Origin of the sequence: Micromonospora sp. NPDC051196 (assembly GCF_040682415.1) — a bacterium.
Classification (GTDB): domain Bacteria; phylum Actinomycetota; class Actinomycetes; order Mycobacteriales; family Micromonosporaceae; genus Micromonospora.
In genome coordinates, this window is sequence record NZ_JBFBAY010000001.1 from 113,580 (window position 1) to 227,701 (window position 114,122).

Annotated in this window: 104 protein-coding genes, 2 tRNA genes and 1 pseudogene (1 of these 107 only partly in view); 63 read left to right on the top strand and 44 right to left on the bottom strand. The window is 70.8% G+C overall.

Going from position 1 to position 114,122, the window contains the following annotated elements; all coding sequences use genetic code 11:
• Window positions 1-32 precede the first annotated feature (32 nt).
• Complete coding sequence (locus tag AB0M35_RS00570) at window positions 33-968, top strand: PD-(D/E)XK nuclease family protein (protein ID WP_363740143.1); 936 nt, start codon at window positions 33-35, stop codon at window positions 966-968.
• Between the two features lie 56 nt (window positions 969-1,024).
• Here AB0M35_RS00570 and AB0M35_RS00575 read toward each other — a convergent pair whose 3' ends face one another.
• Both AB0M35_RS00575 and AB0M35_RS00580 read right to left on the bottom strand, forming a co-directional pair.
• A complete protein-coding gene (locus AB0M35_RS00575) occupies window positions 1,025-1,915 on the bottom strand; it encodes an oxygenase MpaB family protein (RefSeq protein WP_363740144.1) in 891 nt (296 codons plus the stop codon).
• Between the two features lie 44 nt (window positions 1,916-1,959).
• Window positions 1,960-2,388: a Fur family transcriptional regulator gene (locus AB0M35_RS00580; protein WP_363740145.1), complete on the bottom strand. Its 429-nt coding sequence runs from the start codon at window positions 2,386-2,388 to the stop codon at window positions 1,960-1,962.
• A 194-nt stretch (window positions 2,389-2,582) separates the two neighbouring features.
• Here AB0M35_RS00580 and AB0M35_RS00585 point away from each other — a divergent pair, with 194 nt between their 5' ends.
• Window positions 2,583-3,068, top strand: coding sequence for a DUF2231 domain-containing protein (locus tag AB0M35_RS00585; protein WP_363741799.1), 486 nt, complete (start codon window positions 2,583-2,585; stop codon window positions 3,066-3,068).
• A gap of 34 nt (window positions 3,069-3,102) precedes the next feature.
• On the opposite strand, the gene AB0M35_RS00590 is transcribed toward AB0M35_RS00585, so the two are convergent.
• Window positions 3,103-3,468, bottom strand: a complete 366-nt coding sequence (locus tag AB0M35_RS00590; RefSeq protein ID WP_363740146.1) for a hypothetical protein — start codon at window positions 3,466-3,468, stop codon at window positions 3,103-3,105.
• Window positions 3,469-3,594: 126 nt separating this feature from the next.
• Between AB0M35_RS00590 and AB0M35_RS00595 the strand changes: the two genes are divergently transcribed.
• Both AB0M35_RS00595 and AB0M35_RS00600 read left to right on the top strand, forming a co-directional pair.
• Entirely contained in the window at window positions 3,595-3,768 is a 174-nt protein-coding gene (locus tag AB0M35_RS00595; RefSeq protein WP_363740147.1) for a hypothetical protein, read from the top strand.
• A gap of 62 nt (window positions 3,769-3,830) precedes the next feature.
• The gene (locus tag AB0M35_RS00600; RefSeq protein WP_363742003.1) at window positions 3,831-4,028 is read left to right on the top strand and encodes a hypothetical protein; all 198 of its coding nucleotides are present in this window, start codon (window positions 3,831-3,833) and stop codon (window positions 4,026-4,028) included.
• Window positions 4,029-4,042: 14 nt separating this feature from the next.
• Here the strand turns inward: AB0M35_RS00600 and AB0M35_RS00605 are convergent.
• Both AB0M35_RS00605 and AB0M35_RS00610 read right to left on the bottom strand, forming a co-directional pair.
• Window positions 4,043-4,354: pseudogene (locus AB0M35_RS00605) on the bottom strand (FmdB family zinc ribbon protein); the annotation flags it as partial.
• Window positions 4,245-4,910 carry a 5-formyltetrahydrofolate cyclo-ligase gene (locus AB0M35_RS00610; protein ID WP_363740148.1) on the bottom strand — a complete coding sequence of 222 codons (666 nt, stop codon included), beginning with the start codon at window positions 4,908-4,910 and terminating at the stop codon, window positions 4,245-4,247. The gene AB0M35_RS00610 and the pseudogene AB0M35_RS00605, both read right to left, overlap by 110 nt.
• 85 nt (window positions 4,911-4,995) lie before the next feature.
• Here AB0M35_RS00610 and AB0M35_RS00615 point away from each other — a divergent pair, with 85 nt between their 5' ends.
• The 6 genes from AB0M35_RS00615 (at window position 4,996) to AB0M35_RS00640 (ending at window position 11,621) form a co-directional block, all read left to right on the top strand.
• Window positions 4,996-7,203, top strand: coding sequence for a diguanylate cyclase (locus tag AB0M35_RS00615; RefSeq protein WP_363741802.1), 2,208 nt, complete (start codon window positions 4,996-4,998; stop codon window positions 7,201-7,203).
• A gap of 98 nt (window positions 7,204-7,301) precedes the next feature.
• Complete coding sequence (locus AB0M35_RS00620; protein WP_363740149.1) at window positions 7,302-8,255, top strand: UTP--glucose-1-phosphate uridylyltransferase; 954 nt, start codon at window positions 7,302-7,304, stop codon at window positions 8,253-8,255.
• Window positions 8,252-9,565: a gephyrin-like molybdotransferase Glp gene (glp, locus tag AB0M35_RS00625; RefSeq protein WP_363740150.1), complete on the top strand. Its 1,314-nt coding sequence runs from the start codon at window positions 8,252-8,254 to the stop codon at window positions 9,563-9,565. The genes AB0M35_RS00620 and glp overlap by 4 nt, the downstream gene beginning before the upstream one ends.
• A gap of 20 nt (window positions 9,566-9,585) precedes the next feature.
• The gene (locus AB0M35_RS00630; protein ID WP_363740151.1) at window positions 9,586-10,227 is read left to right on the top strand and encodes a GNAT family protein; all 642 of its coding nucleotides are present in this window, start codon (window positions 9,586-9,588) and stop codon (window positions 10,225-10,227) included.
• A 189-nt stretch (window positions 10,228-10,416) separates the two neighbouring features.
• The gene (locus AB0M35_RS00635) at window positions 10,417-11,319 is read left to right on the top strand and encodes a hypothetical protein (protein WP_363740152.1); all 903 of its coding nucleotides are present in this window, start codon (window positions 10,417-10,419) and stop codon (window positions 11,317-11,319) included.
• A 228-nt stretch (window positions 11,320-11,547) separates the two neighbouring features.
• Window positions 11,548-11,621, top strand: a tRNA-Ala gene (locus tag AB0M35_RS00640).
• A gap of 92 nt (window positions 11,622-11,713) precedes the next feature.
• On the opposite strand, the gene AB0M35_RS00645 is transcribed toward AB0M35_RS00640, so the two are convergent.
• Complete coding sequence (locus AB0M35_RS00645) at window positions 11,714-11,902, bottom strand: hypothetical protein (RefSeq protein ID WP_363740153.1); 189 nt, start codon at window positions 11,900-11,902, stop codon at window positions 11,714-11,716.
• 71 nt (window positions 11,903-11,973) lie between these two features.
• Between AB0M35_RS00645 and AB0M35_RS00650 the strand changes: the two genes are divergently transcribed.
• The 4 genes from AB0M35_RS00650 (at window position 11,974) to AB0M35_RS00665 (ending at window position 15,457) form a co-directional block, all read left to right on the top strand.
• Window positions 11,974-12,954: a DUF2804 domain-containing protein gene (locus AB0M35_RS00650; protein WP_363740154.1), complete on the top strand. Its 981-nt coding sequence runs from the start codon at window positions 11,974-11,976 to the stop codon at window positions 12,952-12,954.
• A gap of 86 nt (window positions 12,955-13,040) precedes the next feature.
• Window positions 13,041-13,448 carry a YciI family protein gene (locus AB0M35_RS00655; RefSeq protein WP_363740155.1) on the top strand — a complete coding sequence of 136 codons (408 nt, stop codon included), beginning with the start codon at window positions 13,041-13,043 and terminating at the stop codon, window positions 13,446-13,448.
• 4 nt (window positions 13,449-13,452) lie between these two features.
• Window positions 13,453-14,598 carry a sigma-70 family RNA polymerase sigma factor gene (locus AB0M35_RS00660; protein WP_363740156.1) on the top strand — a complete coding sequence of 382 codons (1,146 nt, stop codon included), beginning with the start codon at window positions 13,453-13,455 and terminating at the stop codon, window positions 14,596-14,598.
• A 115-nt stretch (window positions 14,599-14,713) separates the two neighbouring features.
• Window positions 14,714-15,457, top strand: a complete 744-nt coding sequence (locus tag AB0M35_RS00665; protein ID WP_363740157.1) for a 3-oxoacyl-ACP reductase family protein — start codon at window positions 14,714-14,716, stop codon at window positions 15,455-15,457.
• Window positions 15,458-15,482: 25 nt separating this feature from the next.
• On the opposite strand, the gene AB0M35_RS00670 is transcribed toward AB0M35_RS00665, so the two are convergent.
• Genes AB0M35_RS00670 through AB0M35_RS00680 form a run of 3 tightly spaced genes read right to left on the bottom strand, consistent with a single transcriptional unit; the run spans window position 15,483 to window position 18,530 of the window.
• Window positions 15,483-15,965 carry a CoA-binding protein gene (locus AB0M35_RS00670; RefSeq protein WP_363740158.1) on the bottom strand — a complete coding sequence of 161 codons (483 nt, stop codon included), beginning with the start codon at window positions 15,963-15,965 and terminating at the stop codon, window positions 15,483-15,485.
• A 7-nt stretch (window positions 15,966-15,972) separates the two neighbouring features.
• Window positions 15,973-17,298, bottom strand: a complete 1,326-nt coding sequence (locus tag AB0M35_RS00675) for an O-acetylhomoserine aminocarboxypropyltransferase/cysteine synthase family protein (protein WP_363740159.1) — start codon at window positions 17,296-17,298, stop codon at window positions 15,973-15,975.
• A gap of 32 nt (window positions 17,299-17,330) precedes the next feature.
• Window positions 17,331-18,530 (bottom strand): homoserine O-acetyltransferase, encoded by a 1,200-nt coding sequence (locus AB0M35_RS00680; RefSeq protein ID WP_363740160.1) that lies wholly within the window; start codon window positions 18,528-18,530, stop codon window positions 17,331-17,333.
• 99 nt (window positions 18,531-18,629) lie between these two features.
• Between AB0M35_RS00680 and AB0M35_RS00685 the strand changes: the two genes are divergently transcribed.
• On the top strand, window positions 18,630-19,178 hold the full coding sequence (locus AB0M35_RS00685) for an OsmC family protein (RefSeq protein WP_363740161.1): 549 nt from the start codon (window positions 18,630-18,632) through the stop codon (window positions 19,176-19,178).
• Window positions 19,072-20,433 (top strand): NAD(P)-binding domain-containing protein, encoded by a 1,362-nt coding sequence (locus AB0M35_RS00690; protein WP_363740162.1) that lies wholly within the window; start codon window positions 19,072-19,074, stop codon window positions 20,431-20,433. The genes AB0M35_RS00685 and AB0M35_RS00690 overlap by 107 nt, the downstream gene beginning before the upstream one ends.
• On the opposite strand, the gene AB0M35_RS00695 is transcribed toward AB0M35_RS00690, so the two are convergent.
• Window positions 20,434-21,288 carry a LysR family transcriptional regulator gene (locus AB0M35_RS00695; RefSeq protein WP_363741805.1) on the bottom strand — a complete coding sequence of 285 codons (855 nt, stop codon included), beginning with the start codon at window positions 21,286-21,288 and terminating at the stop codon, window positions 20,434-20,436.
• 101 nt (window positions 21,289-21,389) lie between these two features.
• Between AB0M35_RS00695 and AB0M35_RS00700 the strand changes: the two genes are divergently transcribed.
• From AB0M35_RS00700 to AB0M35_RS00715, 4 genes are all read left to right on the top strand, one after another.
• Window positions 21,390-22,124 (top strand): SDR family oxidoreductase, encoded by a 735-nt coding sequence (locus tag AB0M35_RS00700; RefSeq protein WP_363740163.1) that lies wholly within the window; start codon window positions 21,390-21,392, stop codon window positions 22,122-22,124.
• Window positions 22,125-22,347: 223 nt separating this feature from the next.
• A complete protein-coding gene (locus AB0M35_RS00705; protein WP_363740164.1) occupies window positions 22,348-23,757 on the top strand; it encodes a family 43 glycosylhydrolase in 1,410 nt (469 codons plus the stop codon).
• A 54-nt stretch (window positions 23,758-23,811) separates the two neighbouring features.
• On the top strand, window positions 23,812-24,189 hold the full coding sequence (locus tag AB0M35_RS00710; protein ID WP_363740165.1) for a hypothetical protein: 378 nt from the start codon (window positions 23,812-23,814) through the stop codon (window positions 24,187-24,189).
• A gap of 4 nt (window positions 24,190-24,193) precedes the next feature.
• Entirely contained in the window at window positions 24,194-26,614 is a 2,421-nt protein-coding gene (locus AB0M35_RS00715; RefSeq protein ID WP_363740166.1) for a DUF4132 domain-containing protein, read from the top strand.
• Between the two features lie 4 nt (window positions 26,615-26,618).
• On the opposite strand, the gene AB0M35_RS00720 is transcribed toward AB0M35_RS00715, so the two are convergent.
• From AB0M35_RS00720 to AB0M35_RS00750, 7 genes are all read right to left on the bottom strand, one after another.
• The gene (locus tag AB0M35_RS00720; RefSeq protein WP_363740167.1) at window positions 26,619-27,542 is read right to left on the bottom strand and encodes a carbohydrate ABC transporter permease; all 924 of its coding nucleotides are present in this window, start codon (window positions 27,540-27,542) and stop codon (window positions 26,619-26,621) included.
• A complete protein-coding gene (locus AB0M35_RS00725) occupies window positions 27,539-28,543 on the bottom strand; it encodes an ABC transporter permease subunit (protein ID WP_363740168.1) in 1,005 nt (334 codons plus the stop codon). The genes AB0M35_RS00720 and AB0M35_RS00725 overlap by 4 nt, the downstream gene beginning before the upstream one ends.
• Window positions 28,543-30,219, bottom strand: a complete 1,677-nt coding sequence (locus tag AB0M35_RS00730; protein WP_363740169.1) for an extracellular solute-binding protein — start codon at window positions 30,217-30,219, stop codon at window positions 28,543-28,545. The genes AB0M35_RS00725 and AB0M35_RS00730 overlap by 1 nt, the downstream gene beginning before the upstream one ends.
• Before the next feature lie 201 nt (window positions 30,220-30,420).
• Complete coding sequence (locus AB0M35_RS00735; RefSeq protein WP_363740170.1) at window positions 30,421-31,212, bottom strand: peptidase; 792 nt, start codon at window positions 31,210-31,212, stop codon at window positions 30,421-30,423.
• Between the two features lie 2 nt (window positions 31,213-31,214).
• On the bottom strand, window positions 31,215-32,519 hold the full coding sequence (locus AB0M35_RS00740) for a VWA domain-containing protein (protein ID WP_363740171.1): 1,305 nt from the start codon (window positions 32,517-32,519) through the stop codon (window positions 31,215-31,217).
• Between the two features lie 75 nt (window positions 32,520-32,594).
• Entirely contained in the window at window positions 32,595-33,686 is a 1,092-nt protein-coding gene (locus AB0M35_RS00745) for a hypothetical protein (RefSeq protein WP_363740172.1), read from the bottom strand.
• Window positions 33,687-33,892: 206 nt separating this feature from the next.
• Window positions 33,893-34,549 (bottom strand): 4'-phosphopantetheinyl transferase superfamily protein, encoded by a 657-nt coding sequence (locus AB0M35_RS00750; protein WP_363740173.1) that lies wholly within the window; start codon window positions 34,547-34,549, stop codon window positions 33,893-33,895.
• A 245-nt stretch (window positions 34,550-34,794) separates the two neighbouring features.
• Between AB0M35_RS00750 and AB0M35_RS00755 the strand changes: the two genes are divergently transcribed.
• A complete protein-coding gene (locus AB0M35_RS00755) occupies window positions 34,795-35,100 on the top strand; it encodes a hypothetical protein (RefSeq protein WP_363740174.1) in 306 nt (101 codons plus the stop codon).
• A 329-nt stretch (window positions 35,101-35,429) separates the two neighbouring features.
• Here AB0M35_RS00755 and AB0M35_RS00760 read toward each other — a convergent pair whose 3' ends face one another.
• Window positions 35,430-37,016 (bottom strand): phospholipid carrier-dependent glycosyltransferase, encoded by a 1,587-nt coding sequence (locus AB0M35_RS00760; protein WP_363741808.1) that lies wholly within the window; start codon window positions 37,014-37,016, stop codon window positions 35,430-35,432.
• Between the two features lie 192 nt (window positions 37,017-37,208).
• Here AB0M35_RS00760 and rsmI point away from each other — a divergent pair, with 192 nt between their 5' ends.
• Complete coding sequence (rsmI, locus tag AB0M35_RS00765; RefSeq protein ID WP_363740175.1) at window positions 37,209-38,060, top strand: 16S rRNA (cytidine(1402)-2'-O)-methyltransferase; 852 nt, start codon at window positions 37,209-37,211, stop codon at window positions 38,058-38,060.
• 59 nt (window positions 38,061-38,119) lie between these two features.
• On the opposite strand, the gene AB0M35_RS00770 is transcribed toward rsmI, so the two are convergent.
• Window positions 38,120-39,061: a hypothetical protein gene (locus tag AB0M35_RS00770; protein WP_363740176.1), complete on the bottom strand. Its 942-nt coding sequence runs from the start codon at window positions 39,059-39,061 to the stop codon at window positions 38,120-38,122.
• Between the two features lie 150 nt (window positions 39,062-39,211).
• Here AB0M35_RS00770 and metG point away from each other — a divergent pair, with 150 nt between their 5' ends.
• Window positions 39,212-41,014, top strand: coding sequence for a methionine--tRNA ligase (metG, locus tag AB0M35_RS00775; protein ID WP_363740177.1), 1,803 nt, complete (start codon window positions 39,212-39,214; stop codon window positions 41,012-41,014).
• Window positions 41,015-41,085: 71 nt separating this feature from the next.
• Here the strand turns inward: metG and AB0M35_RS00780 are convergent, their stop codons facing one another.
• Together AB0M35_RS00780 and AB0M35_RS00785 are read right to left on the bottom strand one after the other, a co-directional pair.
• A complete protein-coding gene (locus AB0M35_RS00780; protein WP_363740178.1) occupies window positions 41,086-41,937 on the bottom strand; it encodes an alpha/beta hydrolase in 852 nt (283 codons plus the stop codon).
• An 89-nt stretch (window positions 41,938-42,026) separates the two neighbouring features.
• On the bottom strand, window positions 42,027-43,274 hold the full coding sequence (locus AB0M35_RS00785; protein ID WP_363740179.1) for a hypothetical protein: 1,248 nt from the start codon (window positions 43,272-43,274) through the stop codon (window positions 42,027-42,029).
• Window positions 43,275-43,398: 124 nt separating this feature from the next.
• On the opposite strand from AB0M35_RS00785, the gene AB0M35_RS00790 reads away from it, so the two are divergent.
• The 6 genes from AB0M35_RS00790 (at window position 43,399) to AB0M35_RS00815 (ending at window position 49,877) form a co-directional block, all read left to right on the top strand.
• Window positions 43,399-44,310 (top strand): TatD family hydrolase, encoded by a 912-nt coding sequence (locus AB0M35_RS00790; RefSeq protein ID WP_363741811.1) that lies wholly within the window; start codon window positions 43,399-43,401, stop codon window positions 44,308-44,310.
• A gap of 91 nt (window positions 44,311-44,401) precedes the next feature.
• Window positions 44,402-45,274, top strand: coding sequence for a 16S rRNA (adenine(1518)-N(6)/adenine(1519)-N(6))-dimethyltransferase RsmA (gene rsmA / locus AB0M35_RS00795; protein WP_363740180.1), 873 nt, complete (start codon window positions 44,402-44,404; stop codon window positions 45,272-45,274).
• Window positions 45,275-45,368: 94 nt separating this feature from the next.
• A complete protein-coding gene (locus AB0M35_RS00800) occupies window positions 45,369-46,319 on the top strand; it encodes a 4-(cytidine 5'-diphospho)-2-C-methyl-D-erythritol kinase (protein WP_363740181.1) in 951 nt (316 codons plus the stop codon).
• Window positions 46,320-46,600: 281 nt separating this feature from the next.
• The gene (locus AB0M35_RS00805; protein ID WP_363740182.1) at window positions 46,601-48,400 is read left to right on the top strand and encodes an ABC-F family ATP-binding cassette domain-containing protein; all 1,800 of its coding nucleotides are present in this window, start codon (window positions 46,601-46,603) and stop codon (window positions 48,398-48,400) included.
• 137 nt (window positions 48,401-48,537) lie between these two features.
• Window positions 48,538-48,993, top strand: coding sequence for a DUF4383 domain-containing protein (locus tag AB0M35_RS00810; RefSeq protein WP_363740183.1), 456 nt, complete (start codon window positions 48,538-48,540; stop codon window positions 48,991-48,993).
• A 404-nt stretch (window positions 48,994-49,397) separates the two neighbouring features.
• Window positions 49,398-49,877 (top strand): DUF4383 domain-containing protein, encoded by a 480-nt coding sequence (locus tag AB0M35_RS00815; RefSeq protein WP_363740184.1) that lies wholly within the window; start codon window positions 49,398-49,400, stop codon window positions 49,875-49,877.
• Between the two features lie 24 nt (window positions 49,878-49,901).
• Here the strand turns inward: AB0M35_RS00815 and AB0M35_RS00820 are convergent, their stop codons facing one another.
• Together AB0M35_RS00820 and AB0M35_RS00825 are read right to left on the bottom strand one after the other, a co-directional pair.
• Window positions 49,902-50,585: a TetR/AcrR family transcriptional regulator gene (locus AB0M35_RS00820; protein WP_363741813.1), complete on the bottom strand. Its 684-nt coding sequence runs from the start codon at window positions 50,583-50,585 to the stop codon at window positions 49,902-49,904.
• Between the two features lie 112 nt (window positions 50,586-50,697).
• The gene (locus tag AB0M35_RS00825) at window positions 50,698-51,651 is read right to left on the bottom strand and encodes an acyl-CoA desaturase (protein WP_363740185.1); all 954 of its coding nucleotides are present in this window, start codon (window positions 51,649-51,651) and stop codon (window positions 50,698-50,700) included.
• 136 nt (window positions 51,652-51,787) lie between these two features.
• Between AB0M35_RS00825 and AB0M35_RS00830 the strand changes: the two genes are divergently transcribed.
• The 9 genes from AB0M35_RS00830 to AB0M35_RS00870 all read left to right on the top strand — a co-directional run bounded on the left by AB0M35_RS00830 (window position 51,788) and on the right by AB0M35_RS00870 (window position 60,372).
• On the top strand, window positions 51,788-52,642 hold the full coding sequence (locus AB0M35_RS00830) for a helix-turn-helix domain-containing protein (RefSeq protein WP_363740186.1): 855 nt from the start codon (window positions 51,788-51,790) through the stop codon (window positions 52,640-52,642).
• Window positions 52,643-52,668: 26 nt separating this feature from the next.
• Window positions 52,669-52,743: transfer RNA gene (locus AB0M35_RS00835), tRNA-Gln, on the top strand.
• Window positions 52,744-52,803: 60 nt separating this feature from the next.
• The gene (gene glmU / locus AB0M35_RS00840) at window positions 52,804-54,369 is read left to right on the top strand and encodes a bifunctional UDP-N-acetylglucosamine diphosphorylase/glucosamine-1-phosphate N-acetyltransferase GlmU (protein WP_363740187.1); all 1,566 of its coding nucleotides are present in this window, start codon (window positions 52,804-52,806) and stop codon (window positions 54,367-54,369) included.
• A gap of 64 nt (window positions 54,370-54,433) precedes the next feature.
• A complete protein-coding gene (locus tag AB0M35_RS00845; RefSeq protein ID WP_363740188.1) occupies window positions 54,434-55,414 on the top strand; it encodes a ribose-phosphate diphosphokinase in 981 nt (326 codons plus the stop codon).
• 312 nt (window positions 55,415-55,726) lie between these two features.
• Entirely contained in the window at window positions 55,727-56,434 is a 708-nt protein-coding gene (locus AB0M35_RS00850) for a 50S ribosomal protein L25/general stress protein Ctc (RefSeq protein ID WP_363740189.1), read from the top strand.
• A 109-nt stretch (window positions 56,435-56,543) separates the two neighbouring features.
• The gene (gene pth, locus AB0M35_RS00855; RefSeq protein ID WP_363740190.1) at window positions 56,544-57,134 is read left to right on the top strand and encodes an aminoacyl-tRNA hydrolase; all 591 of its coding nucleotides are present in this window, start codon (window positions 56,544-56,546) and stop codon (window positions 57,132-57,134) included.
• Window positions 57,135-57,230: 96 nt separating this feature from the next.
• Window positions 57,231-58,052 (top strand): 3'(2'),5'-bisphosphate nucleotidase CysQ, encoded by an 822-nt coding sequence (locus AB0M35_RS00860; protein ID WP_363740191.1) that lies wholly within the window; start codon window positions 57,231-57,233, stop codon window positions 58,050-58,052.
• A gap of 74 nt (window positions 58,053-58,126) precedes the next feature.
• Entirely contained in the window at window positions 58,127-59,038 is a 912-nt protein-coding gene (gene cysD, locus AB0M35_RS00865; protein WP_363740192.1) for a sulfate adenylyltransferase subunit CysD, read from the top strand.
• A gap of 80 nt (window positions 59,039-59,118) precedes the next feature.
• The gene (locus AB0M35_RS00870; RefSeq protein WP_363741816.1) at window positions 59,119-60,372 is read left to right on the top strand and encodes a GTP-binding protein; all 1,254 of its coding nucleotides are present in this window, start codon (window positions 59,119-59,121) and stop codon (window positions 60,370-60,372) included.
• A 772-nt stretch (window positions 60,373-61,144) separates the two neighbouring features.
• On the opposite strand, the gene galK is transcribed toward AB0M35_RS00870, so the two are convergent.
• Together galK and galE are read right to left on the bottom strand one after the other, a co-directional pair.
• Window positions 61,145-62,422: a galactokinase gene (gene galK / locus AB0M35_RS00875; protein ID WP_363740193.1), complete on the bottom strand. Its 1,278-nt coding sequence runs from the start codon at window positions 62,420-62,422 to the stop codon at window positions 61,145-61,147.
• Window positions 62,419-63,402 (bottom strand): UDP-glucose 4-epimerase GalE, encoded by a 984-nt coding sequence (galE, locus tag AB0M35_RS00880; protein WP_363740194.1) that lies wholly within the window; start codon window positions 63,400-63,402, stop codon window positions 62,419-62,421. Before galE ends, galK begins: the two co-directional genes overlap by 4 nt.
• Window positions 63,403-63,485: 83 nt before the next feature.
• Between galE and AB0M35_RS00885 the strand changes: the two genes are divergently transcribed.
• The 5 genes from AB0M35_RS00885 to AB0M35_RS00905 all read left to right on the top strand — a co-directional run bounded on the left by AB0M35_RS00885 (window position 63,486) and on the right by AB0M35_RS00905 (window position 67,624).
• Window positions 63,486-64,481: a CBS domain-containing protein gene (locus AB0M35_RS00885; protein ID WP_363740195.1), complete on the top strand. Its 996-nt coding sequence runs from the start codon at window positions 63,486-63,488 to the stop codon at window positions 64,479-64,481.
• A gap of 33 nt (window positions 64,482-64,514) precedes the next feature.
• Window positions 64,515-65,540 (top strand): tryptophan--tRNA ligase, encoded by a 1,026-nt coding sequence (trpS, locus tag AB0M35_RS00890; RefSeq protein ID WP_363740196.1) that lies wholly within the window; start codon window positions 64,515-64,517, stop codon window positions 65,538-65,540.
• Window positions 65,541-65,575: 35 nt separating this feature from the next.
• Window positions 65,576-66,145, top strand: coding sequence for a 2'-5' RNA ligase family protein (locus AB0M35_RS00895; protein WP_363740197.1), 570 nt, complete (start codon window positions 65,576-65,578; stop codon window positions 66,143-66,145).
• Window positions 66,146-66,202: 57 nt separating this feature from the next.
• Window positions 66,203-67,123, top strand: a complete 921-nt coding sequence (locus AB0M35_RS00900) for a YhjD/YihY/BrkB family envelope integrity protein (protein WP_363740198.1) — start codon at window positions 66,203-66,205, stop codon at window positions 67,121-67,123.
• 66 nt (window positions 67,124-67,189) lie between these two features.
• Complete coding sequence (locus AB0M35_RS00905) at window positions 67,190-67,624, top strand: hypothetical protein (protein ID WP_363740199.1); 435 nt, start codon at window positions 67,190-67,192, stop codon at window positions 67,622-67,624.
• A gap of 88 nt (window positions 67,625-67,712) precedes the next feature.
• On the opposite strand, the gene AB0M35_RS00910 is transcribed toward AB0M35_RS00905, so the two are convergent.
• Both AB0M35_RS00910 and AB0M35_RS00915 read right to left on the bottom strand, forming a co-directional pair.
• Window positions 67,713-69,344 carry a glycoside hydrolase family 13 protein gene (locus AB0M35_RS00910; protein ID WP_363740200.1) on the bottom strand — a complete coding sequence of 544 codons (1,632 nt, stop codon included), beginning with the start codon at window positions 69,342-69,344 and terminating at the stop codon, window positions 67,713-67,715.
• A 154-nt stretch (window positions 69,345-69,498) separates the two neighbouring features.
• The gene (locus AB0M35_RS00915) at window positions 69,499-70,578 is read right to left on the bottom strand and encodes a LacI family DNA-binding transcriptional regulator (RefSeq protein ID WP_363740201.1); all 1,080 of its coding nucleotides are present in this window, start codon (window positions 70,576-70,578) and stop codon (window positions 69,499-69,501) included.
• Between the two features lie 328 nt (window positions 70,579-70,906).
• Here AB0M35_RS00915 and AB0M35_RS00920 point away from each other — a divergent pair, with 328 nt between their 5' ends.
• The 4 genes from AB0M35_RS00920 (at window position 70,907) to AB0M35_RS00935 (ending at window position 74,608) form a co-directional block, all read left to right on the top strand.
• A complete protein-coding gene (locus AB0M35_RS00920) occupies window positions 70,907-72,208 on the top strand; it encodes an extracellular solute-binding protein (protein WP_363740202.1) in 1,302 nt (433 codons plus the stop codon).
• Between the two features lie 140 nt (window positions 72,209-72,348).
• Entirely contained in the window at window positions 72,349-73,365 is a 1,017-nt protein-coding gene (locus AB0M35_RS00925) for a sugar ABC transporter permease (RefSeq protein ID WP_363740203.1), read from the top strand.
• Complete coding sequence (locus tag AB0M35_RS00930) at window positions 73,365-74,219, top strand: sugar ABC transporter permease (RefSeq protein ID WP_363740204.1); 855 nt, start codon at window positions 73,365-73,367, stop codon at window positions 74,217-74,219. The genes AB0M35_RS00925 and AB0M35_RS00930 overlap by 1 nt, the downstream gene beginning before the upstream one ends.
• Window positions 74,220-74,266: 47 nt before the next feature.
• Window positions 74,267-74,608, top strand: coding sequence for a hypothetical protein (locus AB0M35_RS00935; RefSeq protein ID WP_363740205.1), 342 nt, complete (start codon window positions 74,267-74,269; stop codon window positions 74,606-74,608).
• Between the two features lie 60 nt (window positions 74,609-74,668).
• On the opposite strand, the gene AB0M35_RS00940 is transcribed toward AB0M35_RS00935, so the two are convergent.
• Entirely contained in the window at window positions 74,669-74,878 is a 210-nt protein-coding gene (locus AB0M35_RS00940; RefSeq protein WP_363740206.1) for a hypothetical protein, read from the bottom strand.
• Window positions 74,879-75,632: 754 nt separating this feature from the next.
• Between AB0M35_RS00940 and AB0M35_RS00945 the strand changes: the two genes are divergently transcribed.
• From AB0M35_RS00945 to AB0M35_RS00975, 7 genes are all read left to right on the top strand, one after another.
• A complete protein-coding gene (locus AB0M35_RS00945; RefSeq protein ID WP_363740207.1) occupies window positions 75,633-76,700 on the top strand; it encodes a BMP family ABC transporter substrate-binding protein in 1,068 nt (355 codons plus the stop codon).
• Window positions 76,701-76,958: 258 nt separating this feature from the next.
• Window positions 76,959-78,653 carry an ABC transporter ATP-binding protein gene (locus AB0M35_RS00950; RefSeq protein ID WP_363741819.1) on the top strand — a complete coding sequence of 565 codons (1,695 nt, stop codon included), beginning with the start codon at window positions 76,959-76,961 and terminating at the stop codon, window positions 78,651-78,653.
• A complete protein-coding gene (locus AB0M35_RS00955; protein ID WP_363740208.1) occupies window positions 78,650-79,972 on the top strand; it encodes an ABC transporter permease in 1,323 nt (440 codons plus the stop codon). Before AB0M35_RS00950 ends, AB0M35_RS00955 begins: the two co-directional genes overlap by 4 nt.
• A 3-nt stretch (window positions 79,973-79,975) precedes the next feature.
• A complete protein-coding gene (locus tag AB0M35_RS00960; protein ID WP_363740209.1) occupies window positions 79,976-81,256 on the top strand; it encodes an ABC transporter permease in 1,281 nt (426 codons plus the stop codon).
• A gap of 16 nt (window positions 81,257-81,272) precedes the next feature.
• Window positions 81,273-81,974, top strand: coding sequence for a cytidine deaminase (locus tag AB0M35_RS00965; RefSeq protein ID WP_363740210.1), 702 nt, complete (start codon window positions 81,273-81,275; stop codon window positions 81,972-81,974).
• 237 nt (window positions 81,975-82,211) lie between these two features.
• Complete coding sequence (locus AB0M35_RS00970; protein ID WP_363740211.1) at window positions 82,212-83,492, top strand: thymidine phosphorylase; 1,281 nt, start codon at window positions 82,212-82,214, stop codon at window positions 83,490-83,492.
• Window positions 83,493-83,600: 108 nt separating this feature from the next.
• On the top strand, window positions 83,601-84,281 hold the full coding sequence (locus AB0M35_RS00975) for a DUF4272 domain-containing protein (RefSeq protein ID WP_363740212.1): 681 nt from the start codon (window positions 83,601-83,603) through the stop codon (window positions 84,279-84,281).
• On the opposite strand, the gene AB0M35_RS00980 is transcribed toward AB0M35_RS00975, so the two are convergent.
• The gene (locus tag AB0M35_RS00980) at window positions 84,278-85,261 is read right to left on the bottom strand and encodes a putative RNA methyltransferase (RefSeq protein ID WP_363740213.1); all 984 of its coding nucleotides are present in this window, start codon (window positions 85,259-85,261) and stop codon (window positions 84,278-84,280) included. The genes AB0M35_RS00975 and AB0M35_RS00980 overlap by 4 nt on opposite strands.
• A gap of 59 nt (window positions 85,262-85,320) precedes the next feature.
• Here AB0M35_RS00980 and AB0M35_RS00985 point away from each other — a divergent pair, with 59 nt between their 5' ends.
• Window positions 85,321-86,400 (top strand): adenosine deaminase, encoded by a 1,080-nt coding sequence (locus AB0M35_RS00985; protein ID WP_363740214.1) that lies wholly within the window; start codon window positions 85,321-85,323, stop codon window positions 86,398-86,400.
• 8 nt (window positions 86,401-86,408) lie between these two features.
• Here AB0M35_RS00985 and AB0M35_RS00990 read toward each other — a convergent pair whose 3' ends face one another.
• Window positions 86,409-86,750 (bottom strand): hypothetical protein, encoded by a 342-nt coding sequence (locus AB0M35_RS00990; RefSeq protein WP_363740215.1) that lies wholly within the window; start codon window positions 86,748-86,750, stop codon window positions 86,409-86,411.
• Window positions 86,751-87,210: 460 nt separating this feature from the next.
• Here AB0M35_RS00990 and AB0M35_RS00995 point away from each other — a divergent pair, with 460 nt between their 5' ends.
• The 4 genes from AB0M35_RS00995 to AB0M35_RS01010 all read left to right on the top strand — a co-directional run bounded on the left by AB0M35_RS00995 (window position 87,211) and on the right by AB0M35_RS01010 (window position 92,149).
• Window positions 87,211-90,675 carry a nitrate- and nitrite sensing domain-containing protein gene (locus AB0M35_RS00995; protein ID WP_363740216.1) on the top strand — a complete coding sequence of 1,155 codons (3,465 nt, stop codon included), beginning with the start codon at window positions 87,211-87,213 and terminating at the stop codon, window positions 90,673-90,675.
• Window positions 90,672-91,076: a roadblock/LC7 domain-containing protein gene (locus tag AB0M35_RS01000; RefSeq protein ID WP_013731521.1), complete on the top strand. Its 405-nt coding sequence runs from the start codon at window positions 90,672-90,674 to the stop codon at window positions 91,074-91,076. Before AB0M35_RS00995 ends, AB0M35_RS01000 begins: the two co-directional genes overlap by 4 nt.
• A gap of 100 nt (window positions 91,077-91,176) precedes the next feature.
• Window positions 91,177-91,554, top strand: coding sequence for a DUF742 domain-containing protein (locus tag AB0M35_RS01005; RefSeq protein WP_091416218.1), 378 nt, complete (start codon window positions 91,177-91,179; stop codon window positions 91,552-91,554).
• Window position 91,555: 1 nt separating this feature from the next.
• Window positions 91,556-92,149, top strand: a complete 594-nt coding sequence (locus AB0M35_RS01010; RefSeq protein WP_363740217.1) for an ATP/GTP-binding protein — start codon at window positions 91,556-91,558, stop codon at window positions 92,147-92,149.
• Window positions 92,150-92,499: 350 nt separating this feature from the next.
• On the opposite strand, the gene AB0M35_RS01015 is transcribed toward AB0M35_RS01010, so the two are convergent.
• Together AB0M35_RS01015 and AB0M35_RS01020 are read right to left on the bottom strand one after the other, a co-directional pair.
• Window positions 92,500-94,833, bottom strand: coding sequence for a transposase (locus tag AB0M35_RS01015; RefSeq protein WP_363740218.1), 2,334 nt, complete (start codon window positions 94,831-94,833; stop codon window positions 92,500-92,502).
• Window positions 94,834-94,898: 65 nt separating this feature from the next.
• The gene (locus AB0M35_RS01020) at window positions 94,899-95,864 is read right to left on the bottom strand and encodes a DNA primase (RefSeq protein WP_363740219.1); all 966 of its coding nucleotides are present in this window, start codon (window positions 95,862-95,864) and stop codon (window positions 94,899-94,901) included.
• A 115-nt stretch (window positions 95,865-95,979) separates the two neighbouring features.
• On the opposite strand from AB0M35_RS01020, the gene AB0M35_RS01025 reads away from it, so the two are divergent.
• The gene (locus tag AB0M35_RS01025; protein ID WP_363740220.1) at window positions 95,980-96,321 is read left to right on the top strand and encodes a helix-turn-helix transcriptional regulator; all 342 of its coding nucleotides are present in this window, start codon (window positions 95,980-95,982) and stop codon (window positions 96,319-96,321) included.
• An 88-nt stretch (window positions 96,322-96,409) separates the two neighbouring features.
• Here AB0M35_RS01025 and AB0M35_RS01030 read toward each other — a convergent pair whose 3' ends face one another.
• The 10 genes from AB0M35_RS01030 to deoC all read right to left on the bottom strand — a co-directional run bounded on the left by AB0M35_RS01030 (window position 96,410) and on the right by deoC (window position 108,196).
• Window positions 96,410-97,096 (bottom strand): permease prefix domain 1-containing protein, encoded by a 687-nt coding sequence (locus AB0M35_RS01030; protein ID WP_363740221.1) that lies wholly within the window; start codon window positions 97,094-97,096, stop codon window positions 96,410-96,412.
• Between the two features lie 56 nt (window positions 97,097-97,152).
• Entirely contained in the window at window positions 97,153-98,964 is a 1,812-nt protein-coding gene (gene cydC, locus AB0M35_RS01035) for a thiol reductant ABC exporter subunit CydC (protein ID WP_363740222.1), read from the bottom strand.
• Entirely contained in the window at window positions 98,961-100,631 is a 1,671-nt protein-coding gene (cydD, locus tag AB0M35_RS01040; protein WP_363740223.1) for a thiol reductant ABC exporter subunit CydD, read from the bottom strand. Before cydD ends, cydC begins: the two co-directional genes overlap by 4 nt.
• Window positions 100,628-101,635, bottom strand: coding sequence for a cytochrome d ubiquinol oxidase subunit II (locus AB0M35_RS01045; protein ID WP_363740224.1), 1,008 nt, complete (start codon window positions 101,633-101,635; stop codon window positions 100,628-100,630). The genes cydD and AB0M35_RS01045 overlap by 4 nt, the downstream gene beginning before the upstream one ends.
• A gap of 10 nt (window positions 101,636-101,645) precedes the next feature.
• Window positions 101,646-102,902, bottom strand: coding sequence for a cytochrome ubiquinol oxidase subunit I (locus AB0M35_RS01050; RefSeq protein WP_363740225.1), 1,257 nt, complete (start codon window positions 102,900-102,902; stop codon window positions 101,646-101,648).
• Between the two features lie 168 nt (window positions 102,903-103,070).
• A complete protein-coding gene (locus tag AB0M35_RS01055; RefSeq protein WP_363740226.1) occupies window positions 103,071-103,976 on the bottom strand; it encodes a M56 family metallopeptidase in 906 nt (301 codons plus the stop codon).
• A gap of 10 nt (window positions 103,977-103,986) precedes the next feature.
• Entirely contained in the window at window positions 103,987-104,463 is a 477-nt protein-coding gene (locus AB0M35_RS01060; RefSeq protein ID WP_363740227.1) for a BlaI/MecI/CopY family transcriptional regulator, read from the bottom strand.
• 522 nt (window positions 104,464-104,985) lie between these two features.
• Window positions 104,986-105,810 carry an aldehyde dehydrogenase family protein gene (locus AB0M35_RS01065; RefSeq protein WP_363740228.1) on the bottom strand — a complete coding sequence of 275 codons (825 nt, stop codon included), beginning with the start codon at window positions 105,808-105,810 and terminating at the stop codon, window positions 104,986-104,988.
• On the bottom strand, window positions 105,803-107,227 hold the full coding sequence (locus AB0M35_RS01070; RefSeq protein ID WP_363741822.1) for an aldehyde dehydrogenase family protein: 1,425 nt from the start codon (window positions 107,225-107,227) through the stop codon (window positions 105,803-105,805). The genes AB0M35_RS01065 and AB0M35_RS01070 overlap by 8 nt, the downstream gene beginning before the upstream one ends.
• Window positions 107,228-107,236: 9 nt before the next feature.
• Complete coding sequence (gene deoC, locus AB0M35_RS01075; protein ID WP_363740229.1) at window positions 107,237-108,196, bottom strand: deoxyribose-phosphate aldolase; 960 nt, start codon at window positions 108,194-108,196, stop codon at window positions 107,237-107,239.
• A gap of 123 nt (window positions 108,197-108,319) precedes the next feature.
• Between deoC and upp the strand changes: the two genes are divergently transcribed.
• On the top strand, window positions 108,320-108,952 hold the full coding sequence (gene upp, locus AB0M35_RS01080) for a uracil phosphoribosyltransferase (protein ID WP_363740230.1): 633 nt from the start codon (window positions 108,320-108,322) through the stop codon (window positions 108,950-108,952).
• Between the two features lie 143 nt (window positions 108,953-109,095).
• On the top strand, window positions 109,096-109,776 hold the full coding sequence (locus AB0M35_RS01085; protein ID WP_363740231.1) for a GPP34 family phosphoprotein: 681 nt from the start codon (window positions 109,096-109,098) through the stop codon (window positions 109,774-109,776).
• Window positions 109,777-109,790: 14 nt separating this feature from the next.
• On the opposite strand, the gene AB0M35_RS01090 is transcribed toward AB0M35_RS01085, so the two are convergent.
• Window positions 109,791-111,455: a phospho-sugar mutase gene (locus tag AB0M35_RS01090; RefSeq protein WP_363740232.1), complete on the bottom strand. Its 1,665-nt coding sequence runs from the start codon at window positions 111,453-111,455 to the stop codon at window positions 109,791-109,793.
• Between the two features lie 48 nt (window positions 111,456-111,503).
• Entirely contained in the window at window positions 111,504-113,651 is a 2,148-nt protein-coding gene (locus tag AB0M35_RS01095) for a protein kinase (protein ID WP_363740233.1), read from the bottom strand.
• A gap of 208 nt (window positions 113,652-113,859) precedes the next feature.
• Between AB0M35_RS01095 and AB0M35_RS01100 the strand changes: the two genes are divergently transcribed.
• Window positions 113,860-114,122 carry the start of a methylmalonyl-CoA mutase family protein gene (locus AB0M35_RS01100; protein ID WP_363740234.1) on the top strand. It continues 1,321 nt past the right edge of the window, so only the first 263 of its 1,584 coding nucleotides appear in the window; it begins with the start codon at window positions 113,860-113,862; its stop codon lies off the right edge, out of view.

Genomic DNA, 114,122 nt, shown 5'->3' on the forward strand with positions numbered 1-114,122 from the left:
GAGTGTCGGGGGTGGATGGCAGGATCGCAGGCGTGCGACGAGCCTCCCCGACCGGACGACCCGCCGCCGGTGGTCGCGCGCCCCGGCCGCGCGATGCACAGCCAGAGCAACTCGGCTTCGACGGCATGCCGGAGCGGCTGTTCGTCTGCACGCCGAGCAAGCTCGGCGCGTACGCCGACTGTCCCCGCCGTTACCGCTACTCCTACGTCGACCGGCCCGCCCCGCCGAAGGGCCCGCCGTGGGCGCACAACTCCCTCGGCGCCAGCGTGCACACCGCCCTGAAGAACTGGTACGCGCTGCCCGCCGACCGGCGTCGCCCCGAGGTGCTGCCCACCCTGCTCAAGGGCACCTGGGTACGCGAGGGATACCGCGACGACGAGCAGGAACGCGACGCCTACCGGCGGGCCCTGGGCTGGTTGGAGGCGTACGTCGACGGGCTCGATCCGGCCGACGAGCCGGTCGGCGTGGAGCGGGTGGTGGCGGTCAAGACCGGGGTGCTGGCCTTCAACGGCCGTGCCGACCGGATCGACGGGCGCACCGGCGTCGACGGTCCCGAACTGGTCATCGTCGACTACAAGACCGGCCGCACCGGGCTGGACACCGACGACGCCCGAGGCTCGCAGGCGTTGGCCCTCTACGCGTACGCGGCCGAGCGGGTCTTCCGCCGACCGTGCCGGCGGGTCGAGCTGCACCACCTGCCCAGCGGCACCGTCGCGGCGCACGAACACACCGTCGAGTCGCTGGCCCGACAGGTGTCGCGGGCGGAGGAGACCGCCCGCGACATCATGGCCGCCGAGCGGTCGATCGCCGACGGTGGCGACCCGGATGACGCCTTCCCCACTACACCCGGCCCGCGCTGCGCCTGGTGCGACTATCGCCGTACCTGCCCGGCAGGAGCCGACCTGCCCGGCAAGGAGCCGTGGGCCGCGGTCGAACGCCCCGCCGCGCCGCCCGCCGAGCAGGACTGAAGCGTCGGCCACGCCGGCTCGGCCGGTGACGGGCGATGCAGGGGCCCAGGTGCCGGTCAGGCGGGTTGGCGGTGGCTGTTCAGGCGCTGGTGGTGGCGGGTGCCGGTCAGGCGTGCGGCACGCTCCTCGGCGGCGCGTCGCATCGGGCCTTCCCGCCAGTCGCGGGGCAGCGCGGTGAGGGCGAGCCGCAGTGCGCGTACCGTCACGTCGGCCGAGAGGGCGGTGGTCGGCAGGCCCAGCCCGCCGTAGAGCCGCCGGGCCCAGGCTGGCAGCAGGGCGAGCGCGGTGCCGGCGATCCCCAGGTACGCCCACCTCGGCGGGCCCAGGTTGAGCCCGATCCGGGCAGGCAGGCTGAGTTTCCACGGCAGCGGCGGAGCGGTCAGGAACAGCGCGGTCTCGGCGGCCTCGCGGGTCATGCGCAGTTCGGGGCGGACCTGCCGGTAGTACTCGGCGACCTCGGCGGCGGTGCCGGGCACCGTCTGCGGGTCCAGCCCCACCAGGGCGGCGACCCGGCGCTGCTCGGTGTAGTAGGCATCCACCTCGGCGGCGTCCAGCGGCACACCGGCCCGGCGGCCGGTGTCGAGGAACGACTCCACCTCGGTGACGTGCACCCAGCGGAGCAGGTCCGGCTCGTCGATTCGGAACCGCTCGCCGGTGGCCGGGTCGACCGCGGTCATCCGGGCGTGCATCCGGCGGAGCCGTCGGCCGGCCTCCTCCGCTTCGGCGGTGGTGCCGTAGAGGGTGGTCCCGACGTAGTTGGCGGTGCGGATCAGCCGCCCCCAGGCGTCCCGGCGGTAGTTGCTGTTCTGCGCCACCCCGGCCATCGCCCGGGGGTGCAGTGCCTGAAGGTAGAGCGAACGGAGGCCGGCGACGAACAGAATCGGCTCCGCGTGCAGCTTCCACGACACAGATCCAGGACCGAACAACCCGACGTCGGCAGATTCCACCAGCCAAGCCTGCCACGCACCGGCGCCAAGCCCCAGCCTGCGGGTCAGCGGTCGGTGGTCCGGCGGGTCCGGCAGGCGGGGCAGAGACCCCAGAAGGTGACTTCCGCCTCATCGACCTGGAAGCCGTGGGACGTCCCGGAGTCGAGGCAGGGGGCGTCGCCGACCGCACAGTCGATGTCGGCGATCTCGCCACAGCCACGGCACACCACGTGGTGGTGGTTGTCGCCCACCCGGGCCTCGTATCGGGCCGGGCTGCCGGCCGGTTCGATCCGGCGGGACAGGCCGGCGCGGGAGAGCGCGCCCAGCACGTCGTAGACCGCCTGGGTGGAGACCGAGTCGAGGCGTTCACGTACCCGGCGGGTTATCTCGTCAACCTCAAGGTGGCCACCGCCGGCCAGGACGTCGAGCACGGCGAGGCGCGGCCGAGTGACCCGCAGGCCCTTCGACCGGAGCAGTTCCTCGCCGGTTGGCATGCGTCAATGACAACACGGCGCGCAAGATGCGACAACCAATGCGCTCGCCCGGTGGCCCAGGCCACCACCAGTGGATCAGTCGATGGGACGGTTGAACCTCTCGAATCCGTCCGGCGTGTGAACCAGCAGGGCGATGGGCGGGCTGTTCGGCGCGCCGTACGCTGACAGCCACGATCATCCAGCCGGAGGTGTCGATGTTCGAGAAGGCGCTGGGTCTACCCCTGCACGTGTTGGTGGTGCACGCGGTCGTGGTCTTCGTGCCGCTGCTGGTGCTGCTCGCCCTCGCGTACGTCGCGCTGCCCCGGTTCCGGGCCCGCCTGGACTGGGCGGTGCTGGCCCTGGCGGTGGTCGCGCCGATCACCGCGTGGGTCAGTGTGCAGTCCGGCGAGGCGTTGCAGGAACGGCAGATCGCGCGGGGCTTCTCCGGCGAGATCCTAGATAAGATCAACAAGCATGCCGAGTACGGCGACGTGCTGTTCTGGCTCACTCTGGGACTGGCCGTGACGGTCGTGTTGTTGCTGGTGGCGACCAGCCGCCACGACCGGCTGCCGAAGTTGCCCCGCTGGGCTGCCCCGGTGCTGTCGCTGGTGGTGCTGGGGCTCGGGGTGGCTGCGCTGGTCTACGTCTGGCTCACCGGTCACTCGGGCGCCGAGATGGTATGGGGCAACACCTTCGAGTAGGCCCGCTCAGAACAGCGCCCGGGTGCAGGTTCGCTCAGAACAGCGCCCGGGTGCAGAGCAGGCAGACCAGCGCCACGAGAATCACCCCGGCGACCGCGCCCACCCCCCAGGTCACCCGCTGCGCCCGCTGTTCCTGGGCGTCCAGGGCGATCATGTCCTGCGGCGGCAGTTGTCGGGGCGGCGTGGCCTGCAGGTGCACCGGTGGCCGCCAGCCGGCCGGCGGAGCGACGGTCGGTGGCGGCCCGGGATAGCCGTCCGACCCGCCGGCCGGTGCCGGTCGGTGCTCCGTGGGACTGCCGGATATGGCCCCGTCGCCGGTTTCGGGTCGGCGCCACGGCTCGTCGGAGGTCGGGCCGGGTCGGGAGGTCGTCACGCCGTCCGACGCTACCAACCACCCCATGGTTACGCGGTCAGCGCGGCCCATCGCGCGGTGGTCGATCGGCCGAGCCGGGTCGGTTCGTCGCCGGGGCACCTGGTCACCGTCGAGGTACCGGTGGCAGCCGCCGAGCGGCTAACCTTGCGCCTCGTGAGCACGCAGGATCCCCGCAGCCGGGGCGACGACGATCGGGTGGTCGACCTGGGCGACGACTTCACGGTGCTGCCCGAGCAGACCGCCGACGACACCGACCAGGGTTGGGGCGAGCGGGCCGGGAGCAACGACGACCGGTTGCTGGCCGAACGTCCACCGCACTGGGACTGATTCGGGCCCAGGCCGGCATCCGCCGACGGAACCGCCCGCCCGAGCGGGCGACGACTCAGGAGGTGCTGGCGGCTGCCGGCGCCTTGCCCGTACCGCTGCCCGAGGAACCGCCCGACGAGCTGCTGGTCGAACCGGACGACGAGGAACTCGGCGAACTCGACGGCGTGGTCGTGCCGGAGGAGGACGAGTCGGACTCGCCGGACTTGCTCGTGTTGCTCGACGTGCTCTCCGAGCCGGACGAGCGGGAGTCGGTGCGGTAGAAGCCGGAGCCCTTGAAGACGATGCCGACGGAGTTGAACATCTTCCGCAGCCGCCCCTCGCACGCGGGGCACTCGGTCAGCGGCTCGTCGGAGAAGGACTGCACCGCCTCGAGCTGGTGACCGCACGCGGTGCAGGCGTACTGGTAGGTGGGCACGTTCTCCTCCGGATCTGACACGGCCGGTTGGCACTCGACGTATTCGAGTGCCAATGGTGCGTCATCGGCCCCCGGTTCGTCCAGCGGAAGTGTGGGGCACGACACCCGAGAGGATGTCGAGTGGGAGCAGGCCGCCGGTGGGCGTGACGACCGCGCGTACCGGCCGGTCATGACGTTCGGCAGGTAGCGCGTCGAGCAGTTCGCCGTCGTGCAGCGGCGCCACCGTCAGGACGGTCGTCGGCACCCGGGCCAGCGCCCGGTCGTAGGAGCCGCCGCCCCGGCCCAGGCGTACGCCCCGACGATCCACCGCCAGAGCGGGCACGACGACCAGGTCGGCGCTGGTGATAGCGGTCGGCCCCAGCCGTGGCGTGGTCGGTTCCCGAATGCCCCGGCCGGCGGCCGCGAGCGCCTGCGGCCCGGCCCAGGGTGCCCAGTCCAGGTCCAGGTCGTCGCAGAGCACCGGCAACAACAGCTGCGCCCCGGCCGGCACGGCGTCGGCGAGCACCGCCGGCAGCTGCGCTCCGCCGGGCTCGCTACCGACCGGCAGGTACGCGGCGACCCGGATCGGCCGCAGCCGGCGTACCAGGGCGACCAGTTCGTCCTGGACGCGCGCCGCAGCCGAGCGGCGCTCGGTTTCGGTGAGCGCCCGGCGGCGGGCGAGCAACTCCACCCGTACCGTTCGCTTCGCGTCATGCGTCACTTCCGCGTCTTCCGCAAATTCCGGCACGCAACACTCCTCACGCAAAGCTCTTCCGGTGGTCGCTCTGTGTCAGCATCGCAGGCAACGGTCGCGCAACTTCCGGGGGGAAGTGTTGACGCTACGCGGGCGGTTGACAGCAGCCTTCCTGGCCGTGGCGTTCGGCCCGATCCTGTTCGGTGCCGTCTTCGTCGCCTCGACCGTGACGGCGGTCGACCGTAGCCGCGCCACGGAACGACTGGCGGTGGCCGCCGCCGCCGTGCGTACCTCGATCGACGCCCTCTGCCAGCAGTTGCGTGCCGCCGCGGACGCCGTCGCCCTCACCACCGACCACCCGGGCGCGGCCAGCCAGGTGGTCGGTCGGGGTCTCGCCGCGGCCGTGCAGGTCACCGACGTCACCGGCCGGGTCAGCGTCGCCACCCCGAATGCTCCGCCGGCACCCTGGCGGGACTGCGCCGAGCCCGGACGGCCCGCCGGTCCGGTCGCTGCGCTCGCGGTCCGGGTCGAATTGCGCGACGTCGGCGGCGCGCGACTGGGTACGGTCACCGCCGCGCAGCCGGTCGACCCGTTGCTCGTCGCCCGACTGGCGGCGGTGACCGGAGTCGCGGTGACCCTGCTCGACGGCACCGCGCCGACCACGACGGTGGCCCACTCCACCGAGACCGACGGCGGTCGGGAGGCGGTCCTGGCCGCCGTCTCCTCGCTGCGTGAGGAGCGGGTCACCAGCACGCCCGACGGGCGATACCTGCGGCGGGCCGGTCCGGTCCCGGGGCAACCCCTGCCGCTGGTGCTGTCGGTGCCCAGTGACCAGCCGCCGGGGCTGTACCCGGTGCTGGTCGCCGTCGTGCTGCTGGCGGCCCTGCTGGGCGTGGCGATGGCCTGGCGGCTGGCCTGGGTGACCACCCGGCCGCTGGTGGAACTGGCCGGTGCGGTGGACCGGGTCGCCGCCGGGGATCTCACCGCCCGGGTGCCGGTTCGCAGCGGCGACGAGATCGGCCGGCTGGCCGGGGCGTTCAACCGGATGACCCGGGAGACCGACGGCTACCTGGCGGCGCTGGCCAGCAGCCGGGACCAGTTGCGCGGCCACCTCGCCGTGCTCGGCGACACCCTGGCCAGCACTCACGACCTGCAACGGATCCTGCGGGTGATCCTGCACAGCGCACTCGCGGCGACCGGGGCCCGAGCCGGTGCGGTACTGCTCACCGAGCCGGGCGGCGTGCTCGTCGCCCAGTGCACCGAGGGCCTCGACGGGCGCTGGACCGGCACCGGGCCGCCGCAGGTGCCACTGGGCAACAGTGTGGTCGGTGCGGTCGCGGCCACCGGCCAGCCCTGCCGAGGTCGGATGGAGGAAACTGCCGCGTCGCCCGGCGAGCCGCGTTGCCGCACGTACATCGCCGTGCCGTTCGCCACGCCGGAGACCAGCAGACCCAGGGAGCCCGGGGGCAACCGGTCCGGGGAGGACGCGGCATACGCGGGCACAACCGGGCCGCCGGCCAGGCCGCTGGGGGTACTCGCCCTCTACGACCGGCTCGGCGGGGAGGAGTTCGACGACGACGACCTGGTCACTCTGCGTACCTTTGCCGGGCATGTGGCGGTGGCGGTCGACAACGTACGCCTCCACGAGGAGGCGCAACGGCTGTCTCTCACCGATCCGTTGACCGGCCTGTGGAACTACCGCTACCTGCGCGAGTCGCTGCGTCGGGAGGTGGAACGGGCCAGCCGGTTCGGTCGGATGGTGAGTGTCCTCGTCCTCGACCTCGACCGATTCAAGAAGATCAACGACACGTACGGTCATGCGGCCGGTGACACGGTGCTGGCCGAGTTCGCGCGCCGGGTTCGCGGCGAGATCCGCGAGGTGGACCTCGCCTTCCGCCAGGGCGGGGAGGAGTTCGTGCTGCTGCTGCCGGAAACCGACGCCCGAGGCGCCGCGATCGTCGCCGAGCGGCTCGGTGCGGCCGTCCGAAACACCCCGGTCACGGTGCTGGGTCACGCGGGTGTCGGCGAGTCCATCCGGTTCACCGTATCCATCGGGATCGCCGTCTACCCCGATCACGCCGAGACCGGTCTGCGGGTGCTGGAAGTGGCGGACGAGGCGCTCTATGCGGCCAAGGCAGCCGGTCGGGACACCTGGCGGGTGGCGGTGGGCGCGAGTCGGATCAACGACCCGGAGGACGGCGGTCGGGGTGCCCGCGCCGCCCCGGCGGTGCAGTCCACCCGGGAGATGTCGGTGTCGGCCGTCACGCGCATACCGGCTGACGGGCTGCCCCGGGCCGGTCCTGGCGGCGCTCCCGGCGCGTCGGTCGAACGCGCCGAGCCGACCTGAGCCGGTTGTGCCGGTACCGGCACAACCGGCTCACGCAGGCGGCGCGTCTTTGTGGTCCTCACCCGCCGAGGTGCGGCCGTGGCCGATAGTCTCGCGACATGTCGGAGCACTCAGCGAACCCCTCAGCGGCCGCCGCCACCGGCCGCCCCCGTGCCGTCAAGGCCGTGATCCCGGCTGCGGGCCTGGCGACCCGGTTCCTGCCGGCCACCAAGGCGGTTCCCAAGGAACTGTTGCCGGTCGTGGACCGGCCGGTGTTGCAGTACATCGTCGAGGAGGCCGCGCAGGCCGGCATCGGCGACATTCTGCTGATCACCGGTCGGGGCAAGACATCGATGGTCGACCACTTCGACCGTCGGCCCGACCTGGAGGAGCGGCTCGCGGAGAAACCTGACCTGCTGGCCGCCGTCAAGCGGACCGAGGAACTGGCCGCCATCTACACCTGCCGGCAGCCCGAGCAGTTGGGTCTCGGCCACGCTGTCGGGTACGCCGAGTCGCACGTCGGTGATCAGCCCTTCGCGGTGCTCCTCGGCGACGAGTTCGTCAAGCTCACCGAACCGCTGCTGCCGGCCATGCTGGAACTCCAGGCCCGTACCGGCGGCGTGGTGCTGGCCTTCTTCGAGGTCGACCCGTCCGAGACCAAGCGGTACGGCATCGCCTCGGTCGAGCCGGCGGAGGCCGAACTGACCGACATCGGCGAGGTCGTGAAGGTCACCGGCATGGTCGAGAAGCCGACGCCGGAGGAAGCACCGAGCAACCTCGCCGTACTGGGGCGCTACGTCCTTCCCGGCAAGATCTTCGACGCCATCCGTCGTACCGAGCCCGGCAGCGGCGGTGAGATCCAGCTGACCGACGCGATGGAACTGCTGCGGGCCGAGGGCACACCGGTGCACGCGATCGTCTACCGGGGCGTCCGCTACGACACCGGCATGCCGCTGGGCTACCTCCAGACCGTGGTGCAGATCGCCGCCGAGCGCGAGGACCTGGGCAGCGAGTTCCGCAAGTGGCTGGCCGAATTCGTCAACTCCGACGCGTCGGGCGGTCTGGATACATGACCGCGACGGCCGACGCCGAGGCGGCCGAAAACGGGTTGACGCCGCTCGCCGACTACCTGGGCAGTGTGCTGCGCAGGTTACGCGCGCTGCCTCCACTCGACCTCGACCTCACCCAGGCGTACGGCAACGTCCTCGCCGAGGACGTCATCGCACCGCACTCGTTCCCGGCCTTCGACCAGGCGGCCGTCGACGGGTACGCCGCGCGCTGGGAGGACATCGCCGGCGGGGTCCGGGGCATGGGCTACGTCCCGACCCAGTCCGGTGGCGCGGGTGGCCGCACCGTACGGCTCAATGTGGTCGGTGACCTCGGTGCGGCCAGCTGGCGCCCGGTACGACTCACCCCGGGCTCGTGTTTCTCGGTCGCCGCCGGTGCGCCGCTGCCGATCGCCGCCGACGTGGTGGTGCCGGTGGAATGGACCGACCAGGGCATGGCGGCGGTGGAGATCTTCCGCGCCCCCAAACGGGGGTACGGGGTACGCCGCACGGGCGAGGAGGTGGCCGCCGGTGCGGTGCTCGCCCGTTCCGGCACGTACGTCTCGCCGGCGCTGGTGGCCGTGCTCGCCGCCACCGGCATCGGGCACGTGGTGGTCCGCCCCAGCCCGCGCGTGGTGATCGTGGCGACCGGCGACGAACTGGTCGACGTGGGCCGGGGCAGCCAGCCCGGCCAGGTGGTGGACGCCAACTCACACGCGTTGACCGCCGCCGCGGCGGAAGCGGGAGCGCTGGCGTACCGGGTGGGAATCTGTGACGACGACCCGGAAGGGCTGCGCGGCCTGCTGGAGGACCAGACGCTGCGGGCCGACCTGATCATCACCACCGGCGGCACCGGCACCGGGCCGGGTGACATGGTTCGCCGGATCCTGTCCCGCCGGGAGGGCAACCGGGCCGGCCCGGTCACCTTCACCGACGTGGCGCTCTACCCCGGCACCGCGCTCGGGTTCGGCACCGTCGGCGCCGAGGAGGTGCCGGTGGTCTGCCTGCCCGGCGACCCGGGCGCGGCGATGATCGGTTTCGAGGTGCTGGCCCGCCCGGCGATCAACCTGCTGGCCGGCGCCGAACCGGTGTTCCGGCCCAGCGTGCGGGCGCACCTGCTGGAGACCGTCTCCTCGCCGGCCGGGCTGCGCGAGTTCCGGCCCGCGCACGTCGCCGAGCGACGTGGCGGGGGTTACACTGTCCAACCGCTCAACGGCGGCCCGTTCACCCTCTCCGGCCTGGCAGAGGCGAATGGACTTCTCGTACTCGGCGAGCGGGTGACCGCCGCCGCCGCCGGCTCCACGGTGGACGTGCTGCTGCTCGACCGTCGACGCTGACGCTGGAAAGTGGAGGACTGGTGCGGCTGCGACAGGCACCCGGCTGGCCGGTGGTGCTCACCGACGGCGCGGTGACCCTGCGGCCGTACCGGCGCTCCGACGCGGTGGCCTGGTCGGAGGTGCGCTGCGCCAACCGGGACTGGCTGGCACCCTGGGAGTCGTCGTTGGGCGTTGACTGGGACCAGCTGAACTCGCCGGCCACTTTCCGCTGGGTCTACCGCGATCAGCGGCGATCCGCGCGTACCGGTGAGGGCATGCCGTTCGCGGTCTGCCTGCACTCCGATGGTGAGCAGCGACTGGTCGGGCACATCAACGTAGGCAACATCGTGCGCAGGGCGTTCTGCTCCGGCTACGTCGGATACTGGGTGGACCGTCGGGTCGCTGGCCAAGGCGTGATCCCGACCGCGCTGGCCCTCGTCGTCGACCATGCCTTCGGCCCTGGTGGACTGCACCGGGTGGAGGTCAACATCCGGCCGGAGAATCGGCCGTCCCGCCGGGTGGTGGAGAAGCTGGGCTTCCGCGAGGAGGCATACCACCCGCGCTACATGCACATCGACGGCGCCTGGCGCGACCACATCGGATACGCGATGACCAGTGAGGAAATCGCCGCCGAAGGCGGGCTGCTGGCCCGCTGGCACCGGCTACGCGCTCGTACGCCATGATCGCGCCGTGAGGCGTCCCACGTGCAGGATCGGCGCGGCGCGGCGGTTCCGGCGACCCTGACCCGTAACCTCAAGTAACTGCAAGCTGCGGCAGGCGCTGCCCGCTCCGCATGTTTCACGTCGCCGACGCCGTTCGGTGGAAGATTCTGCGGCCGGTCAGTGGCTGCTTCGAATCTGGTGACGGGAGGGGTGAGGGTGCCGACCTCGGTGCTCCTCGCCGTCCTCGCCGCCGCCGGTCTGCTCGCCCTCGCTCCGGCGCTGGTTCGCCGGTACGACGCCGCCGAGCGGCTGGTGGCGGAGCGGGCGCAGTCGACGGCGCGGGTGCTCCAGCGCCGCCGGCGACGCCGCACTGTCCCGGGTCGCCGGCCCGTCAATGCGCCCCGCGCCCTCGTCGTCACTCTCAGCGAGGATGCGGCCTCCGGGGGACTCGCCGCCCCGGTCTCCGGCCCGCCCGCGCCACGGCGCCGCTCCGGCGAGTCCGGGGGTTCGCTGTCCCGCCGTTCCGGCGAGTCCGCAGGCTCAATGTCGCGTCGTTCCGGTGAGTCTGCGGGATCGTTGTCTCGCCGTTCCGGTCGGCCGAGCCGGCTGCGGTCCGTGCCGTCCGCCGCAGGTCGGACCCGCCGCCGCCCCGACCGGCGTCGCCCGCACACCCCCGCCATCTACCGCCGCCGTCGGGTCCTTGCCGCGCTGCTGCTGCTCAACGGCGTCGAACTGGTCGGCGTCGCGGTGGTCGGCCCCGGCTTCTGGATCAGCTTCGCAGTCACCGCCACCCTGCTGCTGGTGTACGTCGTACACCTGCGGGCCCGCGCGCTCGCCGACGGGCGCCGCCGCCGGGCCCGCGCCCGCGAGGCCGCCTGGCTCGCCGCCCGCCAAGCCGAGGTACGCCGCGAGCAGGCCCGCCGCGCCGCCGCCCGGCGCGAGGCCCAACGTCGCCTGGCCGCCCAACGGGAAGCCGTCCGACGCGCCGCCATGGGTCTGGACCGTCCCGCCGACCTGCCACCCGCTGCCAGTGGCGGCTCGGTCTCCTACCGCCGCGCCGGCGGCCTGCGCGGTCGCCCCTACGAAGCCGGCCGAGGCTCCCACTCCGCCTGACCGCCCCCGATCCCACGCGCGGTCGGCCGCGCGTGATCGACTCCACTTCGCCGATGTGGCGGTATCCGGCCGACGCGGACACCGCCACATCGCCGAACTTGCGCGCGCCCACTCCACACGGGCAGGCGGGTAGCGGGGCGGTTCGCGGTGGAGGTGGTCGACCTGTTAGCCTTGTCGCCGGCCCACCCGGTGACAGCCAGGTGGGGCCGACGCCGGTTCACCGGCGGAGGGGCTGTGGCGCAGACCGGTAGCGCACCTCGTTCGCATCGAGGGGGTCAGGGGTTCAAATCCCCTCAGCTCCACCCACACCATCAATGACCAGCGGAAACGCTGGTCATTGATCATTTGGCACAAATCCGGCACAAATTAGCTCTGATCTCATACGCCCAGGGCGTCACTCTGTCGCCTGCTGGCAGCCTTTCGGAGAGTAGTGCCCACGACGCTTCGACGACGCTGTTTCGTCGGCCACCAGTGCACGTACGTCGTAGACGCGGTCGCCACCGAGAACATGAACCACGCTCAACGGCGCGTCATGCGCCTCGTCCACGATCAGGTCTTTACCGAACCTGGGGGACAGCACCACCGGCGAGACCAATGAACCCTCGGACGGCCGTCGGAGCGGCAAGACGATGAGCAGTGGATACGCTCGCCGTCGTGACGCACGAGAAGGAGATCACCGAGCCGGTCGACCTGTGCCTGGCCGACGGGCGTCTCGCGCCTGACGCGGTGGGGTGGAGTCGCCGTCCCGTACACCGGGCGAACCTGCGCGGCTGGGGCCGTAACAAGCGCTGGGAGTACTGGGGGATTGTCACCCCGAGCCACATCGTCGGCCTGGTCGCCTCGTCGCTGGATTACGCCGGGGTGCACAGCCTCTACGTGCTCGACCGTACGACGAGGGTGGAGACCGACCGGAGCGTGGTGGTTCCCTTCGCCAGGGGCACCGCCTTTCCGCCGGTCAGCGGGATGGGTGAGGTACGGGCCCACGGCGGCGGGATCTCGATCGACATCGACCAGGCGGCGGCGGGGACCACGATCCGGGCCAGCGCCCCGGACATCGACGTCGATCTGGTGGTGCCGCTGCCGGAGAGGCACGAGTCGCTCGGTGTGGTGGTGCCGTGGAGCAGCCGCCGTTTCCAGTACACGGTCAAGGATGTCGGTCGCCCGGTACGCGGCACCCTGCGGGTCAACGGGGTGCAGCACACGGTCGCCGAGGCCGATTCCTTCGCGGTTCTCGACCACGGGCGCGGCCGGTGGCCGTACGCGATCCGCTGGAACTGGGCCGCCGGCAGCGGCCCGGGGCGGGCCATCCAGCTCGGCGGCCAGTGGACCGACGGTACCGGCTCGACCGAGAACGGACTCTTCGTCGACGGCCGGCTGCACAAGATCGGCGACGAGCTGCGCTGGGAGTACGACCGTGCCGACTGGCTGCGGCCGTGGCGGATCAGCGGCGAGCGGGTGGCCGTGCGGTTCCATCCCTTCCACGAGAAGGTCGCCCGGACCAATCTTGGTGTGCTCGCCAACGAGACGCACCAGTGCTTCGGGCACTTCACCGGCTGGGCGACGACGGACGACGGCGAGCGGGTCGACCTGGACGGGCTGGTCGGCTGGGCAGAGGAGGCACGCAACCGCTGGTAGCGCGGGATGTCGAGATCCGGTTGTCGGCTCCGTCCCCGGGGTGAAGCAGACCAGAATGGGTCGCACCAGCATCGAGGAGAACCATCATGGCCAAGTATCTGCTGCTCAAGCACTACCGTGGTGCGCCGGCTCCGGTCAACAACGTGCCCATGGAGCAGTGGACGCCAGAGGAGATCTCGGCGCACATGCGGTACATGCACGAATTCGCGGACCGGCTGGTCGCGACGGGGGAGTTCGTCGACGGCCAGGCGCTCGCCCCCGAGGGGACCTTCGTCCGGTACGACGGGGAGGGCCGCCCGCCGGTCACCGATGGTCCGTTCGCCGAGACCAAGGATCTCATCGCCGGCTGGATGATCATCGACGTCGACAGTTACGAGCGGGCCATCGAGCTGGCCGGGGAGTTGTCGGCCGCGCCGGGAGCGGGCGGGAAGCCGATCCACGAGTGGCTGGAGGTGCGCCCGTTCCTGACCGCACCGCCCACCGTCTCGCAGTGACCTGATGGACGAGGCACTGCTTCGGAGCCTCATCCCGAGCGTGCTCGGGGTCCTCGTCCGCCGCGGAGCCGACTTCGCGGCGGCCGAGGACGCCGTTCAGGACGCGCTTGTCGAGGCGATCCGAGCGTGGCCCGCCGACCCCCCACGGGACCCCAAGGGTTGGCTGGTCACCGTGGCGTGGCGCCGGTTCCTCGACGCGACCCGGGCGGATGCCGCGCGCCGCCGACGGGAGGATCTCGTCGACGAGGAGCCGACGCCGGGGCCCACGTCCACGGTGGACGACACGCTCCAGTTGTACTTCCTCTGCGCCCATCCGTCGCTGACGCCGTCGTCTGCCGTCGCGCTCACGCTGCGCGCGGTCGGCGGGCTGACCACCCGCCAGATCGCCCAGGCGTACCTGGTGCCCGAGGCGACCATGGCGCAGCGCATCAGCCGGGCCAAGCGCACCGTCTCGGGGGTACGGTTCGACCAGCCGGGCGACGTCGCCACCGTGCTGCGCGTGCTCTACCTGGTCTTCAACGAGGGCTATTCGGGTGACGTCGACCTCGCGGCCGAGGCGATCCGGCTCGCCCGGCAGCTCGCGGCGGTGATCGATCATCCTGAGGTGGCGGGGCTGCTCGCCCTCATGCTGCTGCACCACGCGCGGCGCGCCAGCCGAACCGCGCCCGACGGCAGCCTGGTGCCGCTCGCCGAGCAGGATCGTGGTCGCTGGGACACCACGTCGATCGCCGAGGGCATTCAGCTCCTTCAAGCGGCCCTCGCCCGGGACCGGCTGGGCGAGTTCCAGGCGCAGGCCGCCATCGCGGCACTGCACGCCGACGCCCGCACCGCCGAGGAGACCGACTGGGTGCAGATCGTCGAGTGGTACGACGAACTCGCGCGACTGACCGACAGCCCGGTCGTACGACTCAACCGGGCGGTCGCGGTCGGTGAGGCCGACGGCCCGCGCGCCGGGCTGGCGGCGCTCGCCGCGCTGGCCGACACCCTGCCCCGCTACACGGCGGTGGCGGCATACCTGCACGAACGCGACGGCAACCTGGCGACGGCGGCCCGCCTGTACGCCGAGGCCGCCCACCAGGCTCCCAATCTCGCCGAACGCGACCACCTGACCCGCCAGGCCGCCCGCCTCAACACCCACCTGTCCCGCTGAGGCGTCCCGCCTGTTCCGGCCCGGCACGAAGAAGGCACCCGACTGCCGCGGCGGTCAGTGCGGAACGTTTGCCCCGGGTGACGGATGTCCTGAGTCGACTGTCAGGATTGCGGATATGACGGTCCGATTCACCGATAGGGTTGCCCTGGTAACGGGCGGAAGCCGTGGTATCGGCGCCGCCGTCGCGCGACGGCTGGCCGAGGACGGCATCAATGTCGCGTTCACCTACCGCGCCGCCGAGGCGAGCGCGAAGGCCGTGGTCGCCGACATCGAGGCGTACGGCCGGACGGGTTTGTCGATCAGTGCGGACAGTGCCGACCCGGCGGCGGTGGTGGGTGCGGTCGAGCGGACCGTCGCCGAGTTGGGGCGGCTGGACATCCTGGTCAACAACGCCGGGGTGTTCGCGGGTGGGCCGATCGAGTCGGTGAGCTTCGACGACCTCGACCGGGCCGTCGCGGTGAACGTGCGCGGGGTCTACCTGGCCACCCAGGCGGCGGTCCGCCACATGGGTGCCGGCGGACGCATCATCAACATCGGCAGCAGTTTCGCCAGCCGCGTGGCGGTGCCCGGGGTGAGCGCGTACGCGATGACCAAGAGCGCGGTCAACGGGCTGACCCGGGCGCTGGCCCGGGAACTCGGCCCGCGCGGGATCACCGTCAACCTGATCCTGCCCGGTTCCACCGACACCGACATGAACCCGGCGGACAGCGCTGGCGCCGACGCCCAGCGGTCACAGATCGCCCTCGGTCGGTACGGGTCCCCGGCCGACGTGGCGGCCACGGTCAGTCACCTGGTCGGCGACGGTGGGCGGCACATCAGCGGCGCGTCGATCGCCATCGACGGCGGCGCCACGGCCTGAGCGGCCGCCGGCCCGGCGGGGTGGGCTATTGCAGCCCGCCCCGGACGGAGGTGATGCGCTGGGTGTTGAAGCCGAGCCAGTGCATCCGGCCCACGTATCGCGCGTGCTCGACCTTGAGGCACCGGTCCAGGACGACCGTCAGGCCGCCCTCCTCGGCGATGCGGGCACCTTCCTCGTTGATCACGCCGAACTGGGTCCACAGCGTCTTGGCCCTGATCTCGACCGCCTCGCGGGCGATCTGTGGCAACGCGCTCGGCGCCCGGAACACGTTCACGATGTCCACCGGCACCGGAACGTCGGTCAGGCTCGGGTAGCTGCGCTCGCCGAGAACCTCGCTCTCCCGAGGGTTGACCGGGATCATCCGATAGCCGTGCCGCTTCAGGTAGTAGCCGACGAAGTTGCTGGCCCGCAGTTCGTTGCCGGACAGGCCGACGACCGCGATGGTCTTCGCGGTGTGCAGGGCGCGTTGGATGGTCGACACGTCCTGGTACCGCCCGAGTGCGAACATTCGCTCCTCACCCTTCTTCGGCTGCTGCGGCGACGTGTGCGAAGGCCTGTTCCAGATCCCAGATCAGGTCCTCGACGGATTCCGTACCGACCGACAGCCGTACGGTGCCCGGTCCCACTCCGGCCGCCCGCAGTTCGTCGTCGCTGAGCTGTCGATGGGTGGTGCTGGCGGGGTGGATGACCAGGCTCTTGGCGTCGCCGACGTTGGCAAGGTGGGACCAGAGCGTCATGCCCCGGATCAGATTCTGCCCACCGTCGCGGCCGCCGGCACAGTCGAACGAGAACACCGCCCCCGCGCCCAGCGGCAGGTACTTCTCCGCCAGCGCCTGGTGACTGCTGCCCGGCAGGCCCGGATAGGTGACGTTGGAGGCCAGCGGGTGCGATTCGAGGAAGGCGGCCACCCGAAGGGCGTTGGCGACGTGCCGTTCCATCCGCAGCGACAACGTCTCCAGGCCCTGTAGGAACAGGAACGCGTTGAGCGGCGCCAGCGTACCGCCGAGATCGCGCAGCGTCTCGGCGCGCAGCTTCATCAGGTAGCCGTACGTGCCGAACGTCTCGTGGAACTGGAGACCGTGATAGGCCGGCGACGGGTCGGCGATGACCGGGAACCGGCCGTTCGACCAGTTGAAGGTGCCGGCCTCCACGACCACGCCACCGATGCTGGTGCCGTGTCCACCGATGAACTTGCTCGCCGAGTGGACCACGATGTCGGCGCCCCAGTCGATCGGGCGGCAAAGATACGGCGTCGCGAAGGTGTTGTCCACGACGAGCGGCAGGTCGTGTTCGTGGGCGATGCCGGCCACCGTCTCGATGTCCAGCACGTTCCCGCCGGGGTTGCCGATCGTCTCGCCGAAGAACGCCTTCGTGTTCGGCCGGACCGCCTTGCGCCACGCTTCCGGGTCGTCCGGATCGACCCAGCTCAGCTCGACGTTCATCTTGCGCAGCAGGTGCTTGAGCTGGTTGACCGTGCCGCCGTACAGGGCCGAGGAGGCAACGACGTGGTCGCCCGGCTCCAGCAGCGTGAACAGCGCCGCCGCCTGGGCGGCGATGCCGCTGGAGAAGGCCACCGCGCCGGCGCCGCCTTCGAGATTCGCCACCCGTTCCTCGAACACCGCGACGGTCGGGTTCATGATCCGCGCGTACGTGTTGCCGTACTCCTGAAGGTTGAAGTAGGCGGCGGCGGACTCTGGGTCCTCGAAGACGTAACTGGTGGTCTGGAAGATCGGCACTGCGCGTGCGCCGGTGTTCGGGTCGGGGCGTTGCCCGGCGTGCAGTTGTCGGGTCTCGAACCCGAACTCGTGGGCTTCCTCGATGCGGTTCGGCTGTTCCGTCACGGATTCCTCGTTGCTCTCCGCCGCTCGCCGGCTCAGCGCTCAGCCAGGAAACGGCGGACGATGGGGGTCTGCTGTGCTTCCTCCAGCAGGAAGCTGTCGTGGCCGTAGGGTGCTTCGATCAGATTGAACTCGACCGGCTTGCCGAGGGATCGCAGCGCTTCGTCGATCTCGGCGGAGGCAGCCGGTGGATAGAGCCAGTCGGAGCTGAAGGCGATCAGCAGCGTCCGGGCCGACACGCCGGCCAGCGCCTGCCGAAGGGAGCCGGCGCCGTGTTCCCGAGCGAGGTCGAAGTAGGTCAACGCGCGGGACAGGTAGAGGTAGGTGTTGGCGTCGAAACGCCGGACGAACGACGCCGCCTGATGTTGCAGGTAACTCTCGACCTCGAACTCCGGTTCGCGGAAGGTGTAGCGGATGTCGTCGGCGAACTGCAACCGCCGGCCGAACCGGTCGGTCAGCGCGGGTGCGGACAGGTAGGTGATGTGTCCGAGCATCCGGGCCAGCCCCATGCCGGCGTCGGGTGTCCGGCCGGTGCCGTAGTAGTGGCCGCCCTGCCAGGCGGGGTCGCGCATGATCGCGTCTCGGGCGATCGCGTTCCAGGCGACGCCCTGTGGGTGCAGGGCGTGCGTGGAGGCGATCACCACGGTGGCGTCGACCTGGTCGGGGTAGCGGACGGCCCATTCCAGCGCCTGCATGCCGCCGAGCGAGCCGCCGGCCACGGCCGCGAGCCGTTCGATGCCGAGCACGTCGAGAAAGGCGCGCTGGCAGCGCACCATGTCGGCCACCGTGAGGACCGGGAAATCCGAGCCGTACGGGCGGCCGGTGGCTGGGTCGGTCGAGGACGGGCCGGTCGTACCTCGGCAGCCGCCGATCAGGTTCGTGGCGACGACGAAGTAGCGGTCGGTGTCGAAGGCTTTGCCGGGGCCGATCATGCCGTCCCACCAGCCGAGGCCCTTGTCGGTCGGACGGTCACGGCCCTCGGCCCCGAACCCGTCACGGGTGCTGGCCGCCGGTGGATTCTTGGCGAAGCCCGCCGCGTGCGCGTCGCCGCTGAGCGCGTGGCAGACGAGGATGACGTTGTCGCGCTGCGGCGAGAGGATGCCGTACGTCTCGTAGGCCACCCGCACCGGATGCAGTTCGCGTCCACAGTCGAGGGTCAGCGGGGCCGGCAGGTCTTGGTATCGCGTCTCGACGCTGCCGACCGAGCCGGCCGAAAGGGTCGATGCTGCGGCCATGCGAGCGATGATAGCTAGCCAAACTCCGGCCGGGCCAGTGTAATGTCTGGTATTCCGACGGGCATTCTAGGAAATTGGGCGAGAGGGGAGATTCGTCACATGTCGACTGTCGACAACGGGGTGAACGTGCAGGCGCTGCTCGATGCGCGGGAGGCGCTCAAGGGTGCGCCTGAGGCGGCCCAGTTCACCTGGCGCGCAACGTCCAGGTGGGAGAACGGCGTACACAGCACCACCACGATTCAGAACTTCTTCGGGCTCGGCCAGGAGCAGTCGCACAAGACGAAGGCGGAGTTCTCCGCCGACCACCCGGCGGTCTTCGCCGCCGAGGACAACGGCATCACTCCGATCGAGTATCTCCTGGTCGGCCTGGCGAGCTGCCTGACGGCCGGCGTGGCGTCCGTCGCCCAGAACCGGGGCATCCAGCTGCGCTCGGTCTCCTCGACGGTCGAAGGCAGCCACGACATCCGGGGTATTCTCGGTGTCGACAGCGACGTCCGTAACGGCTTCAACGACATCAAGGTCACCTTCAATATCGACGCGGATGCCTCCGAGGAGGATATCCAGGCGTTGGTGGCCCAGTCGCAGAAGCGATCGGCAGTCTTCGACGCGCTCACCAACCCGACCGACGTCACGGTCGAAGTCGCCTGAGGCGGGCCGAGCGATCGAGCACGTCAGTACGGTCGTCGTCGGTGCCGGGCATGCCGGTCTGGCGGCGAGCCACTTTCTCAGCGACCAGGCGATCGACCATGTCGTGCTCGAACGCGGGGAGGTCGCCAACTCGTGGCGGCACGAGCGTTGGGACTCTTTGCGACTGCTCACCCCCAACTGGCTGAACCGGCTGCCCGGCCACAGCTACCAGGGGCCGGACCCGGACGGGTACCTGACGATGGGCGAAGTGGTCGAGTTGATCGAGCACTTCGCCGTCGCCTCGGCCGCGCCGGTGCGCACCGGTACGAATGTCGAGTCGTTGCAGCGCGACGACGACGGGTACCTCGTCTCGACGAGCCGGGGTGACCTGCGCTGCCGGGCGGTGGTCCTGGCGAGCGGCGCCTGCAACGTGCCGACCGTACCCGCGTTCCGCGCCGAGGTGCCGGGCTGCGTCGAGCAGTTGACGCCCTTCGACTACCGGGGCCCCGGTCAGGTCGCCGAGGGCGGCGTACTGGTGGTGGGCGCGTCGGCGACCGGCGTGCAACTCGCGGCCGAGCTGCAACGCGCCGGTCGCCAGGTGACCCTGGCCGTGGGCGAGCACGTACGGTTGCCGCGCGTGTACCGGGGACGCGACGTGCTGTGGTGGATGGACACCTCGGGTGTGTGGGACCAGCGGTACGACGAGGTCGACGACCTCACCCGGGCCCGGCGGTTGCCGTCACCGCAACTCGTCGGCACCCCCGAGCGCAGCACCCTCGACCTCAACGCGCTCACCGCGCTCGGTGTCGAGCTGGTCGGCCGGCTGGCGACCGTACGCGACGGCTGGGCGCTGTTCTCCGGTGGACTGCGCAACGTGTGCTCGCTCGCCGACCTGAAGATGCGACGCCTGCTGGCCGGCTTCGACGAATGGGCCCGGACGACCGGTCGCGACGCCGAGGTGGGACTGCCGGAGGAGTTCGCACCGACGATGGTCGCCGCCTCGAACCGGCTCCGCCTCGACCTGCGCGGCGGGGAGATAGGCACGATCGTCTGGGCGACCGGCTACCGCCCCGACTACCGGTGGCTCCAGGTGCCGGTGGTCGACGAGAAGGGCCGGCTGCGCCACGAGGGGGGCGTGCTCGACAGCCCCGGCCTGTACGCCCTGGGCCTACCGTTGTTGCGGCGACGCCGCTCCACCTTCATCGGCGGCATCGAGGACGATGCCCGCGTGGTGATCGATCACCTGGCGAAGCACCTCGCGTCGCCGCCAGGCTGATCACCGAGCCGGCGGGAAGTGTTGCGTCGCGGTGCGGACGAGCCCGGCGACGGCCCGGGAACGGCTGTGCGCAAGCCAGGCGAGAACGGTGGTGACGTGCGGTGCGTCGGTCAGAGGGACAGCGGCGTGCGCGTGCCACAGCCAGGATCGGGATGAGGCACAGAGCACGGCCATGGTGTGCCCGAGGGCGATCAGCTGGGCCAGTTGCGACTGGTCGTGGATCTCGGGGCCCGGACCGGGCGCGTAGGTGCCGTCCTGCCCGGGCCAGCGGGCAACCGGCAGATCCGGTACGTCGCTGATGTCGGCCATGGTCAGCGACGTACGCGCGGCGAGGGGATGCCCGGCGGGCAGGATGGCGACCTGTTGTTCGGTCAGCAGGTCCTCGGTGTCGAATCCGGTGAGATCGTCGAAGGGCCGCTGCATGAGGGCGGCGTCGGCGCGGCCGTCGCGCAGCATCCGCGCCTGGTCTCCCATGCCGCACAGCAGCACGTCGACCTCGGTCGCGTCCGGCGCGGCGGCGTGCGCGTCGAGAAGCTTCCGCAACAGTTCGTGATTCGCGCCGGCCTTCGTCGCCAACGCCAGCCGATTCGTGGCGGACGCGGCCCGTCGGGTGCGACGGGCGGCTGCGGTGGTCGCGTCGAGAATGGCACGGGCCTCGTCGAGCAGCACCTGACCGGCGTCGGTGAGGGTGACGCCCCGACGGTCGCGTTCGAGCAGGGTGACGCCGAGACGCCGTTCGAGCTGGGCAATCGCCCGCGACAGCGGCGGCTGGGCGATGCCGAGGCGCTTGGCCGCCCGGCTGAAGTGCAGTTCCTCGGCGACCGCGACGAAATACCTGAGCTCGCGGGTCTCCAGAGTGTCCACCACCCGACGATACTGCGGTGATACCGGCCGGGTATGACAGCGGACCGTAACGGTGTAACGGAAGCACCGGCCGCCGAGCCAACATCGGCGTCATGAGCGACAAGAAGACCGCGCTGGTCACCGGCGCGAACAAGGGCCTCGGATACGAGATTGCGGCAGGGCTGGGCGCGCAGGGTTACCGGGTGCTGGTGGGGGCTCGCGACGACGCCCGGGGCGAGGCGGCCGTGAAGACGCTGCTCGCCGCCGGGGCGGACGCGATAACGGTCCCCTTGGACGTCACCAGCGACCAGAGTGTCAGCGAGGCGGCGGAACTGATCGAACGCCAGGTGGGCCGCCTCGACGTGCTGGTCAACAACGCCGGCGTCGCGGGGGAGACCGGGCCGGGATGGGTGCAGGACCCGACCACCCTCGACCTCGACGTCGTCCGCGCGGTCGTGGACACCAACGTCTACGGCGTGATCCGGGTGACCAACGCGATGTTGCCGATCCTGCGACGCTCGGCCTCCCCGCGCATCGTCAACATCTCCAGCAGCGTGGGCTCGCTTACCTGGCAGTCGGACCCGAACATCGACGTCGGCCCGATCATGGCGGCCTACTCGCCGACGAAGTCGTTCCTCAATGCCGTCACCGTGCACTACGCGCGGCAGTTCACCGGCACGAACATCCTCATCAACGCCGCCTGTCCGGGCCTGGTCGCGACCGACTTCACCGGCTTCCACGGCCGACCGCCCCAGCAGGCCGCGGCAACTCCGATCCGCCTCGCCATGCTGCCCGACAACGGCCCCACCGGCTCCTTCTTCAACGACAGCGGCCCCATCCCCTGGTAACCCCACCCCTGGTCCCGCCTGTTGATCAAGAGGTTTTGGTCTCCGACGACGCCACCGGAGACCAAACCTCTTGATCAACCGGGAAGGGGCGTTGAGTTAAGATGGTCGATTTCTTGACGGAGTGGGGATGTGAACGTTATCAATTTGTTGGCGGTTGCCGGATCGTGGTGACGAGAGGTGGCGGGCGATGCGACTGAAGAGTGCTGGGGGGAGGGTGGTCGCCATGGTTGCCGCTCTGCTCATGGCGGGTGCCGGGGCACTGGTGGGGCCGGCCGCCTCGGCGCGGGCCGCCGCCGTCGTCTTCACCAATCCGCTGGCCGAGCAGCGCGCCGACCCGCACATCTACCGGCACACCGACGGCTACTACTACTTCACCGCGACCGTGCCCGAGTACGACCGGATCGTGTTGCGCCGCGCCACCACGTTGCAGGGGCTCGCCACCGCCCCCGAGCGGGTGATCTGGCGCAGGCACAGCAGCGGTGAGATGGGCGCGCACATCTGGGCACCGGAGATCCACTTCATCGACGGCCGGTGGTACGTCTACTTCGCCGCCGGGCGGACCGACGACATCTGGGCCATCCGGCCGTACGTGCTGGAGAGCAGTGCCGCGAATCCGTTGGACGGGCCGTGGGTGGAGCGTGGGCAACTCCAGCCGGCACGCGGCAGCTTCTCCCTCGACGCGACCACCTTCGTGCACAACGGTCAGCGCTACCTGGCCTGGGTCGAGTACGCCGGCAGCAACTCGAACATCTACCTGGCCCGCGCGGTCAACCCGTGGACGTACGCGGGCACTCCGGCGTTGATCGCCACTCCCACGTACGCCTGGGAAACCCGGGGTTACCGGGTGAACGAGGGACCGGCGGTGCTGATCCGCAACGGCCGGGTCTTCATGACCTACTCGGCGAGCGCCACCGACGCCAGCTACGCCGTCGGTCTGCTCACCGCCTCGGCCAACAGCGACCTGCTCAACCCGGCGTCCTGGAGCAAACGCGCCACGCCGGTGCTGGCCAGCGACAGCCGTACCGGCCAGTGGGGGCCGGGGCACAACTCGTTCACCGTGGCCGAGGACGGCAGCGACGTGATCGTCTACCACTCCCGCAACTACGAGCGGTACCTCGGCAACGGCTACGACCCGCTGAGCGACCCGAACCGGCGTACCCGGATCCAGCGGGTCTACTGGAACGCCGACGGTACGCCGAACTTCGGAGTGCCGGTGCCCGACGGCGTCACGCCGGTCCGGCTGCGCGCCCACGACCTGCCGGACCGCTACCTGCGGCACTGGGAGTTCCGGGTCCGGTTGGAGCCGAACGTGACCAACCTGGCCGACTCGCAGTTCCGGATCGTCGCCGGCCTGTCGAACTCCGCAGCGATCTCGCTGGAGTCGACCAACTACCCCGGCTACTACCTGCGGCACCGCAACCACCAGCTCTGGGTGGAGCGCAGTGACGGCTCCAGCCTGTTCCGGCAGGACGCCACGTTCAACCGCCGGGCCGGGCTGGCCGACGCGGCGAAGGTGTCGCTGGAGTCGGTGAACTTCCCCGGCCAGTACGTCCGGCACCGCGACGGGCTGCTCTACCTGGAGGCCGTACCAGATGCGGCCGGGCGGGCGTCGGCCACCTTCGCGCTGGACTGACCGGAGTGTCGGGGGCCGTACCTAAACTCCCCCGACATGGCGACGGTGACCTTTGTGGATGAGAGCACGGCCGGTGCGCGTACTCCGGCGTGGGCCTTGCAGATCTTCGAGGAGCGGCTGACGCTGCGCGAGCTGATCCGGCGGCGGATCCACCAGGAGGTGGCCGAGTACAACGCGGCCACCTCGGCACCCCGCCGGCTGCTGGTGCAGCCAACCTCGACCGAGCGGGCGCTCAACGGCGACCCGGCGCAGCGGTCGCACCACCGGGTCGACGCTGCGCGGCAGGTCGCCCTGGCCGAGGAGGCGTTCAGCCGCAACGGCTTCGTGGTGCTGGTCGGTGACCGCCAGGTGGAGGAGTTGGACGACGAGGTCGACCTGCGCCGCGACACCGAGGTCACCTTCCTCAAGCTCGTCGCGCTGGTCGGTGGCTGAGCCGATGACCACCACCACCGACACTGTCGGGCTCGCCACCCGCGCCCGTGACCTGGTCGCCGCGAACGACCTGACCGCGCTGGCCGAACACCTCTACACCCATGCCCGGTTCTGCCGGGACAACCCGGAGGTACGCGCCGCGCTCCGCGCGCTGCCCCGCCCGGACGTGGCCCGGCTGGTGCAGGCCATGGCCACCCTGGTGAGACAGGACCCGGTCCGGACCTGGTTGGTGCGGGATCTGATCGGGCAGCTGTCCCGCAGGCTCCCCACCGACCTGGCACCCGAACAGCTTCAGGATCTCGCCGCGTACGCCGTGCAGGAGCCGTACTCGTTGTCGCCGACCGCGCTGGAGACGGTGGCCCGGAGTCTGCTCGCCACCGGTCCGCTCACCGGCGAGTTGATGGCGGTGCTGGTCGACCGGTCCGACGAGAGTCACCGGCTGCGGCAGTTGATCGCCGAGCTGGCCGGGCCGCAGGTCGACCCGGCCGACCCGTGGGTCGACCAGATTCTGACCGAGCTGCCCACCCTCGACCCGGTCTGGCAGCGGCTGGTCGCCCATGCCAGCACCGCGACCACGCCCCGACCCCCGGCCAACTGGTCGACCGAGGCGTCCCGACTACTCGCCCCGGTCGACCCGGCCGAGGCCAGGCAGGTCCTCGACCGGTGGCTGGCCGCTGCCGCGCGGACGCCGCAACGCCCGCCGGCTTCGATCAACGCAGATCTGCTGCGGGGCCTGCTCTGGCTGGTCGAGCGCACCGGCCCGGCCCCCGAGCAGGTCCGCCTGATCGGCGGCCTGGTCGAGGCGATGTTGCGCCGGCTGCCCGGCATCGGGCCGGCCTGCCCGAAGGTGGCCAACGCGGCGGTCGGGGTGCTCGGCCGGGTCGACGGGGAGGCGGCACTGGCGCAGCTCGCCCGGCTGTCGACCCGGATCACCTACAAGGGCACCCGCAAAGAGATCGACAAGGCGCTCGACGCCCGCGCGGCGGCGATGGGCATCGGGCGGGACGAGATCGAGGAGTTGGCCGTCCCGGATTACGGCCTGACCGGGGTCGGCCGGCACGAGGTGACCCTCGGCGGCTGCCGGGCCGAGCTGCTGATCGCCGGCACCAGCGCCACCCTGGCCTGGTTCAACGAGTCCGGCCGGCAGGTCAAGAGCCCACCGGCGGCGGTACGCCGGGACCACCCGGCGCAACTGGCCGAGCTCAAGGGCCTGGCCAAGGAGGTCAGCGGGATGCTGGCCGCGCAGACGGCCCGGCTGGACGGGCTGTTCCTGGCCCAGCGCACCTGGACTTTTGCTGTGTGGCGGCAGCGTTACCTGGATCATCCACTGGTCGGCGTGCTGGCCCGCCGGTTGCTCTGGCTGGTCGACGGGGTGCCGTGCGGGTGGGCCGACGGCGCGCTGCGCACCGTGGACGACATCCCGGTCGCCGTCGCCGACGACGCGCAGGTGCGGATCTGGCACCCGATCGGTCGGCCGGTGCCGGAGGTCGTCGGCTGGCGGGAGTGGCTGGAGCGGCACCGGGTCATCCAGCCGTTCAAGCAGGCCCACCGGGAGGTCTACCTGCTCACTCCGGCCGAGGAAACCACCGGTACGTATTCCAACCGGTTCGCCGGGCACATCCTGCGTCAGCATCAGTTCCACGCGCTGGCCGCGATCCGGGGCTGGACCGACCGACTCCGGCTGATGGTCGACGACTCGTACCCGCCGACCTCCCGTGAACTGCCCGGCTGGGGCCTGCGCGCCGAGTACTGGGTGGAGGGGATCGGCGACGACTACGACGTCGACACCACCGAGAGCGGGTCTTACCTGCGGCTCGTCACCGATCAGGTGCGCTTCTATCCGATCGGCGCCGCACAGAACTGGTCACACGCCTCCGGTGGTGGCTACTCGCCGGCACGGTGGACGGATGCCCGGCCCGGTGACCCGTTGCCGCTCGACCAGATCCCGCCGCTGGTGTTCAGCGAGATCATGCGCGACGTCGACCTGTTCGTCGGGGTGGCCAGTGTCGGCAACGACCCGACCTGGTCCGACGGCGGCCCGCAGGGCCGCTTCCGGGACTACTGGTCGTCGTACAGCTTCGGGGAGTTGTCCGCGACTGCCGAGACCCGCCGCGACCTGCTGGCCCGGCTGCTGCCCCGGCTGGCGGTGGGGCAGCGGGCCCGCATCGACGGTCGCTTCCTGGTGGTCGACGGTGACCTGCGCACATACCGGATCCACCTGGGGTCGGGCAACATCCTGATGAGCCCGAACGACGCCTACCTCTGCATCGTGCCCGACCGTGCCACGGGCCGGGTGCAGGAGCAGCAGTTCCTGCCCTTCGAGGGTGACGGTCTGCTCGCCGTCATCCTCAGCAAGGCGATGCTGCTGGCCAAGGACGCCGAGATCACCGATCCGACGATCACCCGGCAGATCAAGCTCGCCTGACCGGTCAGCCCTTGATGGCGCCGATCAGGACGCCCTTGACGAAGTGCCGCTGGATGAACGGGTAGACCGCGACGATCGGCATCACGGTGAGCACGACGACGGCCATCTTGATGGCCTCGGTGGGTGGCATCGTGACGCCGGTGGCCGCGCCGGAGTTGGTCGGTGCCTGACCGGCCAGCAGGTAGCTCTGCAACACCCGCTGGATCGGGTACATGTCGTTGCGGTCGATGAACAGCAGCGCGTCGAACCAGACGTTCCAGTAGGAGACCGCGTAGAACAGGCCGACCACCGCGATGACCGCCCGGGCCAGTGGCAGCACGATCTGAGTCAGGGTGCGGAAGTCGCTGGCCCCGTCGATGCGGGCGCTGTCCACGAGTTCGGACGGGATGCCCTGGAAGAAGCCACGGACGACGACCAGGTTGAAGACGCTGATCGCGGGCGGCAGGATCAGCGCCCAGATGGTGTCCTTGAGGCCCAACCCGGTCACCACGAGATACTTCGGCACCAGCGGCGGATAGATCAGGAACGGCAACAGGAAGTACGCCAGCAGCCAGCGGTAGCCGAGCGAGCGGGGCCGGGACAACCCGTACGCGGCGAGCACGGTCACGGTCAACGCCAGGGCGGTGCCGATGACGGTGACCAGGGTGCTGATCCACAACGCCCGGGTGACCGCGCCGCCCGCGAAGATCGTCTCGTACGCGGAGGTGTCGATCCCCTTGGGTACGACCACGAGACCACCGGCCTCGGCGATCGTCTCCCGGGACGACAGGCTGGTCACCAGGATCACCCAGAGCGGGAACAGCACACTGAGCACCAGCAGGCCGAGCAGTACGGCCTTGGCGCCCTGACCGAGCGGGCTGGGCGGCTCCTCCCATGCCGGGCGTCGGGAGCGTGTTCCGGGTGGCTTCCGGAGGAAGGTGGCGGTCATGACCGTGAGTAGATCCCTCGTTCGCCGAGCATGTGTGCGACCTTGTTGGCGGCCAGGATCAGGCAGAGCCCGACGGCGGCCTTGAACAGACCGGCGGCGGCGCCGTAGCCGTAGTTCCCGGTGGCGATGGAGAAGTGGTAGACGAAGGTGTCCAGCACCTCGGAGGCCTGCCGGCCGACGGCGTCGCGTTGCAGCAGGAACTGCTCGAAGCCGACCGAGAGCGCGTCACCGAGACGCAGGATGAGCAGCAGCACGATCACCGGACGTAGGCCCGGCAGGGTGATGTGCCACAACCGCCGCCACCGGCCGGCGCCGTCCGCCGCCGCCGCCTCGTAGAGGTTCTGGTCGATCGTGGACAGGGCGGCGAGGAAGACGATGGTGCCCCAGCCGACGTCCTTCCAGATCGCCTCGACGGTGACCAGGATGATGAACGTGTCCGGGTTGGTCATCACGTTCCACGGTTCCATCCCGGCCTCGCGCATGGTCTGGGCGAGCAGCCCGGCGCCGCCGAGCATGGCGACGAAGAAGCTGACCACCAGCACCCAGCTGAAGAAGTGCGGCAGGTAGACGACGGTCTGGATGAAGCCGCGCAGCCGACTGGAGAGCAGGCTGTGCAGGACGATCGCCAGCAGGATCGGCAGCGGGAAGAAGAAGACCAGCTGGAACGCGGTGATCGCCAGGGTGTTGCGGAACGCGTGCCAGAACGCCGGATCGGCGAACAGGAGCTGGAACTGCCCGAAGCCGATCCAGTTGCTCTGCACGAACGCGTCCAGCGGGTTGCTGCCGACGTACGGGTTGTAGTCCTGGAAGGCGATGACGTTGCCGAGGATCGGCAGGTAGCTGAAGATCAGCAGGATGACGAAGCCGGGCGCGACCATGGCGAGCAGCTGCCAGTCACGGCGCAGCCGGGTGCGCAACGGTAGGCGTTTACGCCGAGGGGCGGCCACGCCGGGCCGGGTCTTTTCGGACCCGGCCTCGGCGGTGACCTCGCGGATGCTCATCAGTCAGCCTTGGGCAGCGAGTCGGCGAGCAACTGGCGTGCCGCCTCCCCGCCCGCGGCCTTCCACTCCTGCAGGATCGAGTCCACGTCGGACAGCGGTCGACGGCCCCGCAGCACGTCGGTGAACTTGTCCTCCGTCGGCACCTGGTTGGCCTTGAACGCGGCCGGCATCTCCAGCTTCACTCCGGCCCAGGGGTCCTTCTCCAGGTACCCGACCGTCGCGTTGGAGTAGGCCAGCGCGTCCCGCACGTAGTTCGGCGTGTCGGCGAACGGGCCGATGGTCGGGTTGCGGCCACTGATGAAGAAGTACTGGTTGGCGATCTCCTTGAAGGCCAGGTCGGTCTTGACCGGCCCGTTCGGCGTACGGGTGTGGTGCTTGCCCTCGACACCGAAGTCGCGCAGTTGGGCCTCCTGGCTGCCCAGCGGCGCGGAGCACCAGTTGATGACCCGCAGCAGTTCCTTGACGCGGTCCTCGCCGACGCCCTTCTTGATGAAGGTGTAGGAGATCGGGTTGTCGCTACCCCAGACCAGCGGGTCGCCGCCGGTGGCGGAGAAGTTCGGCACCGGCTGGATGTTCAGCGCCTTGTTGACCTTCTGGTGCTCGGCCTGGCCGCCCTGCCAGAAACCGAAGCCGTCCTGCATGAAGACGATGTTGCCGCCCTTGGCGAACAACTGTTTGGCGTCGGCGCCCCGGCTGGCCACGATGTCCGGGTGCACCAGGCCGTCCTGGTAGATCTTTGCCATGACCTCCAGGGCCTGACGGAACTCCGGGGTCTCGTACTTGAACTCGGGCGTGCCGTCGGAACGCAGCCGCCAGCCCTGCTTGGAGCCCGGCACCTTGTGGTACATCTGGATCATCGCGAAGACGTCGTTGAACGCCCACACCTTGCGCGCCGGGTCGGTGACCTCCTTGGCGGCGGCGAGCAGGTCGTCCAGCGAGGTGGGGATGGCCAGGCCGCGGGCGTCCAGCAGGTCCTTGCGACTGAACATGACCCAGGCGAAGGGACCGTCGGTCGGGTTCGGCACGGCGGCCAGCCGCTCGTTCCAGATGGCGTGCCGCCAGGCCCCGGTCGGAAAGGTGGCCAGCATCGGGTACGCCTCGACCGCGTTGCCCTTGAGGTGGTCGGTCAGGTCCTCGAACAGCACCCCGATCGCCTCGGCGAACCGCGGGATCTTGTCCACCTCCCAGCTCGGTACGCAGAGCAGGTCCGGTACGTCCCGGGCGCCGAGCATGGCGTTGAGCTTGTCGGCGTACGTGTTGCCGTCCTGGATGGTGAAGTTCACCGGGACGCCGAGTTCGGCGTTGACCGCCTGAAGGTAGGCGCTCTGGCCGATCCCGGGAGGCGCTGGACCCCACGCCGGGGTCATCGCGGTGATCTCCTTGCCGCTGGTGCCCGGCTTCTCGGTGATCAGGTCGACAAGGTTGGCCGGGTACCTGGTGTAGCCGTCGGGGACGGGACGGGTGCCGACGATGTCGGGCGTGATGCTCCCCGTCAGATCCTTCTGGGTGGGCAGCAGGTGGCCGAAGGCGTCGAGGTTCTGCGCGGTGCCGCTGCCCGACGGCGCTTCGGAACAACCGGTGAGCATGGGACCGCCGGCGACGGCGACCGCGCCGAGGCCGAACAGACTGAGGAAGTTACGGCGCGAGGTCGGCACGCCGGGGTTGTGCCGTGTCATCGGTCTCCCTTCGAGAAGGGCTGAGGGGCGAGCAGGCTCGCTCGGGTGAGAGTTCGTCTGGATGGTAAACAAACTAATCGACGGTCGTACGCTCAAACAAGAGGCGACCCGTCGAGCGGCTGGCACATCCGGCGTGAACCGCCGGCAGGTCACGTCTTGGCACCCGACGCGACCTGCCGGCGGCGACTCACCTGGAACGGATCACCGGGTGGCGGGACGGCGGGTCAGGGCGAAGCCGAAGACGCCGGCCACCGCGGCCAGCACCCCGCCGGCCGTGGTCCAGATCCACCGGGAGCCGGCCTCGGGCAGCCAACCGGTGAGGTCGAGGTTCCAGCCGTCGCCCTCCTCGTCCTCCGCAGGCGCCGTCGGTACCGCGTTCAGCACCTCGCCGGCCTTGGCGGGAGGCACCAGCGGCGCCTCCAGCTTGCCGTCCTCGGGCGCGGTTCCGGCGTCCCCGGTGGCGGAGATCAGCAGATCCACGTCGATCGGCAGGCCGAGGTCGCGTTCGGGGACGTCGACCACGGTCAGCCGGACGTAGTAGGTGCCGGGCAGCGGGTCGGCGGACCAGGGCTCTGCCCACGGCCGAACCCGGCGCAGGGTGCAACCGATGGCCACGGTGGACACTGCGGCATCGGCCGTCGGCGTCTGCGCGCCGGCCGTGCAGGCCTGCCGGCGACGCAGCCCGTCGAAGACCTCGACGGCCCAGGTCGAGCTGCCACCCCGGTCCTCGGCCAGCGACACGGTGGCGTTGATCTCGTGGATCTCGCCCGCACCGGCGGTGAACGACCAGTAGAGGTATTCACCGGTGGAGGCGCCGACCCGGACCGGCTGGCCGGCCGCGACCGGGGTGGCGCTCAGGAACGAGGTGCCGGCCTTGGTCACGGTGGTGGAGCCGGGGGACGGAGTCGGGGTGGGCGCGGCCAGCACGGTGGCCGGGGCCAGTGCGACACCGGCGGCCACCAGTGCGGCCAGGGTTGCCGATCGGGTACGCATCCTCACTTCTCCCTCCAGGTGGCCACCCACCAGCGGGTGAGCAGGCCGGTGACGAGCCCGGTGAGCAGACCGGCCAAGGTCAGCAGGAGCAGCAGCACCCAGCCCCGGCCCAGGTCCGGGCCGTCCGGTGTGGGGGAGGCGGCCACCACGTCGACGGTCAGCTCGACCGGCATGCCGGGTTCCTTGTCGGTGCCCGCCCGGGGCGAGAACATGTTGCTGACCACCAGGCAGACCGTGGTGACGGCCGAGGCCGAGGTGGCTGCCGGGCTCGCAGTGGCCTCCTCGTCGCGCGCCTGTTCGTCGTCGTCCGCCCCGGCCGACCAGCGCAGTCCGGCCGACACCACGTCGGTACGTCCGCTGCCCGCGTCCACGCCGCGGACCAGTTCCCGGCCGTCGGACGCGGTGGCCCGCAGCAGTACGCCGTAGTCGGGGTTCACCGGACGGTCCATCGCCACGCTGACCGAGGCCCGCAGCTCCTGGTCCGGCCGCACCGGCACCCGGTACCACCGGTGCTCGGAGAAAGTCTCCCGGTCGGTGTAGACGCCTGGTGCCAGCAGCGGCGCGCCTTGGCAGGCGTCGGCCCCGGCCACCTTCGACGGCGTGGTCGCGTGGGTGTCGCGGGCCCGGTCGACCAGTTGCTTGAGCCGGCCGGTGAGGTCCTCGGCGCTGGTCGCGGCCGTGTACGTCCCGCCGGTCGCGGCTGCGATGCAGAGCAGCTGCTTGCGGACCTTCTCGTCGGGGGCCAGCCCGAGGGTGTCCACCACCAGCGTGGTGCCCTGGGCCGCCAGTTCCCGTGCCACCTGGCACGGGTCCGGCGGGGCGCAGGTGTCTTCGCCGTCGGTGATCAGCACGATGCGTCGGGCGGTGGTGCCCCTGCCCAGGTCCTCGGCGGCCTCCCGCAGGGCGAGCCCGACCGGGGTGAAGCCGGTCGGCCGCAGTGTGGCCACGGCGGCCTTGGCCTGTTCCCGGTCCACCGGACCGACCGGCACGATCTGCTGGGTGTCCAGGCAGCCCTGCTGCTTGTCCTTGCCACGGTAGGTGGCGCCGAGTACCCGGATGCCCAGCTGGGTCTCGTCCGGCAGCGCGTCCACCACCTCGCCGAACGCCTGCTGGGCCACCGAGATGCGGCTGCGCCCGTCGATGTCCGTGGCCCGCATCGAGCCGCTCACGTCGAGCACGAGTTGGACGCGGGGCGGCTCGGCGCCGGGTTCTGCCTTGTCGTGGGCGGATGCCGGCAAGGGGCCGGTCAGCGTGGTCGCCGTCAGTAGTCCCAAAAGGACCAATGACGACCATTTCTTGTTGATCACCGGGCGGAGTGTAGCGATGTCCATTGAGGACAGATGATCCGGCGTGGCCCGGTTACCCGTGCTGGGTCTTCCCGACTACGGCTTCCAGGAGCCGGCGGCCTCGAACAGTCGCCGGTACTCCAGAACGCCGTTGGTGTCGGCGACGTCGAAGACGACCCTGCCGGCACGCTTGCTGCCGGCGGGGAGGCTGCTGCCCGCGTTGAGCGGGTCGCCGCATCCGTAGATGGCGCCGATCAGGCCGTTGACGGTGCTGCCGTCGTTGGCCACCCACTCGAAGTAGAACGGGTTGATCGAGCCGGTGCCCTTGGTGACCGTGGCCGTCACCTCGGCGATCAGGTACTGCCCCTTCTCCGGCTTGGGCGCGAACGAGCGGCAGCTTTCGGTGACGGTGCGGAAACTCGTCACGGTGATCTCGACCGTGCCGCTGTTGTCGGTAAGGATCAGCGTGTCGCCGGGCCTCATGTTGAACGTCTCGCCCTCAACCGGTTGGGTTGGTGCGGCTCCGGTGGGCGCGCTGTCCGGCTCCGCCGGCAGGTACGTGACCGAGGGAATCGGTCCTGCCCCGGAGGTCTCCTCGGCGATTTGGTTCGTCCCGGCGACCAGCGCGACGACGCCGCCGACGCAACAGAGCAACGCGAGGACGACCACCGTGATAATCACGATCAGAGTGGTCTTGCCGCCGGTGCCGCCGCTGGTCGGCACCGGCGCAACCGGACCCGGCGAATACATGCCACCACCCGGTGGGTAGCCACCACCGGCCGGGTAGCCACCGTCCGACGGGTAGGCGGGACCGGGCGGGTAAGCGGGACCGGGTGGGTACGCAGGACCGGCGGGGTAGGCGGGACTGGGTGGGTAGGCGGGACCGGGTGGGTAAGCAGGCCCCGGTGGGTTCACGCCAGCTGGCGGGTAGGGCCCCGCCGGGTAGCCGGAACCCGGCGGGAAGGGGCCGCTCGGCGGGTGCGGACCGGCCGGCGGGTAGATCTCCCCGGCAGGGTGCGGCGTACCCGAGGTGGGCTGCGGCGTACCGGAGACCGGCGCCGACGGCTGGGCGGGAGCGGCCGGTACGGCGTCGGAGGACGAGGCGCTGCCCGGCGATTGCGGGGCGGACCACGGGCTACCGGGGTCGGCCGGTGGGGAGGCCGCCCAGGTGCCGTCCTGCGGTGCCACGCCCGTCGACCCGGCCGGAGGCGGTGGCGCCCACGGGTCGCTGGGCTGAGGCTGGTAAGGGTCCTGCGATCCGTCTGGGGGCTGGGGGTGGCTCACCGTACTCCTCGGGCGCCTGATGCTGGACGTGAACCGCCTGACGCTACCGCGTACCGGCGACACCGATCGGCCAGCGTCACAGGCCGATCGGTGGGCGCTCGGGTGAGTGCCTAGCGCGGCGGCAGGGTCGCGGCGGTGCGGACCAGATTCGCGTCCACCACGAATCGACCGGTGATCACCGACGGTGGATGGGCGGTCGGCGCGGCGTCGATCCGGGCCGGCGCGATCCGGGCGGTGAACGTCGCAGTGGCGGGGTCGAGGTCCAGCAACGCGTCATGGAAGCCGAGCCAGTCGCCGACGATCGGATGCCAGACCTTGTAGACGGTTTCCTTGGCGCTGAAGACCACTGTCGGCCAGGAGATGCCTGAGGGCAACCGGTCGAACAGTTCCTCCTCCTCGGGCAGGCAGATCAGCCGGCGTACCTCGGGGCTGAGTTCGCGGTGCTGCTCGGCGTCCATGCCGACCGCCCGGATCTCGCTGTCCCGCCCCACCGCGGCGGCACAGTAGCCCTGGGTGTGGGTGATGGTGCCGACTGTGCCCGGTGGCCAGACCGGCGACCGGTCGGCACCGGCGGGTACGGCGACCGCCGGCAGGCCGAGCATGGCCATGGCCCGGCGGGCGCAGACCCGGCCCGCGGTGAAGTCGCGGCGCCGGCTGGCGACCACCCGTTCACCGAGGCAGGCCGCTTCGGCGGCGTACAACTCGCCGGTCCAGTCGGGTGGCTCCGCCACCGCCACCGCGACCTCCGGCGGCAGCAGGTCACGCACCTTCGACTCGGCAACGCGAGGGCTGACGCGTGGTCCCGGTAGCATCGGCCGGCGCCGATTCGTTCGTCGGTTGCGGTGGTCGGTTGCGGCGGGTCGTGGCGGCCATGGTTCGTGAACGTACCGCAACGACGTAACGCCACAGCGTCCCCGGGCGCTGTTGGTTTCGATGTAGGGGCCACGATTGCGGTCGATGATCGACGGCGGGAAGTTCGCCCGCCGTCCAGGGCGAGACGGAAGGGAGCGCGATGACGGGTGTTGCGGATCGCTCGGATGTAGGGGCGGCTCAGGCGGGCAGTGTCGCGGTCGCGGCGGTGCCGGGTGAGCACGCTCCGGTGACACCCGACTGGACGTGCGGCACCTGTGGCGTTGAGTGGCCGTGTGGTCAGAAGCGTGACCGGCTGCTGTCCGAGTACGCGGCGGATCGCGCGATGCTCAGCGTCTACCTGGGCGCCTGTCTGGCCGCCGCCGCCGAGGATCTGCAACTGTCCGGGTCGACCACCTTGCAGGACCGTTTTCTCGGTTGGCTGCCACGCCGGCCGAAGCGGTTCTGAGGGATCGTCCCGATCATCGTTTGGCCCGGTCACGATCGGCCTGTCGGGGCAGCGATCAGCCACACGAGGGTGACCTCAAGGGTTGATCGCCGCACCGCTCGGCGCCCGTCGGAAATCTGACCCGGGCCGCCCCGTTGTGCCGCTGGTCATGGGTGGTTAAGCTGCTGGTGCGCGCCCCAATCGCCCGCTTCCCCCGTGGCAGGCGATCGGGGCGCGTCCTATTGCCCGAAAGTTCTTGAAAGATCAAAAAGGCCCACACGCCCGGCGTGTGGGCCTTTTTCCGTCGCGTACGGGAGTCCCGGACATCGGCCCGGAACTCCCGTACGCGGTCAGATCCAGCGGCCGTTCAACCACATCCGTGCCGACCACTCCGTGTACGGGATGTTCTGGCCCACGAAGATCGGATAGAAGTACGCGAAACAGATCACGACGAGTACCACGTACGCGCCGGCGATCACCGCGCCGATCATCTGACGATCTCGACTCGCCTCGGCGTCCGCGCCGCTGACGGGCAATGTTCCGCTGAACCCGGCCGGTGACGCGATCGCGCCCAGCACGTAGACCACCGCCAGCACGAGGAACGGCACGGCCGGTGCGGCGTAGAAGAAGAACATCGTCCGGCCGTCGAGGGCGAACCAGAACCAGGGCAGCAGCCCGGCGGCCACGGTCAGCAGGATCGCGCCGGCCCGCCAGTCCCGCCGCGCCACGCCGAGCCAGACCAGCGCCACCAGCGCGGGCAGGAACGACCACCACAGCAGCGGCGTGCCGAGCAGCAGCACCTCCTCGGCACAACTCGCCGCCCCGCAGCCGCCAGCGGGCTGCACCCAGTGGAAGGCCACCGGCCGGCCCAACAGCAGCCACTGCCACGGCCACGACTGGTACTTGTGCGCGTCGTCGAGTTGGCTGTGGAAGCCCAGCGCGGCCTGGTGGTACTCGATCAGGTTCCACAACGGGCCGATGATCGGCGCATCGCTCAGCCCCGCCTGCGGATACCGCTCGGCGAGCCGGTAGTAGCCCTCCTCGCTGAGCAGCCAGCCGGACCAGGTCGTCACGTAGGTGACCGCCATCAGCAGCCCGGCGAGCACCATCCAGGGCACCCCGTCGAGCAGGGTGGCCCGCCAGGGCCGGGGCACCCCGGCCGAGCGGCGGGCGCCGACGTCCCACAGCAGCATCAGCAGGGCGAACGCCGGCACGAAGAACAGCGCGCTCCACTTCACCGCGAAGGCGCAGCCGAGCAGCACCCCGGTCACCAGCCGCCACCAGGGCCAGTTCCGCCAGCCACCCGGCGGGCGGCCGGCGCGTCCCCGGGCGGTCGGATCCAGCCCTGCCTCCAGCGCCCGGGCCCAGCGGCGGCGGGTGGCGTCCCGGTCGAGCACCAGCGCGCCGAACGCGGCGAGCACGAAGAAGAGCAGGAAGATGTCGAGCAGCGCGGTGCGGGACAGCACCAGGTGGTACCCGTCGACCGCGAGCAGCAGACCGGCGGCGCAACCGAGCACCGTGGAGCCGAACAGTCGGCGGCCGATGCGGATCAGCAGCAGCACCGACAGGGTGCCGATGAGGGCCGCCGAGAAGCGCCAGCCGAACTCGGGTGAGGTGGTGAAGAGTTGACCGGGCACCGAGATGCCGTGCTCGGCATCGGAGTAGCCGAAGGCCCACTCGCCCAGGCCGATCAACCACTTGCCGAGCGGCGGGTGGACCACGTACGACGGCCCGCCGTCCTTGTAGTTCCACTCCACGCCCTTGTCGACCAGGGCCCAGGCGTCCCGCGCGTAGTAGATCTCGTCGAAGATCTTGCCGGGCGGGTGGCTGAGGTTGGCGAACCTGAGGATCGCCGCGATCGCTACCACCACCGCCGTGGCCAGCCACGACCGGCCGTCCAGTCGAGCCTCGATGGTGGCCAGCCGGCGACGGACCATCGCCGGTACGCCACCGTCCGGCCGGTCCGTCGAACCGGCGGTGGAGGATCCGGCATCCGCCTGCGGCTGGTCGGCGCTCGCGCTGTGTGCTGTCGACGCACTCGTCACCCGGCGATCGTAGGCTGCCAACGGGGTCGGTGGCGTACATCGTCCCCGAATCCGGTACGACCATCGATAAAGGAGCGCGTACTCGTGGGCGAAATGTCCGACCTGGGCCGCCTGGTTCTCCTCGGTGCGCCGCTCGGCAATCCCGCCGACGCCTCCGCCCGGCTACGCGACGTGCTCGCCACCGCCGACGTGGTCGCCGCCGAGGACACCCGCCGACTGAGTCGGCTGACCCGCGACCTGGACGTGACGATCCCCGGGCGGATCGTCTCCTACTTCGAGGGCAACGAGGAGCGGCGCACCCCCGAGCTGGTCGACGAACTCACCGCCGGGAAGGTCGTCGCCCTGGTCACCGACGGCGGGATGCCGAGCGTCTCCGACCCCGGCTACCGGCTGGTCCGGGCGGCCCTGGACGCCGGGATCCCGGTCACCGCCGCACCCGGTCCGAGCGCGGTCACGACCGCCCTGGCGCTGTCCGGGCTGCCCTCCGACCGGTTCTGCTTCGAGGGGTTCCTGCCCCGCAGCCCGGGCGCCCGTCGTTCCCGGCTGCGGGCGCTGGCCGCCGAGGAACGGACTCTGGTCATCTTCGAGGCGCCGCACCGGGTCACCGCCGCCCTCGCCGACCTGGCCGAGGCGTTCGGTGCCGACCGGCCGGCCGCGCTGTGCCGGGAACTGACCAAGACGTACGAGGAGGTGCTGCGTCGGCCGTTGGGCGAGTTGGCCCGGTGGGCCGCCGAGGGTGACCCGCGCGGCGAGATCACCCTCGTGGTGGCCGGCGCCCCAGCGACACCCGCGACCCGACCCGACGACGACACGCTGCGCGCCGCGGTGGCCGAGCGGGAGGCCGCCGGCCTGACCCGACGTGATGCGATAACCGAGGTGGCGAGCAGTTTCAACCTGCGTCGACGCGACGTCTACACCGTCGTGCACCAGGTGTAAAGAAGGGCCCCTTGTTAACGCCTCTGGTATAGGAAGGGCCCCCTGTTAACCGGGCGGGCTCACCAGGCGGCGACGAGGAAGCCGAGGGTGATCACCAGCGGGCCGGCGAACGTGGCGGCGACCGCCCAGCGTCGGGTACCCGGGTCGGGTAGCCGGGTCGCACCGGTCCAGCGGGCGATGCCGCAGGCGCAGCCGAGCACCGCCAGCAGGCCGAGCAGCCAGCGCAGGTGGGCACCGAAGCCCCGATCGGCGTACGCGACGTCGGCGTCCGGGCCGGTGACCCGGGCGGGCAGGGCCGCGCCGGCGGTGGCCCGCCGCTCGGGCACCCCGCTGACCCGGATGCCATAGCTGCGGAACCGATCGTCGGTGGCGGTGAAATTGCCCCGGCAGCGCTGGGACAACCCCCCGCCGGTGCAGTCGGTCACCACCACGTTGCCCGAGGTGGCATGCCCGACGGCGAGCCAGAGCGGACCGGCACTGACCCAGGCGAAGAAGGCCGTGGCCAGGCTCAACCCGATCAGCGCGGCCAACCCCGGCAGCGGGTCGGGTGGATGGTTCGACCGCTTCCGGCGCCGTCGTACCGGCCAGGTCGGTCGCCACCAGGGGCGCGTCGAGCCGGGTGCATCCGGCCGTACCGGGGTGCCGTCCCAGTGCACCTGCTCGATCGGAGCCCAGAACGTCTCCTCCTCCGGCGTACCGGCCTCGGCAGGGCGACCCCGACGCCCGGCGGACCGGACCGGGACCCGACGCGGAAGCGCATCGAGCGGCGCCCCGGTGGTGGGCTCCACCTCGACGGCGACCGGGGTGGTGCGGTTGGGCGCCACGCCGTCGGGCGGCTCCGGCGGCATCGTCCGGGGATGCGGTGCCACCGGCGGGGTACGCGAGGCCGCCGGCACGTCCGGCCACCTGGTACGCGAGGCCACGCCCGGATCGGGCCGGGTGTCCGTGGGAAGGCCGTCGTCGTGGTCGCGGGCGGCTCTGCTGCCAGTCACGCGGTTCATTGGACACCGGCAGATCAGTCACATCGGGCAGCTCAGACAGCGTGTCGGCGACAAATCGGACGAGTGATCGGGTCGGGGTGGCCCGCTGCGCCAGCCCGGCACCCCTATTGGTTCGCGGCCACCCTGGGCGGGTCACTAGGCTTGCTCGTCATGAGTCACGTTCTCGCGGCAGTGGCCTGGCCGTACGCCAACGGCCCGCGCCATATCGGCCACGTCTCCGGTTTCGGCGTTCCCTCCGACGTCTTCTCCCGGTACATGCGGATGGCCGGCCACGACGTGCTCATGGTCTCCGGCACCGACGAGCACGGCACGCCGATCCAGGTGCAGGCCGACGCCGAGGGGCTGACCCCGCGGGAACTGGCCGACCGGTACAACCGGGTGATCGTGGAGGACCTGCACGGCCTCGGCCTCTCCTACGACCTGTTCACTCGCACCACCACCCGCAACCACTACGCGGTGGTGCAGGAGTTGTTCGAGGGGATGTACCGCAACGGCTACATCGTGCCGAAGACCACGATGGGGGCGATCTCCCCGTCCACCGGCCGGACCCTGCCCGACCGGTACATCGAGGGCACCTGCCCGATCTGCGGCTACGACAGCGCCCGTGGCGACCAGTGCGACAACTGCGGCAACCAACTCGACCCGATCGACCTGATCGACCCCAAGTCGAAGATCAACGGGGAGACGCCCAAGTTCGTCGAGACCGAGCACTTCTTCCTCGACCTGCCCGCCCTGGCCGACGTGCTACGCCAGTGGCTGGACACCCGGGAGGGCTGGCGCCCCAACGTGCTGCGGTTCTCCAAGAACCTGCTGGACGACCTCCAGCCTCGGGCCATCACCCGCGACCTGGAGTGGGGTGTGCCGATCCCGCTGGAAGGCTGGCGTGAGCGCACCGACAAGCGGATCTACGTCTGGTTCGACGCGGTGATCGGCTACCTATCCGCCTCCATCGAGTGGGCCCGCCGCTCCGGCGACCCGGAAGCCTGGCGCAGGTGGTGGTCCACCGACGGGGCCGGGAAGGACGCCCAGGCCTACTACTTCATGGGCAAGGACAACATCGTCTTCCACTCGGTGATCTGGCCCGCCCTGCTCGCCGGCTACTCCGGCGAGGGCAGCAAGGACGGCGAGCCGGGGCAGCTCGGGCGGCTCAACCTGCCCACCGAGGTGGTTTCCAGCGAGTTCCTGACCATGGAGGGGCGCAAGTTCTCCTCCTCCCGCCGAGTGGTCATCTACGTCCGGGACTTCCTCGAACGCTACGACGCCGACGCGCTGCGCTATTTCATCTCGGTGGCCGGCCCGGAGAGCAACGACACCGACTTCACCTGGGCCGAGTTCCTCCGCCGCAACAACGACGAACTGGTCGCCGGCTGGGGCAACCTGGTCAACCGGTCGATCTCGATGGCGGCGAAGAACTTCGGCCAGATCCCACCGGTCGACCCGGACGGGCTCACCGAGGCTGACCAGGCACTGCTCGCGGTGGCCCGCGCCGGGTTCAGCACGGTCGGTGACCTGATCGCCCGGCATCGACAGAAGCAGGCCATCGGCGAGGCGATGAGGGTGGTCGCCGAGGCCAACAAGTACCTCTCCGAGCAGGCGCCGTGGAAGCTCAAGGACGAGGCGGACAAGCCCCGGATGGGCACCATCCTGCACGTCGCCCTCCAGGTGGTCAGCGACGCCAACACGCTGCTCACCCCGTTCCTGCCGCACTCCGCGCAGAAGGTCCACGAGCTGCTCGGCGGCACCGGCGTGCACGCCCCGATGCCGACCATCGAGCAGGTCGACGACCTCGACGGCGGGCCCGCGTACCCGGTGTTGACCGGGGACTACACGCAGGGCGCGCGCTGGGAGTCCGTACCCCTTGAAGTGGGTCGGGCGCTCGCGGCGCCCAAGCCGGTGTTCCGCAAGCTCGACCCGTCGATCGTGGACGAGGAACTGGCCCGACTCGGCGGCTGAACGACGCCAGCGTGACGGGCGCGACCCCCGCACCGGGGCCGCGCCCGTCGCCTGTGCGGCTCTCGTCCCGGTCAGGCCCGGGCCATCGCCGGCGCCCCGATGAACTCCGTGATCGCCTGAAGGACCTGATCGGCGTTGGTCCACGGGGTGCCGTGCGGCGCACCCTTGAGGGTGACCAGCCGGCTGTCCGACAGCATCGGTTGCAATCGCTGACCGGTCTTCGGGTACGGCAACACCATGTCCTTGTCGCCCTGCACGATCAGCACCGGCACGTCGATGCGCGACACGTCGCCCCGGAAATCGGTCAGCCAGGCGTCCACGCAGTCGTGCGTGGCGATCGCCGAGGCCCGCGCGCCGATCTCCCAGTGCGCCCGGTACGCCTCGTCGCTGACCAGCGTGCCCCGGTTCTCGTCGTAGTTGAAGAAGTTGTTGCAGAACTGGGTGAGGTAGGCGAACCGGTCGTCGATGATCGCCTGCTTGAAGCCTTCGAAGAGGCTCGGGTCGACGCCCTCCGGATTGTCCGGCGCCTGCTTCAGGTACGGCGCCAGCGGCGCCAGCAGCACCGCCCGGTCCACCCGGTCCGAGCCGTACGCGCCCAGATAGCGGGTCACCTCGCCGGTGCCCATCGAGTGACCGACGAGGATCGCGTTACGCAGATCCAGTTCGGTCATCAACACGTCGAGATCGGCGGCGAAGGTGTCGTAGTCGTACCCGATCGTCGGTTGCGCCGAATTCCCGAAACCGCGTCGGTCGTACGTGATCACCCGGTATCCGGCCGCGAGCAGCGGCCCTGAGATCTTCTCCCAGGTCGCCCCGTTGAACGGGAACCCGTGGATCAGCACGATCGGCTGACCGGACCCGTGATCCTCGTAGTACAGGTCGATGGGCGCGGAGTTCTCCGTCCCGACGGTGATGAAGGGCATTCCATCCTCCTGTCCAGGGTGGGGGAGGAGCCTTCCCCAGGGTGCGCCCGTTATTCCTGGCCAGCGGCGGGTTGAGGCCGCGCCGGTCGTCAGAGGACGTACGAGTGGTCCACCACCCGGTCGTCGGTGACCTCGTTGCCCGGGGCCCACAACTCGTAGACGCCCCGTTCGTGACACTGCGCGCCGGTGGCGGCCACCGTGTCCGGATCCGGATGTTGCAGCCGCAGGCGCAGCCAGCCCGCCTCCTCGCGGAGCACCAGGCAGGGCACCTCGCGCCAGGTCGCCTGACGCAGCCGCCGGCACACCCCGTCAACCGGGTACCGGGCGGCCCGGGTCAGCGCCGACACCCGGAACCCGCCGGGCAGATCGGCCACCGCCTCGTACTCCCCGCCCGCCAACATGCCGACCAGCCGCGTGGACCGGGGCGCCGAGCCGGTCGGCACGTACTCCTGGTCCGGTGACAACCCCGGCACCGCGGCAAGCAGGTGCCGCCACCGCGGACCGACCATCCGCAGCCAGCCGCGCTGCTCGGCCTGGTAGGCGTAGAGCACCACCTCGACGCCGTCCGCCGGATACGCCAGCAGGGTCGCGTTGGCCGACATCGGCAGGTCGGCGAAGTCCCGGGTGACGAACTCGGGGATGAGCTGACTGCTGCTCGGCGTGAACCCGGTGCCCAGCACCGCCGGCCCCAACCGGTCCCGGGCCCCCAACTCGGTCAGTCCCCGGTACGCCGCACCGACCGGCACGTCGTAGTCGCCGGGATCGGCCGCCCGCCACCGCAGCGCGTACGTGACCTCCACCCCGTCCGGGCCGCTCCCACCATCGGTACGCAACACCGTGGTGGCCGCCGGAGTACGCAGGTGTGCCACGTCGTGCTCCCGGTAACAGAAACCGTGCGGCAACCAGCCCCGCACATAACCGGCGAGCTGCCGGGCGGAGAGGATCTTCACCATCCGGGTGCCCCGGCGGAGGGTTGCCGACGCGCGGACCACCTTGACCAGCGGATCGTCCGCCGTGCCCGGCTGCTGGCCGAGGCGGTGCACCTCCGACCAACCCCGCTCCCGATGCAGCGGCACCAGCAGCGGTGCCTCCGGCTCCTCGGCCGGCTCGGTCGCGGAGTAAACGGCGCCGACCTCGGTGACATGCACGAAACGCCGCCACGGCAGCGCCGTGTCGGGCCGGGGCGTCCATTCGAAGCCCGGCACCTCGTGCGGGCTGAACAACTCGTACGCGGCGCCGCGGGCGATCTCCTCGGCGGGATAGACGGCACCGCCGTACGCCACGCGCAGGCCGGTCCGCTCCTGCGCCGTGCCCTCGGCGCGAGGGGTGATGCTCACGGCCTCACCTCGCTTCCTACCGTCACCCGGCGGCAGCTTCGTGCAGTCACCCGGCGACGGTAGGGCCGCTCGGCGTAGTCGAGGTGAACACCGGGTGGCGGACGGGTGGACCGACCCGTGTGTGATGCTGTCGCTGATGAGCGAGCCGACCGAGTCCCGCAGCCAGCGCGCGGCACGCCGCGCCGGCGAGTTCCCGCCCGTACCCGAACCGTTGCCTCGCCCGGTGCTCGACAGCCATACCCACCTGGACATCACGGTCAGCGAGGCCGGGGTACCGGGCGGCGAGCCCGCCGGCACCGCTGTCGACCCGGTCGCCGCCGCGATCGACGTGGCCACCGCCGTGGGCGTCGACCGGCTGGTGCAGGTCGGTGTCGACGTCCAGTCCTCCCGCTGGGGCGCCGACGTGGCCGACCGGCATCCCGCCGTGGTGGCCACCGTGGCGCTGCACCCCAACGAGGCACCCCGGCTGGCCGACCTCGACGCCGCGCTGCGGGAGATCGAGTCGCTGGCCGCCCGGGACCGGGTACGCGGCGTCGGCGAGACCGGAATGGACTACTACCGCACCGGCGACGACGGCCGGGCCGTGCAGGAGGAGAGCTTCCGAGCCCACATCGCCATCGCCAAGCGGTACGGCAAGACCCTGGTCATCCACGACCGGGACGCCCACGCGGACGTGCTGCGCATCCTCGACGACGAGGGTGCGCCGGACACGGTGGTGATGCACTGCTTCTCCGGCGACGCGCAGTTCGCCGCCGACTGTGTCCGCCGGGGATATCTGCTCAGCTTCGCCGGGACGGTCACCTTCGCCAGCGCCGGGGCGCTGCGCGAGGCCGCCGCACTCACCCCGCTCGACCAGATTCTGGTCGAGACCGATGCGCCCTACCTCACCCCGATGCCGTACCGGGGGCGGCCGAACGCGTCGTACCTCATCCCGCTGACCGTGCGGGCCCTGGCCGCCACCACCGGCGCCGACCTCGATGAACTCTGCGCCGCCATCTCCACCACCGGCGAGCGGGCCTTCGGCCCCTGGCACTGACCGCCCGCCGCGCCGCGCCGGTTAATAAGGGGCCCTTCCTATACACGAGGCGTTAATAGGGTGCCCTTCCTTACCCGTAGGCTGTCGGGCTATGGCCGCAGACCTGCTCGGACCGGCGGAGATCCGGGACCTCGCCGCCCGGCTCGGTGTCGCCCCCACCAAGCGGCTCGGGCAGAACTTCGTGCACGACCCGAACACCGTGCGCCGGATCGTCAACGCCGCCGGGCTGACCGGTGACGACGTGGCGCTGGAGGTGGGACCCGGGCTCGGCTCGTTGACCCTCGCGCTGTTGCCCGCCGCCGCCCACGTACACGCCGTGGAGATCGATTCGGCGTTGGCCGCGGCGCTGCCCGACACCGCCGCCCGGCACGCCGGCCCGTACGCCGCCCGGCTCACCGTGCACCACGCCGACGCGCTGCGGATCACCGGCACCGAACTGGCCGACCCGGCACCGACGGCGCTGGTGGCGAACCTGCCCTACAACGTGGCCGTGCCGGTGGTGCTGCACCTGCTGGCCGTACTGCCCAGCCTCCGCCACGGACTGGTCATGGTGCAGAAGGAGGTCGCCGACCGGCTCGTCGCCGGCCCCGGCTCGAAGGTGTACGGCGTCCCGTCGGTCAAACTCGCCTGGTACGCCCACGCCCGCGCCGCCGGGAAGGTGCCACCGAACGTGTTCTGGCCGGTGCCCAACGTCGACTCCGGTCTGGTCGCCTTCACCCGGCGCGAACCACCCCGCGCCGACGTACCCCGGGAACAGGTCTTCGCCGTGGTGGACGCGGCTTTCGCGCAGCGCCGCAAGACGCTGCGGGCCGCCCTGGCCGGCTGGGCCGGCGGCGCCGACCGGGCCGCCGCGGCGCTCACCGCGGCCGGGGTCGACCCCGGCGCCCGGGGGGAGTCACTCACCGTCGAGCAGTTCGCCGCGGTGGCCGCGTCGGCCCGGAGCGGTACGTCCACAGCGCAGTAGGCTGACGCCGACGCGGGAACCGGCCGCCTGACACCGCCGAGGAGCTGATCGTGGAGAAGTTCGACATCCCGTCGTGCGGACGGGGTGGCACCCGGTGACCGAGGCCTGGCGACCGGGGGACGACGACGAACGGCGCGGGGCCAGCGGACCGGTCCGCGTCCGGGTGCCCGCCAAGGTCAACCTGCACCTGGGGGTCGGACCGCTGCGCCGGGACGGCTACCACGAGCTGAACACCGTTTACCACGCGATCTCGATCTACGACGAGTTGACCGCGCGCCGCGGCGACACCCTCACCCTGACCATGGAGGGTGAGGGCGCCGGCGAACTCGAACTCGACGACTCCAACCTGGTCATCCGGGCCGCCCACGCGCTCGCCGGTTACGCCGGTGTGCTCCCGCACGCCCGGCTGCACCTGCGTAAACAGATCCCCCTCGCCGGTGGTCTCGCCGGTGGCAGCGCCGACGCCGCCGCGACGCTGGTCGCCTGCGACGCGCTCTGGGGCACCGGCCTGTCCCGTGACGAACTGGCCGGCATCGCCGCCGACCTCGGCTCGGACGTGCCGTTCCTGATCCACGGCGGTACCGCGCTGGGCACCGGCCGGGGCGAGGCGATCAGTCCCGTACTGGCCCGCCCCACCTCCTGGCACTGGGTGGTCGCCATCGCCGACGGCGGGCTGTCGACCCCGCAGGCGTACCGCGAACTCGACCGGCTTCGCGAGACCGGCGCCGCAGGGCCCGCGCTCGGCAGCACCGACGCGCTGCTGGCCGCGCTGCGCCAACGCGACCCCCGGGTGCTCGCCCGCACCCTCGGCAACGACCTGCAGGACGCCGCCCTGTCCATGCGCCCGTCGCTGACGGCCACCCTCAAGGCCGGAGAGGCGGCCGGCGCCCTGGCCGGCATCGTCTCCGGTTCCGGCCCCACCTGCGTCTTCCTCACCGCCGACGCGGCCCACGCCGAACGCGTCGCCGCCGAACTGGAAGCCGCCGAGGTGTGCCGGCAGGTCCGCACCGCTCACGGCCCGGTCCACGGCGCCCGCATCACCTGACCACCACGCCCGCTGGCCGCCAAGGCAGCACCTGACCACCGCGCCGCACCTGACCACCGCGCCGCCTCCGGCAAGATCGCGCTCGATCTGGGATCGAGTGGCCTCATCGCGGGCGCTGAGCCACTTGATCCCAGATCGAGCGTGACCTTGGCTGTGTTCCCTGGCTGCGTGGGCGACGGGGCGCTGCCGGCAGGCGGAGCGGCGCTCCGCGTACCCTGGAAAGCCAGGCGTCCCCAGGTGCCCGCCGGCACCGGGACGCCTTGATCATGGAAGGTGGGTTCGTGGCCAACATCGTCAACCTGGACCGGGTGTCCAAGGGCTACGGCGCCGCCGGGCCACTGCTCACCGACGTCTCGCTCGGCCTCGACGACGCCGACCGGATCGGTGTCGTCGGGCTCAACGGCGCCGGCAAGTCCACCCTGCTGCGGATGCTCACCCGCGCCGAGGAACCCGACGACGGTCGCGTCACCCACCGCCGCGACCTGCGGGTCGCCTGGCTGCCCCAGAACCTCACCCTCAGCCCCGAGGCCACCGTTCGGGACGTCGTGCTCGGCACCGAATGGCTCGCCGAAAGCATGGGCGCCGAGCACGAATGGGCCGGCGACGCCGGCGTACGCGCCATCCTCGACGGGCTCGGCATGCCCCACCTCGGCCTCGACACCCCCGTCGGACCGATGTCCGGCGGCGAGCGCCGCCGCGTCGCGCTGGCCGCCCTGCTGGTCCGCGAGGCCGACCTGCTCATCCTCGACGAGCCCACCAACCACCTCGACGTCGGCGGTGTCGACTGGCTGGCCCGGCATCTGCTCGGCCGCAAGGGCGCCCTCGTCGTGGTCACCCACGACCGCTGGTTCCTCGACGCGGTCTGCACCACCACCTGGGAGGTGGCCGACCAGACCGTCCGCGCCTACGAGGGCGGCTACGCGGCCTGGACCCTGGCCCGCGTCGAACGCGAACGGGTGGCCGCCGCCACCGAGGCCCGCCGGCAGAACCTGCTCCGCAAGGAGATCGCCTGGCTGCGCCGGGGCCCGCCGGCCCGGACCTCCAAGCCGAAGTTCCGCATCGACGCGGCCAACGCGCTCATCGCCGACGTGCCACCCCCGCGCGACAACACGTCCCTGCAACGGCTGGCCACCGCCCGGCTCGGCAAGCAGGTGTACGACCTGACCGACGTGCGACTGCTCGCCGGCCCGAAAACCATCCTCGACCACGTCACCTGGCAGGTCGGCCCCGGCGACCGGGTCGCCATCCTCGGTGCCAACGGCGCCGGCAAGACGACCCTGCTGCGGATGCTCGCCGGCATCACCCGCCCCGATGGTGGTCGGCTGGTCACCGGTTCCACCGTACGGCCCGCGTTCCTCTCCCAGGAACTGCGCGAACTCCCCAGTGAACTGCGCGTCCTCGAAGCCGTCGAGGAGGTCGCCCGACGGGTGCGCCTCGGCGACCGGGAGATCTCGGCCGCCCAACTCGCCGAGGTCTTCGGCTTCGACGACCGGCGGCTCTGGACCCCGGTCGGCGACCTCTCCGGCGGTGAACGTCGCCGGTTGCAGATGCTGCGCCTGCTCGCCGGTGAGCCGAACGTGCTGCTGCTCGACGAGCCCACCAACGATCTCGACACCGACACCCTCGCCGCGCTGGAGGACCTGCTCGACTCCTGGCCCGGCACCATCGTGGTGGCCAGCCACGACCGCTACCTCATCGAGCGGGTGGCCGACACGGCGTACGGCATGTTCGGCGACGGGCGGCTGGTGCACCTGCCCGGCGGCGTGGAGGAGTACCTCGACCGGGCCGCCGACCGGCCCGGCCCCGCCGGTGCACCCGCCGCACAGACCAGCGCTCCTGCCGCCACCGGCGCAATGAGCGCCGCCGAGGCCCGGCAGGCCCGCAAGGAACTGACCCGGTTGGAGCGGCAGGTCGGCAAGCTGGAGCAGAAGGAGGCCACGCTGCTCGACCAGCTCGCCGCCAACGCCACCGACTACGCCAAGGTCGCCGAACTCGACGCCCAGCTCAACCAGGTACGCGCGGAACGGGAACAGATCGAGGAGGCCTGGCTCGCCCTGGCCGACGAGATCCCGGCCGGATGATCCACCCACCGATCCCCGGCCGGTGATCGGACGGCGGACGGCGCCGCGACCTGCCGGGGACCCCGTGTGCGGCGTCACACCCTGGGGTACGGGAGAATCGCCGAAGACCCTGACCCAACGGCGTTGGAGACACAGAAATGGCCCACACCCCCGTCAACCACCCCGCGCGGCCGATCTACCGGGCGATCGGCGGGCTGATCGGTCTGTACCTGGTGCTCTTCGGTCTGATCGGCTTCTTCGCCAGCACCGGCGACCCGTTCTTCGGCCAGAGCGACACCCAGGTGCTCGGACAGGGGACCAACCTCGGCTTCTCGCTGTTGAGCGTCGTGATCGGCGCCGTCGTGCTGGCCGGCACGGTGATCGGCCGCAACCTGGACGTGCTGGTCAACCAGTGGACCGCGTACCTGATCATGGTGGTCAGCCTGGGCGGGCTCGCCTTCCTGCGTACCGAGGCCAACATCTTCAACCTCAGCGTGGCCACGGTCATCGTGCTCATGGTGCTCAGCATGACGCTGCTGATGTCCGGCATGTACGGCAAGGTCGGCACCGACGAGGAGCACGAGGCTTGGCAGAAGGCTCGGCTCGTGCTCTGAGGCTCGTCCCGGGTTTTCGGTTCGCTGGGCCTGCACTGGTTGCGGTGGGTTTCGCTGAGGCCTGACCCGGTTGCGGTTGGGTTCGCTGCCTGACCCGGTTGCGGTGGGGTTTCGCCGGAGCCCGACCCGCTCCGGGCGGTCAGGCTTGATCCCTGCGCGGGTCGGGCTCCGGCGAAACCTGTTGTGGTCGGGCAGCCGTTGTCGCCTGGCCGTGGTTGGGTGAGTGGTCTTGGGTGGGTGAGTGCGTCCGGGCCTGGGCGGTGGTGTTCTGTGGGTGGGTGGGTGGGTGGGTGGGTGCGTGCGGGGTGGTTTGGGGTGGGGGTTGGGGATTGAGGATTGGCTGACGGGGGTGGGGGCGGTGAGGGACAATTGTCCGAATTGTTCCCCGTGGCATGGAGGGGTCGATGCCGCACTTTCCCATCAACCATCCGGCGCGGCCGATCTACCGCGTACTGTCCGGTCTGATCGGGCTCTACATCCTGGCCTTCGGCGTCTGGGGCACCTTGTCGACCTGGGGCCAACCGCTGTTCGCCCGAAACGGTAACTGGGCTCTCGGACTCCGGACCAACCTGGCTTTCGCGCTGGTCTCGGTGATCTTCGGGGCCGTGCTCATCGTCGGCGCCTCCCGGCGCGGCAACCTGGGCCACTACATGAACCTGACCGCCGGAGCCGTCTTCCTGATCACCAGCATCCTGATGATGTCGTTCCTGCAGACCTCCGCCAACTTCCTGAACTTCTCGATGTCGACGGTGGTCGTGTCGATGCTCTTCGGCCTGATCCTGCTCGGCACCGGCCTGTACGACAAGGTGGGCCCGCCAGAGCACGCGGAGGCCGAACGCGAGCGCCGCTACCACCCCGTCGCCGAGATCCACCGTCGCCGCTGACCGCGACGATCAGCCCGGCGACGATCAGCGGCCGGCGGTGATCAGCCCCGGCTTCGCCTCCAGGTGCGACAACCCGTTCCAGGACAGGTTCACCAGGTGCGCCGCCACCGTCTCCTTGCGGGGTTTGCGTACCTCCAGCCACCAGCGGCCGGTCAGCGCGACCATGCCCACCAATGCCTGCGCGTACAACTCCGCAAGCTTCGGGTCGTACCCCCGACTGGAGAACTCGGCGCCCAGGATGTGCTCCACCTGATGCGCCACATCGTTCATCACGCTGCTGAAGTTGCCGGTCGCGGAGAGCACCGGCGACTCGCGCACCAGCACCCGGAACCCGCTCGTCTCCTCCTCGATGTAGCCGAGCAGCGCCAGCGCCGCCTGCTCCAGCAACTCGCGCGGATGGCCGGCGGTCAACGCCGTGGTGATCCGGTCCAACAGCGACCGAACCTCCCGGTCCACCACCACCGCGTAGAGCCCCTCCTTGCCACCGAAGTGCTCGTAGATCACCGGCTTGGACACCTTGGCACGCGACGCCACCTCCTCGATGGAGGTGGCGTCGAAGCCCCGCTCGGCGAAGATCTGCCGACCGATCGAGATCAGCTGCTCGCGCCGCTGAGCAGCCGACATGCGTACCCGCGACGTCGGCTTGGTCGACGCGGCGCGCGTCGTACGCCGCCGCTTGTCGCCCCCCTCGCTGGGAACCTCGGCCATCTCGTCACCTCGTTGGCGCTCGGTGACGCCCTGTTGTGGGATGCTGCCTGTCTTCTGCCCGGTCACCCGGACATACTGCCAGGTAACTTGCTGGTGGCGGGTCCGCTCGCCACTACGCCGGCTGGTCCGTCGGCTTGACCAGCTTCGCCGCGAGCCGCTCCGGCTTCGGCCAGCGCACGTCCCACGCCGCACCGACCTTCTCGAACAACCAGATGACCCGGGCCGAGATGTCGATCTGCCCCCGCAGCACCCCGTGCCGGGCGCTCGTCGGGTCGGCGTGATGCAGGTTGTGCCAGCTCTCCCCGAACGACACCAGCGCCAACGGCCAGAAGTTCGACGCTCGGTCACCGTGACGCATCATGAACGGGCGCTCCCCGTACACATGGCACACCGAGTTGATCGACCAGGTGACGTGGTGCAGCAGCGAAATGCGGACCAGGCCGCCCCAGAACAACGCGGTCAACGCACCCTGCCAGGACCAGGTCAGCAGCCCACCCATCAGCGCCGGGCCGAGCACCGAGACGATCACCAGTACGGGGAATGACCGGCCCACCCGCCGGATGTCCGGGTCGTTGAGCAGATCCGGCGCGAAACGCTCCCGATTGGACAGCTCGCGGCCGAACAGCCAACCGACGTGCGCGTGAAACAACCCCTTGGTCAGGCCCCACAGGTTGGTGCCGAACCGCCACGGCGAGTGCGGATCGCCCTCCAGGTCGGAGAACGCGTGGTGGCGGCGATGGTCCGCCACCCACTGGATGATGTCGCCCTGCACGGCCAGTGAACCGGAAGCGGCCAGCGCGACGCGCAGCCACCGCTTCGCCTTGAACGAGCCGTGGGTGAAGTAACGGTGGTAGCCGACCGTGATGCCCAGCCCGGACACCACGTACCAGAACGCGGCGACGCCCACGTCGACCCAGCTGAGCCAACCACCCCAGGCCACCGGTACGGCAGCGATCAGTGCGACGAACGGAATCACCACGAAGGCCCACAGTGCGACGAGGATTCCGCGCGACTGGGCGCCCTGGGTGAGTGGCTTCGGGCCGGGATCGAGTAGGGCGGTGGACATGGCACCTCACACAGGTACGGCGGCAAAACGCGAAACTACGGCTACGTCACCGTAACTTACGGGCCCGGTAGATCACATCAGACAGCGACGGAAACCGATGCCGAAGTTGTCGTACACAGGTCCTAGCCTGCGCCGCATGACCGACCCTCACAGCGACGAGGTGCGCCGCCTGCGTACCGAGGAGCAGCTCTCCGTCCGTGAGATCCGGGCTCGCACCGGGCTCGGTCGCAACCGGGTGTACGAACTGCTGCGCGGCGTACCACCGCCGCAACGCACCCGACGCCCCAACGCCAAGGACGACCTGCGTGCCGAGGCGGTCGCGCTGCGCTCGACGGGGCACTCCGTCCCGGAGATCGCGCAGCGGCTGGGCGTCAGCAGGTCGACGGCGTACCTCTGGGTGCGGCATCTGCCGCTGCACCGCGATCCGGGGCAGGAGCAGGAGCGCCGCCGAGCCCACTCGAAAGTCATGACCGAGGGGCGGTGGGCGACGCACCGCCAGGCACGCGACGAGGCCCAAGCTGCAGCGCAAGATTCGGCCGCCCGTACGGTCGGCGAGCTCGACGACCGGGATGTGCTGCTGCTCGGTGCCGTCAGCTACTGGTGTGAGGGCACCAAGTCGAAGCCGTGGCGCCGCGACGACCATGTGCAGTTCGTCAACAGCGACCCAGGGCTGCTGTTGCTCTTCCTGCGGTTCCTGGAGGTCTGCGGGGTGGACCGCAGCGTGCCGACCTATCGGGTGAGCATCCACGAGACCGCCGACGCCGAGGCGGCCGCCGACTGGTGGGCGGGAGAACTGGCGTTGCCACGCGACCGTTTCCGGCGAGCGACACTGAAGAAACACAAGGTCACCACGGTTCGTCGAAACGTCGGTGACACTTATCGCGGCTGCCTTGTGATCAACGTGCCGGGCAGCCGCGAGCTCTACTGGCGGATTGAAGGTATGATCGCCGAGCTGTTCCGGTCCGTGACGGCGCGCCTGGGCAATCGTTGACGTGGCGTCACGGGTTGACATGTCAATGGGGTGTGGGGTAACGGCAACCCGCAGGCCTTTGGAGCCTTGAGCTCCTGGTTCGAATCCAGGCACCCCAGCCACGGGCGGATGTTCTGCCGATCCTCGTGGCCATGCCAATCGCGGCGGATTGTCTGGTTAGCATGGCCGCGAGACTGTCCGCGTCCGACGGGAGCCACGTCGTGTCCGAGCCCCACCTCCGTACCGTCGTCGTGCTCGCCGCCGGTGAGGGCAAACGGATGAAGTCCTCGCTGCCCAAGGTGTTGCACCCGCTGCTTGGTCGAACGTTGCTCGGGCATGTGTTGAGCGCGGCCGAGCCGCTGGCGGCGCAGCGGACGATGGTGGTGGTGGGGCACGGCGCGGACCAGGTCCGGGCGCACCTGGCCGAGGTGGCCCCGAGCGTCACTGCGGTGCATCAGGCCGAGCAGCTCGGCACCGGGCACGCGGTGCGCATCGCGCTGGAGGCGGTGCCGGAGGCGGCCGGCACCGTGGTCGTGCTCAACGGTGACGTGCCGTTGCTGCGCCCGGAGACGGTCGCGGCGCTGGTTGCGGCGCATGAAGGTGAGCGGGCGGCGGCAACCGTGCTGGCCGCCGAGGTGCCGGATCCGACCGGGCTGGGCCGCATCGTGCGCGACGCGGCGGGCCGGCTGGAGCAGATCGTCGAGCAGCGCGACGCCACCCCCGGCCAGTTGGCGATCCGGGAGATCAACGCCGGGATCTACGCCTTCGACGCGGCGCGGTTGCGGGACGTGCTGGGCAAGCTCTCCACTGACAACGACCAGGGCGAGGAGTACCTCACCGACGTGTTCGGGCTGCTGGTCTCGGCCGGCGAGCCGGTGGCGGTCCACCTGGCCGCCGACCACACCGAGACGCTCGGCTGCAACGACCGGGTGGAGTTGGCGGGGCTGCGGCGGCTGCTGCGCGATCGGGTCAACGAGGGCTGGATGCGCGCCGGGGTGAGCCTGCTCGATCCGGCCACGACGTGGATCGACGTGACGGTGGCGCTGGACCGGGACGCGGTGGTGGACCAGAACACCCAGCTGCAGGGCGGCTCGGTGGTCGGTAGCGGCGCGGTGGTCGGTCCGGACGTGACGCTGATCGACACGGTGGTGCACGCCGGTGCGACGGTGCTGCGTAGTCACGCGGTCGGTGCGGAGGTCGGCCCGGGGGCCAGCGTCGGGCCGTACGCCTATCTGCGGCCGGACGCCCGGTTGGCGGAGAAGTCGAAGGTCGGCACGTTCGTCGAGGTGAAGAACTCCGAGTTGGGTGCGGGCGCCAAGGTGCCGCACCTGTCGTACGTGGGTGACGCGACGATCGGGGCGCGGGCGAACATCGGCGCGGCGACGATCTTCGTGAACTACGACGGGGTCAACAAGAGTCGTACCGTGGTCGGCGAGGGGGCGTTCGTGGGCTGTGACACGAACCTGATCGCGCCGGTCGAGGTGGGTGCGGGGGCGTACGTGGCGGCCGGTAGCGCGATCAGCAACGACGTGCCGCCGGGCGCGCTCGGGGTGACCCGGGCGCCGCAGCGCAACATCGACGGGTGGGTGGCGCGTAAGCGGCCGGGCACGGTGTCGGCGGAGGCGGCCGAGCGGGCGTTGCAGGGTGCGTCTTCCCAGGTGCCGGCCGCAAGTGAAGGTGAGGCAATCCACGGCACCGCCGAGTCGGTGGGCGCGGTGACCGAGGCGGGAGATACTGCAACCGAATAGTCCCCGGCCGGCTACCACCTCCAGGCCGGGTACCACCGACCAAAAAACGGGAGCAGACGGGCCCATGGGCAGCATCGTCGCCGAAAACCGCAAGAGCCTGATGCTCTTTTCCGGACGTGGCTTTCCGGAGCTGGCCAAGGAGATCGGCGAGGTGCTCGGCGTCGCGCCGACGCCGGCCGACGCGTACGAGTTCGCCAACGGCGAGATTTTCGTACGGTTCAAGGACTCGGTACGTGGTTCGGACGCCTTCGTGGTGCAGTCCGTCACGCACGGGGTGAACACCTGGGTCATGGAGACCCTGATCATGGTTGACGCGTTGAAGCGGGGTTCCGCCAAGCGCATCACCGTGGTTCTGCCGTTCTATCCGTATTCGCGGCAGGACAAGAAGCACCGCGGTCGGGAGCCGATCTCGGCGCGGCTGGTCGCCGACCTGTTGAAGACGGCGGGGGCGAACCGGATCCTCACCGTGGATCTGCACACCGCGCAGATCCAGGGGTTCTTCGACGGGCCGGTGGATCACCTCTTCGCGATGGACATTCTGGCCGAGTACGTGGAGCGCAAGTACGCGGGCCGGCCGATGACGGTGGTCGCCCCGGATTCGGGGCGGGTGCGGGTGGCCGAGCGGTGGACCGACCGCCTCGGCGGCTGCCCGCTGGCGTTCATCCACAAGACGCGTGATCCGTTGAAGCCGAACCAGGTGGTGGCGAACCGGGTGGTCGGCGAGGTCGAAGGTCGGGTCTGTCTGATTGTCGACGACATGATCGACACGGGCGGCACGATCTGCAAGGCGGCGGACATCCTGAAGGAGTCCGGTGCGGCGGATGTGATCGTGGCGTCCACCCACGCGTTGCTCTCCGATCCGGCGACGGAGCGGTTGAAGAACAGCCCGATCAGCGAGGTGGTGGTGACCAACACGCTGCCGCTGCCGCCGGAGAAGCAACTCGACAAGCTCACCGTGTTGTCCATCGCGCCGCTGTTGGCGCGGGCCATCCGTGAGGTGTTCGACGACGGTTCGGTGACCACCCTCTTCGGTGGGCTGAGCTGAGCACGGTCCGGACGGGTCGGCCGGCTGGGTCGACTCGTCCGGATTCATCCCACGGCCGGCGTCGGCGGAAATGTGCTGCGGGCCGGTCGGTGACGGTGGTACGGGGACTGCCGGAACTCCGCGATTCCGCTCGGGTAGACTGGTGCGGTTGCCACGGCGAGGGTGCCCTGCGGGCCGCTGAGAAGCGCCGCACGGAGGCACCGTGATCGACGCGGTGCTCCGGGCAGTCTGCTGACGCATGAGCCCCTGCGAGCCCCCCGCCCAGCACCGCCAGACGACAAGCTGCCGCAGCGAAGCATCAGGAGTTTTCCCGTGTCCGAGGTAAAGATCAGCGCCGAGCCCCGTACCGAGTTCGGCAAGGGTGGTGCCCGTCGTACCCGCCGGGCCGGCAAGGTGCCCGCCGTGCTGTACGGGCACGGTGAGAAGCCCAAGCACATCGCGCTGCCGGCCCGTGAGTTCGCGGCGGCCATCCGCAAGGGCGGCGCGAACCAGCTGTTCGCGATCGAGGTGAGTGACGGCACCCAGGCGCTGGCGCTGCCGAAGGCGATTCAGCGTGACCCGATCAAGGACACCTTCGAGCACGTCGACCTGCTGCTGGTGCGTCGGGGCGAGAAGGTCACCGTCGAGGTGCCGGTCGAGCTGACCGGTGAGGCCGCGAAGGACACCCTGATCGTGCACGACCACGACACGGTGTCGGTGACCGCCGAGGCGACCAAGGTGCCGGATCACCTGGAGGCCTCGATCGAGGGTGCCGAGCCGGGCGTCCAGGTCACCGCCGCGGATGTCGACCTGCCGGCGGGTGTGGAGCTGGCCGGTGACCCGGAGCAGACGGTCGCCACGGTGACCGCCGCGCCGACCGCCGAGCAGCTGGAGGCGACGCTGCCCGAGGTTGAGGTGGCCGACGCCGAGGTCGAGGCCGGGGTCGGCGAGGAGGGTGCCGAGTCGTCCGAGGGTGCCGAGGCCGGTGAGCCGGCGGCTGCGGGTGGCGAGGAGACCGCCGAGGCCAAGACCGAGGCCTGATCGGTTCGTAGGCTGTGCGACAGGCGTCCCCGGTTCTCCGGGGGCGCCTGTCGGCGTACCGGGCTCGCCTGCGGCTTCGGGCGGGCGAGGATGACGAAGGGGACGGGCGGTGACGGACGAGACCGGGCCGTGGCTGGTGGTCGGGCTGGGCAATCCGGGTCGGGAGTACGCGGGCAACCGGCACAACGTCGGGTTCATGGTGGCTGATCTGCTGGCTGATCGGTTGGGGGCCAAGTTCGGCCGGTACAAGCGGGCGATGGCGGATGTCGCTGAGGGGCGGCTGGGCTTCGGCGGGCCGAAGCTGGTGCTGCTCAAGCCGATGACGTACATGAATCTTTCGGGTGGTCCGGTGGCCGGCCTGGCCCAGTTCTTCAAGGTGCCGCCGGCTCAGGTGGTCGCGGTGCACGACGAGTTGGACATCGAGTACGGCCAGGTGCGGGTGAAGTGCGGCGGCGGCGAGGGCGGGCACAACGGGCTGCGCTCGATGTCGAAGTCACTGGCCACGAAGGACTACGTGCGGGTGCGGTTCGGGATCGGCCGTCCGCCGGGGCGGCAGGATCCGGCGGACTATGTCCTGTCGGATTTCGGCGCGGCGGAGCGCAAGGAGTTGGACTTCCTGGTGGACCGGGCCGCAGACGTGGTGGAGTCGGTGATCATCCGGGGTGTGGAGCCGACGCAGAATCTGTATCACGGCGCCTGAGGGCGATGGGCCGGGCGGCTGGTCGGTAGGGTGCGAGTTCGCGGCCGAGCGGGGCGGCTGCTCGGCGTACGACGGATTGCGACGGGAGCGCAGGGCATGAGCAGTCCTCCGAAGGTCGACGCGGAGTTCGCCCGCTGGTTGGCGGCCCGGGCAGGTGAGGCGCTGGTGGGCCTGCGGGCGGAGTTGGGGTTCGACGATCCCGCCGCGTTGAAGGCGGCCGGGGACAAGGTCTCGCATGATCTGATCCGGTCCGAGTTGGCGAGGTGGCGTCCGGGTGACGCGGTGCTCTCCGAGGAGGACGAGGGTTCCCGGCGGGCCTCTCCGGCCGAGGGCGAGGCGGAGGCCGGGTCCCGGCTGACCGCCGGCCGGGTGTGGATCATCGACCCGTTGGACGGTACGCGGGAGTTCAGCGAGCAGGGGCGTACGGACTGGGCGGTGCATGTGGCGCTGTGGGCGCGTACCGCGTCGGCTTCGCACGGCCTGGTGGCCGGTGCTGTCGGGTTGCCGGCACAACAGCGGGTGTTGGCGACCGACCAGCCGCCCGCCTACCCGTCGGTGGTGTCCACCGATGGGGCTGGCCGGCTGCGTCTGGCGGCCAGCCGGAGCCGGCCGCCGGCGTTCCTGACCGACCTGGCCGAGGAGGTCGGGGCGCAGTTGGTGCCGATGGGGTCGGCTGGCGCGAAGATCGCCGCGGTGGTGACCGGTGAGGTGGACGCGTACATCCACGCGGGCGGCCAGTACGAGTGGGACTCGGCCGCGCCGGTGGCTGTGGCGACGGCCACCGGACTGCACGCTTCCCGGATCGACGGTTCTGCGCTGAAATACAACGAGGCGGACCCCCGTCTGCCTGATCTGTTGGTGTGCCGTAAGGATCTCGCCAGCCGGTTACTTGCAGCGCTGCACCGGCATGGCGGGTAGCCTGGCGCTACTTTCTGACATCCCCGACCGGAAAGGTCTGGAAAGCGGATGAGCGAGCGAATCGAGTCGGTGTCATGACCGTGACCGCGGCCTACCAGGTCACCCATCTCGACGCCTTGGAGGCCGAGAGCATCTTCGTGATGCGCGAGGTCGTCGCCGAGATGGAGCGGCCGGTGCTGCTCTTCTCCGGCGGCAAGGACTCGATCGTCATGCTCCGGTTGGCGCAGAAGGCGTTCGCACCGGCGCAGATCCCGTTCCCGGTGATGCACGTCGACACCGGTCACAACTTCCCCGAGGTGCTGGACTACCGCGACCGTCGGGTCGCCGAGCTGGGCCTGCAACTGGTGGTGGCCAGTGTGCCGGAGGCCCTGGCCAGCGGGCTGGTTCGGGAGTCGGCCGACGGTATGCGTAACCGGATCCAGACGCCGGTGCTGCTGGACGCGGTGGAGAAGCACCGCTTCGACGCGCTCTTCGGCGGGGCCCGCCGGGACGAGGAGAAGGCCCGCGCCAAGGAACGGGTGTTCAGTTTCCGCGACGAGTTCGGCCAGTGGGACCCGAAGAACCAGCGCCCGGAGCTGTGGTCGCTCTACAACGGGCGACACCACCCGGGCGAGTCGATCCGGGTGTTCCCGCTGTCCAACTGGACCGAGCTGGACGTGTGGCACTACATCGCCCGGGAGCGGATCGAGCTGCCGTCGATCTACTACGCCCACGAGCGTGAGGTGATCGAGCGCGACGGGATGCTCTACGCGGTCAACGAGTTCCTGCCGGCCCGTGCCGGTGAGGAGCGGTTCAAGGCCCGGGTGCGGTACCGGACGGTGGGCGACGCCTCCTGCACGGCGGCGGTCCGCTCGGACGCGGACACCGTCGAGAAGGTCATCGAGGAGGTCGCCGCGACCCGGATCACCGAGCGCGGGGCCACCCGGGGTGACGACCGGGTCAGTGAGGCCGCGATGGAGGACCGCAAGCGAGAGGGCTACTTCTGATGACCACCGAGACGCTCGCGCCGGGCGACGCTGCGGATCCGACCCGCGCCGGTGCTCCGGCCGCGTCGGAGGCCCGCCCGATGGACCTGCTGCGTTTCGCTACCGCCGGCAGCGTGGACGACGGCAAGTCGACCCTGATCGGTCGGCTGCTGTACGACACCAAGTCGCTGTTCACCGACCAGTTGGCCGCGGTGGAGGCGGTCAGCGCGGCGCGGGGCGACGAGTACACCAACCTGGCGTTGCTCACCGACGGCCTGCGGGCCGAGCGGGAGCAGGGCATCACCATCGATGTGGCGTACCGCTACTTCGCCACCCCGCGGCGGAAGTTCATCATCGCCGACACCCCGGGGCACATCCAGTACACCCGGAACATGGTCACCGGCGCCTCGACCGCCGACCTGGCGTTGATCCTGGTGGACGCCCGCAAGGGGCTGGTGGAGCAGTCGCGCCGGCACGCCTTCCTCTGCTCTCTGCTGCGGGTGCCGCATCTGGTGCTCTGCGTGAACAAGATGGATCTGGTCGACTACTCGCAGGAGGTCTTCGACCGGATCGCCGACGAGTTCACCGCGTTCGCGGCGAAGCTGGACGTGCCGGATCTGACCGTGGTGCCGATCTCCGCGCTCAAGGGTGACAACATCGTCACCCGCTCGGAGAGCATGCCGTGGTACGAGGGCCCGGCGCTGCTGCATCACCTGGAACGGGTGCACATCGCCAGTGACCGCAACCTGGTCGACGTCCGCTTCCCGGTGCAGTACGTCATCCGCCCGCAGTCGACCACGGTCACCGACTACCGGGGTTACGCCGGTCAGGTGGCCTCCGGGGTACTCAAGCCGGGTGACGAGGTGATGGTGCTGCCGTCCGGCTTCACCAGCCGGATCTCCTCGGTGGAGACCGCCGACGGGCCGGTCGCGGAGGCGTTTCCGCCGATGTCGGTGACGGTACGGCTGGAAGACGAGATCGACATCTCGCGGGGCGACATGATCTGCCGTCCCAACAATGCGCCGGCTGTCGCGCAGGACATCGAGGCGATGGTCTGCTGGATGGACGAGACCCGCCCGTTGCAGGTCGGCGGCAAGTACGCGATCAAGCACACCACCCGCGCGGCTCGGGCGATCGTCCGTGGGCTGCACTACCGGCTGGACATCAACTCGCTGCACCGGGACGAGTCGGCGGGCGAGTTGCGGCTCAACGAGATCGGTCGGGTCCGCCTGCGCACCACCGTCCCGCTGCTCGCCGACGAGTACCGCCGTAACCGCACCACCGGCGGTTTCGTCATCATCGACGAGAGCACCAACCGCACGGTCGGCGCGGGCATGATCGTCGAAGCCGGGTGAGCTACGCCGGCCGGACCTCCGGCCGGCCCGCTGACCCTGATTCAGCCCGACCTCGCTCGTCAACTCGACTCGTCGTGGCGGACCTCGCCGCACCCGTGCCGGGCGGGCTGCGCCCGCTTCCGGGCTACGCCGTACCCTGGTCCGCCCGGACACCGCCCGCTCCCTGACCACGCGTGCTCCCTGACCACGCGTGCATCCGGGCCACCCGTGCATCCGGGCCACGCGTGCATCCGGGCCACACCCGCCCTTGGCTACCGCAGCCAGGGGAACGAGTGTCTCCCGCACCCCTTTGCTCTGCTTCAACCCACGCAACGGGATCCGGCGATACCTGTTGCGTCCGTGAAGCAGAGCAAAGGGGGGTGGCGAAGGGTGCGCGGGCGGGCGCCCCAGCGTTCCGGGTGCGGTTGCCCCAGCGTTCCAGGCTGTGTGCCTGGCCTTCCAAGCTGCGTGTGCCGCGCGTTCCAAGCTGCGTGTGCCGCGCTTTCCGAGCTGCGCGCGTTCCCCGCGAGTCGAGGAACCACGTCGATCGCGACCACGCTTCTGCCGGCATTTCACGCCAAGATCGTGCTCGATCTGGGATCGAGTGGTTATCGGTGTGCTCGGAAGCCACTCGATCCCAGATCGAGGCGACACACCGAGCGGGGGCGCGGCGCGAGGGCAGTGCGCGGCGCGAGGGCAGTGCGCGGCGCGTGGCAGTGCGCGGCGCGAGGCCAGGGAGGCGCGGGCGCGGGTAGCGCGCGGGGCGTGGGGGAGAGTGAGCGCGGGGACCGGGTCAGTCGAGGCGGGTGGCGCCGTCGGCGGGGGTGACGGTGGTGTGGGTGGGGGCGGTGAAACCATGTCGGGCGTACGCGGCCGTGACGGCGTCCGCGACCGTGTCGGAGCGGTCGGCCTCGACCAGGGCCAGTACGCAGCCACCGAAGCCACCGCCGGTCATCCGGGCGCCGAGCGCCCCGGCGGCGAGGGCCGCCTCGACGGCGGTGTCCACCTCGGGGACGGTGATGGCGAAGTCGTCGCGCATGGAGGTGTGCGAGGCGGCGAGCAGCGGGCCGATCTGCCGGATCCGCCCGGCGCGCAGCAGGTCGACGGTGTCGCACACCCGCTGGTTCTCGGTGACCACGTGCCGGACCCGGCGGCGGGTCTCGTCGTCGGGCAGCCGGGCCAGCGCCTCGTCGAGGCCGTCGGCCGCAACGTCTCGCAGTGCGGGTACACCGAGCAGGGCAGCGGCCTTCTCGCAGGCGGCGCGGCGGGCCGCGTACTCGCCGTCTACGTGACGGTGCGGGGCGTGGCTGTCGATCACCAGCACGGCGAGCCCGGCGGCGTCCAGGTCGAACGGGATGTGCTCGACCTGCTCGGTGCGGCAGTCGAGGAAGAGGGCGTGTCCGGCGCGGCAGCGGATCGCCGCCGACTGGTCCATGATTCCGGTGGGTGCCCCGACGTAGTGATTCTCGGCGCGCTGGGCCAGCCGGGGCTGGGCCTCGGCGGGCAGGTCGATTCCACCGAGGTCGACCAGGGCGGCGAGCACGGCGGCCTCCAGCGCGGCGGAGGAGGACAGGCCGGCGCCGAGCGGCACGTCGGAGACGATCGCCAGTCGGGCGCCGGGCACCTGGTAACCCGCCTCACGCAGCGCCCAGACCATGCCGGCCACGTAGCCGGCCCAGCCGGTGACCCGGCCGGCGCCGGTCACCTCGGCGGCACCGCGGCCGACCGTCTCGCCGGTGGTCCGGCTGGCACCAGTCATTTCGGCGGCACCGCGGCCGGCCGTCTCGCCGGTGATCCGGCCGACGGCGGTCACCTCGGCGGTACCGAAGTCGACCGTCTCGCCGGTCAGCTCGGACCAGACCGTCCACCGGTCGCCCGGCTGGGGCGCGGCGGCGGCGACGGTGCGCAGCGGAAGCGCGAAGGGCAGCACGAAACCGTCGTTGTAGTCGGTGTGCTCGCCGATCAGGTTGACCCGGCCGGGAGCTGCCCAGCGGCCGGCGGGCGACTCGCCGTACACCTGCCGGAAGCCGGCGGTGGCGCGGTCGGCGACCGCCCGGACGGGGTCGGTCACTGCTGGGCCAGCCGGTGCGTGCGGTAAAAGGCCCAGGCGTCGGCGACCATGTCGTGCAGCGTCGGCTTCTGGGGCTGCCACCCCAGGTCGGCGCGGGCCAGCTCGGCGGAGGCGACGAGCTCGGCCGGGTCGCCTTCGCGGCGGGGCGCCATCTCAACCGGCACCGGGTGGCCGGTGACCTTGCGGACCACCTCGACCACCTGTCGATTGGTGAAGCCGTTGCCGTTGCCGAGGTTGTAGATGCGGTGCTGCCCGGCGACGGCCGCGTCGAGAGCGAGCAGGTGCGCCCGCGCCAGGTCGGCGACGTGGATGTAGTCGCGTACGCAGGTGCCGTCGACGGTGGGGTAGTCGTCGCCGAAAAGTTGCAGCTTTTCCCGCCGGTCGGCGGCCACCTCCAGCGCGATCGGGATCAGGTGGGTCTCCGGGTCGTGCCGTTCACCGAGGGCGATGTCGCCGTCGAGGTACGCCCCGGCGACGTTGAAGTAGCGCAGTGAGACGGCGGCCAGGCCGTGCCCGATCGCCTCGGAGGTGAGCGCCATGTCGACGGCGAGCTTGGTCGCCCCGTACGTGTTGGTGGGGGCCTTGACGGCGGTCTCGACGATGGGCAGCTCGACCGGGTTGCCGTAGACGGCGGCGGTGGAGGAGAAGACCAGCCGGGGTACGCCGGCCGCGCGGACCGCGTCGATCAGCGCCAGCGAACCGATGGTGTTGTTGTGCCAGTACCGCTCCGGGGCGACCATCGACTCACCAGCGGCGATCAGCGCGGCGAAGTGCAACACGCCGTCGAAACCGGCCTGCGGGGTGAGTACCCGGGCGGCGTCGTGGATGCCCGCCTCGACGAAGGTGGCGTCGGGGGCGAGGGCTTCCCGGTGGCCGGTCCGCAGGTCGTCCAGGACGACGACCTGGTGACCCGCGTCGAGCAACAGCCGGGTCACCACGCTGCCGATGAAGCCGGCGCCGCCGGTGACGAGCAGTTTCACCTCGGTCCTCCTGCCTGACCAGTTCGGTTCTGGCCGTGTGGTGAGGACAGCCTACGGCGGCTTCGCTGACTACCATCACTGTCATGCGGGCAGCGCGTCGGCGCGGATCCCGGCGGCGCCGGCCACCTCAGCCCCGCCGCGAACCGGGGCGGCTGGCCCGGGCGGTCGCCCGGGTGGTGGTCCGGGCCGCTGACGGTGGGTTGCGCCTGGTGACCGCCCTGCTCGGTACGGGCCCGACCGCCGGTCGGGAGCGGATCAGCGAGGCGGAGCTACGCGATCTGGTCGCCGCGAACACGGTGCTCGACCCGGTGGGCCGGCGCATCATCGACGAGGTGCTGGTGGCCGGGGCGAGTCTGGTCCGTGAGGTGATGATGCCCCGTACGGAGGTGGTGTTCCTCTCCGCGGCGTTGACCCTCGCCGAGGCCGAGCCCCTGGTCCGGGCCGGTACGCACACCCGCTATCCGGTGGTCGACGGCACCCATGACGACGTGGTCGGTTTCGTGCATCTACGCGACGTCCTGTGGCATCCGGGTCGCGATCCGGCCACCACGGTCGGCGGCCTGGTCCGTGAGGTGAAGCGGCTGCCGGCCAGCAAGCGGGTGCTCGCCGCGTTGACCGAGATGCGGCGGGAGGGGCACCACCTGGCCGTGGTGATCGACGAGTACGGCGGTACGGCTGGCATCGTCACCTGTGAGGACCTGATCGAGGAACTGGTCGGTGAGATCCACGACGAGTACGCCGACGCACCCGAGCCGACGCTGGCCGGGCTGCCGGCGGTGGTGGACGGGCGACTGAACCTCGCCGACTTCGCCGAACGCACCGCTGTGGTGCTGCCCGTCGGGCCGTACGAGACGGTGGGTGGGTACGTGATGGCCGCGCTCGGGCGGCTGCCGAGGGCGGGTGACGAGATTCCGGTGCCCGACCCGTCCGGCGTCGGCGGCGGTGGATGGCTGCTGCGGGTGCTGAGCCTGGAAGGACGGCGGGTGGCCCGCCTCGCGGTCACCGCCGGCCGCCTGCCCGAACAACGGCGGATGGTGGGCCGACCCGCCGACCGGACCCGACCCGCCAGCCCGTCATGACGTACGCCCGGCGTTGCTGACAGAATTGCCGGCATGTCCGACGTACCCGCCCGCCCGCGCGTCTTCTCCGGCATCCAGCCGACGGCCGACTCGTTCCACCTCGGCAATTATCTGGGTGCGGTGCGGCACTGGGTGGCGTTGCAGGAGTCGCACGAAGCGGTCTACTGCGTGGTCGACCTGCACGCCATCACCGCCGGGCACGATCCCAAGGTGCTGCACCAGCGCAGCCGGGTGGCCGCCGCGCAGTTGCTCGCCGTCGGGCTGGACCCGGAGCGGTGCACGCTGTTCGTGCAGTCGCAGGTGCCCGAGCACGCGCAGCTGGCCTGGGTGCTGGGTTGCCTCACCGGGTTCGGTGAGGCCAGCCGGATGACCCAGTTCAAGGACAAGTCGCAGAAGCAGGGCAACGAGCGGGCCAGCGTGGGCCTGTTCACGTACCCGATCCTGCAGGCCGCCGACATCCTGCTCTACCAGGCCAACGCGGTGCCGGTGGGTGAGGACCAGCGCCAGCACCTGGAGCTGTCCCGCGATCTGGCGCAGCGCTTCAACACGCACTTCGGGCCGACGTTCACCGTGCCCGCCCCGCACATCGTCAAGTCCACCGCCAAGATCACTGACCTCCAGGATCCGTCGGCGAAGATGTCCAAGTCGTCCTCGTCGCCGGCCGGCATCGTCGACCTGCTGGAGGATCCGGCCCGCTCGGCCAAGAAGATCCGTTCGGCGGTCACCGACACCGGCCGCGAGATCGTCTTCGACGAGGAGACCAAGCCGGGCATCTCCAACCTGCTGACCATCTACTCGACGCTGAGCGGGCGCGGGATCGACGACCTGGTCGCGGCGTACGACGGCAAGGGCTACGGCGATCTGAAGAAGGACCTCGCCGAGGTGGTGCGGGAGTTCGTGACACCGATCCAGGAGCGCACCCGCTCCTACCTCGACGACCCGGCCCAGCTGGACAAGCTGCTCGCCGCCGGGGCGGAGAAGGCGCGGCGGCTGGCGGTGCCGACGCTGCTCAAGGTGTACGAGCGGGTGGGGTTCTTCCCGCCGGTACGCGGCGAGTAGTCGTCCGCGACAGCGCGGGTGGTCCGGACAGGTCGGTGGCCGAAGGAGTGGCGCGGAACGTGGATCACGGGATCGGGGCGCCGGAGGCCGGCGACACCGTCCAGATCGGCATCGCGGTGGACATCCCCGAGCCGTGGGGCGGCACGCTGACCCGGCGCCGGTTGGCGGCCGGCGACCCGAACACGGTGCCGGCGCACGTCACCCTGCTCGGGCCGACCGAGATCCCGGTGTCCGCGCTGCCCGCGGTGGAGCAGCACCTCGTCCGGGTCGCCGCCGCCCACCTGCCGTTCACCCTGCACCTGCGGGGTACCGGCACCTTCCGGCCGGTGACCCAGGTGGTCTTCGTCGCGGTCGCCGCCGGAATCAGCGAGTGCGAACTGCTGGCCGCGGCGATCAACGCCGCCCCTGAGCTGCGGCGGGAGCTGCGCTTCCCGTACCACCCCCACGTGACCGTGGCCCAGGACGTCGCGCCCGAGGCCCTGGACCAGGCGTACGAGGACCTGGCGGACTTCTCGGCGATGTTCGAGGTGGAGCACTTCACCCTCTTCTCGCACAGTGGTGAGGCACGGTTCCAGCCCCGTCGGGACTTCCGGCTGGGCGGTTGAGCCTTCGGCTGCGCCGAGGAGCGAGCGCGGTGACGAGCAAGCGGCGAGGATGACGACGTGAACCTCCTGGGTCAGGTCGAGGCGGGCATCGACCGCCGGCTCAGCGCCGCCCGGCACCGCTGGCCGGCCTTCGGGCATCTGTGGCGGGCCGGGGTGCGCTACACCGATCTCCAGGGTGGTCGGCTGGCCGCCGCGATCGCGTACTACGGCTTCTTCGCGGTCTTCGCGCTCGCGCTGGTCGCGTACGCGGCGTTCGGTGCGGTCCTCGACGACAACGACGAGGTACGCGCGGCGGCTGAGGAGTTCCTCAAGGAGAACCTGCCGTTCCTCGATCCGGCTCAGGTCGCCGAGAGCAGTGGCACGGTCGGGGTGGTGGGCCTGCTGATCCTGATCCTGACCGGAATCGGGTGGGTCGAGGCGATCCGTTCCTCGCAGCGGCTGATCCACGGTCTCAACCAGCACCCGGGCAACCTGGTTGTCCGTCGGCTGGTCGATCTCGGCGTGCTGCTGGTGGTCTTCGTGCTGCTCGGCGCCTCGGTGGCGGCGGTGGACGCGCTGGAGTCGCTGCTGCGTTTCCTGCTGCGCAGCACCGGTTCGGTCGGGTTGACCACGATCAGTGCGGTGCTCAGCGTGCTGGTCAACGCGGTGCTGGCCACGCTGCTGCTGATCGTGGTGCCTCGGGTGCAGATGAGTCGGGCGCGGCTGCGGCCGGTGGTGCTGCTGGTCGCCGTCGGCATCACCCTGCTCAACACGGTCGGTCGGTTCTGGGTGGGGCGGGTCGAGCACAATCCGGCGTACACGGTGGTGGCCACCGCCGTGGGTCTGCTGGTCTACCTGTACCTGCTCAACCAGTTGGTGCTTTTCGGAGCGGCGTTGGCCGCGACCAGCCGGCGCGGCCGGGTGGTGGACCTGGCCCGTGGCCAGCGCGTCGAACTCGACTCAGACACCGATCCGGGCACTCCGGGCGGCGCCGGGTGATCTGGTGCCTGCTGGTGATGTGCCGAACCTGCCGCGCCGGGGCCGGGCAGCGACGATGATGGGCCCGTGGGGGCACTCGTGACGTTGGACCTGCCGAGCGACTCGCCGCTGCGCGACCTGCCGTGGATCATCACCTTCGGTCCGCTCGGCGACGACGAGTGGGAGCCGGTGGTCTGCGGCCCGTATGAGCGAGGACACGCGTTGGCCCTGGCCGAGGCGTTGGTCGCCGACGAGGAAATCATGGCGGTGGTCGAGCCGCTGATTCCCGCCGTTTCCCTGGAACAGATCCGGGGCGAGATCGCCGCCGCCCAGCTCGCCGCCGAAGACGATGCGGTCCAGGTGGAGCGGGCCGACCTCTACGGCGACTACGAGGACACCATCGCCGAGGAGGAGTTGGCCGCCGAGGAAGAGCGCGCCGCCACCGGCCCGTTGCCGACGCCGGACGTGGCCGAGCTGCGGGCCGGTTTCGCCCGCATCGCCGCGCAGCTGACCAGCGGCTGAGCCGTCGGCGCCCGTCGAGGGGCCGTCAGCCCCAGTCGTCCGGCGGCGCGAAGCACGCCGGACGACCAGGTTATGACGGACTACCCGTTCAGCGTCGTTCGAACCAGACGGCCGTGTCGACGTCGAGCAGGTGACTGCCGTCCTGCTCGGTGATCGCCTCGCTGGCGACCAGCGGCGTGCCGTACCCGTCGATCCGTACCGGGGCGTCGCCGGTGTTGACCACGCAGGTCAGCACCGTGCCGCCGGCTTCCCGGCTGAAGGCGAGCACGCCGGGGCCGGTTTCCTGCCAGGTGATGCCGCCGATGCCGGTGAGCGCGGGATGGTCGTGTCGGATCCGCAGCGCGGCCCGGTACAGCTCCAGGGTCGAGCCGGGCGTGCCGGTCTGGGCGGCCACCGACAGCGCACGCCAGGTCGCCGGGGCCGGCAGCCAGCTCAGCTCACTACCGGCCGGCCCGAAACCGTACGGGGCCAGTTCGCCGCTCCACGGGATGGGCACCCGGCAGCCGTCCCGACTCTCGCCGGTACGCAGGAAGGCCGGGTCCTGGCGCAGCTCGTCCGGCAGGTCGAGCACCTCCGGCAGACCCAGTTCCTCACCCTGGTAGAGGTAGGCGCAGCCGGGCAGGGCGAGCATCAGCAGCGCGGCCGCCCGGGCCCGACGCAATCCGACCTCACCGTCGCCGTAGCGGGTGACGTGCCGCTGACGGTCGTGGTTGGACAGTACCCAGGTGGTCGGGGCACCGACGATCGTCGACTCGGCCAGCGCGGTGTCGATGACCTTGCGGAACGAGTCGGCCGACCAGGTGGCGTCGAGAAAGTCGAAGCTGAACGCCTGGTGCAACTCGTCCGGCCCGATGTAGCGGGCCAGCCGCTGCGGGGTTTCGGCCCACGCCTCGGCCACCGCCATCCGGCCGCCGGGGTAGCTGTCCAGGATGGGCCGCCAGGCGCGGTAGATGTCGTGGACCTCGTCCTGGTCGAAGTAGGGCAGCCGGCCCTTGCCGAGCAGTTCGGACTGACGCCGGCCGGTGGTCATCGAGTTGAAACCGACGTCCGGCAGCCCGTCGGCCTTGATCATGCCGTGGGCCACGTCGATCCGGAACCCGTCGACCCCACGGTCCAGCCAGAACCGGAGGATGTCCTCGAACTCGGCGCGTACCTGCGGGTGGCGCCAGTTCAGGTCGGGCTGGGCCGGGTCGAACAGATGCAGGTACCACTGGCCGTCCGGCACCCGGGTCCACGCCGGGCCACCGAAGATGCTCTCCCAGTCGTTCGGCGGCTGCTCGCCGTCGACACCCTTGCCGTCGGCGAAGAGGTAACGCTCGCGTTCGGCTGAGCCGGGGGCGGCCGCCAACGCCGCCTGGAACCAGGGGTGCTGGTCGGAGGTGTGGTTGGGCACGATGTCGACGATGATCCGTAGGCCGAGCGCGTGGGCGTCGGTGATCATCGCTTCGAAGTCGCCGAGGGTGCCGAACATCGGGTCGACGTCCCGGTAGTCGGCGACGTCGTAGCCGCCGTCGACCATCGGGGAGGTGTAGAAGGGGGTCAGCCAGAGCGCGTCCACGCCCAGGTCGCGCAGGTACGGCAGGCGTTCCCGGATGCCCTGTAGGTCACCGATGCCGTCACCGTTGGCGTCGGCGAAGCTGCGGACGTAGACCTGGTAGACGACGGCGGATCGCCACCAGCCGACGTCGGAGGTCAGCGGTGAGGGGTTGCTGACGGTCATCGGGTGTTCCCCGTTTCTGTGGCGCGGGACGGCGGCACCCGGCGTGGCAACGGTGGGACGCGCGGGTGTCTGAGAAGAATGCCGGGCCGGCGCTGCAAGAGTCAAGCAGATCTTGCGCAAGAACCGCCTACGACCGCCGAAATGCGGTCGGGTGTCACGCCGGTACCGGCAACGCCGGTGGCGCCGGGCGCTGCGGACCGCCCTGGGCGGGCGTGCCGTCCGGTCGGGCCACCGCGGTCGAGCCGCGTACCACCAGTTCGGGCCGGAACAGGTATTCCGAGTGCGGGGCGCCGTGCCCGTTGATCTCGTCGACCAGCGCCCGGACCGCGGCGACCGCCATCGCGGCCACCGGCTGCCGCATGGTGGTCAGGGGTGGATCGGTGAAGGCCATCAGCGGTGAGTCGTCGTAGCCGACCACGGAGAGGTCACCCGGTACGGAGAGTCCGCGCTGGCGGGCGGCCCGGATCGCGCCGAGCGCCATCAGGTCGGAGCCGCAGACGATGCCGGTCGCGCCGCGCTCGATCAGCCGCCCGGCTGCCGCCTCGCCACCCTCCACGCCGAACAGGGACAGCTCGGTCAGTTCGGCCAACTCGTCGTCGTCGACCCCGGTCAGGCGCTGCATCGCCGCCTTGTAACCGTTGACCTTGCGCTGCACCGGCACGAACCGGTCCGGCCCGGTGATCAGGCCGATCCGTCGGTGGCCCAGGGCCACCAGATGGGCCACCGCCAGTTCCGCGGCCTCCCGGTCGTCACACGAGACGAACGGCGCGGGGATCCCGGGCGCGTACCCGTTGATCATGACGATGGGCAGGGGACGGGCGATCAGGGTGCGGTACCGGTCGTGGTCGGCGGCGGTGTCGGCGTGCAGTCCGGAGACGAAGACGATGCCGGAGACCTGCCGGTCGAGCAGCATCTCGACGTACTCGTCCTCGCGCACGCCACCGGGGGTCTGGGTGCACAGCACCGGGGTGTAGCCGGTGGGCGCCAGCGCCGACTCGATGATCTGGGCGAAGGCGGGGAAGATCGGGTTGTCCAGCTCCGGCACCACCAGACCGACCAGCCCGGCGCTGCGCTTGCGTAGCCGGGCGGGACGTTCGTAGCCGAGCACGTCGAGGGCGGTCAGGACGGCCTGTCGGGTCTCGGGTGCCACGCCGGGGCGGTCGTTGAGCACCCGCGACACCGTGGCCTCGCTGACGTCGGCCTGCTGGGCGATGTCGGACAAACGAGCGCGCATTGCGGCACTGTAGCTCACCGCCAAGTTCTTGCGCAGTAGGCAGCAAGAACTTGCATAATCGAGCAGCGGGCGCCGGAAAGGCGCCTGTTGCGCTTGCTCACCGGAGCGCATCCGAATGCGGAGAGTGTGCAAGATTCCCACTGAAGGTGAGCGCGATTGCGGGCGAGGCCACCTCTGCCGGTGGCGAATTGCCCAGATGGCGACGCTTGTCGGCGATTGAAGTTGCGGATGGGGCACGGTTGTTGCGGGGGTGTTCGCAAGGGGTTTCGAGTTACGAAACTTCTTGCTACTGTCCCGCCGTTACCCGGCAGGCAACTTAGGAGCGAACATGCGTCGCATAGCCAGGGGGATCGCCGTACTCGCCTCCGCCAGTCTGGCCCTCACCGTCGCCGCGTGCGGCGGCGAGGACAAGGCGGCCGAGGAGCAGCCCAAGGCCGACCCCGCCTCTCTCACCGCGGAACTGACCTGGTGGGACACCTCGGACCCGCAGAACGAGGGCCCGGCGTTCAAGGAACTGATCGCCAAGTTCAACCAGACCTACCCGAACGTGAAGATCAACTATCAGTCGGTCCCGTTCGGTGAGGCCCAGAACAAGTTCAAGACCGCCGCGCAGGCCAAGACCGGCGCCCCGGACATCCTGCGGGCCGAGGTTGCCTGGGTGCCCGAGTTCGCCTCGCTCGGATACCTCTACGCGCTGGACGGCTCGGAGCTGCTCAGCGACGCTGCCGACTTCCTGGAGACTCCGCTCGCCTCCAACAAGTACGACGGCAAGACCTACGGCGTCCCGCAGGTCACCGACAGCCTCGCGCTGATGTACAACAAGGAACTGCTGACCAAGGCCGGTATCAGCGCGCCGCCGAAGACCTGGGCCGAACTGAAGTCCGCGTCGCAGACCATCAAGGACAAGACCGGCGCCGAGGGCGTGTACGTCAACCCGGCTGGCTACTTCCTGCTGCCCTTCATGTACGGCGAGGGCGGCGACCTGGTCGACCCCGAGGCCAAGAAGATCATCATCGGCTCCGAGCAGAACGCCGCCGGGCTGAAGATCGCCAAGGATCTGATCGACAGCGGCGCCGCCGCCAAGCCGTCCGCCAACGACTCCTACGGCACCATGATGACCCTGTTCAAGGAGCAGAAGGTCGCCATGATCATCAACGGGCCGTGGGAGGTCAACAACGTCTCCTCGGCGCCGGACTTCGGCGGCCTGGAGAACCTGGGCATCGCCCCGGTGCCGGCCGGCTCGGCCCGCGCCGGTGGCCCGGTCGGCGGCCACAACTACGTGATCTGGTCCGGCATGCCGCAGGAGAAGATCGACGCCGCCGTCGCGTTCGTGAAGTTCATGAGCTCCGCCGAGTCGCAGGCGTTCCTGTCGGAGAAGCTCGGCCTGCTGCCCACCCGCACCTCCGCGTACCAGATGGACGCGGTCAAGAACAACGCCGTCGTGGCCGCGTTCCAGGCGGTGAACGAGGCAGCCGTGGGTCGGCCGTGGATTCCCGAGGCCGGTCAGTTCTTCGGCCCGCTCGACCAGATGGCCACCGAGGTCCTGATCCAGAACAAGGACCCCAAGGCCGCGCTGGACGGCGTCGCCAAGAAGTACAAGGCCGAGGTCGTACCCAACTACGGGTTCTGACCCAACCGTCGGCGGGCCCGGCGCGGTAGGGCCCGCCCCGCACACCGGCATGCGCCGGTGACCCTTCGGCACCCGGTAGCGGGTCGGCGACCGTGACGGTCGCCGACCCGGCCGGACCCTCTGCTCTGGAGCGCAGCTGGATGACCACCGTGACAGCCGACCCGGCGCCGCCGTCGACGCCGCCCGGCCGACCCGCTCGTCCCTCCCGGCTGCGCAGCAGCTGGGAAAAGCACTGGTACGCCTGGGCGATGGTGCTGCCCGTCGTCATCGTCCTGGCGGTTCTGATCTTCTACCCGCTGTTCCGCGGGATCTGGCTCTCCTTCACCAACCTCACCGAGGCCAACCAGGTCGCGGAGATCTGCACCAGGTCGATCACCGGCGGCGAGGTCTGCGCCGACAACCCCAACAAGTGGGAGTTCGTCGGCCTGGACAACTACGTGCGGGTGCTCACCGGGGAGGTCGGTGAGTTCTGGCAGTGGACCGGTGTCACGCTGATCTGGACGTTCGTCTGCGTGGCCTGTCACTTCGGTCTGGGCCTCGGTCTGGCCAACATGCTCAACCGCCCCATGCGGGCCCGCGGGCTCTACCGGGTGCTGCTGGTGCTGCCCTGGGCGGTGCCGGCCTTCGTCAGCGCGTTCGCCTGGAAGTTCATCTTCAACGAGCGCTTCGGTCTGGCGAATGCGCTGCTCACCGCCGTCGGCATCGACCCGGTCTCCTGGTTCGCCGACCGGTGGACCGCGCTGTTCACGGCCATCGTCACCAACGTCTGGCTGGGCGTGCCGTTCATGATGGTAGCGCTGCTCGGCGGCATGCAGACCATCCCGAGCGAGCTCTACGAGGCGGCCGAGATCGACGGCGCCTCGGCGTGGCAGCGGTTCAAGAACATCACTCTGCCCGGGCTGCGTCCGGTCAGCATGACCGTGGTGCTGCTCGGCACCATCTGGACGTTCAACATGTTCCCGATCATCTTCCTGGTGACCGAGGGACAGCCGGCCGGGCAGAGCGAGATCCTGGTGACCGGTGCCTACCGCGCCGCCTTCGAGGGCATCCGCAACTACTCGCTGGCCTCGACGTACGGCGTACTGATCCTGTCGATCCTGCTGGTGTTCTCGGTGTTCTACCGGCGGGTGCTGCGCAAGCAAGGCGAGGTGTGGTGATGAGCAAGGTGACCCGCCGTGGGCACCGTCGGCGCAGCCCGGCGATGTCCGTCCTGCTGCACGGCACGCTGATCCTGGCCTCGCTGATCGCGATCGGGCCGATCGCCTGGGTGCTGCTCTCCTCGCTCAAACCCGGGTACGCGATCCAGAGCAGCGAGTTGACTCTGTTCCGGGACACCACCCTGGCCAACTACAGCTATGTGCTCACCGAGACGAACTTCCCGCGCTGGTTCCTCAACTCGGTGATCGTCGCGGCCTTCACCATGACCATCGGCATCTTCCTGGCCGCCACCACCGGCTACGCGGTGTCCCGGTTCAACTTCCCGGGGCGCCGACCGCTGATGATGGTCTTCCTGGTCACCCAGATGTTCCCGGTGGCCATCCTGATCGTGCCGATCTACACGATCCTGGCCCGGATGGGCCTGATCAACACCATGCCCGCGCTGATCATCGCGTACCTGACCATCGCGGTGCCGTTCTGCGCCTGGATGTTGAAGGGCTACTTCGACTCCATCCCGACCTCGCTGGACGAGGCGGCGGCGCTGGACGGCTGCGGGCCGTTCGCCACCTTCTGGAAGGTGGTGCTGCCGCTGGCCCGCCCGGCCGTGGCGGTCACCGCCTTCTACACCTTCCTCACCGCCTGGGGCGAGGTGGCGTACGCCTCGGCATTCATCCAGACCGACGACAAGTTCACCCTGGCGTACGGGCTCCAGCAGTTCGTGCCGCAGTTCAACCCGCAGTGGGAGTACCTGACGGCGGCCGCCGTGCTGGTGACCGTGCCCGCCGGGCTGGTCTTCTTCTTCGCCCAGAAGCACCTGGTGTCCGGCCTGACGGCCGGTGGCACGAAGGGCTGACCGAGTGGCTCTACTACGACCCGTCGTTGATGGGGCAGGATAGGCGGATGGAAGCACTCCGACTCATCCTTCTCTACGTCCACCTCATCGGGTTCGCGCTGCTGCTGGGCGGTGCGATCGCGCAATACATCAGTGGCAAGCTCCGGATCAACGCGGCCATGCTCTGGGGCGCGGTGATCCAGCTGTTGACCGGCATCGGCCTGGCCGCCCCGCTGCGCGACGGCGACGAGCCGCATCCGGGCAAGCTCGTCACGAAGCTGGTGATCGCCCTGGCGATCTTCGTGATGGTCTTCTTCTCCCGCAAGCGGACCGAGGTCAACCGTGGTCATTTCCTCGCCATCGTGGCACTGACCTTGGTGAATGCGGCAGTGGCGGTGTTCTGGCGTTGAGGTTGAATCGGTCGGCCGGATCCCACGGGTCCGGCCGACCGATTTATCGACGCTCCGGCGTTACGCCTTCTCGATGACGGCGTCGACCAGGTGGGGCCTGGTCGAACCGCAGTGAATGGTCGACCAGGAGCCTGCGCCCTGCCAGGAGCCGATGAACCAGGCGCCCCACCCGCCCGGCTGGGCGGCGCAGTAGGCGCGGACCCGGTGGTATCCCTTACCCGTCTGGCAGTACGCGCCGGCGTGGCCCGGGACGTTGTACAGCACGAGCACGTTGCACTTGGTCGGTGCCGCTTGGCCGGCGCGGTGAATCCGGTCCAGGGTCAGGGCGGTGGCGAGCAGGGTGGCCGAAGCAACGGTAAATGCGCGCTTCGCAATAGTCGGACTTCTGCATTCGGGCGGACACCTTCAGCTGCATGAATAGCTTTTCGCGCGCAGGCTTGAATGCCGCGATAGCGTCGACACAGGCATTGATCCTGCGAACGGATTGATGCGCAGAGCGCAGTCGATCTTGGCTGGAGTTGGTGTCGCGTGTCCGATGTCGCGACATACGCTTCAATGGGCGGCAGGCGAGCTATTTCCGTTTTGCTGTCAATGGATGGCGGAGCTGCTCCTGTCAAACCGGGATGAACCGGACGCGTCCGTCGAGGTTCGTCGACCCGTCCGTACCCGCTCCTACCAGGGACGATCCCGTTGGAAGGTCGTCGCCCGGGCTCGCCCTTCACGAACTGCGGCACGTCTAACGCCAACTGCCCGAATTTGCGTCCGACATCGTTCCGCCTCCGCCGAAGTCGGTTGAACCCGACGGGAGGCCAACCGGCTCGTGATCCTCCCCACCCAAGAATTACGCGTGGGTAACAGGCCTCCAACAGTCCTGCACGATTGTCGTTGGGTAGGCGGGCGTGGGCGTACGCTCTGCGTCCGTAACGTGGGATGCCGGCGGCACAGCGCAGGCCGGTTCAAGGGCTGCCACCGCAACCACGCGGTGTGCAATGGGAAGGGAGACGTCTTGCGCTCGGTGCGTGGGATGCGGATTGCCTCGATCATCGCGGCGGGTGGGCTCGTACTGAGCGCCGCCGCTTGCGGCGAGGCTCCGGATGAGGACAACAACGCCGGCTCCGGCGGCACGAAGTACTCCGCCTGTATGGTCACCGATGTCGGCGGCATCGACGACAAGTCGTTCAACGCCTCGGCCTGGAAGGGCCTTGAGGCCGCCAAGGCCGAGAACAGCAACATCGACATCAAGTACGTCGCGTCGCGGGCCGAGGCCGACTACGAGCCGAACCTCTCCGCGTACGTCAACCAGGACTGCGACTTCATCCTGGCCGTCGGCGGCCTGATGGGCGAAGCCACCAAGAAGATCGCCGAGGCGAACCCGAACCAGCAGTTCGCCATCGTCGACGCCAACCCGGGCGTGGCCAACGTCTACCCGATGGAGTTCGACACCGCGCAGGCCGGCTTCCTCGCCGGCTACGTCGCCGCCGGCATGAGCGAGAGCGGCAAGGTCGGCACCTACGGCGGCATGAAGATCCCGCCGGTGACCATCTTCATGGACGGCTTCGTCGACGGCGTGGCCCACTACAACCAGGCCAAGAGCGCGAAGGTCCAGGCCCTCGGTTGGAACAAGGAGACCCAGAACGGCTCCTTCACCAACGACTTCATCAAGCAGGACGAGGGCAAGAAGGTCAGCGACGCGCTGGTCGCCCAGGGTGCGGACATCGTCATGCCGGTTGCCGGCGGCGCCGGCCTCGGCACCACCGGTGCGGCCAAGGCCTCTGGTGGCAAGTACAACACCATCTGGGTGGACGTCGACGGCTGCGAGAGCACGCCGGACTGCTCGGCGATCATCACCACCGTGGTGAAGAACATCCCGGGTGCGGTCAAGGAGGCCGTGCTGAAGGCCGCCGGTGGCGAGAAGCTCAGCGCCGAGCAGGGCTTCGTCGGCACCCTGGCCAACGACGGCGTCTCGATCGCCCCGTACCACGAGTTCGACAGCAAGGTCCCGGCCGAGCTCAAGGCCGAGGTCGACAAGCTCAAGGCGGACATCGCCGCCGGCACCGTCAAGGTCGAGTCGGCCGCCCAGCCGAAGAAGTGACCCCGCGCCGCCCGCCTGCGGTGCGACGATCACCGTAAGCGGGCGGCGGGTACGCCACACCATGATCCGGCCGCCCCGCAGCGGGAATCCCGCTGCCGGGGCGGCCGGTGGCGCACCCCGGCCGGGTCGGCGCCATGCCCTGTCCGTCAGCGGCTACGCTGCACCATCGCTTCGCACTCCCAGGAGGTTGCGCTGAGACTCGAACTGCGCGGCATCACCAAGCGGTTCGGTGATCTGGTCGCCAACGACCACATCGACCTGACGGTGGAGCCTGGAGAGATTCACGCCCTGCTCGGTGAGAACGGCGCCGGCAAGTCGACCCTGATGAACGTGCTCTACGGGCTGTACCAGCCGGACGAGGGCGAGATCCTGGTCGACGGCAAGCCGCTGAAGCTGCGCGGGCCGTCCGACGCCATCGCGGCCGGCATCGGCATGGTGCACCAGCACTTCATGCTCGTACCGGTCTTCACCGTCACCGAGAACGTCATGCTCGGCGCCGAGCAGGTGCGCGGCGGCATCGCCGGGTTCCTGGACCGGCGGCGGGCCCGCCGCGAGGTCGCCGAGGTGTCCGAACGGTACAACCTGCGGGTCGACCCGGACGCGATGATCGAGGACCTGCCGGTCGGGGTCCAGCAGCGGGTGGAGATCGTCAAGGCCCTCACCCGGGACGTGGACCTGCTCATCCTGGACGAGCCGACGGCGGTGCTCACTCCGCAGGAGACCGAGGACCTGCTCGCGGTGATGCGGTCGCTCAAGGCCGCCGGCAAGTCGATCGTCTTCATCACCCACAAACTCGGCGAGGTGAAGGCGATCGCCGACCGGATCACCGTGATCCGGCGCGGCAAGACCGTGGGCACGGCCTCGCCGCAGGCCAGCCGCGACGAGCTGGCCGCGCTGATGGTCGGCCGTACCGTCCGGCTGACCGTGGACAAGACCCCCGCCACCCCGGGCGAGCCGGTCCTGGAGGTCGCGGGGCTGGTCGTCGACGACGACCGGCAGGTCCGCGCGGTGGACGGCGTCGACCTAACCGTACGCGCGGGCGAGGTGCTCGGCATTGCGGGCGTACAGGGCAACGGCCAGACCGAGCTGATCGAGGCGATCATGGGCCTGCGCCCGTTGCTCGCCGGCACGGTCACCCTCGACGGGCAGCGCGTCGACGGCTGGTCGACCAAGAAGGTGCTGCGGGCGGGCGTCGGCTACGTCCCGGAGGACCGCAGCGTGGACGGGCTGGTCAAGGAGTTCTCCGTGGCGGAGAACCTGGTGCTCGACATCTACGACCGGCCGCCGTTCGGCCGGGGCCTGTCGATCAGGCCGGACGCGATCGCCAGATCGGCCAAAGAGCGGATCGAGCAGTTCGACGTACGCACCTCCTCGGCGCACGCGCCGGTCGGCACTCTCTCCGGCGGTAACCAGCAGAAGGTGATCGTGGCCCGGGAACTGTCCCGGCCGCTGAAGCTCTTCATCGCCGCCCAGCCCACCCGGGGTGTGGATGTCGGCTCGATCGAGTTCATCCACAGCCGGATCATCCGCGAGCGCGACGTCGGCACCGCCGTGCTGGTGGTCTCCAGCGAACTCGACGAGGTGATCGGGCTGGCCGACCGGATCGCGGTGATGTATCGCGGCCGGATCATCGGCATCGTCGGCCCGGAAACCCCGCGCGAGGAGATCGGCCTGCTGATGGCGGGCATCACCCCCGATCCGGCAGGCGATGCCCCGGCGACCGAGGGCAGTGATTCGGCGACCGCCGATGTGATCCCCGGTGGCGCGGCGACCACCGACGCCGACGAGATCTCCAGCGAGACCGCGACCACCGACCGGGCCGTCACCGCGACCACCGACGGCGACACGGTCTCCGGTGGCTCCACCGCGACCACCGACCGCGACGTCGCGGCGACCACCGACGGCGTGGCGTCAGGTTCCGAGGAGCCAGGCAGCAAGGACGAGAAGGCATGACCGACAACCTTCAGCCGGGCTCCCCGGACAAGGAGCCGGCGAGCGAGGAGCAGGCCGCCCAGGTCACGCTCGGCAACACCGAGCAGGCCGAAGCCGCCACCACGCCGACCGCACCGCATAAGCGCCCCACCCTGGGACGGCTGTTCCTGGAGAACCTGTGGGCCGCCAACACGTTCACGGTGACCCTGCTGTCGCTGGTGCTGGCCATGGTCGTCGGCGCTGTCCTGATGATCATCTCCGATCCGAAGGTGCTGGCCACCTACGCCTACATCACGGCCCGCCCGTCGGACGCGATCAACGCCAGTTGGACCCTGGTCAGTGAGGCGTACGCGAACCTGTTCAAGGGCTCGGTCTTCGACCCGGGGGCGACCACCCTCACCGCCGCGTTGAGTCCGATCTCGGAGACGCTCACGTACACCGCGCCACTGGTCTTCACCGGCCTGTCGGTCGCGCTGGCCTTCCGGGGCGGTCTGTTCAACATCGGCGCCCAGGGGCAGGCCATCATGGGCGTCGTCCTGGCGGCGCTGGCCGGCTTCCTGCTGCCGCTGCCCTACGGGTTGCATCTGCTGGTCGCGGTGCTGGCCGGCGCGCTCGGTGGCGCCGTCTGGGGTTTCATCCCGGGCATCCTCAAGGCGCGTACCGGTGCCCACGAGGTGATCAACACGATCATGCTCAACTACATCGCGGTCTACTTCCTGACCTGGCTCATCGTGCAGAACGGCGTGCAGGATCCGAACCGCACCGACGCGATCAGCCGGCCGGTGGATGCATCGGCCCAACTGCCGCGCCTGTTCGGTGAGCCGCTGCGGGCGCACGCCGGCATCCTCCTCGCCGTACTGGTCACCTGGGCGGTCGCCTGGCTGCTCAACCGCTCCACCCTCGGGTTCGAGCTGCGCGCGGTGGGGGCGAACCCGGACGCCGCCCGCACTGCCGGCATCAGCGTCACCCGGACGTACGTCCTGGTCATGGTCTTCGCCGGGGCGCTGGCCGGGCTCGGCGGCTCGCAGATGGTGCTCGGCACCACGGCCGCCGCGCTGACCCCGCTGGTGATCGCCCAGATCGGCTTCGACGGCATCCTGGTCGCCCTGCTCGGCCGGGTGAAACCGTGGGGCGTGGCCATGGCCGCGCTGCTGTTCGGTGCGTTGCAGGCCGGTGGTAACCGGATGCAGTCGTACTCGGGGATCTCGCTGGAACTGGTCACCGTGCTTCAGGCGTTGATCGTCATCTTCATCGCCGCACCGGCCCTGGTGAAGGCGATCTTCCAGCTCCGGGCCGCGCGGGCCGCCCGGTTGCAGACGAGCCTCGCGAAGGGCTGGTGAGGCATGTCCACCATGGCTGTTCCCGACGTCGCGGTCGCGGCGGTCGACGAGGGCTACTGGACCCGGACCCGCAAGGTGGGTCTGGTGCTGCTGGCGCTCGGCCTGCTGGCCACGGTGCTGTTCGGCGCGCTCGCCACCGGCGAGCAGGCCCGCTTCACGCTCAGCGAGGACGCCGCCGGGGCCGCGCTGGAGATCAACGGTACGGTCGGGGCGATTCTCTTCGGGCTGATCACCCTCGCCGCTGGTGCGGCGATGCTCGCCCGGCTGCCGAAGCGCTGGTTCATCCCGATGCTCGCGGTGGGCCTGGTCGCGTTCGTGCTCTCCTTCCTGTGCTGGCAGGTCTCCGCCGCACCGACCGGGCAGAACTTCATGCCGCTGGTCAACATCGTGCGCGGCACCTTCCTGCTCGCCCTGCCGCTGATCTTCGGGTCGCTGGCCGGTGTGCTCTGCGAGCGCTCCGGCGTGGTCAACGTGGCCATCGAGGGGCAGTTGCTGATGGGTGCGTTCAGTGGCGCGCTGTTCGGCAGCATCAGCGGCAGCGTCTGGGTGGGCCTGGTCGCCGCCGCGATCGGCGGCTCCTTCATCTCGCTGCTGCTCGCCGTGTTCTCCATCAAATACCTGGTCGACCAGGTGGTCATGGGCATCGTGCTGAACCTGCTGGCGCTCGGCATCACCGGCTTCCTCTACGAGCGGCTGATGCAGACCGATGCGGCCCGCTACAACAGTGCCCCCCGGTTCAGCAACTGGGAGATCCCGCTGCTGTCCGACATCCCGGTGCTGGGCCCGGCGTTGTTCCGGGGCAACATCTTCCTCTACCTCGCGCTGTTGCTGGTGCTGGTGACCCACATCGCGCTGTTCCGCACCAGGTGGGGCCTGCGGACCCGGTCGGTCGGCGAGCACCCGACGGCGGCGGACACCCTCGGCGTGAAGGTGCTCGGGCTGCGCTACCGCAACGTGATCCTGGCCGGCGCGATCGCCGGCATCGGCGGTGCGTCGTACACGCTGGCGCTCTTCTCGTTCACCAAGAACATGATCGGCGGTAAGGGCTTCATCGCGCTGGCCGCGTTGATCTTCGGTCGGTGGAGCCCGACCGGGGCGCTGCTCGCCGCGCTGTTCTTCGGTTTCGCCGACCAGTTGGCCACCTATCTGGGCGCGATCAACAGTGTGATCCCCGGCCAGTTCCTGGCCATGCTGCCGTACCTGGCGACGATCCTGGCGGTGGCCGGACTGGTCGGCCGGGTGCGGGCGCCGGCCGCCGACGGTAAGCCGTACATCAAGGGCTGAGCCAGGGGAGCAGACCATGGAGATCGACTGGGAAGGGCTGCGGGCCGCGGCCACCGAGGTGATGCGGCACGCGTACGTGCCGTACTCGAAGTTCCCGGTGGGCGCGGCGGCGCTTGTCGACGACGGCCGCGTGGTGGTCGGCTGCAATGTGGAGAACGCCGCGTACGGCGTGGTGCTCTGCGCCGAGTGCGGTGTGATCTCTTCGCTGCACGCCACCGGCGGAGGCCGGATCGTCGCGCTGTCCTGCGTCGACGCCACGGGTGAGCCGCTGATGCCGTGCGGGCGTTGCCGGCAGTTGCTCTGGGAGCAGGGCGGCCCGGACTGCCTGGTCGAGGCCAGGGGTGGCCCGCTGCGGATGGCCGAACTGTTGCCGCACGCCTTCGACGTGGCCGACCTCGATGCGGTGACCGGTGAACAGCCGGTGCCGGTGGTACCCGATCGGCTGGCCGCCTGGCGCGGGCGGGGCACCGTCTTCGTGCACCCCGACCTGTCGGCCGGACAGCAGGTCTGGACGGCGTACTGGGAGCGTTCCTCCGGCGACGACGCGGGCGCCGAGACCGGGGTGCTGGAGGAGGGGCCGAGCTGGGACGACCCGGCTGCGGCGATCACCTGGGGGTTGGCGCGGACGCCTCGGGTCGTGGTGGTGGACGCGTCCGGCACCATCTTCTGGGCCGGTGAGGGTGAGCCGCCTGCGGAGATCCCGGTTCGTTGGGGTTGAGCTTGCGGTCGGTTGCGGTGGGGCCGGGGTTGCGGTGTGGGCCGGGGCCTGCCGTGCCCGGCTCCGGGCGGTCAGGCTTGATCCCTGCGCCGGGCACGGCAGGCCCCGGCCCGTGGGCGGTACGGTCCGTGCGTCGGTGCCGGTCCGAAGCTGGAAGATCGATGTCGTGCTCGCTGCCGATGGTGTGGCTGCCGATGGGTGTGGCTGCGGCGGGGTGAATAGTGATTGGACTCGAGGGTGAGTGGTTTGGCGGCGGTTGATGTTATTCGGGTGAAGCGGGACGGGGGAGTGCTCTCCGACTCGCAGATCGACTGGGTGGTGGATGCGTACACCCGGGGGGTGGTGGCCGACGAGCAGATGTCGGCGCTGGCCATGGCGATCCTGCTCAACGGGATGACCGCGCCGGAGATCGCCCGGTGGACGGCCGCGATGATCGCCAGCGGGGAGCGGCTGGACCTGTCGTCGGTGGCTCGGCCGACCGTCGACAAGCACTCGACCGGCGGTGTGGGTGACAAGATCACTCTGCCGTTGACGCCGCTGGTGGCGGCCTGCGGCGCGGCGGTGCCGCAGCTGTCCGGGCGCGGGCTCGGGCACACCGGCGGCACGCTGGACAAGCTGGAGTCCATCCCCGGGTGGCGGGCCGCGTTGAGCAACCAGGAGTTCATCGCGCAGCTGCGCGACATCGGCGCGGTGATCTGCGCCGCCGGGACGGGGTTGGCCCCGGCAGACCGCAAGCTGTACGCGCTGCGCGACGTCACCGGCACCGTCGAGGCGATTCCGCTGATCGCCAGCTCGATTATGAGTAAGAAGATCGCCGAGGGCACCGGCGCGCTGGTGCTCGACGTGAAGGTCGGCTCCGGCGCCTTCATGAAGTCCGTCGACGATGCCCGGCAGCTGGCCCGCACCATGGTGGAGCTGGGTGGCGCGCACGGGGTGAAGACGGTCGCCCTGCTCACCGACATGTCCACCCCGCTCGGCCTGACCATCGGCAACGGGGTCGAGGTGACCGAGTCTGTCGAGGTGCTCGCCGGTGGCGGCCCCGCCGACGTGGTGGAGCTGACCCTGGCGCTGGCTCGGGAGATGCTCGACGCCGCCGGGCTGCCCGACGCCGATCCGGCCGACGCGCTGCTCGACGGGCGGGCGATGGACGTGTGGCGGTCGATGATCCGGGCGCAGGGCGGTGACCCGGACGCGCCGATGCCGCAGGCGGCCGAGGTCGAGGTGGTCCGGGCGGACTCGGACGGCTACGTGGCGGGCATCGACGCGTACGCCATGGGGGTTGCTGCCTGGCGACTCGGCGCGGGGCGGGCCCGCAAGGAGGACCCGGTCAGCGTGCCGGCCGGTGTGGTCCTGCACAAACGTCCCGGTGACCCGGTACGGGCCGGCGAGCCCCTCTACGAGTTGCGCGCCGAGCGGGCCGAGACGATTCCGGCCGCGCTGGCGGAGGCGGCATCGGCGGTGACCATCGAGGCACGGCCACCGGCGGCGACGCCGTTGGTGATCGAACGCGTCGAGTGAACCAACCGCGTCCGTCGGCCCCATGGTGCCCGACCGGCCGGGCCGCTATTGTCGCAGGCCAGGGGGGACCATCGGCGGGAGACGCCGTGAGCAGACAGGGATGTTGCTGTGATCGTTCCTGCCCCGGACCCCCGGGACGTGCGTGAGGCGAGCCTGGAGGAACTGTCCCGGTTGCGGCTACCGCTGCCACCTCCGCAGTTTCCGCTGGTCTGGGAGCCGGGCGACCGGATCGAGCTGCGACCCACCGTGGAGATCGAGGCGCGGATCGCGGTACTGCACCTGATTCTGGCTCGCTGCTTCGGCATGCCGCCGCAGGCGGCGATGAGTTGGCTGCTCGCCTCGCACCTGGTGGAGATGGTCACGCCGCCGGAGTTCCAGTTCGTCACCGGTGCCAAGGGCGACCACCGCTCGTTCGTCCTGCACCACGACGCGCTGTTCTCGCTGGCCTGGGTGCTCGGCCTGACCAAGCAGCTCGATCCCACCATGGCGGCGGACGAGCGGCTGGTGGAGCGACTGCCGAACATCGTCGAGGGGGAGACCTTCCCGCAGTGGCGCTCCCGCATCCTGGCCGCGCCGCAGCACCCGGCGGACGCGGCGGCCCTGCTGGATCTGCACTACTGCCTGGACTGGGCGTACCTGGAGGTGGACCGGGCCGGCGGGATGCTGCCCGGTCTGGTGGACGCCAACGCGATCGGCCAGCGGCGGTGGGCCCTGGAGTGGGCGGTGATCCTGCGTGGGCCGTACCACGACGAGCCGCCGGGCTGGGAAGAGGTCGACCTCTCCACCTAGCGGGGCCGGTACACCCCGAGCCGGACCGCCACGGTCACCCGGACCGGTTCGCCGAGGGTGGTGATCCGGGCGGCCAACCCCGCAGGATCGGTGTGCCAGGCGCTCGGACCCATGCCGACCAGGGTGGTCACCTCCGGGCCGGACAGCGTCAACTCCTGCCGGTGCAGGGTGGTCGACTCCTCGGTGAAGTGCCCGCCGAGGCTGGTCGCCACCCGGTCCGCCTTGGCCGGGTCGACCCGCAGCAGACCGAGCGCGTCGACCAGTTCGGTGAGGTGGTCGATGGCCGGGGTCACCACCAGCAGCCGCCCGGCCGGGGCGAGGATCCGGTGGAACTCTGCGCCGTTGCGGGGCGCGAAGACATTGAGCAGCAGCGTCGCCGAGGCGTCCGCCAGCGGCAGCCGCTGCCAGGTGTCGGCCAGCGCCGCGGTGACGCGCGGGTGCACCCGGGCGGCCCGACGCACCGCGGGCTTGGCGATGTCCAGTGCGAGGCCGACCGCCGCAGGCACCGCCGCCAGCACCGCGCCGAGGTGCCGGCCGGTGCCGGCACCCGCCTCCACCACCAGCGGGTACGCCTCAGCAGCACCGTCGGCTGCCCGGACACTGTGGTCCGCGCCCTTTGCTCTGCTTACCTCCACGCAACGCTTCCGCTCGGTTTCCGTTGCGTCCGTTGAAGCAGAGCAAAGGGCGTGCGGGGTGGTCAGGTGGTGCCCGGCGGCCTCGGCGAGGGCGGTGGAGATGATGTCGTAGTGGCCTGCCTCCAGGAACTGCGCCCGGGCGGCGACCATCTCGGCCGTGTCACCGCCGTGCGGGGAACGACCGGTGAGCAGGTTGACGTAGCCCTGCCGGGCGACGTCGAAGCTGTGCCGGCGATGGCAGCGCAGTGCGTGGGCGGTGCCGGCGGTGACGGTGGTCAACCCCTCGCCGCAGACCGGGCAACGCAGGCGGTCGACGACCCGGGGGTCCGGTCCAGGTGCGGTCACCAGGACATTGTCCCCGTCGCCGGGTGGGGCCGGTCGCCGGCGGGGACTAGGGTCAGACCATGGTCACGACTTTGCGGTACGAGGACATCGTCAAGGCACCGAAGGCACTGCTGCACGACCATCTGGACGGTGGCCTGCGACCTGCGACGATCATCGACCTTGCCGCCGAGGTTGGGCACCCGCTGCCCACCACCGACCCGCAGGAGTTGGGCCGTTGGTTCGTGGCGGCGGCCGACTCCGGATCGCTGGAGCGTTACCTGGAAACCTTCGCGCACACCGTCGCCGTGATGCAGACCGCCTCGTCGCTACAGCGGGTCGCCCGGGAGTGTGCGCTCGACCTGGCCGCCGACGGTGTGGTCTACGCCGAGGTGCGGTTCGCCCCGGAGCAGCATCTGGAACGCGACCTGAGCCTGGACGAGGTGGTCGAGGCGGTGCTGGCCGGATTCGTCGAGGGCAGCGCCCTGGCCGCCGAGGCCGGTACGCCGATCCGGGTCGGCACCCTGCTCACCGCGATGCGGCACGCGGCCCGGTCACAGGAGATCGCCGAGTTGGCCGTGCGGCACCGCGACCACGGTGTGGTGGGTTTCGACATCGCCGGCGCGGAGGCGGGCTTCCCGCCCACCCGGCATCTGGATGCCTTCGAGTACCTCCAGCGGGAGAACTTCCACTTCACCATCCACGCCGGTGAGGCCTTCGGGTTGCCGTCGATCTGGCAGGCCATCCAGTGGTGCGGGGCGGACCGCCTCGGCCACGGCGTACGCATCGTCGACGACATCACGCCGGGCCCCGAGCCGGTGCTCGGTCGGCTGGCCGCGTACGTGCGGGACAAGCGGATTCCGTTGGAGCTCTGCCCGTCGTCCAACGTGCAGACCGGCGCCGCCGCCTCGATCGCCGAGCACCCCATCGGCCTGCTCCGTGACCTGCGGTTCCGGGTCACCGTCAACACCGACAACCGGCTGATGAGCGGCACCTCGGTGTCCCGGGAGATGGCCCTGCTCTGCGATGCGTTCGGCTACGGCTGGCGCGAGGTGCAGTGGTTCACCATCAACGCGATGAAGAGTGCCTTCATCCCGTTCGACGAGCGGCTTCAGATCATCGACGAGGTGATCAAACCGGCGTACGCGAAGCTGCTGGGGTGAACCTGGCCTCACCGCGCGGGCGGGTGACCGGCGGAGAGCAGGTGGGCCACCCGACGCAGCACCTCGCGACCGCGCGCCGCCTCCGCGCCGAGGCCGGTCTGCCGGCGTAGCACCGCCGGTTCGGCCCGCAGCAGCGCAACGCCGCGACTCAGCAGCACCCGGGGGCCCTTGCGCTGCTCGGCGAGATCCCGGCTCAACCGGCGGAGGAAGGTCGCGCCACGCGGCCGGCGCAGGGCGTACGCCCCGGCGAGCAGGCCGCGTCGTCGGCATTCCTCGACGATCTCGGCGGCGAAAATCCCTTCGGCCACGAAAAGTGGCGCATCGGCCAGATCAAATCGTCGGGTGGTCACCCGGCGGTCCTCATTTATGGCATAGACGGGTACGTCTGCCGCGCCATGATGGACCAGTCGGGCAATGGTCTCGACAGCGGTGTCGGCGTCCCAAGAACCGGGCGACTCCCAGTCGATCTGCCCGTTCCGTCGAGGTAACGTAGGGTCATCGCCGTCCTTGTAGAAGTCGTCCAAGCAGAGGACCGGAAGCCCGGTTCGTCGCGCTATGTACGACTTTCCGGAGCCAGATGGGCCAGCAAGCAGGACGACTCGGCGCGGGGTGCTCATTACTTTTAGTAACTCCGGACAGACGGACCGCGATCAAATTGCATCAACATCTCATCACACCGCCAGCTAGGGCCAACCTGGGCTTTCTCTTTGTCGACAGGCGTGATGGAATCTCGGATGGTCCGACCCGCCGGGTCGGCCGCTGGGCGTTGCCCGGGGGCAACGCGGACGCTGCAATCACGAGGGCGGTGACGTGAGCAAACGGCCGAAGACGGCAGGCTCCTTCCTGTCGCGTCTGCGCCGGCCGGCTGGTCGGCTCCGCGACATGCCGATCTGGTCCAAGCTCGGTCTCATCATGATCGTGCCGACCATCGCCACGGTCGTCGTGGGCACCAGCGGCCTGTTCGACCACCTGGACTCGCTCAGCGACGCCAACCGGGCCGGCGACCTTGCCCAGCTCATCGGCCACTCCGGCAAACTGGTGGACGGCCTGCAGGACGAGCGGACCGCAGCGGTGTTGCTGCTGGGGGTGCCGCCGCAACAGGCGGGGCAGCCCGAGCCGGAGGCGAAGAAGAAGTACTCCGCCCTCTACAACGAGGTGTCGAGCCGGGTCGACGAGGACAAGAAGCCCTACTCGCAGCAGCGGTCCGCACTCACCGACCTGCCCACCAGCCTTGCCGGGCTGCTCAACCAGATCGACGGGCGGCTGACCGACCTGCCGGGCACCCGCAGTCAGGTGTTCAACGGCAAGTTCAAGATCACTGACGCGCTCCAGTCCTACGACGAGCTGATCAACCAGTTGCTCACCATCCGGGACTCGGCCAGCCAGCTCGCCGGTGACAACGAGCTCAGCGACCGGATGCGCGCGGCGGCTGCGGTGGCTCGCGAGAAGGAGTGGCTCTCCGTACGCCGGGTGGTGGTGCACCGGGCACTCCAGCGGGGCATGAGTTCCGCCCTGCGGACGGACTACATCGCCAGCGAGACGGGTCAGCAGCAGGCGCAGCAGAGTTTCACCTCCGTCGCCACCGAGGAGGAGGCGGAGTTCCACGCCCAGACCATCGGCGGTGGTGACCGTCGGCAGGCCACGATCTACATCAGCCAGGTCAACGCCGACACCTCACCGAACCTCTCCGGCGTCTCCTTCAACGCCGACCAGTGGGATGCGGCGCTGGTCGCCAACGGCAAGCTGATCCGTACGGTCGAGTCGAAGTTCGACACCGACGTGCAGACCCAGGCCGCCGAACTCCGCTCCAACGTGCAGCGTCAGGTGTTCCTGGAGACCGGCCTGCTGCTGACCATGCTGCTGCTGGCCGTCATCCTGGCCTACCTGGTGGCCCGCTCGATGGCCCGCTCCCTGCGTGAACTGCGCCAAGGTGCGCTCTCCATCGCCCAGTACGGCCTGCCCCAGGCGGTGGCCCGGCTACGGGATCCACAGTTCACCGGGCAGCTCTCCCCGGTGCAACTGGCCAACCAGATCGCCGAGCCGCTGCCGGTACGCAGCCGCGACGAGTTCGGTCAGGTGACCGAGGCGTTCAACGCGGTCCACCTGGAGGCCGTCCGCACCGCCGCCGAGCAGGCCGCACTGCGAGCCTCTGTCGCCACCATGTTCGTCAACCTGGCTCGTCGGTCCCAGATCCTGGTCGACCGGCTGATCGGCCATCTCGACCGGCTGGAGCGCGGCGAGGAGGACCCGGACCGGCTGGCCGAGCTGTTCCAGCTGGATCACCTCGCCACCCGGATGCGCCGCAACGACGAGAACCTGCTGGTCCTCGCCGGTGCCGACTCGACCCGGGTACAGCGCGAGCCGGCCGCACTGATCGACGTGCTGCGCGCCGCGCAGTCCGAGGTCGAGCACTACACGCGGATCGAGTTCGGGGTGATCGACCGCGACATCGAGGTGGCCGCGCACGCGGTCAACGACCTCGTCCACCTCGTCGCCGAGCTGTTCGACAACGCCACCGCGTTCTCGCCGCCGGATTCGCAGGTGCTGGTCGAGGCCCGCCGGGTCGGCGATCGCGCCTCGCTGTACGTGGAGGACCGGGGCATCGGGATCAGCCCTGAGCAGCTGACCGACCTCAACGAGCGGCTGGCCACGCCGCCGCAGGTGGACGTGGCGGTTTCCCGGATGATGGGGCTGGTCGTGGTCGCCCGGCTGGCATCCCGGCACGCCGTCAAGGTCGAGCTGCGCCCCGGTACCGACCGAGGCACGGTGGCCGACGTCACGTTGCCGCCCACCGTGCTGGTGCCCCGGGCGCTCTCGGGCCGAGGTTCCCTGCCCGCGGCCCTGCCCGCCCCGGTCGGTCCGCCGAGCGGGCCGAGCCCGGCGTTCGGCGCCCTGCCCGCCCTCGGCAACGGCCCGAGTGCGCCGGCGGCGCCCGCAGTGCCCACGCCGCGTTCCGGTGGCTCGGGCAACCAGGTGACCCTGGGCGGCCGGCCCTTCGAGCCGGCCAACCGCAACGGTTCGGGCACCCCGGCCACCGTGGCGGGTGCGGGCAACCTGCCCGCCTGGTCGGACCTGACCGGTGCCAGCGGCGTCACCGGCGGCGGCAACAGCTTCACCCCCCGCTCCACCGGCGGTCAGTCGACCGATCCGCTGCCGCAGCGGCGGGTCACCGACGAGCAGACCGGTGGTGGGCAACCGAACATTCCGCGTCAGCTGCCGAGCAGCCCCGAGGTCGCGCCGTACGCGCCTCCTGCGGTGTCGGCACCGCCGATCCCGCCGGTCTCGTCGCCACCGGTCTCGGGCACGCCGTACTCCGCCCCGCCGGTATCGGCCGCCCCGGTGTCCGGGCAACCTGTCTCCGCCGCCCCGATCTCGCCGCCCGGCAGCCCGTTGCCGCAGCGTCCAGTGTCGGCGGGACCGGCCGGCCCGGCGACCTCGGCGCCACCCGCCTGGCCTCCGGTCGCCGGGGACCCGGCGGCTCCGGCCGCGCCGGAGCGGCTGGCAGCAGCGCTGGACATGACCACCGAACTGCCTCGGGTACCGCGTCCGGCAGCACAGCCGACGCCGCCGGCCCGGCCGACCATCCCCACGCCGCCGCAGGTCCAGAACCGGCAGCGGTACGCGGATGAGACGATGGAGCTGCCGATCTTCCGGGAGCTTGAGTCGGCGTGGTTCCGCACCCGCCGTACGGGCCCGGAAGAGTCCGCAGGTGCCCGCCAGCCGGCGGCCAACGGGGCACCGACCCAGCAGTTCTCCACGGTCGACGCCGCCGGTCGGCCCAGCCAGCAGCACCAGACCGGGACGACAGGTAACGCACCGATGGCAGAGACACCGACGGCCGCAGGCGGGCCCGGCGGGAACGGCGCTGCGGCGAACGGCGGCCTGCGCCCCGGTGCCGCCGAGAGGCCGCCCGCCTACCGTCCACCGTCGCCGGAGAGTGTGTGGCAGACTGCGGCCGACGATGGCTGGCGGGCTGCCTCCGCCGCGAGTCAGGTGTCGACCGGCGGAACCACCCAGACCGGGCTGCCCAAGCGCACGCCGATGGCGCAGCTCGTTCCGGGCGCGGTGGAGAAGCCGACCAATTCGGTGCAGCGACGTAACCCGGAGTCGGTGCGCGGGCTGCTTTCCGCCTACCACCGGGGTGTCCAGCGGGGGCGCAACCACCCGTCGGACGGCAACCCGACCGGCCCGGAGGGGACTCCGGGCGGGCAGCAATCCTCGCAGTCTGGCTCAGGCCCGGTGGCCGGGAGCAGGCAGAAGGAGCAAGAAGGATGACTAGTACGCAGGACCTCGGTTGGCTGCTGGCCAACTTCGCCGATCGGGTACCCGGTGTCGCGCACGCGGTCGCCGTCTCCGCGGACGGCCTGCTCCTGGCGTCGTCACGAGACCTTCCGCGGGACCGGGCGGACCAGCTGGCGGCGATCGCCTCCGGCCTGGTCAGCCTGACTCAGGGCGCGGCCCGGTGTTTCGAGGGCGGCGCCGTGTTGCAGACCGTGGTCGAAATGGACAATGGCTTCCTGTTCCTGATGTCGATTTCCGACGGCTCGTCGTTCGCGGTGCTCGCTGCACGCAGCTGCGACGTGGGACAGGTTGGTTACGAAATGGCCCTGCTCGTGGACCGGGTGGGTGACGCCCTGACCCCGCAGCCGCGTACGGCTGTGGGGATGATGGGCTGAACGTCGCGCCGGCCGGTGGGGCGGGCGGGGCGACAACACTGCATACGACGGGTAGCACCGGTGCGATCCGGTGCCGGGTACGAAGGAGGTGAGCGGCGACATGGCCGATCGTGACGAGCCGACCGGTGCGTTGGTCCGTCCATACGCCGTTACCCGCGGTCGTACCCGTCCCCGCCTCGACATCGCCCTTGAGGCGCTGGTCGAGACGACGGTGCGCGGTCGGGCCGTTGCCACTGGCAACGGTGGTCAAGGCCGTGAACACCAGTACATCGCCGCGCTGTGTGACGGACGCGTGCAGTCACTCGCCGAGATCGCGGCGCGGATGCAGCTTCCGCTCGGCGTGGCCCGGGTGCTCATCGCCGACATGGCGACGGACGGCCTGGTCGCGGTCCACGAGCCGACCATTCTGGACGACTCGGACGACGCGGTGGGCACTGAACTGCTGGAGAGGGTGCTGAGTGGACTTCGCAGGCTCTGACATGTCGCACCGGCCGCCGGTCCCGAGCGGGCGCGTGACGTCGGCGAAGATCGTTATCGCTGGCGGATTCGGCGTCGGCAAGACGACGCTGGTCGGTTCGGTCTCGGAGATCACGCCGCTGACCACCGAGGCCATCATGACTTCCGCCGGAGTGGGCGTCGACGACACCCGGCAGGTGCCGGGGAAGACGACCACCACGGTGGCCATGGACTTCGGCCGTATCTCGATCGATCGTGACCTGATCCTGTACCTGTTCGGTACGCCGGGTCAGACCCGCTTCTGGTTCATGTGGGATGAGCTGGTCCGGGGCGCGATCGGCGCGGTCGTGCTGGTGGACACCCGTCGGCTGGCCGACTGCTTCGCGGCGATCGACTTCTTCGAGCATCGGCGGTTGCCGTACCTGGTGGCCATCAACTGCTTCGACGGTATGCAGTACCACGACCCGCAGGACGTCCGCGAGGCGCTCGCGATCTCCAGCGACGTGCCGGTGGTGGCCTGCGACGCCCGGAACCGGGAGTCGACGAAGCACGTGCTGATCTCGCTGGTCGAGTACGTCCTCACCATGCGTCGCTCGCGGGCCGTCGCCCCGGCCTGAGCGTCGCGTCGCAGCGCCCGGTGACGGCTCAGTCGACACCGGGCGCTGGTTGCTGTGCGGAGCCGATCCGGCACCGGCGACTGCTGGCCGTCGGATCGGCCAGCGGGACAGCTCCGCCCGTGCAGCCGACCCGGTGAGCGCCCCTGTGGCGGCACGGGAGGCCGAAGACGTCCACATGCCACCGTTCCCGCGATTGAGGCGGCTACGGCCTGCTCGGCGGCGCGCTTGACGCCTTCGGCGGCCGGAGCGAGCCGTACCGTGTGGACGGGGTCCGCGTCGGCGGTGACTTCGGACCCTGCCGACGCGGGTCAGATCATCGGGTGTGGACGGAAACCGTCAGATGCACGGGCTCAGGAGCGGTAGCCGGCGGAGCGGTACTCGTACTCCCGGTCGTCGTCCCGGTCGCCGGTGTCCCGGCTGAAGTCCCAGCCACCGGCCGACTCCCGACCCGGGCGTCCACCAACGGCGAAACCGCCGATCTCCTGCCCTCGACGCCAGCCGCGGAAGTAGCCGGTGGTGTTCTCGGCCAAGCTGGCCGCGTCGCGCACGATCCGCAGTGGACGCTCCTCGCGTAGCGGCGAGCCGGGCACGAGATTGGCCTGCGGTACGCGTTTGGGCAGTCCGGCGTTCGTCTCGGCACCGACCGCCGGACTGGCGGCCTGCTCGGCAGCCTGCCATCCGGTGTCGGCCAGGCTCGACCAGTCCAGATCGGAGTCCTCGCCGTGCCCGACGAACCAGGCCGACCTGGCCTGGGCGAAGATCAGCAGGTCGCCGTCACCCTCGTCGGAGATCGGCGACGGCCGGTGTTCGATCGGCGGGACCGGCCGGCGCGGCGGCAGTGGCGCTGGCGCGTCCAGCCGCTCGGCGGGGCGCCCGCGCTCCTCGTCACGAGCCCGGTCCACCAGACGCAGCGGCGGATTCTCTAGGTGCGACTCCGGCCCGTTGCGCAACGCCCGGTCGGCCAGCGGTGGCGGCTCGACGAGCCGCAGCACCGGCGGCTCCGGCGGCAGGTCGTCGGCGAGCCACGGCGGGGTCACCCGGCGCTCGGTGTTCAGCTCGACGGGCACATCGGGACCGGTGTCGGGGCCTGCGTTCCGGTTCCGATCGTCGTACGAGCCGGTGGCGGGGTTGTGTGCCGGGGTGTCGGCGGGATTCTCCGGGTTGTTGACCAGCGGCCAGTTGGCGCGTGACCCGGGTGCGGCCGGCTCCTGCCCGGGGCGGGGAGTCGGCACCGGCACGCTGAGATCGGTGGCGCTGAACCCACCCGTCGGCGCCGGCGGCGCACCGTTGGTCTTCGGCCGGGGCGGGATGATGGTGCGCTGACGTTCGGCGCGGGCGCTGTTGATCGCCGCGGTGGTCAAGGTCGGTCGGAACGGCTCGCCGGCCTCGGCGGGTGGGATCGAGCCGCGCGGTGCCGGCGCGATCGGGGTGATCCCGGGCGGTGGCGGCGGCGTGGAGATCGGCCGGTTCGTCGGCCCGTCGATCCGTGGTCCGGGGGACTCGGGACGCGCCGGCGGCGCCGAGACGGGCGGTCCGGCGACCGCGGCCGGTGCGATCGGGGCCGGTGCGACCGGTGGCGGGGTGACCGGTGGCGGCGCCACCGGCGGCGGACCCATCGGCCGGGGTGCCGCCGGTGCGGTGTTGCCCGGCACGGGCTCGGGACGGGCCCGGCGTCCTCCGGCCGGCTCGGGGCCGGTGGGGCGTACCGCTCGCAGACCGGCTGCGCCGGGGGCGGTGGGCAGTTCACCGACCGGCTCGCCGCGTCGGGCGGCGGCCCGACGGCCGGGGGCCTGGGCCGGGCCGGGCGTACGGGCGTGCAGCGCGCCGACCAGTGCCTCGCAGCCGGCGTCACAGGCCCGTACGGAAGCGACCGTCTGCCGGATCGTCTCGGCGGCGGCAGAGGTCAGGGCCCGGTTCACCGTGGACCGGCGGGGCGTCTCGGAGATGGCCACCCGTAGCGCGGTGACCGCCTCGTCGATCGCGTCCGGGTCGCCCACACCGTCGGCTGCGAGTTGCGCGGCGACGGCGTCGGCGGTGACCGCGGCGTCCCGGCCCCGGCCTGCGTCGGTGAGCATGCTCGGCTCGGGCAGGGCCTCCAGTACCGCCAGCGGGATCGACTCCGCAGGGTCGGGGAAGGCACGCAGGGCGGCCGGGTACAGCTCGCGCAGCACCTCGCGCAGCGCCACTGCGGCGGAATGCCGCCCGCTGGTCAGTGCCGCGTGCGCGGCGAGGATCTGCTTGTAGCCGGCAAGGTCCCGGGGAGCCGGCAGGGTCACGGCGGACAGGGCACCGGCCTGTAGGGCACGAGCCAGGCCGACGGCCCGCCGCACGGCCGGCGGCGACTGCATCTCCTCGATCGAGTCGTCATCGGCGAACCGCTCGGCGAAGTCGTCCACCGAGTCGTCGTCCGCGATCGCCAACGGACGTCCGGCGGCGCTGAGCAGTGAGGTGACGGTGTGGTCGTCGGTGTCGGCGGCGATCGCCGCTCCGCTCGGCCCGCCGGAGCGGTCCACGAGCAGCGTGACCAGCCGGGCGTAGCCCGCCGGGTCGTCGCCGACCTCGCAGACATGCAGCAGACGGCCTGCGTCGTCGACCACAGCGGACGTCAGCGTCGATCCGACCGAGGCCGGTCGGTCGGCCGGATCCGCCGAGGCCAGACCGCAGTACACGCGCACGAGCGCCACGGCGTCGTCCTCCTCCCGGGAGACAGGGCTTAGCTCTGCCAGAGACTGATGCTCCCTGGTGTGGGTCAGTCGCGCCAGTCCACGACCGCAGAGATCTTTCCGACAATGGTCCGCCAACCGAGACTTGCGGTTTGTGCCCCGATTTTCTTCAGCCGGCGGCGACCCAGAAAACCGCCGATCCCGCCGTTGACCGAGGCGCGCAGGGCCTCGTCCAGGTCGTCGAGACTGGAGCCGGCGGAGAGCATGTCGAGCACGGCGGGCAGGCGCAGCGCGTACGACAGGTCCCGGGCGACCTCGCCGGCCTCGATGAGCAGCGTCGGGTCCCAGGTGTCGTGCCCGCCGCGCAGGTTCTCCACGACGAGATCGAGTTCGTAGACGTCCTCGTCGCGCGGCGCGATGTCGGCCGGTTCCACCCGTTCGGACAATTCATTCCAGCTGTCCAGCTGAGACAGATCGTTCGGGGCGCCGGAGCGGACGAAACTCACCAGCGACTCGGGCGTCTTGAACAGCAGCAGCCGTCCCCGGTGGCTCAGGAAGACCGGCACCTCCTCGTCGCCGGCCTCGTCGACCGCCTTGGCGTCGGTGTCGTCCTTAGCCTCGGTGTCCGCAGCGCCGTCCTTGGCCTGCTTCTCCTCGTCGTCGCTCTCGGCGAACTCCCGGGCGATCTCCTCGTCGAGGATGACGACGTCCTCGTTCTCGTCGTCTTCGGCCTCGACGACCTGGCGGCGGGCCAGGAACGGGTCGTCGGCGTCACGTTCGGCGACGTCGGTCGGGGTCAGCTCGCTGGCCGACCGGTACGCCCGCAGCGTGTAACCGGTGCCGGCCGGCAGGGCAATCTCCACCGGGTCGATCCGCAGTTCCTCCCAGAGCGCGCGGGAGGCGCCGGGATCTGCGTCGTCGGCGACCTCCGGCTCAGCGGTGGCGTCCGGCTCGGCGGGGCCGGTCGTGTCATCGAGCTCGGGCTCGTCGGCGTCCGGCCGTTGAGGCGACTGGCGGGCCACGGTGACCTCCGTGTGCGTCGGGCTGCCCACCCGCCGGCGCGAATGCCGGCGAGTGACTCTGGGCACATACCCTAGTTGGCTGCGCTGGGTGACCGGTGCCCGCCCCGGTGGCGAGGCCGCCGTCCAACAAGTAGCGTTTCTACGCATGAACGCCCAGGCGCTGCACGGACACCTCGATTCCCTGCTGCTCGCCGTGCTGGAGCGGGGTGCCCTGCACGGCTACGCCATCATCGAGGCGCTGCGGGCCCGCAGCGACGGTCGGCTCGATCTGCCCACGGGCACCGTTTACCCTGCGCTGCGCCGGCTGGAGCGGGCCGGACACGTGGCCAGCGTCTGGAGCACCGTCAACGGGCGGGAACGTCGGACGTACGAGCTTACCGACGCCGGCCGGCGCGCCCTGGCCGAGCAGCGAACGGGGTGGCGTGAGTTCAGCGCGACCGTCGGGCGTTTCCTTGATGTCAACCGCCCGTCTGCGGCATCGAGCTGACCACCGAGGCTCGGTGGCGGCGGCCCGGGTGGTCGCCGCCCGCACGCCGACACTCCGAGTGACCTGGCGGGGCTCCGGCGAAGCACCCTCACCCGGTGGCCAACCGGCGGGCGGCGAGTAACCAGGTGTGCGCGGCCCGGCCCAGCCAGAGGTGTCCCGCGCCCGCGACGAGCATTCCGACGATCATCGGGGGCCAGGTGAGCGCCGCGTCCCACAGCACGATCGACCAGCCGAACAGCGCCAACCCGGCCAGCGCGCCCAGCACGGCGGTGCCGGTCAACAGGGTGCCCACCGCGTGCGCCGCGGTGGTGAACCCCGGCCACGACGACCGTGCGGTCATCGCCGCCAGCACCAGCCCGGCCACACCGAACAGGAACGCCGCCGCCCAGATCACCTCGACCGACCGGGACAGCAGCAGATAGCCGGCCGGTGGTGGCGGGCCGGCGCTCCAGCTCGACCCTTGCCACGTCAGATCCCCGGCGACAGCGGCGACCCCGGCGAAGGCGACGATCCACAGCGCCAGCCGGCGCAGTGCCGCCACCGCCAACTCGGCCTGGTACGCCGGTGCGAGCTGCTCGGGCGTACCGAAGTCGGCCACCGCCTGCCGGGACGCCGCATCGGCGGGCAGACCACCGTCCCGGTACGCCTCGACGGCGTCCAGCAGCCCGTGCCGTGCCTCGGTCAGCAGGTCCGCTCGCAGTCGGCGTGGCCCGTGCAGTCGGCTGGCCAACAGCCGCAGATGCTCCTCGACCAACACGTCCTCACCGACCGGCATGGCCTCATGCTGCCAGCCGGGTGGCCGTCCCGCCGTCCGGGACATCCCTGAGGGGGTCAGCCGGAGACAGCCAGGTAGCCGTGCTCGGCGGCCTGTTGCAACGTCCACTGCTCCCGGTACCAGCCGGGGGTCGCGATCAGCTCCGCGTGCCGGCCCCGCTGGATGATCCGTCCCGCGTCCAGCACCACGATCTCGTCCAGCCCGGTCAGACCGCTGAGCCGGTGGGAGATCAGCAGCACCGAACGCCCGGCGGGAACGGCGGCGAGGGCGGAGGCGAGCACCTCGTCCGCGGCGACCGGGTCGAGCCCTTCGGTCGGCTCGTCGAGCACCAGCACGGCGGGCGCGGCGAGCAGTGCCCGGGCCAGCGCGAGGCGCTGCCGCTGACCGCCGGAGAGCTGCGCGCCCTCCTCGCCGACGACGGTGTCCCAACCGTCCGGCTGGGCCCGGACCCAGTCGGCCAACCCGGCCGCCTCGGTCGCGGCGGTCAGCGCCTGCTCGTCGGCGCCCGGGCGGCCCAGCAGCAGGTTCTCCCGGACCGTGGCGTGGAAGACGTACGCCTCGGCGAACAACCCACCGACCACCGCCGGCAGCTCGTCGGGCGGGTACGTGCCGAGATCGCGCCCGTCCAGGGTGACCCGGCCGTCATCCGGGCGCACCGCACCGGTCAACACCGCCGCGAGGGTGCTCTTGCCTGCGCCACTCGGGCCGACCACCGCCACCCGTCGACCCGCCGGCAGGTCGAGGTCGAACGCGTCCAGCGCGGCGGCTGCGCCGCTGCGGTACCGCACGGTCACCCCGTCGAAGCACACGTCGGGAGCACCGTTGCGCCCGTCCGGCCGGGTGGTCCGGTCGGCCGGCTGCTCGGCGGCCGGAAGGTCGGTCACGAGGTGGGCGACCCGAGCCAGGCCGGCGCGTAGCGCGGTCCACTGCCGGGCGGCGCCGACCAGGGCGAGGGCGATCTCCACGGCGGCCAGGGTGCCGACCGCCAGCACGCCGACGAGCACCCCGCCCACCCCGGCGCGTAGCGCGACGAGCACCACGGCCCCGGCGGTCAGCCCGGCCACCAGCACCCCGGCGGCGTCGACGGCGAAGCCACGCACGGCGAGCCGACGTTCCAGCCGGGCCAGTCGCCGGGCGCGGCGGCGGGCCGCGTCGAGGGCGGCACCGGTCGCGCCGAAGGCGGCGAGGTCGGCCGCGCCGTGGGTCAAATCGACCGCGTCGGCGGCGAGCGCACCGCGCAGCGGCGCCACCTCGGCGGCGGATCGTCGGGTCAGCGCGGTGGCCAGCGCAGGCAGGGCCACCCCGGCCACCAGCAGCCCGGTGGCGAGCACCAACGCGGCCGGCGGCGAGACGAGCGCGGTCAGCCCGACCGCCAGGACGCTCACCAAGCCCGCCGCCACGCCCGGCACGACGACCCGCAACAGCAGGTCCTGCACCGCCTCCACGTCGGAGACCAGCCGGCTCAGCGCGTCGCCGGTGCGTGGTGGGGCGCCGCGTCCGGCGGCCAAGGTGGCGAAGACCCGGGTACGCACGTCGGTGACGAGACGGAGTACGGCGTCGTGGCCGGCGAGGCGTTCGGTGTAGCGCAACACACCCCGACTGACGGCCAGTGCCCGCACCGAGACGATCGCCACGGTGAGTCGGTCCAGTGGCGGTTGACCGGCCGCCGCCATCAACAGCCACGTCGCCGTGGCCATCAGGGCCAACCCGGCGAACTCGGTCGCGGCGGCGAGCAGTCCCGCACCGATCAGCCGCTTCAGGTACGGCCGGGCCAGGCGCAACACGACCAGCTCCGGCGCCCCACCGGCCGGGCGGACACCGGCCTCGGCCTCGGCGGAGGTGGCCCGGGAGGATCGTTCCTCGCTCATCGGCCCTCCCCGGCTCGTTGCGGTGTCAGTTCGGTCACCCGGCCGTCGTCGACCCGCAGGATGCGGTCGGCATCAGCGAGCAGGGCGGGCCGGTGCGCGACCAGCAGCGCGGTGCGACCCGCCACCAGACGGTGGGTGGCCGACAGCACCACCGCCTCGGCAGCGGCGTCGAGGCGGGCGGTGGGCTCGTCGAGCAGGACCACGGGGGCGTCCCGCAGGAACGCCCGGGCCAGCGCGACCCGCTGCCGCTGCCCGCTGGACAGGCCGTGCCCACGCTCGCCGAGCAGAGTGTCCAGGCCGTCGGGCAGTGCGGCGATCACCTCGTCGAGGGCGGCGTCCTTGACGGCGCCCTCGACCGCGGCTGAGGCCGCCTCGGGGCTGCCGAGCCGGATGTTGTCGGCCAGCGAGGCGGCGAAGAGGTGGGCGCGCTGCGGCACCCAGGCCACCTGTCGGCGCCAGCCGTCGAGATCGGCCTCGGCGAGGTCGACCCCACCCACGGTGACCCGGCCGCAGGTCGGGGTGACGAAGCCGAGCAGCAGGCCGAGCAGGGTGCTCTTGCCTGCGCCACTGGGGCCGATGATCGCGATCCGCTCGCCGGGCCGGATGGTCAGCGAGACGTCGCGCAGCGCCACGGTGCGCTCGTAGGCGACGGTGACCGACTCCAACCTGATCTCGCCGCGCCCGTCCGGCAGCGTACCGGCGCGGGTGGCCGGGGCCGGCGCGGAACCGGAGAGGGTGAACGCCTCGTCCAGCGCGGTGAGCCCTTCCATGCTGGCGTGGAACCTGCTGCCGGCCGCGCGCAGCGGCAGGTACGCCTCCGGGGTGAGCAGCAACACCAGTAGCGCGATCTGAAGGGTCATCCCGCCGCCAAGCAGCCGGATGCCCACCGGCACCGCGACCAGTGCCACGGACAGGGTGGCGACGAGTTCGAGCACCAGGGCGGAGAGGAAGGCGATCCGCAGGGTCTTCATGGTGGCCACGCGGTGGCCGTCGGCCATCCGGCGTACCGCGTCGGTCTGGGCTCTGGCCCGTCCGAAGGCACGCAGCGTCGGCAGTCCGGCCACCATGTCCAGGAAGTGCCCACCGAGTCGGGACAGCCGGCGCCACTGGCGTTCGGTGGCGGCCTGAGCCTGCCAGCCGAGCAGCGCCCCGAAGATCGGGATGAGCGGCAGGGTCAACGCGATGATCAGCGCCGAACTCCAGTCGGCGAAGACGATCCGGCCGAGCACGGCGACTGGCACGGTGACGCTGAGCACCAGTTGCGGGAGGTAGCCGGTGAAGTAGGCGTCCAGGGCGTCCAGCCCGCGACCGGCGAGGGTGGCCAGTTGCCCGGCCCGCTGTCCGGCGACCCAGCCGGGCCCGTGTCGGGCGACCGCGCCGAGCAGGTCGGCCCGCAAGGCCGCCTTGACCGTGGCGGCCAGCCGCGCCGACACGGTGCCCTGTGCCCAGACCAGCACCGAGCGGGCCGCGACGGCGGCGACGAAGCCGGCCAGGGCGGCCCGGTCCAGTTGCCCGGTGAAGGCGGCGGCCAGCAACGTGGCCAGGGCGGTGGCCTGCGCCACGATCAACCCGGCGGCGAGCACGCCGAGTAACGCCAGCAGGGCGAGGTCACCCCGTGCCGCAGGGACCCGGCGCAGCAGGCGCGGGTCGAAAGGGCGGCGGTTCACCAGTACACCAGCGCCCTACCCTCAGTCCGTCCTCGGAAAATCCACCAGCACATCGTCTGAAAGCCTAGTAGTGCCGGCAGCAACGGTACTGCGAGCCAGCCCAGCAGGCGTAGCGTCGGGCCACTGGCTGCGGCGTTGGTCACGGTCAGTGACGCTGCGGGGTCGACAGTCGAGACCAGCACGTACGGCCAGAGGGTCGCCCCGACCAGCACGACCGGCAGCGCCAGCGCCGTCGCGGTGGCGGCGAAGGCGACGCCGGCCCGCCGCCGGCCGAGCGCCGCCCGCGCCACCAGCAGCGCCGTGACCAACGCCACCGCCAGCAGTACGCCGACCGCCGGTCGCTGAGCTGCGCTGCGTACCCGCTCGGAGAGCAGGCCCACGACGACAGCCGTACCGACCGCGGCGGCCGCAGCGAGGACCAGCCGGCGGGCCAGCGGCCGGAGCCGGTCGGCCTCGGCGGCCGGCAGCCGTAGCGTGAGGAAGGCCGCACCGTGCGCCGCGACCAGTGCGACCAGCGCCAGCCCGGTGGCGGCGGCGAACGGGGTGAACAGGTGCGTCACGCCGACGACATGACCGTCCGGATGCCGCGGTACGCCTTGCAGCAGCCCGGCGAGCACGACGCCCCAGCCGAGCGCGGCGAGCAGGCTGCCGACCACGATGATCCGGTCCCACCCGGCCCGCGCCCACCCGCTGGTCGGCCGGCTGCGCAACTGCACTCCGGCGGTGACCAGAATCACCCCGGTCAATGCGCCCAGTGCGGCCGGATAGCTGCCGGCGAGCAGTTCCCCCTCCAGGACGGGGAAGGCGCCGAACAGGACGCCGACGGCGGCGACCAGCCACACCTCGTTGCCGAGGAAGAACGGTCCGACGGCGTTCAGCGCCGCCCGCCGCCGCGCCGGGTCGGTGCCCCGGGCGAGCAGCAGGCCGACGCCGTAGTCGTAGCCACCGAGCACCAGATAGCCGGCGAAGAAGAGGCCGAGCAGGGCGTACCAGGCGAGTTCCATCAGGCTCTCCTCAGACGAAGGCGGGCTCGGTGCGGCTGTCGTCAGCCGGCGGCTGCATCGGCGGGCGGCCGAGGGCGGGATCGGTCGCGCCGGCGGCTGCATGCCGGGCCAGCAGCACCCAGTTGGTCACGGCGAGGGCACCGAGCAGCAGGGTGAAGCCGATCAGCGAGGTGGCCATCAGCCACGGGTTGATCGGGGAGACCGCCTGGTCCACCGGCAGCAGGCCGTACGCCACCCAGGGCGCTCGGCCCACCTCGCGGGCGATCCAGCCGAGAATCAAGGCCACGAACGGCAGCGGCAGGGCGAGCATGAGCAGCCAGAGCGGGAAGCGGAGCCGGATGATCCAGTCCCGCCAGAGCAGTGGGAGCAGCAGCCAGAGCAGACCGAGGCCGAAGCCGATGAGGATCATGAAGCCGAGCCCGACGTTGGCCAGGACAGGCGGCAGGTAGTCGCCGGGGCCGAACCGGGCCGTCCAGTCGGCGACCAGTGCCGCGGCCTCCGGGCCGGTGCTGTCGAGCTTGGTCGGCTGCATCGAGGCCACCGGCCCGAACTGGGCGAAGCCGAAGCCCTGGACCAAGCTGATCGCCAGCGTGGCGGTGACCACGCCGATCCGCAGCGAGGTGCGGAACAGGTCGAAGTCGGGGGTGCGGCGGCTCAGGTGCCAGGCGCTCACCGCAGCCATCAGCAACCCGCCGGTGAGCAGGGCCGCCGACACGACGTGCCCGAGCGCCATCCACAGCGCCGGGTTGGTCAGCAGTGCGGAGAAGTCGGTCAGGTGGGCGATCCCGTCGCGTACCTCGTAGCCGACCGGGTGCTGCAACCAGGAGTTCGCCACCATGATCCAAAAAGCCGAGGCGTACGCGGTGAGGGCGACCCCGTGCAGCAGCGCGAGGTGTACGCCCCGACGCAGCCGATGCCACCCGAAGATCCACATGCCGAGGAAGGTCGACTCCAGGAAGAAGGCGACCAGGGTCTCGATCGCCAGCGGGGCGCCGAAGACGTTGCCGACGTAGCGCGACAGCCCGCTCCAGTTCAGCCCGAACTGAAACTCCATCACGATGCCGGTGGCTATGCCGAGCACGTAATTGATCACGTAGAGCTGGCCCCAGAACCGGGTGAGTCGCTCGAAGCGCGGGTTGCCGGTGATCAACCAGGCGGTCTGTAAGCCCACCAGCAGGGTGACCAGGCCGAGCGTGACCGCCACGAAGAGGAAGTGGATCGAGGCGGTCGCGGCGAACTGAAGTCGGGCGAGTAGCAGAGTGTCCATGGCTCTCCTGGGCAGGTCGATACCTCAGGGAGGCTACGGGTAGAGACGCTACATATCAGCCCGCGCGACAGCGCAGCAGACAGGATCAGGGTTAGTTCAGGGTGCCCGGCTGCGGGTTCAGGTTCGGGTACTCCGCTGGTTCAAAGTGCTCGGCTGTGGGTTGGGTGCTCAGCTCAGGAACAGCCCGATCGGCAGGTACGCGGCGGTGCTGGTCACCGCCAGCGCGGCGGCGCCGAGCAGGCGGGGTGGGCGTCCGGTAACCAGCAGCCGCTGCATCCGGACGTCCAGGTCCCGATCTCCGAGGCCGAGCGTGCCGGCCGGGTGGATCCGGTCCCCGGCGGCGGCGAACCGGCGCAGCGCACCGGCCAGCGGTGCATCCGCGTGCAGTTCCCGGGCCTTGTCGTCGGCGCGCATCTCGACCAGCAGACCGACCCGCTCGTGCGCCTGGCGGACCCAGCGCAGCCAGGGCAACGCCCGACACAGCGCGGTGAACGGCAGCAGCACCAGGTCGTGCCGCTCCTGCGCGTGTGCCCGCTCGTGGGCGAGCACCGCCTCCAGTTCGGCCGGGTCGAGCAGGTCGAGCGCGCCGGCGCTGACCACCACCCGAGGCCGTACGCCGGGCAGGCAGTACGCGGCCGCGCTCGGATGGTCGAGCACCAGTGCTCCGGGCACCGCCGGATCCCGCCGCGCCACCAGGGTCAACAACTCCCGGTGCCGACGCTGGGCGCGTACGGTGCCGTGGATGCTGCGTACCGTCGTGGTGAGCAGCACCGCGCCGATGCCGAAACCGACGCCCACCAGCCCCAGGTGCACCACGCCCAGCCCAGCCGGCAGGGTGCTGTGCCACAGATCCCTCGCAAGCGCGAGCAGAGCGCTGCCGGTGCCCAACTGGTACGGCGCCAGTCCGAGCGCGATCGGCATGCCCATCGCGGACAGGCCGGCCCCCAGACCGATCGCCTGCCAGCAGAGAATCGCCACCCCCGGGCTGCGCCACGTCCAGGTGGAGCGGGCCAGGACCTGCGCGATCAGCCAACAGGCCAGCATCGCGCCGGTGAAGTGCAGGGCGTATGCCACGGCGTCGCCCCTACCGCTCCGCGCCCTCGCCAGCCCGGTCCGGACGGGCTGCCCGGTCTGCCGGGAGCGCCTCGATCCGGCCGGTCAGGCCGTCGGAATCCGGGCCTTTCGTACCCGACGTCGTCGTGGCCTCCGCCGCCAGCGCGGCGCGCAGCACGTCAGCCTCGGTGCCGGTGACCGAGCGGGCGAACCGCACCAGCGCCGCATCCCGGCTGCCGCCGAGATCGAGCGCGTCGAGCATGAGCTGGGCGATGTGCGCCTCCCGGCTGGCCGCCGCGCGGTAGCGCCACGCTCGACCCTCCCGCTCGCGTTGCACCATGCCCTTGCCGGCGAGCCGATCGAGCACCGTCATCACCGTCGTGTATGCCAGCTCGCGCCCGGCCAGGGCGTCGGCCACCTCGCGCACCGTGACCCCGTCCGACCTGGCGGGCACCGTGTCCCACAACACGTCCATCACCGCACGCTCAAGATCACCCAGCCGAGTCACCCCCCAATCCTACCCCCCGTAGTAGACCCACCCCCACCCCACCAATACCTCCACCACCCCACCGCCACGGTCGCTAAGCCTTCCGCAACCATCGCCCGTCCCCCGCAGGTCCGGTCCCCCCACACCTGCACCCAGCAACTTCAGCGATGTTGCGGCATCGCCCCAGCCTGCACCCAGCAACTTCAGCGATGTTGCGGGCATGCCGAACCTGGCCTGCTCCAGCGTTCACGCCAGGCCGCATCCAACAAGTTCACCGATGTTGCGGTATCGCCCCGGCCCGCACCCAGCAACTTCACCGATGTTGCGGTGTCACACCGGACCGGACCGAGCGGGCTCGGGAAGGCGGCATCACGCCCGACGCCACCCCGTCGACGGAGGAGCCGACGCAGGGCATGACCCCGTGAGCCGCACCCACGGACGGACCACGTCAGGGTTTCCGGGGGAGCCCACCCGCGCAGGGATCAAGCCTGACCGCCCGGAGCGGGTGGGCTCCCCCGGAAACCCCCAAGAGCAACGAAGACCTCAAGCCCCCTTCGGATGCCACACAGTCTTCGTCTCCACCAGCGCAGTCATCCGCCCCACCCCAGGATCAGCAGACCAGTCGTGGTCAGCCGCCACCGGCCGGAGCACCCGCTTGAGGTTCTCCGCCGCCTTGACCTCCAGATCGGCGGCCAGTTCGGCGTCGGTGACCCCGGTCAGGTCGATCGCGTTGACGTCCATGTGCGCGGCCAGCGTCGGCACGGTCTCGGACAGCCGACCGGTGAGGATGTTGACCACTCCGCCCGGCAGGTCGGAGGTGGCCAGCACCTCGGCCAGGGTCACTGCGGCCAGCGGCGCGGCCGGCGAGGCGGCCACCACCACGGTGTTGCCGGTGACGATCGCCGGGGCGATCACGCTGACCAGGCCCAGCAGGGCGGGTGTCTCGGGGGCCACCAACGCCACCACCCCGGTCGGTTCGGGGGCGGAGAGATTGAAGTACGGCCCGGCGACCGGGTTCGCGCCGCCGTACACCTGCGGCAGTTTGTCGGACCAGCCCGCGTACCAGACCCAGCGGTCGGTCGCGGCGTCGACCTCGTCTGCGGGTACGCCCAGGACGACGAACTGCTCGCGACGGCCTTCCAGCATCTCGGCGACCCGGTAGAGGATCTGACCCCGGTTGTACGCGGTCGCCCCGGCCCAGCCCTTCACGGCGGCGCGGGCGGCGACCACGGCGTCCCGTGCGTCCTTGCGGGAGGCCAGCGACACGTTGGAGTCCTGCACGAGATACGACCGTCCCGACTCGCTTCGCGGGAACTTCCCGCCGATGAAGAGCTTGTACGTCTTGCGTACCGCGACCCGCTCAGACATTGAGGTACGCCTCCAGCCCGTGCCGGCCGCCCTCGCGACCGTAGCCCGACTCCTTGTAGCCGCCGAACGGCGAGGTCGGGTCGAACTTGTTGAACGTGTTGGCCCAGACCACTCCGGCGCGTAGCCGGTCGGCCATCCACAGGATCCGGGAGCCCTTCTCGGTCCAGATCCCGGCCGACAGCCCGTACGGCGTGTTGTTGGCCTTTTCCACGGCCTCGGCCGGGGTGCGGAAGGTGAGCACGGAGAGTACCGGGCCGAAGATCTCCTCGCGGGCGATCCGGTGCGCCTGGGTGACCCCGGTGAAGATGGTCGGCGCGAACCAGAAGCCCCGCTCGGGCAGCTCGCACGGCGGCGACCACTGCTGCGCGCCCTCGGCGGCGCCGACCTCGGTCAGCTCCCGGATCCGGGCCAGCTGGTCGGCCGAGTTGATCGCCCCGATGTCGGTGTTCTTGTCCAGCGGGTCACCGACCCGCAGCTGGGCCATCCGGCGCTTGAGCGACTCCAGCACCTGCTCGGCGACGGATTCCTGAATGAGCAGCCGGGAGCCGGCGCAGCAGACGTGCCCCTGGTTGAAGAAGATGCCGTTGACGATGCCCTCGACGGCCTGGTCGACCGGGGCGTCGTCGAAGACGATGTTGGCGGCCTTGCCGCCCAACTCCAGGGTGAGCTTCTTGCGGCTGCCGGCGACTGCGCGGGCGATGGCCCGGCCGACGTCGGTGGAGCCGGTGAAGGCGATCTTGTTCACGCCGTCGTGCTCGACCAGTGCGCGTCCGGTCTCGCCGGCCCCGGTGACGATGTTGACCACGCCGGCCGGTAGGTCGGCCTGCTGGCAGATCTCGGCGAACAGCAGCGCGGTCAGCGGGGTGGTCTCGGCGGGCTTCAACACCACCGTGTTGCCGGCGGCCAGCGCCGGGGCGATCTTCCAGGCCAGCATCAGCAGCGGGAAGTTCCACGGGATGACCTGGGCGGCCACGCCGAGCGGCTGCGGGTTTGCACCGAACCCGGCGTGGTTCAGCTTGTCGGCCCAACCGGCGTAGTAGAAGAAGTGCGCGGCGACCAGCGGCAGGTCGACGTCCCGGGACTCCTTGATCGGCTTGCCGTTGTCCAGCGACTCCAGCACGGCCAGTTCGCGGGAGCGCTCCTGGATGATCCGGGCGATCCGGTACAGGTACTTGGCCCGGTCCCGGCCCGGCATCGGACCCCAGACCTTGTCGTAGGCCTTCCGCGCGGCCCGGACGGCACGGTCAACGTCCGCTGCGCCGCCCCAGGCGACCTCGGCGAGTACCTCCTCGGAGGCGGGGTTGATCGACTTGTTGCGATCTTCGCCGTCGACGAACTCGCCGTCGATGAACAGGCCGTAGGACGGCTTGATGTCGACGATCGCGCGCGACTCGGGCGCCGGGGCGTATTCAAACAGGCCCATGTGTCAGTCCAGGGTGAAGTAGTCGGGGCCGGCGTACACACCGGTCGTCAGCTTGGTGCGCTGCATCAGCAGGTCGTTGAGCAGGCTGGAGGCGCCGAAGCGGAACCAGTCCGGGTCCAGCCAGTCCGGCCCCACGGTCTCGTTGACCATGACGAGGTACTTGATGGCGTCCTTGGTGGTCCTGATCCCGCCGGCGGGCTTCACGCCGACCTGCCGCCCGGTGGCGGCGCGGAAGTCACGGACCGCCTCCAGCATCACCAGGGTCACCGGCAGGGTGGCGGCGACCGGGACCTTCCCGGTGGAGGTCTTGATGAAGTCGCCGCCGGCCAGCATCGCCAGCCAGGAGGCGCGGCGCACGTTGTCGTAGGTGGCCAACTCGCCGGTCTCCAGGATCACCTTGAGGTGGGCGTCCCCGCAGGCCTCCTTGGTGGCCACGATCTCGTCGTAGACCTCGCGGTAGCGGCCGGCCAGGAAGGCACCCCGGTTGATCACCATGTCGATCTCGTCAGCGCCGGCCTCGACGGCGGCGCGGGTGTCCGCGAGCTTGACCGCCAACGGTGCCTGACCGGACGGAAACGCCGTCGCCACGCTGGCCAGATGCACGCCCGACCCGCGCAGCACCTCGGCCACGTACGGGACCATCGAGGGGTAGACGCAGACCGCGCCGACATGCGGGCAGGACGAGTCGGCCGGGTCCGGCCGCACCGCCTTGGCGGCGAGTGCCCGTACCTTGCCCGGGGTGTCCGCGCCTTCCAGCGTCGTCAGGTCGACCATTCGGATCGCGAGGTCGATGGCCTGGGCTTTGGCGGTGGTCTTGATGGAGCGGGTGCCGAGTTGGGCCGCCCGCTGCTCGGCGCCGACCTGATCCACGCCGGGTAGGCCGTGCAGGAAGGTCCGCAGAGCGGTCTCGGATCGTCCCAACTCGGTGAGTTCCGAGCGGGCCGACGTCGCTGTCGCCGTCATGTTCCGAAGTCTACGCAGACGAATGGCGAGTGATCTTGACCGATGCGCTCCGATGGTGAGCCGGATCGCTGGTCGAGCCGGGGGCCCGCGCGCAGGGTTCCGCGCCGGGTAGGTTGAGCGATCGTGGACGTACACGTCATTGACCACCCGCTCGCCCAGTCCCGGCTGACCGCCATGCGGGACGAACGGACCGACTCATCCTCGTTCCGGGCAGCCCTGCACGAACTCACCACCATGCTGGTGTACGAGGCCGCGCGCTCCTTCCCGATCGAGCGGTACCCGGTGCAGACCCCGGTGACCGCCACCGAGGGCACCCGGCTGGCCAACCCGCCGCTGCTGGTTCCGGTGCTGCGGGCGGGCCTCGGCATGGCCGACGCCGCGCTGGGGCTGCTGCCGGAGTCGTCCATGGGCTTCGTCGGGCTGGCCCGCGACGAGGAGACGTTCGAGCCGCGCGCCTACATGGAGTCGCTGCCCCGGGACCTGACCGGCCTGCCGGTGCTGGTCCTCGACCCGATGCTGGCCACCGGCGGCTCGCTGGAGCACTGCTGCCGGTTGCTCGCCGAGCGCGGCTGCACCGACATCACCGTGCTCTGCGTGCTCGCCGCCCCGGCCGGCATCGAGCGCCTCAAGCGCTCCAACCTGCCACTACGCCTGGTCACCGCCGCCATCGACCAGGGCCTCAACGACAGCAAGTTCATCGTCCCCGGCCTCGGCGACGCCGGCGACCGCCAATTCGGCGGCATGCCCCGCTTCTAACCCCCACCCCCACCCCCACCCCACCCCCACCCCGTTGATCATGAGGTTAGCGGCAGTCGTTGATCTCTGCGTTGCCGTCAACCTCATGATCAACGGGCAGAGGCGGGGGGGTGGAGGTGGGGGGCGGGATAGCGTTCTGAGGCATGACGGGTGTTCCGCTTGCCGAGGAACTGCTTCTGCTCGCGTACGACGACGAGACCGGCAAGGCGACCATGCCGCGGATCAGCCTCGACCTGGGGATGGCTGCGGCGGCCCTGATCGAGCTGGCCCTGGCCGGGCGGATCGCGTACGCCGACGGGGCGCTGACGGTGGTCGACCCGACGCCGACCGGCGAGCCTGTCACCGACGACGTGCTCGCCCGGATCGTCGCCGACACCCCGCACAGTCCGTCGTCCTGGGTGCAACGGCTGCGGCACGGTCTGCGCGACCGGATCCTCGGCGACCTGTGTGAGCACGGCGTCGTCCGCGATGTCGACGAGACGGAGTTGGGCTTCATCCACGTGCATCGCTACCCGGTGGTGGACCGCTCGGTGGAGGCGGAGACCCGGCGGCGGCTCGCCGCCGCGCTGATCGGAGCGGCACCCGACGAGCGGACGGCAGCACTGGCGACCCTGGTCGCCGTACTCCGGATGGAGTCCGCCCTGGGACTCAGCGGTGAGGCTGCCGAACAGGCACATCACCGGCTGGAGGAGATCGCCAGCGGGGCCGGCTTCACCGGCGAGGTCGGCCTGGGCGACTCGGTGGTCCGTCCTTCGGTCGGTCTGGTGGTGGCGGCCCTGGGCCGTGCCGTGCAGGCCGCCCTCGGCCCCCGCCGCAGGCGTTAACAAGGGGCCCTTCCTTACACGCCCAGGGCGTGCGCTATCTCGGTGCGGAGTGTTGCGACGGCCGCCGTCGCGCGGGAGCGGGCCGCCGCGACGTCGCCGTCCGCGACCGGCTCCACCACCTCGAGGTACGCCTTGAGCTTCGGTTCGGTGCCGGAGGGGCGGATCACCACCCGGGCGGTGCCGGTACGCAGGATCACCACGTCCGCCTCGGGGAGCAGATCCTGTGCCTCGGTGACCGGCTGGCCGAGCAGGGTGCTCGGGATGGCGGCGCGGATCCGGGCCATCGCGTCGGCGATCAGGCGCAGGTCGTCCACGCGTACGGAAAGTTGATCGGTGTGGTGCACACCGAACTCGGCGGCCAACTCGTCCAGCCGGTCGGTGAGCGTACGACCCTGTGCCTTGAGTCCGGCGGCCAGCTCGGCGACGGTCAGCGCGGCGGTGATGCCGTCCTTGTCCCGGACGTGCTCCGGGGCGACACAGTAGCCGAGCGCCTCCTCGTAGCCGAAGACCAGCGGTTCGGCTCCGCCACCGGCCCGGACGATCCACTTGAACCCGGTCAACGTCTCGTCGTACGGCAGGCCCCGGGTGGTACACATGGCCCGCAGCAGCGACGACGACACGATGGTGGTGGCGTACAGGCCGATCACCCCGCGTCGCATCAGGTGGTCGGCGAGCAGCACCCCCAACTCGTCGCCGCGCAACATCCGCCAGCCTGCGCCGTCGTGGACCGCGACGGCGCAGCGGTCGGCGTCGGGGTCGTTGGCGATGGCCAGGTCGGCGCCGGTCGACTCGGCGAGCGCGACGAGCCGGTCCACCGCGCCCGGCTCCTCCGGGTTGGGAAAGCTGACGGTGGGGAAGTCCGGGTCCGGTTCGGCCTGGTCGGGCACCACGCCGGGCACCGGGAACCCGGCGGCGGTGAAGGCGGCGGTGAGCACGGCCGCGCCGACGCCGTGCAGCGGGGTGTACGCCACGTTCAGCTCGCGCGGACCACCCGCGGGCAGCACCTCGACCGCGCGGGCCACGTAACCGGCGACCAGCTCGTCACCGAGCACCTGGCCGGTCGGACCGAGCGGCACCTCGGCGAGCGGGCCGACCGCCCGGATGGCGGCCTCGATGCCGGCGTCGGCCGGCGGCACGATCTGCGCCCCGGCACCCAGAGCACCGCCGAGTTCGGCACCGAGGTACACCTTGTAGCCGTTGTCCTGCGGCGGGTTGTGGCTCGCCGTCACCATCACCCCGGCCACCGCCCCGAGTTGCCGTACCGCGTAGGCGAGCACCGGGGTGGGCAGCGGGCGGGGGAGCAGCAGGGCGGCGCGTCCCGCCCCGGTGGCCACCTGGGCGGTCCGCTCGGCGAACTGCCGGGAGCCGCGCCGGGCGTCGTACCCGATGACCAGTGGGCCGGTGCCGCCCTGGGCCGCGAGCCAGGCGACCAGCCCGGCGGCGGCCTGGGTGACCACGGCGAGGTTCATCCCGTTCGGGCCGGCGCGCAGCGGGCCACGCAGCCCAGCGGTGCCGAAGGTCAGCGGCCCGGCGAACCGGTCGGCCAGCTCCGGCGCGCTGGCCGGGAGTTGGTCGAGCACCGCCTGCAACTCCGCCCGGTCGGCCGGGTCCGGATCGTCGGCGAGCCAGCGCTCGGCCCGCTCGCGAATGGTGTCAAGGTCAGTGGATGCCGGCGCCATTGGCTCTTGATAGCACGACGGCGGACCACCGCGGGCGGTCGCCCCGACTCAGCCGGCGTTGGTGAGTTGGAACGACTTCACCATCTCCTCGTAGATCGGCTTGCTCTCCTCGAACCGGGAGTCCTTCGCGGTCAGGTAGAAGGAGTACATCCGGCCATCGTGGGCCACCCCGTGCCAGACACCGTGCCGCATGGCCTCGCCCTGGCCGCAGGTGTACTCGAACTCTGCCGACGGCTTTCCGGCCAGTTCCTTCTGCTCCATCGAGATCTGGTTGTACGGCTTGGCGCAGCTGGTCGACCGGGTCTTCAGTCCGTTCTCGGCGACCTCCGCCCAGCGGGCCGAGTCGCCGCGCCACGGCTCGTTGAGGATGCGTACCCGACGGCCGCTGTCCTCCGGGTCGGTGTAGTCGATGTAGACACCACCGGTCGCCTTCTTCCAGCCCTTGGGCACCAGCACCTGCACCCCGCGCCCCGAGTGTTCCTGCATCTCAAGGGCAGGGCCCGCGTCGGCGGAATTGGACGGGTCGGCGACCGGGGTGGTCGGTGGCGAGTCGTCGCCGCCGGAGAGCGCCACGATGCCGATCAGCAGGATCAGCACCAGGCCGCCGGCCGCGGCGAGCTGCATCTTGCGCGGCCAGCCCTTGACGGTGCCGACCAGCTGGGTGCCGGCTGCCTTGGCCTTGTCCAGCGCGCCGCCGCTGCTGGGCGTCGGCCGGGCACCGTACGGCTGGCTGGGTGCCGCCGGCCACTGACCGCCGTAGTCACCGCCGATGCGCTGGGTGGCCTCCGGCGGCCCGCCGCCATAGCCGAACGCCGCCGGCCCCACGCGTTGCGTGGCGTCCGCGCCGCCGATCCGTTGGGTGGCGTCTGCCCCGCTGATCCGTTGGGTGGCGTCTGCCCCGCTGATCCGTTGGGTGGCGTCTGCCCCGCTGATCCGTTGGGTGGCGTCGGCCCCACCGATCCGCTGGGTCGCGTCCGCGCCGCTGATCCGTCGGGTGGCGTCGGCACCGCCGCCGTAGGTGCGGCCGACCGGTGGCGCGGACATCGCGCCGTGCTGGCCCGGTCGGGCCAGGGCGTCGGCGCTGGTCTCCTCCATCGCGGCGGGGCTGACCGGGGTGGCCTGGCCGGGGCGCTCACCCCGGCGCAGCGCGGCCAGCCGGTCGGTCAGCGACTCGCCGGGGGCGAGCATCGCCGAGCCGCCGATCTGGCCGGACGGCTTGGCCTTGACCGACGTGGGTGGGGCACTGATCGGCGTGGGCTGCGGCACCTGCATCACCGAGTACGGATCGGTCATCGAGTTGACCGCGGCGGCGTTGCTGCTCAGCGGGCCGGCGAGCAGTTCGCGCAGCATGGCACGGGCGGTGTGCACGTCGAGTCGGCGGGCCGGGTCCTTCTCCAGCAGGCCCATCAGCACCCGGGTCAGCGGGCCGCTGCGCTGCGGCGGGGCCGGTGGGTCCTCGACCACCGCGTGCATGGTCTCGATCGGGTCACCCCGGTCGAACGGCGGTCGTCCCTCCACCGCTGTGTAGAGCGTCACGCCGAGGGAGAACAGGTCGCTGGGCGGGCCGAACTCCTGCCCCATGGCCCGCTCGGGTGAGATGAAGTGCGGTGAGCCGAGCACCATGCCCGGTGTGGTGAGCTGCACGTCGGTGGGCATCCGGGCCACCCCGAAGTCGGTCAGCACGCAGCGCCCGTCGGAGCAGATCAGCACGTTGGCCGGCTTGACGTCGCGGTGCAGCACACCGATCGCGTGGGCCACCTCCAGGGCGCCGAGCAGCGCGATGCCGATCTTGGCGACCACCCGCTGGGCGATCGGCCCGTCCTCGATCACCATGTCGGCGAGGCTGCGGGCGTCCAGCAGCTCCATCACGATCCACGGCCGACCCGCCTCGGTGACCACGTCGTACACCTGCACCACGGCCGGGTGGGCGATGGCGGCGGCGGCGCGGGCCTCGCGCAGGGTGCGTTCGTACATCGCGTCGCGATCACTCGGGGCCAGCCCCGGCGGGAGGACGACCTCCTTGACCGCCACGTCGCGGCGCAGCAGCGTGTCTGTGGCTCGCCAGACCGTGCCCATGCCGCCGTTGCCCACCGCCGAGCGCAGCGAGTAGCGGTCACCGATGACGGTGCCGGGTGTCGCGCGTCCATTGGTGGGAGTGCTGACTGGTCCGCCGCTCCACGTCGGGATCTGAGTCACAGAAAAGCCACCGGGGGAAGTCGAGGGGGCTGGGACACAACCCCCCTATCTTGCTGGTTCAGACGCCCGATGCGAAAGCCGGCGCGACGGACGTTTACCGTACCGAACCGTACGTGTGCGATCCCTCACCTCTCGTCAATGCCTTGCCGGCGCCGGATGCGTGCCACCCCTCACCAGGTGAGCGGCCCGTTCGTCCTACCATCCGGTGATGAGTGAACGGCGGTTGAGCGAGTCCGGTTTCCCGATCAAGGACGTCTACACGGCGGGCGACGTTCCCGGTGACCTGGATTCCCGACTGGGCGCGCCGGGCGAGTTCCCGTACACCCGTGGGGTCTACCCCACCATGTACACGTCTCGTCCGTGGACCATGCGCCAGTACGCCGGCTTCGGCACCGCCACCGAATCCAACGCGCGTTACCACCAGTTGTTGCGGGCCGGCACGATGGGCCTTTCGGTCGCCTTCGACCTGCC

Bases quoted from the DNA above. Each gene is read 5' to 3' on its own strand.
- AB0M35_RS00680 (WP_363740160.1), bottom strand. From the start codon at position 18,530: ATGGCCGCAGCATCGACCCTTTCGGCCGGCTCGGTCGGCAGCGTCGAG.
- rsmA (WP_363740180.1), top strand. From the start codon at position 44,402: ATGGCCGCAGACCTGCTCGGACCGGCGGAGATCCGGGACCTCGCCGCC.
- AB0M35_RS01010 (WP_363740217.1), top strand. From the start codon at position 91,556: ATGTCGCACCGGCCGCCGGTCCCGAGCGGGCGCGTGACGTCGGCGAAG.
- AB0M35_RS00660 (WP_363740156.1), top strand. From the start codon at position 13,453: ATGGACGAGGCACTGCTTCGGAGCCTCATCCCGAGCGTGCTCGGGGTC.
- AB0M35_RS00815 (WP_363740184.1), top strand. From the start codon at position 49,398: ATGCCGCACTTTCCCATCAACCATCCGGCGCGGCCGATCTACCGCGTA.
- AB0M35_RS00665 (WP_363740157.1), top strand. From the start codon at position 14,714: ATGACGGTCCGATTCACCGATAGGGTTGCCCTGGTAACGGGCGGAAGC.
- AB0M35_RS00720 (WP_363740167.1), bottom strand. From the start codon at position 27,542: ATGACCGCCACCTTCCTCCGGAAGCCACCCGGAACACGCTCCCGACGC.
- AB0M35_RS00935 (WP_363740205.1), top strand. From the start codon at position 74,267: ATGGAAGCACTCCGACTCATCCTTCTCTACGTCCACCTCATCGGGTTC.
- AB0M35_RS00960 (WP_363740209.1), top strand. From the start codon at position 79,976: ATGTCCACCATGGCTGTTCCCGACGTCGCGGTCGCGGCGGTCGACGAG.
- AB0M35_RS01065 (WP_363740228.1), bottom strand. From the start codon at position 105,810: ATGTCTGAGCGGGTCGCGGTACGCAAGACGTACAAGCTCTTCATCGGC.
- AB0M35_RS01000 (WP_013731521.1), top strand. From the start codon at position 90,672: ATGACTAGTACGCAGGACCTCGGTTGGCTGCTGGCCAACTTCGCCGAT.
- AB0M35_RS00925 (WP_363740203.1), top strand. From the start codon at position 72,349: ATGACCACCGTGACAGCCGACCCGGCGCCGCCGTCGACGCCGCCCGGC.
- AB0M35_RS00580 (WP_363740145.1), bottom strand. From the start codon at position 2,388: ATGCCAACCGGCGAGGAACTGCTCCGGTCGAAGGGCCTGCGGGTCACT.
- AB0M35_RS00725 (WP_363740168.1), bottom strand. From the start codon at position 28,543: ATGAGCATCCGCGAGGTCACCGCCGAGGCCGGGTCCGAAAAGACCCGG.
- AB0M35_RS00585 (WP_363741799.1), top strand. From the start codon at position 2,583: ATGTTCGAGAAGGCGCTGGGTCTACCCCTGCACGTGTTGGTGGTGCAC.
- AB0M35_RS00735 (WP_363740170.1), bottom strand. From the start codon at position 31,212: ATGCGTACCCGATCGGCAACCCTGGCCGCACTGGTGGCCGCCGGTGTC.
- AB0M35_RS01025 (WP_363740220.1), top strand. From the start codon at position 95,980: ATGAACGCCCAGGCGCTGCACGGACACCTCGATTCCCTGCTGCTCGCC.
- metG (WP_363740177.1), top strand. From the start codon at position 39,212: ATGAGTCACGTTCTCGCGGCAGTGGCCTGGCCGTACGCCAACGGCCCG.
- AB0M35_RS00825 (WP_363740185.1), bottom strand. From the start codon at position 51,651: ATGTCCACCGCCCTACTCGATCCCGGCCCGAAGCCACTCACCCAGGGC.
- glp (WP_363740150.1), top strand. From the start codon at position 8,252: ATGACCGCGACGGCCGACGCCGAGGCGGCCGAAAACGGGTTGACGCCG.
- AB0M35_RS01085 (WP_363740231.1), top strand. From the start codon at position 109,096: ATGACGGGTGTTCCGCTTGCCGAGGAACTGCTTCTGCTCGCGTACGAC.
- AB0M35_RS00780 (WP_363740178.1), bottom strand. From the start codon at position 41,937: ATGCCCTTCATCACCGTCGGGACGGAGAACTCCGCGCCCATCGACCTG.
- AB0M35_RS00790 (WP_363741811.1), top strand. From the start codon at position 43,399: ATGCTGTCGCTGATGAGCGAGCCGACCGAGTCCCGCAGCCAGCGCGCG.
- AB0M35_RS00860 (WP_363740191.1), top strand. From the start codon at position 57,231: ATGAGCAGTCCTCCGAAGGTCGACGCGGAGTTCGCCCGCTGGTTGGCG.
- cysD (WP_363740192.1), top strand. From the start codon at position 58,127: ATGACCGTGACCGCGGCCTACCAGGTCACCCATCTCGACGCCTTGGAG.
- AB0M35_RS00945 (WP_363740207.1), top strand. From the start codon at position 75,633: ATGCGGATTGCCTCGATCATCGCGGCGGGTGGGCTCGTACTGAGCGCC.
- AB0M35_RS00770 (WP_363740176.1), bottom strand. From the start codon at position 39,061: ATGAACCGCGTGACTGGCAGCAGAGCCGCCCGCGACCACGACGACGGC.
- AB0M35_RS00920 (WP_363740202.1), top strand. From the start codon at position 70,907: ATGCGTCGCATAGCCAGGGGGATCGCCGTACTCGCCTCCGCCAGTCTG.
- AB0M35_RS00985 (WP_363740214.1), top strand. From the start codon at position 85,321: ATGGTCACGACTTTGCGGTACGAGGACATCGTCAAGGCACCGAAGGCA.
- AB0M35_RS00700 (WP_363740163.1), top strand. From the start codon at position 21,390: ATGAGCGACAAGAAGACCGCGCTGGTCACCGGCGCGAACAAGGGCCTC.
- AB0M35_RS00965 (WP_363740210.1), top strand. From the start codon at position 81,273: ATGGAGATCGACTGGGAAGGGCTGCGGGCCGCGGCCACCGAGGTGATG.
- AB0M35_RS00930 (WP_363740204.1), top strand. From the start codon at position 73,365: ATGAGCAAGGTGACCCGCCGTGGGCACCGTCGGCGCAGCCCGGCGATG.
- AB0M35_RS01090 (WP_363740232.1), bottom strand. From the start codon at position 111,455: ATGGCGCCGGCATCCACTGACCTTGACACCATTCGCGAGCGGGCCGAG.
- AB0M35_RS00885 (WP_363740195.1), top strand. From the start codon at position 63,486: ATGCGGGCAGCGCGTCGGCGCGGATCCCGGCGGCGCCGGCCACCTCAG.
- cydC (WP_363740222.1), bottom strand. From the start codon at position 98,964: ATGAGCGAGGAACGATCCTCCCGGGCCACCTCCGCCGAGGCCGAGGCC.
- AB0M35_RS00715 (WP_363740166.1), top strand. From the start codon at position 24,194: ATGACCACCACCACCGACACTGTCGGGCTCGCCACCCGCGCCCGTGAC.
- AB0M35_RS01045 (WP_363740224.1), bottom strand. From the start codon at position 101,635: ATGGAACTCGCCTGGTACGCCCTGCTCGGCCTCTTCTTCGCCGGCTAT.
- deoC (WP_363740229.1), bottom strand. From the start codon at position 108,196: ATGACGGCGACAGCGACGTCGGCCCGCTCGGAACTCACCGAGTTGGGA.
- AB0M35_RS00705 (WP_363740164.1), top strand. From the start codon at position 22,348: ATGGTTGCCGCTCTGCTCATGGCGGGTGCCGGGGCACTGGTGGGGCCG.
- AB0M35_RS00620 (WP_363740149.1), top strand. From the start codon at position 7,302: ATGTCGGAGCACTCAGCGAACCCCTCAGCGGCCGCCGCCACCGGCCGC.
- glmU (WP_363740187.1), top strand. From the start codon at position 52,804: ATGGCCGCGAGACTGTCCGCGTCCGACGGGAGCCACGTCGTGTCCGAG.
- trpS (WP_363740196.1), top strand. From the start codon at position 64,515: ATGTCCGACGTACCCGCCCGCCCGCGCGTCTTCTCCGGCATCCAGCCG.
- AB0M35_RS01050 (WP_363740225.1), bottom strand. From the start codon at position 102,902: ATGGACACTCTGCTACTCGCCCGACTTCAGTTCGCCGCGACCGCCTCG.
- AB0M35_RS00760 (WP_363741808.1), bottom strand. From the start codon at position 37,016: ATGGTCCGTCGCCGGCTGGCCACCATCGAGGCTCGACTGGACGGCCGG.
- AB0M35_RS01030 (WP_363740221.1), bottom strand. From the start codon at position 97,096: ATGCCGGTCGGTGAGGACGTGTTGGTCGAGGAGCATCTGCGGCTGTTG.
- AB0M35_RS00820 (WP_363741813.1), bottom strand. From the start codon at position 50,585: ATGGCCGAGGTTCCCAGCGAGGGGGGCGACAAGCGGCGGCGTACGACG.
- AB0M35_RS00810 (WP_363740183.1), top strand. From the start codon at position 48,538: ATGGCCCACACCCCCGTCAACCACCCCGCGCGGCCGATCTACCGGGCG.
- AB0M35_RS00590 (WP_363740146.1), bottom strand. From the start codon at position 3,468: ATGGGGTGGTTGGTAGCGTCGGACGGCGTGACGACCTCCCGACCCGGC.
- AB0M35_RS00670 (WP_363740158.1), bottom strand. From the start codon at position 15,965: ATGTTCGCACTCGGGCGGTACCAGGACGTGTCGACCATCCAACGCGCC.
- AB0M35_RS00730 (WP_363740169.1), bottom strand. From the start codon at position 30,219: ATGACACGGCACAACCCCGGCGTGCCGACCTCGCGCCGTAACTTCCTC.
- AB0M35_RS00870 (WP_363741816.1), top strand. From the start codon at position 59,119: ATGGACCTGCTGCGTTTCGCTACCGCCGGCAGCGTGGACGACGGCAAG.
- AB0M35_RS00915 (WP_363740201.1), bottom strand. From the start codon at position 70,578: ATGCGCGCTCGTTTGTCCGACATCGCCCAGCAGGCCGACGTCAGCGAG.
- AB0M35_RS00690 (WP_363740162.1), top strand. From the start codon at position 19,072: ATGCCTCCGAGGAGGATATCCAGGCGTTGGTGGCCCAGTCGCAGAAGC.
- AB0M35_RS00685 (WP_363740161.1), top strand. From the start codon at position 18,630: ATGTCGACTGTCGACAACGGGGTGAACGTGCAGGCGCTGCTCGATGCG.
- AB0M35_RS00955 (WP_363740208.1), top strand. From the start codon at position 78,650: ATGACCGACAACCTTCAGCCGGGCTCCCCGGACAAGGAGCCGGCGAGC.
- AB0M35_RS00845 (WP_363740188.1), top strand. From the start codon at position 54,434: ATGGGCAGCATCGTCGCCGAAAACCGCAAGAGCCTGATGCTCTTTTCC.
- AB0M35_RS00910 (WP_363740200.1), bottom strand. From the start codon at position 69,344: ATGACCGTCAGCAACCCCTCACCGCTGACCTCCGACGTCGGCTGGTGG.
- AB0M35_RS00755 (WP_363740174.1), top strand. From the start codon at position 34,795: ATGACGGGTGTTGCGGATCGCTCGGATGTAGGGGCGGCTCAGGCGGGC.
- AB0M35_RS00655 (WP_363740155.1), top strand. From the start codon at position 13,041: ATGGCCAAGTATCTGCTGCTCAAGCACTACCGTGGTGCGCCGGCTCCG.
- AB0M35_RS00830 (WP_363740186.1), top strand. From the start codon at position 51,788: ATGACCGACCCTCACAGCGACGAGGTGCGCCGCCTGCGTACCGAGGAG.
- AB0M35_RS01005 (WP_091416218.1), top strand. From the start codon at position 91,177: ATGGCCGATCGTGACGAGCCGACCGGTGCGTTGGTCCGTCCATACGCC.